105 protein-coding genes, 1 tRNA gene and 1 pseudogene (1 of these 107 running past the window's edge) are annotated in these 112,697 nt (G+C 65.2%); 60 read left to right on the top strand and 47 right to left on the bottom strand.

Annotated elements, in window-relative coordinates; translation table 11 throughout:
• The 4 genes from TSA1_RS00535 to TSA1_RS00520 all read left to right on the top strand — a co-directional run.
• On the top strand, positions 1–635 hold the 3' end of the coding sequence (locus tag TSA1_RS00535) for a hypothetical protein (RefSeq protein ID WP_100180898.1). 1,003 nt of this gene lie to the left of the window's left edge; 635 of the gene's 1,638 nt are visible here — the last part of the coding sequence; its start codon lies off the left edge, out of view; it ends in the stop codon at positions 633–635.
• 271 nt (positions 636–906) lie between these two features.
• Positions 907–1,644 carry a haloacid dehalogenase type II gene (locus TSA1_RS00530; protein WP_100174635.1) on the top strand — a complete coding sequence of 246 codons (738 nt, stop codon included), beginning with the start codon at positions 907–909 and terminating at the stop codon, positions 1,642–1,644.
• 53 nt (positions 1,645–1,697) lie between these two features.
• Positions 1,698–2,165 (top strand): YbaK/EbsC family protein, encoded by a 468-nt coding sequence (locus tag TSA1_RS00525; protein ID WP_100174634.1) that lies wholly within the window; start codon positions 1,698–1,700, stop codon positions 2,163–2,165.
• A gap of 59 nt (positions 2,166–2,224) precedes the next feature.
• Positions 2,225–3,055, top strand: coding sequence for an adenylate/guanylate cyclase domain-containing protein (locus tag TSA1_RS00520; RefSeq protein ID WP_100174633.1), 831 nt, complete (start codon positions 2,225–2,227; stop codon positions 3,053–3,055).
• A gap of 69 nt (positions 3,056–3,124) precedes the next feature.
• On the opposite strand, the gene TSA1_RS00515 is transcribed toward TSA1_RS00520, so the two are convergent.
• Positions 3,125–3,475 carry a hypothetical protein gene (locus TSA1_RS00515; RefSeq protein WP_100174632.1) on the bottom strand — a complete coding sequence of 117 codons (351 nt, stop codon included), beginning with the start codon at positions 3,473–3,475 and terminating at the stop codon, positions 3,125–3,127.
• Positions 3,476–3,729: 254 nt separating this feature from the next.
• Here TSA1_RS00515 and TSA1_RS00510 point away from each other — a divergent pair, with 254 nt between their 5' ends.
• Entirely contained in the window at positions 3,730–6,345 is a 2,616-nt protein-coding gene (locus TSA1_RS00510) for an autotransporter outer membrane beta-barrel domain-containing protein (protein ID WP_100174631.1), read from the top strand.
• Between the two features lie 8 nt (positions 6,346–6,353).
• Here TSA1_RS00510 and TSA1_RS00505 read toward each other — a convergent pair whose 3' ends face one another.
• Entirely contained in the window at positions 6,354–7,343 is a 990-nt protein-coding gene (locus TSA1_RS00505) for a Bug family tripartite tricarboxylate transporter substrate binding protein (protein ID WP_100174630.1), read from the bottom strand.
• A 138-nt stretch (positions 7,344–7,481) separates the two neighbouring features.
• Entirely contained in the window at positions 7,482–8,084 is a 603-nt protein-coding gene (locus tag TSA1_RS00500; RefSeq protein ID WP_145984253.1) for a hypothetical protein, read from the bottom strand.
• Between the two features lie 501 nt (positions 8,085–8,585).
• On the opposite strand from TSA1_RS00500, the gene TSA1_RS00495 reads away from it, so the two are divergent.
• Positions 8,586–8,843: a hypothetical protein gene (locus TSA1_RS00495; RefSeq protein ID WP_100174628.1), complete on the top strand. Its 258-nt coding sequence runs from the start codon at positions 8,586–8,588 to the stop codon at positions 8,841–8,843.
• Between the two features lie 200 nt (positions 8,844–9,043).
• On the opposite strand, the gene TSA1_RS00490 is transcribed toward TSA1_RS00495, so the two are convergent.
• Complete coding sequence (locus TSA1_RS00490; RefSeq protein ID WP_100174627.1) at positions 9,044–9,979, bottom strand: LysR family transcriptional regulator; 936 nt, start codon at positions 9,977–9,979, stop codon at positions 9,044–9,046.
• Between the two features lie 144 nt (positions 9,980–10,123).
• Between TSA1_RS00490 and TSA1_RS00485 the strand changes: the two genes are divergently transcribed.
• Together TSA1_RS00485 and wrbA are read left to right on the top strand one after the other, a co-directional pair.
• Positions 10,124–10,822, top strand: a complete 699-nt coding sequence (locus TSA1_RS00485) for a pirin family protein (protein ID WP_100174626.1) — start codon at positions 10,124–10,126, stop codon at positions 10,820–10,822.
• A 135-nt stretch (positions 10,823–10,957) separates the two neighbouring features.
• Positions 10,958–11,557: an NAD(P)H:quinone oxidoreductase gene (gene wrbA / locus TSA1_RS00480; RefSeq protein ID WP_100174625.1), complete on the top strand. Its 600-nt coding sequence runs from the start codon at positions 10,958–10,960 to the stop codon at positions 11,555–11,557.
• 47 nt (positions 11,558–11,604) lie between these two features.
• Here the strand turns inward: wrbA and TSA1_RS39510 are convergent, their stop codons facing one another.
• The 3 genes from TSA1_RS39510 to TSA1_RS00465 all read right to left on the bottom strand — a co-directional run bounded on the left by TSA1_RS39510 (position 11,605) and on the right by TSA1_RS00465 (position 15,314).
• Positions 11,605–12,750, bottom strand: coding sequence for a GNAT family N-acetyltransferase (locus TSA1_RS39510; protein ID WP_174718676.1), 1,146 nt, complete (start codon positions 12,748–12,750; stop codon positions 11,605–11,607).
• A 107-nt stretch (positions 12,751–12,857) separates the two neighbouring features.
• Complete coding sequence (locus TSA1_RS00470) at positions 12,858–14,210, bottom strand: O-antigen ligase family protein (RefSeq protein ID WP_100174624.1); 1,353 nt, start codon at positions 14,208–14,210, stop codon at positions 12,858–12,860.
• 3 nt (positions 14,211–14,213) lie between these two features.
• On the bottom strand, positions 14,214–15,314 hold the full coding sequence (locus TSA1_RS00465; RefSeq protein ID WP_100180896.1) for a glycosyltransferase: 1,101 nt from the start codon (positions 15,312–15,314) through the stop codon (positions 14,214–14,216).
• Positions 15,315–15,562: 248 nt separating this feature from the next.
• Between TSA1_RS00465 and TSA1_RS00460 the strand changes: the two genes are divergently transcribed.
• Entirely contained in the window at positions 15,563–16,549 is a 987-nt protein-coding gene (locus TSA1_RS00460; protein WP_174718675.1) for a glycosyltransferase, read from the top strand.
• A gap of 15 nt (positions 16,550–16,564) precedes the next feature.
• Here TSA1_RS00460 and TSA1_RS00455 read toward each other — a convergent pair whose 3' ends face one another.
• Entirely contained in the window at positions 16,565–17,593 is a 1,029-nt protein-coding gene (locus tag TSA1_RS00455) for a glycosyltransferase family 2 protein (RefSeq protein WP_100180895.1), read from the bottom strand.
• A gap of 396 nt (positions 17,594–17,989) precedes the next feature.
• Here TSA1_RS00455 and TSA1_RS00450 point away from each other — a divergent pair, with 396 nt between their 5' ends.
• The 4 genes from TSA1_RS00450 (at position 17,990) to galE (ending at position 23,256) form a co-directional block, all read left to right on the top strand.
• Positions 17,990–18,784 (top strand): class I SAM-dependent methyltransferase, encoded by a 795-nt coding sequence (locus TSA1_RS00450; protein WP_100174622.1) that lies wholly within the window; start codon positions 17,990–17,992, stop codon positions 18,782–18,784.
• A 291-nt stretch (positions 18,785–19,075) separates the two neighbouring features.
• Complete coding sequence (locus TSA1_RS00445; protein ID WP_100174621.1) at positions 19,076–21,448, top strand: exopolysaccharide transport family protein; 2,373 nt, start codon at positions 19,076–19,078, stop codon at positions 21,446–21,448.
• Positions 21,441–22,244, top strand: a complete 804-nt coding sequence (locus TSA1_RS00440; protein ID WP_100174620.1) for a WecB/TagA/CpsF family glycosyltransferase — start codon at positions 21,441–21,443, stop codon at positions 22,242–22,244. Before TSA1_RS00445 ends, TSA1_RS00440 begins: the two co-directional genes overlap by 8 nt.
• Positions 22,245–22,263: 19 nt before the next feature.
• Complete coding sequence (gene galE / locus TSA1_RS00435) at positions 22,264–23,256, top strand: UDP-glucose 4-epimerase GalE (RefSeq protein WP_100174619.1); 993 nt, start codon at positions 22,264–22,266, stop codon at positions 23,254–23,256.
• A gap of 51 nt (positions 23,257–23,307) precedes the next feature.
• On the opposite strand, the gene TSA1_RS00430 is transcribed toward galE, so the two are convergent.
• Positions 23,308–27,423, bottom strand: a complete 4,116-nt coding sequence (locus TSA1_RS00430) for a bifunctional diguanylate cyclase/phosphodiesterase (protein ID WP_100174618.1) — start codon at positions 27,421–27,423, stop codon at positions 23,308–23,310.
• Between the two features lie 44 nt (positions 27,424–27,467).
• On the opposite strand from TSA1_RS00430, the gene TSA1_RS39225 reads away from it, so the two are divergent.
• The 4 genes from TSA1_RS39225 (at position 27,468) to TSA1_RS00415 (ending at position 30,959) form a co-directional block, all read left to right on the top strand.
• The gene (locus TSA1_RS39225) at positions 27,468–27,644 is read left to right on the top strand and encodes a hypothetical protein (RefSeq protein WP_161497174.1); all 177 of its coding nucleotides are present in this window, start codon (positions 27,468–27,470) and stop codon (positions 27,642–27,644) included.
• Positions 27,645–27,717: 73 nt separating this feature from the next.
• On the top strand, positions 27,718–28,770 hold the full coding sequence (locus TSA1_RS00425) for an Ldh family oxidoreductase (RefSeq protein ID WP_100174617.1): 1,053 nt from the start codon (positions 27,718–27,720) through the stop codon (positions 28,768–28,770).
• Between the two features lie 21 nt (positions 28,771–28,791).
• The gene (locus TSA1_RS00420; protein ID WP_100174616.1) at positions 28,792–30,159 is read left to right on the top strand and encodes an LLM class flavin-dependent oxidoreductase; all 1,368 of its coding nucleotides are present in this window, start codon (positions 28,792–28,794) and stop codon (positions 30,157–30,159) included.
• 14 nt (positions 30,160–30,173) lie between these two features.
• Entirely contained in the window at positions 30,174–30,959 is a 786-nt protein-coding gene (locus tag TSA1_RS00415) for a fumarylacetoacetate hydrolase family protein (protein WP_100174615.1), read from the top strand.
• A 116-nt stretch (positions 30,960–31,075) separates the two neighbouring features.
• Here the strand turns inward: TSA1_RS00415 and TSA1_RS00410 are convergent, their stop codons facing one another.
• Positions 31,076–31,531 carry an Lrp/AsnC family transcriptional regulator gene (locus TSA1_RS00410; protein WP_100174614.1) on the bottom strand — a complete coding sequence of 152 codons (456 nt, stop codon included), beginning with the start codon at positions 31,529–31,531 and terminating at the stop codon, positions 31,076–31,078.
• 153 nt (positions 31,532–31,684) lie between these two features.
• Between TSA1_RS00410 and TSA1_RS00405 the strand changes: the two genes are divergently transcribed.
• On the top strand, positions 31,685–35,134 hold the full coding sequence (locus TSA1_RS00405) for an indolepyruvate ferredoxin oxidoreductase family protein (protein WP_100174613.1): 3,450 nt from the start codon (positions 31,685–31,687) through the stop codon (positions 35,132–35,134).
• Between the two features lie 63 nt (positions 35,135–35,197).
• Here TSA1_RS00405 and TSA1_RS00400 read toward each other — a convergent pair whose 3' ends face one another.
• Positions 35,198–36,109 carry a LysR family transcriptional regulator gene (locus tag TSA1_RS00400; RefSeq protein ID WP_100174612.1) on the bottom strand — a complete coding sequence of 304 codons (912 nt, stop codon included), beginning with the start codon at positions 36,107–36,109 and terminating at the stop codon, positions 35,198–35,200.
• Between the two features lie 309 nt (positions 36,110–36,418).
• Between TSA1_RS00400 and TSA1_RS00395 the strand changes: the two genes are divergently transcribed.
• From TSA1_RS00395 to TSA1_RS00385, 3 genes are all read left to right on the top strand, one after another.
• Positions 36,419–37,600 (top strand): HlyD family secretion protein, encoded by a 1,182-nt coding sequence (locus tag TSA1_RS00395; RefSeq protein WP_100174611.1) that lies wholly within the window; start codon positions 36,419–36,421, stop codon positions 37,598–37,600.
• A 117-nt stretch (positions 37,601–37,717) separates the two neighbouring features.
• Complete coding sequence (locus TSA1_RS00390; RefSeq protein WP_100174610.1) at positions 37,718–39,334, top strand: MDR family MFS transporter; 1,617 nt, start codon at positions 37,718–37,720, stop codon at positions 39,332–39,334.
• Between the two features lie 29 nt (positions 39,335–39,363).
• Complete coding sequence (locus TSA1_RS00385; RefSeq protein ID WP_100174609.1) at positions 39,364–39,825, top strand: carboxymuconolactone decarboxylase family protein; 462 nt, start codon at positions 39,364–39,366, stop codon at positions 39,823–39,825.
• A 127-nt stretch (positions 39,826–39,952) separates the two neighbouring features.
• Here the strand turns inward: TSA1_RS00385 and TSA1_RS00380 are convergent, their stop codons facing one another.
• From TSA1_RS00380 to TSA1_RS00355, 6 genes are all read right to left on the bottom strand, one after another.
• On the bottom strand, positions 39,953–40,813 hold the full coding sequence (locus TSA1_RS00380; protein ID WP_100174608.1) for a D-amino-acid transaminase: 861 nt from the start codon (positions 40,811–40,813) through the stop codon (positions 39,953–39,955).
• A gap of 207 nt (positions 40,814–41,020) precedes the next feature.
• Positions 41,021–41,752 (bottom strand): amino acid ABC transporter ATP-binding protein, encoded by a 732-nt coding sequence (locus TSA1_RS00375; protein WP_100174607.1) that lies wholly within the window; start codon positions 41,750–41,752, stop codon positions 41,021–41,023.
• 12 nt (positions 41,753–41,764) lie between these two features.
• Entirely contained in the window at positions 41,765–42,457 is a 693-nt protein-coding gene (locus tag TSA1_RS00370; protein ID WP_094894725.1) for an amino acid ABC transporter permease, read from the bottom strand.
• Between the two features lie 2 nt (positions 42,458–42,459).
• Positions 42,460–43,191 carry an amino acid ABC transporter permease gene (locus TSA1_RS00365; protein ID WP_100174606.1) on the bottom strand — a complete coding sequence of 244 codons (732 nt, stop codon included), beginning with the start codon at positions 43,189–43,191 and terminating at the stop codon, positions 42,460–42,462.
• A 119-nt stretch (positions 43,192–43,310) separates the two neighbouring features.
• Entirely contained in the window at positions 43,311–44,222 is a 912-nt protein-coding gene (locus tag TSA1_RS00360; protein ID WP_100174605.1) for an amino acid ABC transporter substrate-binding protein, read from the bottom strand.
• A gap of 100 nt (positions 44,223–44,322) precedes the next feature.
• A complete protein-coding gene (locus tag TSA1_RS00355; RefSeq protein ID WP_100174604.1) occupies positions 44,323–45,720 on the bottom strand; it encodes a M20 family metallopeptidase in 1,398 nt (465 codons plus the stop codon).
• 287 nt (positions 45,721–46,007) lie between these two features.
• Here TSA1_RS00355 and TSA1_RS00350 point away from each other — a divergent pair, with 287 nt between their 5' ends.
• Positions 46,008–47,387, top strand: coding sequence for an LLM class flavin-dependent oxidoreductase (locus TSA1_RS00350; RefSeq protein ID WP_100174603.1), 1,380 nt, complete (start codon positions 46,008–46,010; stop codon positions 47,385–47,387).
• A 157-nt stretch (positions 47,388–47,544) separates the two neighbouring features.
• Here TSA1_RS00350 and TSA1_RS00345 read toward each other — a convergent pair whose 3' ends face one another.
• The 4 genes from TSA1_RS00345 to TSA1_RS00330 form a co-directional block, all read right to left on the bottom strand.
• Positions 47,545–49,206 carry a thiamine pyrophosphate-binding protein gene (locus TSA1_RS00345; RefSeq protein ID WP_100174602.1) on the bottom strand — a complete coding sequence of 554 codons (1,662 nt, stop codon included), beginning with the start codon at positions 49,204–49,206 and terminating at the stop codon, positions 47,545–47,547.
• Between the two features lie 284 nt (positions 49,207–49,490).
• Positions 49,491–49,994 (bottom strand): GFA family protein, encoded by a 504-nt coding sequence (locus tag TSA1_RS00340; protein ID WP_100174601.1) that lies wholly within the window; start codon positions 49,992–49,994, stop codon positions 49,491–49,493.
• An 85-nt stretch (positions 49,995–50,079) separates the two neighbouring features.
• Positions 50,080–51,207, bottom strand: coding sequence for an alkene reductase (locus tag TSA1_RS00335; RefSeq protein WP_100174600.1), 1,128 nt, complete (start codon positions 51,205–51,207; stop codon positions 50,080–50,082).
• A gap of 116 nt (positions 51,208–51,323) precedes the next feature.
• Entirely contained in the window at positions 51,324–52,820 is a 1,497-nt protein-coding gene (locus TSA1_RS00330; RefSeq protein WP_100174599.1) for an aldehyde dehydrogenase family protein, read from the bottom strand.
• A 190-nt stretch (positions 52,821–53,010) separates the two neighbouring features.
• Here TSA1_RS00330 and TSA1_RS00325 point away from each other — a divergent pair, with 190 nt between their 5' ends.
• Positions 53,011–53,856 carry an SDR family NAD(P)-dependent oxidoreductase gene (locus TSA1_RS00325; protein ID WP_100174598.1) on the top strand — a complete coding sequence of 282 codons (846 nt, stop codon included), beginning with the start codon at positions 53,011–53,013 and terminating at the stop codon, positions 53,854–53,856.
• Between the two features lie 53 nt (positions 53,857–53,909).
• Here the strand turns inward: TSA1_RS00325 and TSA1_RS00320 are convergent, their stop codons facing one another.
• From TSA1_RS00320 to TSA1_RS00310, 3 genes are all read right to left on the bottom strand, one after another.
• Entirely contained in the window at positions 53,910–54,116 is a 207-nt protein-coding gene (locus TSA1_RS00320) for a hypothetical protein (RefSeq protein WP_097657432.1), read from the bottom strand.
• 169 nt (positions 54,117–54,285) lie between these two features.
• Positions 54,286–54,561, bottom strand: a complete 276-nt coding sequence (locus tag TSA1_RS00315; protein WP_097657431.1) for a YiaA/YiaB family inner membrane protein — start codon at positions 54,559–54,561, stop codon at positions 54,286–54,288.
• A gap of 39 nt (positions 54,562–54,600) precedes the next feature.
• A complete protein-coding gene (locus TSA1_RS00310; RefSeq protein WP_100174597.1) occupies positions 54,601–55,296 on the bottom strand; it encodes a PspA/IM30 family protein in 696 nt (231 codons plus the stop codon).
• Between the two features lie 103 nt (positions 55,297–55,399).
• Here TSA1_RS00310 and TSA1_RS00305 point away from each other — a divergent pair, with 103 nt between their 5' ends.
• The 3 genes from TSA1_RS00305 to TSA1_RS00295 all read left to right on the top strand — a co-directional run bounded on the left by TSA1_RS00305 (position 55,400) and on the right by TSA1_RS00295 (position 59,210).
• A complete protein-coding gene (locus TSA1_RS00305; RefSeq protein ID WP_100174596.1) occupies positions 55,400–56,032 on the top strand; it encodes a TetR/AcrR family transcriptional regulator in 633 nt (210 codons plus the stop codon).
• Between the two features lie 139 nt (positions 56,033–56,171).
• Positions 56,172–57,443, top strand: a complete 1,272-nt coding sequence (locus tag TSA1_RS00300; protein ID WP_100174595.1) for a DUF892 family protein — start codon at positions 56,172–56,174, stop codon at positions 57,441–57,443.
• 147 nt (positions 57,444–57,590) lie between these two features.
• On the top strand, positions 57,591–59,210 hold the full coding sequence (locus tag TSA1_RS00295) for an ABC transporter substrate-binding protein (RefSeq protein ID WP_100174594.1): 1,620 nt from the start codon (positions 57,591–57,593) through the stop codon (positions 59,208–59,210).
• Here TSA1_RS00295 and TSA1_RS00290 read toward each other — a convergent pair.
• A complete protein-coding gene (locus tag TSA1_RS00290) occupies positions 59,149–60,546 on the bottom strand; it encodes a glycoside hydrolase family 3 N-terminal domain-containing protein (protein ID WP_100180894.1) in 1,398 nt (465 codons plus the stop codon). The genes TSA1_RS00295 and TSA1_RS00290 overlap by 62 nt on opposite strands.
• Before the next feature lie 189 nt (positions 60,547–60,735).
• Here TSA1_RS00290 and TSA1_RS00285 point away from each other — a divergent pair, with 189 nt between their 5' ends.
• The 3 genes from TSA1_RS00285 to TSA1_RS00275 are packed head-to-tail and all read left to right on the top strand — an operon-like array spanning position 60,736 to position 64,544.
• Positions 60,736–62,244 (top strand): DUF4153 domain-containing protein, encoded by a 1,509-nt coding sequence (locus TSA1_RS00285; RefSeq protein ID WP_100174593.1) that lies wholly within the window; start codon positions 60,736–60,738, stop codon positions 62,242–62,244.
• 12 nt (positions 62,245–62,256) lie between these two features.
• Positions 62,257–62,961, top strand: a complete 705-nt coding sequence (locus tag TSA1_RS00280; protein ID WP_100174592.1) for a response regulator — start codon at positions 62,257–62,259, stop codon at positions 62,959–62,961.
• Complete coding sequence (locus TSA1_RS00275; RefSeq protein ID WP_100174591.1) at positions 62,958–64,544, top strand: ATP-binding protein; 1,587 nt, start codon at positions 62,958–62,960, stop codon at positions 64,542–64,544. Before TSA1_RS00280 ends, TSA1_RS00275 begins: the two co-directional genes overlap by 4 nt.
• Here the strand turns inward: TSA1_RS00275 and TSA1_RS39505 are convergent.
• Positions 64,541–64,681: a hypothetical protein gene (locus tag TSA1_RS39505; protein ID WP_164718835.1), complete on the bottom strand. Its 141-nt coding sequence runs from the start codon at positions 64,679–64,681 to the stop codon at positions 64,541–64,543. The genes TSA1_RS00275 and TSA1_RS39505 overlap by 4 nt on opposite strands.
• 79 nt (positions 64,682–64,760) lie before the next feature.
• Here TSA1_RS39505 and TSA1_RS00270 point away from each other — a divergent pair, with 79 nt between their 5' ends.
• From TSA1_RS00270 to TSA1_RS00260, 3 genes are all read left to right on the top strand, one after another.
• A complete protein-coding gene (locus TSA1_RS00270) occupies positions 64,761–65,330 on the top strand; it encodes an alpha-ketoglutarate-dependent dioxygenase AlkB (RefSeq protein WP_100174590.1) in 570 nt (189 codons plus the stop codon).
• Positions 65,331–65,560: 230 nt separating this feature from the next.
• On the top strand, positions 65,561–66,490 hold the full coding sequence (locus TSA1_RS00265; protein ID WP_100174589.1) for an alpha/beta hydrolase: 930 nt from the start codon (positions 65,561–65,563) through the stop codon (positions 66,488–66,490).
• Between the two features lie 210 nt (positions 66,491–66,700).
• Complete coding sequence (locus TSA1_RS00260) at positions 66,701–67,924, top strand: ABC transporter substrate-binding protein (protein WP_174719264.1); 1,224 nt, start codon at positions 66,701–66,703, stop codon at positions 67,922–67,924.
• Between the two features lie 267 nt (positions 67,925–68,191).
• Here TSA1_RS00260 and TSA1_RS00255 read toward each other — a convergent pair whose 3' ends face one another.
• Positions 68,192–69,754 (bottom strand): adenylate/guanylate cyclase domain-containing protein, encoded by a 1,563-nt coding sequence (locus TSA1_RS00255; RefSeq protein WP_100174588.1) that lies wholly within the window; start codon positions 69,752–69,754, stop codon positions 68,192–68,194.
• A gap of 189 nt (positions 69,755–69,943) precedes the next feature.
• On the opposite strand from TSA1_RS00255, the gene TSA1_RS00250 reads away from it, so the two are divergent.
• Positions 69,944–71,035, top strand: a complete 1,092-nt coding sequence (locus TSA1_RS00250) for an enolase C-terminal domain-like protein (protein WP_100174587.1) — start codon at positions 69,944–69,946, stop codon at positions 71,033–71,035.
• 85 nt (positions 71,036–71,120) lie between these two features.
• On the opposite strand, the gene TSA1_RS00245 is transcribed toward TSA1_RS00250, so the two are convergent.
• Positions 71,121–72,053, bottom strand: coding sequence for a hypothetical protein (locus TSA1_RS00245; RefSeq protein WP_430649754.1), 933 nt, complete (start codon positions 72,051–72,053; stop codon positions 71,121–71,123).
• A gap of 22 nt (positions 72,054–72,075) precedes the next feature.
• On the opposite strand from TSA1_RS00245, the pseudogene TSA1_RS40540 reads away from it, so the two are divergent.
• A pseudogene (locus TSA1_RS40540) lies at positions 72,076–72,422 on the top strand (enolase C-terminal domain-like protein); the annotation flags it as partial.
• A gap of 9 nt (positions 72,423–72,431) precedes the next feature.
• Here TSA1_RS40540 and TSA1_RS00235 read toward each other — a convergent pair.
• Positions 72,432–72,854: a RidA family protein gene (locus tag TSA1_RS00235; protein WP_100180891.1), complete on the bottom strand. Its 423-nt coding sequence runs from the start codon at positions 72,852–72,854 to the stop codon at positions 72,432–72,434.
• 200 nt (positions 72,855–73,054) lie between these two features.
• Here TSA1_RS00235 and TSA1_RS00230 point away from each other — a divergent pair, with 200 nt between their 5' ends.
• Complete coding sequence (locus tag TSA1_RS00230) at positions 73,055–73,522, top strand: NUDIX hydrolase (RefSeq protein WP_100174586.1); 468 nt, start codon at positions 73,055–73,057, stop codon at positions 73,520–73,522.
• 82 nt (positions 73,523–73,604) lie between these two features.
• Here the strand turns inward: TSA1_RS00230 and TSA1_RS00225 are convergent, their stop codons facing one another.
• From TSA1_RS00225 to cpdR, 4 genes are all read right to left on the bottom strand, one after another.
• The gene (locus TSA1_RS00225; RefSeq protein WP_100174585.1) at positions 73,605–74,522 is read right to left on the bottom strand and encodes a hypothetical protein; all 918 of its coding nucleotides are present in this window, start codon (positions 74,520–74,522) and stop codon (positions 73,605–73,607) included.
• Between the two features lie 436 nt (positions 74,523–74,958).
• Positions 74,959–75,447 (bottom strand): L-2-amino-thiazoline-4-carboxylic acid hydrolase, encoded by a 489-nt coding sequence (locus TSA1_RS00215; protein ID WP_100174583.1) that lies wholly within the window; start codon positions 75,445–75,447, stop codon positions 74,959–74,961.
• A gap of 230 nt (positions 75,448–75,677) precedes the next feature.
• Positions 75,678–75,752, bottom strand: a tRNA-Val gene (locus TSA1_RS00210).
• A gap of 75 nt (positions 75,753–75,827) precedes the next feature.
• On the bottom strand, positions 75,828–76,187 hold the full coding sequence (gene cpdR / locus TSA1_RS00205) for a cell cycle two-component system response regulator CpdR (RefSeq protein WP_007597092.1): 360 nt from the start codon (positions 76,185–76,187) through the stop codon (positions 75,828–75,830).
• A gap of 331 nt (positions 76,188–76,518) precedes the next feature.
• Here cpdR and TSA1_RS00195 point away from each other — a divergent pair, with 331 nt between their 5' ends.
• Entirely contained in the window at positions 76,519–77,409 is an 891-nt protein-coding gene (locus TSA1_RS00195; RefSeq protein ID WP_100174582.1) for an N-formylglutamate amidohydrolase, read from the top strand.
• 291 nt (positions 77,410–77,700) lie between these two features.
• On the opposite strand, the gene TSA1_RS38715 is transcribed toward TSA1_RS00195, so the two are convergent.
• On the bottom strand, positions 77,701–77,913 hold the full coding sequence (locus TSA1_RS38715) for a hypothetical protein (protein WP_145984252.1): 213 nt from the start codon (positions 77,911–77,913) through the stop codon (positions 77,701–77,703).
• A gap of 25 nt (positions 77,914–77,938) precedes the next feature.
• Between TSA1_RS38715 and hisN the strand changes: the two genes are divergently transcribed.
• Entirely contained in the window at positions 77,939–78,721 is a 783-nt protein-coding gene (gene hisN / locus TSA1_RS00190; protein WP_100174581.1) for a histidinol-phosphatase, read from the top strand.
• Positions 78,722–78,743: 22 nt separating this feature from the next.
• The gene (locus TSA1_RS00185; protein WP_100174580.1) at positions 78,744–79,709 is read left to right on the top strand and encodes a Bug family tripartite tricarboxylate transporter substrate binding protein; all 966 of its coding nucleotides are present in this window, start codon (positions 78,744–78,746) and stop codon (positions 79,707–79,709) included.
• 175 nt (positions 79,710–79,884) lie between these two features.
• Here the strand turns inward: TSA1_RS00185 and TSA1_RS00180 are convergent, their stop codons facing one another.
• Complete coding sequence (locus TSA1_RS00180) at positions 79,885–80,775, bottom strand: LysR substrate-binding domain-containing protein (RefSeq protein WP_100174579.1); 891 nt, start codon at positions 80,773–80,775, stop codon at positions 79,885–79,887.
• A gap of 89 nt (positions 80,776–80,864) precedes the next feature.
• Here TSA1_RS00180 and TSA1_RS00175 point away from each other — a divergent pair, with 89 nt between their 5' ends.
• From TSA1_RS00175 to TSA1_RS39215, 7 genes are all read left to right on the top strand, one after another.
• Positions 80,865–81,617: a sulfite exporter TauE/SafE family protein gene (locus TSA1_RS00175; RefSeq protein ID WP_100174578.1), complete on the top strand. Its 753-nt coding sequence runs from the start codon at positions 80,865–80,867 to the stop codon at positions 81,615–81,617.
• A gap of 198 nt (positions 81,618–81,815) precedes the next feature.
• Positions 81,816–83,285 carry a DUF1800 domain-containing protein gene (locus TSA1_RS00170; protein ID WP_100174577.1) on the top strand — a complete coding sequence of 490 codons (1,470 nt, stop codon included), beginning with the start codon at positions 81,816–81,818 and terminating at the stop codon, positions 83,283–83,285.
• A 2-nt stretch (positions 83,286–83,287) separates the two neighbouring features.
• Entirely contained in the window at positions 83,288–84,538 is a 1,251-nt protein-coding gene (locus TSA1_RS00165; RefSeq protein WP_100174576.1) for a DUF1501 domain-containing protein, read from the top strand.
• A gap of 30 nt (positions 84,539–84,568) precedes the next feature.
• Entirely contained in the window at positions 84,569–84,736 is a 168-nt protein-coding gene (locus TSA1_RS39500; RefSeq protein ID WP_174718674.1) for a hypothetical protein, read from the top strand.
• A gap of 154 nt (positions 84,737–84,890) precedes the next feature.
• The gene (locus TSA1_RS00160) at positions 84,891–85,412 is read left to right on the top strand and encodes a septal ring lytic transglycosylase RlpA family protein (RefSeq protein ID WP_100174575.1); all 522 of its coding nucleotides are present in this window, start codon (positions 84,891–84,893) and stop codon (positions 85,410–85,412) included.
• 101 nt (positions 85,413–85,513) lie between these two features.
• Complete coding sequence (locus TSA1_RS39495; protein WP_174718673.1) at positions 85,514–85,669, top strand: hypothetical protein; 156 nt, start codon at positions 85,514–85,516, stop codon at positions 85,667–85,669.
• Positions 85,670–85,698: 29 nt separating this feature from the next.
• Complete coding sequence (locus tag TSA1_RS39215) at positions 85,699–85,857, top strand: hypothetical protein (protein WP_161497172.1); 159 nt, start codon at positions 85,699–85,701, stop codon at positions 85,855–85,857.
• A gap of 87 nt (positions 85,858–85,944) precedes the next feature.
• Here TSA1_RS39215 and TSA1_RS00155 read toward each other — a convergent pair whose 3' ends face one another.
• From TSA1_RS00155 to TSA1_RS00145, 3 genes are all read right to left on the bottom strand, one after another.
• A complete protein-coding gene (locus TSA1_RS00155; RefSeq protein ID WP_100174574.1) occupies positions 85,945–86,250 on the bottom strand; it encodes a hypothetical protein in 306 nt (101 codons plus the stop codon).
• Between the two features lie 86 nt (positions 86,251–86,336).
• Complete coding sequence (locus TSA1_RS00150) at positions 86,337–86,609, bottom strand: hypothetical protein (RefSeq protein WP_100174573.1); 273 nt, start codon at positions 86,607–86,609, stop codon at positions 86,337–86,339.
• A gap of 131 nt (positions 86,610–86,740) precedes the next feature.
• Complete coding sequence (locus tag TSA1_RS00145) at positions 86,741–89,413, bottom strand: flavin-containing monooxygenase (protein ID WP_100174572.1); 2,673 nt, start codon at positions 89,411–89,413, stop codon at positions 86,741–86,743.
• A gap of 228 nt (positions 89,414–89,641) precedes the next feature.
• On the opposite strand from TSA1_RS00145, the gene TSA1_RS00140 reads away from it, so the two are divergent.
• Together TSA1_RS00140 and TSA1_RS00135 are read left to right on the top strand one after the other, a co-directional pair.
• Positions 89,642–89,854 (top strand): hypothetical protein, encoded by a 213-nt coding sequence (locus TSA1_RS00140; RefSeq protein WP_245448054.1) that lies wholly within the window; start codon positions 89,642–89,644, stop codon positions 89,852–89,854.
• 76 nt (positions 89,855–89,930) lie between these two features.
• Positions 89,931–91,388 carry a carboxylesterase/lipase family protein gene (locus TSA1_RS00135; protein ID WP_100174570.1) on the top strand — a complete coding sequence of 486 codons (1,458 nt, stop codon included), beginning with the start codon at positions 89,931–89,933 and terminating at the stop codon, positions 91,386–91,388.
• A gap of 21 nt (positions 91,389–91,409) precedes the next feature.
• Here TSA1_RS00135 and TSA1_RS00130 read toward each other — a convergent pair whose 3' ends face one another.
• The gene (locus TSA1_RS00130; protein ID WP_097665084.1) at positions 91,410–91,589 is read right to left on the bottom strand and encodes a hypothetical protein; all 180 of its coding nucleotides are present in this window, start codon (positions 91,587–91,589) and stop codon (positions 91,410–91,412) included.
• A gap of 152 nt (positions 91,590–91,741) precedes the next feature.
• Here TSA1_RS00130 and TSA1_RS00125 point away from each other — a divergent pair, with 152 nt between their 5' ends.
• Complete coding sequence (locus TSA1_RS00125) at positions 91,742–92,545, top strand: DODA-type extradiol aromatic ring-opening family dioxygenase (protein WP_100180890.1); 804 nt, start codon at positions 91,742–91,744, stop codon at positions 92,543–92,545.
• Positions 92,546–92,571: 26 nt separating this feature from the next.
• Here TSA1_RS00125 and TSA1_RS00120 read toward each other — a convergent pair whose 3' ends face one another.
• On the bottom strand, positions 92,572–93,291 hold the full coding sequence (locus TSA1_RS00120) for a Crp/Fnr family transcriptional regulator (RefSeq protein ID WP_100174569.1): 720 nt from the start codon (positions 93,289–93,291) through the stop codon (positions 92,572–92,574).
• Positions 93,292–93,458: 167 nt separating this feature from the next.
• The gene (locus tag TSA1_RS00115) at positions 93,459–93,728 is read right to left on the bottom strand and encodes a hypothetical protein (protein ID WP_100174568.1); all 270 of its coding nucleotides are present in this window, start codon (positions 93,726–93,728) and stop codon (positions 93,459–93,461) included.
• Positions 93,729–93,990: 262 nt separating this feature from the next.
• Here TSA1_RS00115 and TSA1_RS00110 point away from each other — a divergent pair, with 262 nt between their 5' ends.
• Positions 93,991–94,743 (top strand): Crp/Fnr family transcriptional regulator, encoded by a 753-nt coding sequence (locus TSA1_RS00110; protein WP_245448052.1) that lies wholly within the window; start codon positions 93,991–93,993, stop codon positions 94,741–94,743.
• A 6-nt stretch (positions 94,744–94,749) separates the two neighbouring features.
• Here TSA1_RS00110 and TSA1_RS00105 read toward each other — a convergent pair whose 3' ends face one another.
• The 3 genes from TSA1_RS00105 to glgC are packed head-to-tail and all read right to left on the bottom strand — an operon-like array spanning position 94,750 to position 97,761.
• Entirely contained in the window at positions 94,750–95,010 is a 261-nt protein-coding gene (locus tag TSA1_RS00105) for a SemiSWEET transporter (RefSeq protein WP_100174567.1), read from the bottom strand.
• A 37-nt stretch (positions 95,011–95,047) separates the two neighbouring features.
• Positions 95,048–96,502 carry a glycogen synthase GlgA gene (gene glgA, locus TSA1_RS00100; RefSeq protein ID WP_100174566.1) on the bottom strand — a complete coding sequence of 485 codons (1,455 nt, stop codon included), beginning with the start codon at positions 96,500–96,502 and terminating at the stop codon, positions 95,048–95,050.
• A complete protein-coding gene (gene glgC / locus TSA1_RS00095) occupies positions 96,499–97,761 on the bottom strand; it encodes a glucose-1-phosphate adenylyltransferase (protein WP_100174565.1) in 1,263 nt (420 codons plus the stop codon). The genes glgA and glgC overlap by 4 nt, the downstream gene beginning before the upstream one ends.
• A 339-nt stretch (positions 97,762–98,100) precedes the next feature.
• Here glgC and TSA1_RS00090 point away from each other — a divergent pair, with 339 nt between their 5' ends.
• Positions 98,101–98,538: a hypothetical protein gene (locus tag TSA1_RS00090; protein WP_100174564.1), complete on the top strand. Its 438-nt coding sequence runs from the start codon at positions 98,101–98,103 to the stop codon at positions 98,536–98,538.
• A gap of 132 nt (positions 98,539–98,670) precedes the next feature.
• Here TSA1_RS00090 and TSA1_RS00085 read toward each other — a convergent pair whose 3' ends face one another.
• Entirely contained in the window at positions 98,671–99,651 is a 981-nt protein-coding gene (locus TSA1_RS00085; RefSeq protein ID WP_100174563.1) for an ABC transporter substrate-binding protein, read from the bottom strand.
• Positions 99,652–100,134: 483 nt separating this feature from the next.
• Here TSA1_RS00085 and TSA1_RS00080 point away from each other — a divergent pair, with 483 nt between their 5' ends.
• From TSA1_RS00080 to TSA1_RS00040, 9 genes are all read left to right on the top strand, one after another.
• Positions 100,135–101,235 (top strand): ABC transporter substrate-binding protein, encoded by a 1,101-nt coding sequence (locus TSA1_RS00080; RefSeq protein ID WP_100174562.1) that lies wholly within the window; start codon positions 100,135–100,137, stop codon positions 101,233–101,235.
• Positions 101,213–102,235, top strand: a complete 1,023-nt coding sequence (locus TSA1_RS00075) for an ABC transporter permease (RefSeq protein ID WP_100174561.1) — start codon at positions 101,213–101,215, stop codon at positions 102,233–102,235. Before TSA1_RS00080 ends, TSA1_RS00075 begins: the two co-directional genes overlap by 23 nt.
• Positions 102,229–103,026 (top strand): ABC transporter ATP-binding protein, encoded by a 798-nt coding sequence (locus TSA1_RS00070; protein ID WP_100174560.1) that lies wholly within the window; start codon positions 102,229–102,231, stop codon positions 103,024–103,026. The genes TSA1_RS00075 and TSA1_RS00070 overlap by 7 nt, the downstream gene beginning before the upstream one ends.
• Positions 103,020–104,192 carry an acyl-CoA dehydrogenase family protein gene (locus TSA1_RS00065; RefSeq protein WP_100174559.1) on the top strand — a complete coding sequence of 391 codons (1,173 nt, stop codon included), beginning with the start codon at positions 103,020–103,022 and terminating at the stop codon, positions 104,190–104,192. The genes TSA1_RS00070 and TSA1_RS00065 overlap by 7 nt, the downstream gene beginning before the upstream one ends.
• A gap of 21 nt (positions 104,193–104,213) precedes the next feature.
• The gene (locus tag TSA1_RS00060) at positions 104,214–105,314 is read left to right on the top strand and encodes an LLM class flavin-dependent oxidoreductase (RefSeq protein ID WP_100174558.1); all 1,101 of its coding nucleotides are present in this window, start codon (positions 104,214–104,216) and stop codon (positions 105,312–105,314) included.
• Positions 105,311–106,249, top strand: a complete 939-nt coding sequence (locus tag TSA1_RS00055) for an ABC transporter substrate-binding protein (RefSeq protein ID WP_100174557.1) — start codon at positions 105,311–105,313, stop codon at positions 106,247–106,249. The genes TSA1_RS00060 and TSA1_RS00055 overlap by 4 nt, the downstream gene beginning before the upstream one ends.
• A 373-nt stretch (positions 106,250–106,622) precedes the next feature.
• Positions 106,623–107,468, top strand: coding sequence for a CmcJ/NvfI family oxidoreductase (locus TSA1_RS00050; protein WP_100174556.1), 846 nt, complete (start codon positions 106,623–106,625; stop codon positions 107,466–107,468).
• A gap of 104 nt (positions 107,469–107,572) precedes the next feature.
• A complete protein-coding gene (locus tag TSA1_RS00045) occupies positions 107,573–107,884 on the top strand; it encodes a septal ring lytic transglycosylase RlpA family protein (protein ID WP_100174555.1) in 312 nt (103 codons plus the stop codon).
• 48 nt (positions 107,885–107,932) lie between these two features.
• The gene (locus TSA1_RS00040; RefSeq protein ID WP_100174554.1) at positions 107,933–109,102 is read left to right on the top strand and encodes a Gfo/Idh/MocA family protein; all 1,170 of its coding nucleotides are present in this window, start codon (positions 107,933–107,935) and stop codon (positions 109,100–109,102) included.
• 182 nt (positions 109,103–109,284) lie between these two features.
• Here the strand turns inward: TSA1_RS00040 and TSA1_RS00035 are convergent, their stop codons facing one another.
• The gene (locus TSA1_RS00035) at positions 109,285–110,595 is read right to left on the bottom strand and encodes an ABC transporter substrate-binding protein (RefSeq protein ID WP_100174553.1); all 1,311 of its coding nucleotides are present in this window, start codon (positions 110,593–110,595) and stop codon (positions 109,285–109,287) included.
• Between the two features lie 169 nt (positions 110,596–110,764).
• The gene (locus TSA1_RS00030) at positions 110,765–112,012 is read right to left on the bottom strand and encodes an SMP-30/gluconolactonase/LRE family protein (protein WP_174718672.1); all 1,248 of its coding nucleotides are present in this window, start codon (positions 112,010–112,012) and stop codon (positions 110,765–110,767) included.
• Between the two features lie 221 nt (positions 112,013–112,233).
• On the opposite strand from TSA1_RS00030, the gene TSA1_RS00025 reads away from it, so the two are divergent.
• A complete protein-coding gene (locus tag TSA1_RS00025; RefSeq protein WP_100180887.1) occupies positions 112,234–112,488 on the top strand; it encodes a hypothetical protein in 255 nt (84 codons plus the stop codon).
• The last annotated feature ends 209 nt before the right edge of the window (positions 112,489–112,697 follow it).

Below are 112,697 nucleotides of genomic sequence, written 5' to 3'. Positions count from 1 at the left end.
GTCTCTTCGCCGGCGCCTCGCTCGGCCTCCTCGCGCTCTCTCTGCAATACGATGCGCGGGACGCAGTGATTGTGCTCAACCCGATCGAACAGATGCTTCGCTATGCCCAGATCCCTCAAGCAGGTGGGCATCCCGAAAGTCCCTTCGTGCTCCTGCTGGCGGGCCTGCTCGGCGTCCTTCGACGCTATACGTTCGTGCTGTTTTCCTCTCCCCGCCCAACCGTGTTCCTCACCTGGCTGGTCATTCCCGGGATTGTCTATGCCTGGCGGCAGGGCACCCGTCAGGTTGCCGTGCAGGCCACCATCCTCATGCTTGCGGCGATTGCGATCGATGCAGCCGGGGTTCGCCGCGGCCTCAAGCTGGAGTATTTCGTCTTCACCGACCCGCTGATCATCATCGCGGGGATGCTGCTGCTGGATCAGGCCAAGGACCTCTGGGCGCACCCCTGGACTTTCCCGATCGGCGCCGCATTGATCACACTGCACTTCGCAGTCAGCCAGGCCGAGCCGGTGAAGATCGCGCTCAAGGGCGGAGGACGCGAGAGCGTCTGCGAATGGAGCCCCGACTATTTGCCGCGGCTCCCGCTTCCGTGGTGCGGGCCACATGCAAGTGCTTCCGGATCAGAAGTCAGATAGGAGGACTTCAGACCCATATCCTCGAACTCGGCGGACCCGGCACCCACGACGATCGCTGCGATCCGTCGCTTCCGGCGGCAAGATCATCCAGATCGGCGTCTTGACCGGGTTCGGCCCGAAGCCCGACCTCGCCCGCCTGCAATGGGAGACCGCCGACATCATCGGCGTCACCGTCGGATCGGTCGACCGTTTCGACGCGCGAACCGGTGTCCACTTCGCTCGAAAACGCTCTATAGTTCGCTTGACGATGACAGCCCCGGAAGGACAACCCATGAGCATCAAAGCCGTCGTCTTCGACGCCTACGGAACGCTCTACGACATCCAGTCGGTCGCCGAGGTCACCGAGGATGCGTTTCCGGGCTATGGCGAGATCATCACGCAGGTCTGGCGCATCAAGCAGCTCGAATACACCTGGTTGCGCTCGCTGATGCAACGCTACCAGGATTTTGCCGTCGTCACGCGTGACTCGCTCGCCTATACGCTGCGCGTGCTCGGGCTCGACTACGAGAAGGACGCATTCGAGCGCGTCATCGAGAAGTACCTTCATCTCGATCTCTATCCGGATGCGACCGCAGCGCTCATCGCCTTGAGGCCGCGAAAGCTCGCCATCCTCTCCAACGGCAGCCCGGACATGCTGAATGCGCTGGTGCGCAACACCAAGCTCGACCGCCTGCTCGATGCCACCATCAGCGTGGACGCGAAAAGGATCTTCAAGCCGAGCCCGGCGGCCTATCAGCTGATCGGCGAGGAGCTCGGCACCGCGCCCGACGAGGTGCTGTTCGTGTCCTCCAATCCCTGGGACGTGGCGGGGGGCAAGTCGTTCGGGCTGAACGTCGCCTGGATCGAGCGGGTGACGCCGGAGGCCATGGCGCTGGCTTGCGTCGAGACCGAACTCGTGGCACCGCTGACCATGTTCAAGGCGATCCGCACCCAGATGGACGAGCTTGGATTCGCACCGGATCATCGTGTCCGCGCGCTCTCCGAGCTGCCAGGGATCATCCAGGGATGACCCAGGGATTGCTGAGGCATCGCCGCCCGCAAGTCTGACACGAGCTGCATGGAATGAGCCTGGAATCCGTTCGCGCCTTCTTCGCCGAGAAAGCCCCCGACATATCAGTCATCGAATCCCCGATCAGTTCGGCGACCGTGCCGCTGGCCGCCGAAGCCTATGGCGTCGAGCCCGGAATGATCGCCAAGACGCTGAGCTTGCGCGTCGGCGAACGCGTGATCCTGATCGTGGCCGCCGGCACCTCGCGCATGGACAACAAGAAGGTCAAGGCGCAGTTCGGCGGCAAGCCGAAGATGCTGGGGCTGGAGGAGGTCGCCGACATCACCGGCCACGAGGTCGGCGGCGTCTGCCCGTTCGGGCTGAAGGCGCCGCTGCCGGTCTATTGCGACGTGTCGCTGAAGGCGTTCGACGTGGTGGTGCCGGCCGCGGGCTCGACCCACAGCGCGGTGCGCATCACCCCCGATCGCATGGCCGAGCTCACTTCGGCCGAATGGGTCGATGTCTGCGAGGTCAGGCCGTAGGACGGCGCCGGATACGATGCCTCGTGCATTTGCCGGTCAGGGAGGCTAGCATAACGACCATGACCGACGAGAAGGTGAAACGACGACTGACCACCGTGCTGTGCGCCGACGTGTACGGCTATTCGCGCCTCATGGAAGCGGACGAGGCCGGGACGCTGGAGACGCTCCGCCGCTACCGCACGGCCATCGCGCGCCTGGTCGAGCGCCATGACGGCCGCATCGTCAATACCTGGGGCGATGCCGTGATCGCCGAGTTCGCCAGCGTCGTCGAGGCCGTGCAATGCGCGGTCGAGATCCAGCAGGAAATCGCAAGTCACGCTGCTGACACACCCCAGGCGAACCCGATGCAGTTTCGCATCGGCATCAACCTCGGCGACGTGATGGTGGACGGCTCCGATATCTATGGCGACGGCGTCAATATCGCCTCGCGCCTGCAGGAGCTTGCCGAGCCCGGCGGCGTCGTGATCTCGAGCTCCGTCTACGATCAGGTGCACAACAAAATGTCGGTCGGCTTCGACTGTCTCGGCCAACGCCCGATGAAGAACATTGCCCCCCTGACCAGTTACCGGTTGACCCTGGGTGGCCAAGTTGCCGGGACAGGGAGCTCCGCGATCGGGGAAAGCGCAACTCCGTTCGAGCGAGCGCATGCTCCCCGGATGGACGACAGGCGTGCGCCGTCATCGCCGACGAATGTCGTCTCGGATTGGCTCACACGGCTGCCCCGCCCGGTTGCCGCGGCCCTCACGGTGTCGGCCTTCCTGATCCTGATCAATCTGTTCACCAGCAACAGGATCTGGTTTCATTGGCCGGTCGCAGCCATTCTGTTCGGTGTCGTCTTGCGGATGGTGCTTGGACAGCGGCCTGAATCGGACCGCAGGACAGAACGCTGAACGAGGCGGCCCGACCGCATCGTCACGCCTGCGGCCGCGCTTTTCTCCGGATCGCGCTCTGGTCAGGGCCTAATCGTCGTTATCGTCGTACGGACGCGGCTGCACCTGCGGAGGCGGCGCATTGTTATAGCGCGGCGGCGGTGCGGGGCGATTGCGTGGGGCCTGCTGCTGCGGCGGCATCTGGTTGTTGGACTGGAACACGGCACGACAGCCGCTCGAGAGCTGCGGCGTGTTCTGCTGCAGGCAAGCCGTGATCCGGCTCACGTCGGGGATCTGGTCGCTGCAGAGACGCCAGACGTCCGGCGTGCAGGCCATCTGCTGTTCCATGGTCCCACGATATTCCTCGGCGAATGCTGCGCCCGGCGCGACGATGCCGCCGATCGCGAGCACGACACCCAGCGCAATCCGCTCTGTTCGCATATCCCGATCCTTCTCGATTCCCACGAATTCTGATCAATCAATGAGGCGGGAGCCGGTTCTGGACCAACAACAAAATGTGAAAACGGGGGCCGGAACCCCGGCCACCCTTGCCGACGCTTTAGTCCGTGGCACCCCAGCAACAGGGCCAAAGCAACCCCCTCTCCTGCGCCTTTCGCCATAGGGCATTTCGCATAACGCCAAGAAGCACGGCGGCCTTCCCGCTAGCAATTGCGCTGGAATGAGGGGAATCGTCGATGCCGACCGCAATAGGGGTCTTTGCGCTGAACGCCACAACGGCCACCATCCTGCGGCAAAAACTGCTCGTCACCGCGGCGCTGGCGCCGCTCGTGCTCGCCGCCCTCCCGGTCCTGATACCCAAGCCGGCGCTCGCGGCCTGCAATGTGGCCGGCACCGGCACGATTGGCGCGCTCGATTCGGGCGATGTCGCGACCTGCACCGGCCTCGGCAACACCGACCACATCAACGCCACCGGCGGCAGCAATGTCACGCTCAACGTCGGCGACGGCACGCCGACCTCGCTCCTGCCGGGCGCCGGCATACCCGCGGTCGTTTTCGACAGCACCATCGGCTCGCATATCACCGTCAGCAATCAAGCGACGGCCTCGACCTACAGCGGCGCGGTTCTGCTCTCCAACGGCTCGAGCCACAACAATGTCACGATCGCGGCCGGCGGGATCGCGGAGGGTACGGGCAACGCCGAAGCGGCCATCGTCATCGACAATGCGAACGACAATCTCGTCAACATTCGCGGAACGGTCGTCGGGACCGGAGGGAACACGACGGGACTGCGGATCAGCGGGACGTCGAGCGGCAATGCCGTCCTCGTCTATGACACCGGATCGATCGGCGGCGGCCATACCGGCGTGCAATTCATCGCCGGCGGCAATACGCTCATCAATGGCGGCACGATTTCGGGCGGCTTCTTCATCGCCATCCAGGGCTCTTCCGGCAGCGACACCATCTTCAACTCCGGCACCATCTCGGGCGGCGGCAGCGGAGCGATCGAGCTGAATGGGGGCGATGATCTGCTCGGCCTCGCTCCAGGCGCGACGATCACCGGGAATGTTCGCGGCGGGAGCGGTACCGACACGCTGAACTTCGGCAGCGTCGGCAGCGCCTCGTTCGACCTCGGCAATCTCGGCCCCGGGCTGCAATATGACGAGTTCGAGCAGCTGAAGAAGAACGGTACCTCCGTCTGGACACTGACCGGCACCACGGCCTTTACCGGCGCGACGAGCGTGGATGCCGGTGGCCTGATCGTGAACGGCACGTTGCCGTCGGTCGTCACCGTCAATGGCGGCTATCTCGGTGGCATCGGCACGGTCGGCGGCATCGTCCTCAACAACGGCGGCATGGTCGCCCCCGGCAATTCGATCGGGACCCTCAATGTCAGCGGCAACGTGACGTTCAACGCGGGCTCGACCTTTCAGGTCGAGATCAACCCCGGCGGCCAGTCCGACAAGATCGCAGCGACGGGAACGGCGACGCTCAATGGCGGCACGGTGCAGATCGTGCCGCTCGGCGCCGGCTTCCTCGCCAACACCCAATACACCATCCTTACCGCGACCGGCGGCGTCAGCGGCACGTTCGCGACGCTGACGACCTCGGGCGGCCCGCTGGTTTCGGGACAGCTCAGCTACGATGCCAACAACGTCTACTTCATCCTGCAGCAGATCGGCGGCTTCGGCACGCTGTCCGGCCTGACGCCTAACCAGACGGCGGTGGCCGGCGCGCTGGATCAGGCGCAGTCCGGCGGCGTATCCGGATCGCTCGGCACCGCGATCAACACGCTTGCTGCACTGGGCACATCAGGCATCAAGGCTGGCCTCGACGATCTCGCCGGGCAAGTCCACGCCGACGGCCGCCGCTTCACGGCCGATCAGGCCGACATGTTCCAGAGCTTCATGTGGAATGCCGGCACGCAGGCGCGCGGCGAGAGCGTGCGCATGTCGGCCTCCGCTTACGCCGAGGCGCCGGCAGACCCGATCGGCAAGGCGCTGCGTGGTCGCCGCGCTGCGCCGGTGCAGAGCGTCTGGTTCGGCGGTTACGGCAATTGGGACAAGGTGGCGGCGAGCAGCATCGCTTTTGGAACGAGCACGACCGTCGGCGGCGCAGCGCTCGGCGTCGACCTCTGGCAGATGCCGGACTTCACGGCGGGTCTTGCGATCGGCGCATCGACCGGCCAATTGCGCGTGGCGGGCCGCGCCGACCGTATCGAGGCCAATGCCGGCCATGCCGGTTTCTACGCGCGCGGCGAGGCAGGCGGCTTCAATCTCGCCTCCGCCATCAGCTATTCCTTCGCGGCACTCGACTCCTCACGCACGATCGCATTCCTCGGCGAAACGGCGACCGCTTCCTCCCGGGCGAGCACCTTCGCCGCATCGCTCGGCATCGCGCGCCCGTTCGAGACCGGATGGGGTTTTACCGCCGAACCGTTCGCCAAGGCCGATTGGTACGCGACAAGCCAGGGCAGCCTGTCCGAAACCGGCGCCCCTGGCGTCAATCAGCTGGTGCGAGGTGGCAGACTGGACGTCGGCTATGGCACGGCAGGCCTGCGCACCAATCACCGCATGACGATGCCGAACGGCCACGCGGCCCGGTTCGGCGCCACCGTCGCCGTGCGTCATGAGTTCACCGGCGCCGCAACCACGACGGCGGCGCTCGAAGGTGCGCCCTTCATTCCGTTCGCGATCACCGGGGTCGAGCGCGCACGCACCGTGGCGCTCACCGGCGCGGAGATCCGGTGGGATCTCACAGCCTCGACATCGTTGAAGGCTTCCTATGAGGGCGCGTTCGCGCCGGGATACGACCGACATACTTTGCGGGGCGTTGTCCGCAGCGAATTCTAGAGCCGCCCCTACTCCACCTTGCCGATCTTCTTCACCGCCGCGATCAGCCGCGTGCTGTCGGTCGCGACGAATTGCGCGAAGGCCGGCGCATCCTGATAGGCTACGAGGCTGCCCGAGGTTTCGAAGGCCTTGAGCACGTCGGGGCTCTTCATCACCTGCCCCATCGCCTCGCGCAGCCGGGTCGCGATCGGCGCGGGAAGTGAGCTCTGTGCGAACAGCCCGGCCCAGATGTACATCTCGACGTCCTTGTAGCCGAGCTCCTGGAAGGTCGGCACGTCGGGGAAGCTCGCGATGCGCTGCGCGCCGCAATTGCCGAGCACGCGCAGCTTGCCGTCGTCGACCTGCGGCTTCAGCGTTCCGGGCGCGGCGGCGATCGCCTGTACGGTGCCGCCGAGCAGCGCGGTGAGCGCAGGTCCGGCACCGCGGAACGGCACGTGCAGCAATTTTATGCCGGCACTGTTCGCAAACATCTCCATCGCCACATGCAGCGTGCCGTAAGGGCCGGAGGAGCCGTAAGTGATCTGGCCCGGGCGCCTCGAAGCGTCCTCGATGAAATCCTGCGCCGTCTTCCACGGTGCGGAGGCCGGCACCGCCAGCAGCGTGGGATCGGCGAGCACGCGCGCGATCGGCATGAACTGCGAGACTTCGTAGGCAACCGGGCGATCGAACAGCCGGTCGGCCTCGGGCAGCACCGCAAGCGAGGACAGCGTCATCAGCAGCGTGTAACCGTCGGGCTCGGCGCGCGCCGCCGCGGCATTGCCGACCGAGCCGCCGCCACCACCGGCGCGGTTGTCGACGATCACGGGTTTGCCGAGAATCCGCTCCAGCGCCATCGCCACCGGGCGCGCCGCAAGATCGGCCTGGCCGCCAGCCGGGAACGGCACGATCATGGTGATGTTGCGCGAGGGGTAAGGAGCTTGGGCAAAGCTTGATTGAGAGCAAGCTGCCTGCGCCAGCGGCAGCACGGCAGCGGCCTTCAGGAGTTCGCGGCGGTTCATTGGTTGGTACCTCCCCGATTGTTTTCGTTGTTGGGAGGCAGCCTAACCGAAATGGATTGTGTTGCGATAGCCGTGCGCTTGCACCCTCCGCGAAGGGGGCCTGGAGAGGGGGTCGACCGGTTGGCCGGATCTCCTCAACTACTGCGACTGCAACAAGGTAGGCAGGCTCTTGTCGAGGACGTTGCCGAGCAGTTGCCGCGTCGACGCGCGCATCACCGGATTGTTGGCGGCTTCCGGCGGTTCTGGCCACTGCGCCCAATCGATACGCAGCGTCGGCGGCCCGGTCATAAAGTTGCTTCCGCTGATCGAGCCTTCGCCGCTCTTCAGAATATCGAAGCTTTGCCCGTCATGAACGTAGATCCGTATGACCGCGTAGATGTCGGCCATGTTGTACAACGGGCTGCCCTTCATGACGCCGATGCCGAAGAATCCACCCTGGCGTATTCCCTTGATCACGACGACATAGCGTTTGCACCCGGCCTGACCGGCAACTTGTCGGACGATGGCGCCGGCCTTGTCGCTGCGAGCGAACATGCCAAGCCCGGGATCGTACGAACTGAATGCGGATTTATCGGCGGCGATCCTGCGGACGACAAAGCCGGAGCCGACCGCGGCCCTCACACGCTCGACAACGAGGTCATCGAGCCCGAAACCGTCGACCGGAACCTCCTTGTTCTCGTTGCCGAACACGGTCACACCGATCTTCTTCACGATGAAGCGATCGCCCAGCAGCGATATCACGCCGACGCACGGTCCTGCAGCTTGCGGCGTGGACCGCGGAGCAGGTGCCGGCTTGGAAAGCGCGTTCTTTGCCGGCTTGGCAACCGTCGCCGGCTGGGCGGCTTGCGCCTGCGCGGGACCGGCCAGGCAGAGTGCGAACAGGACGAGGCAAACAAGACGAAGCATCATGTAGCGGTCGATCGGGTTGTTGAGAAACACGAAGCAGGAAACAAAACGCGGCGCGGATATAGACAACAAAGTCTATGACCGCAACGCGACAGCGCCTGGCGTTTCTTCGCCTTGACAAACTGCTTGGGCAAAGACTCCATCAGCGGCAATGAAGCAGCGGCGCGCAAGAGATCGCGTCGATCCATGATGGTGCCTCCCCCTGATTTTCTTATGTCGCCGCCAGCCTAACGCGCCAGGCGGCAAGAACAAGACGTTTACGAAGCGTTCACCATGTCCGGCCGCGCCAGGAACGCATGCATGGACCCGCTGTTGCCCTCCCGAGGAGAGTGAGCGATGCGGAATCTGGCGACCATCGACGTTGCGCTCGACGAGATGCTGGTGAATCTCGCGGCGATCGTGTTGCGGCTTTCGAAGCCCGAAATGACGCGGACCCCGGAAGCGCGGCGCGCTTTGGCGCAATCCGTCCATCAATACGGCGTCTGCGCCGCACGCTCGCGCGACCCGCGCGTCCACGAATTGAAGACGCAATTGGAGGGCACGCTGAAGCCGACCTTGCGCATCGTCGCCATCGACGGCGTGAAGGTGATGTAGGAACAAGATGCCGTAGATGGGCAAAGGCGCGATCTTCGCGCGCCGTGCCCACGATCACTCGCCGAATTGCCCTGTGCGCGCCGGTATCGAGACATTCTGCGATCCCTCGAGCAAAGACGTGGGCGCGCTGCGCTTTGCCACCCTACGGCAGCTGGATTGCTTCGCTGCGCTCGCAATGACGATTGAAGCCGCTCACTTCCCTACGACGCCTTGGCTTTCGCGCGTGGCCGCCGCTTGCATGTGCCCGGCAGCTTCGCCGCGAGGAAATCGCCGAGCGCTTCGACACGGGCGGGGCGGGGGCCGCCGGGGGGCGTCACCAGATGCACGGCGCCTTCGGCCTGCTTCCAGTCCTTCAGGATGATCTCGACGGCGCCGGAGGAGATGGCCTCGCCGACGATGAACTCGGGCAATTCGGCGATGCCGAGACCTGCGATCAGCGAGGGCATCACGGCCTCGCCGTTGTTGACGCGAAGCAGGCCGCCGGGGCGGACGCTGGCCTGCTCGCCGGCGGAATTGGTGTAGTGCCAGACATTCGGCGTCGAGAGATAGGCGTAACTGAAGCACTTGTGCTCGGCCAGATGCATCGGATGCGTCGGCCGGCCGTGCTTCTTCAGGTATGACGGCGCGGCCACCGTAAAGCGCGGCATGGTGAACAGGCGTCGCGCGATCAGCGAGGAATCCGGCAGCCGCGCGATGCGCACCGCCATGTCGAAACCCTCGCCGATCAGATCGACCGTCGCATCGCTCAAGTGCAGATCGACCGACACTTCCGGATAGGCTTCGAAAAATTCCGGCAGCAGCGGCGCCACGGCCTTGATGCCGAACGTCATGGGCACGGCGAGCCGCACCAGCCCGCGCGGCGCCACCGATTGCGCCAGCGCCTCGTTCTCGGCCGCCTCGCCATCGACCAGCAGGCGCGTGGCGCGCTCGGCGAGCTTGTGGCCGGCATCGGTCAGCGCCAGCCGGCGCGAGGTGCGATTGAACAGCCGGGCGCCGAGCCGCTCCTCCAGCCGCGTCACCGCCTTGGAGACCGTCGCCTTGGACATCGCGAGCTCGCTCGCGGCCCCCGCAAACGATCGTAATTCCACGACCTTTGCGAAAATCGCGAGCGCCTCGAAATCGGGGAGTTTTGCCATGGAAGCCAGCCGATCGGTTATTTTTGGAAACAATGTGTTTCAACAGTTTCTATTTATATACCACAGCTCGAGGCTTATCCAAGGGGGCAACGGCGGGTTCGGCGCCTGATCGCGCCACCCGCCCAGAAAAGAGGATTTTCGCAAATGATCGAACTCAGACCGTTCGACAAGCTCGGCGGCGCCGACCACGGCTGGCTCAAGGCCAAGCATCACTTCTCCTTCGCGAGTCACTATGACCCGAACAACATGGGCCACGGCGCCTTGCGGGTGTGGAACGACGACGAGATCGCGCCGAACACGGGCTTTCCCGCCCATCCCCACGCCAACATGGAAATCATCACCTATGTGCGCGAGGGCGCGATCACCCATCAGGACAGCCTCGGCAATCGGGGCCGCACCGAGGCAGGCGACGTGCAGGTGATGAGCGCCGGCAGCGGCATCCGTCACTCCGAGTACAATCTGGAACCCACGAAGACGCGGATCTTCCAGATCTGGATCGAGCCGACGGCGCGCGGCGGACAGCCGACCTGGGGCTCGAAGCCGTTTCCGAAGGCGGACCGCTCCGGCAGGCTCGTCACCATCGCGAGCGGGATCGAGGGCGATGCCGACGCGCTGCCGATCCGCGCCGATGCCCGGGTGCTCGCGACGACGCTGAAGGCCGGCGAGAGCGCCGAGTATGCGCCGCAGAAGTCGCGGCACCTCTACCTCGTGCCCGCGGCAGGCGCGGTCGAAATCAACGGCGTCCGCGTCAATGCCCGCGACGGCGCTGCGATCCGCGACGAGAGCACGCTCAAGATCACCGCGCTCGAGGACAGCGAGCTCGTACTCGTCGACGCGGCGTAACCACAACAACTCGTCATGCCCGGGCTTGCCCCGGGCATCCATCACCTTCGCAAGGAGCTTTTTCGAGCGGCGATGGGTTGCCGGGTCAAGCCCGGCAACGACGGCAACTCAACTCATCACCCAACGGAGACCACCATGACCAAAGTTCTCGTCCTCTATTATTCCGCCTACGGCCACATCGAAGCGATGGCCAATGCCGTCGCCGAAGGCGCGCGCGAGGCCGGCGCGACCGTCGATATCAAGCGCGTGCCCGAGCTGGTGCCGGCCGAGGTCGCGAAGGCCTCCTATTACAAGGTCGATCAGGCCGCTCCCATCGCCAAGATCGAGGATCTCGCGAACTACGACGCAATCATCGTCGGCACCGGCACCCGCTTCGGCCGCATGGCCTCGCAGATGGCGAACTTCCTCGACCAGGCCGGCGGGCTCTGGGCCAAGGGCGCGTTGCACGGCAAGGTCGGCGGCGCCTTCACGTCGACCGCGACCCAGCATGGCGGCCAGGAGACGACGCTGTTCTCCGTCATCACCAACCTGCTGCATTTCGGCATGGTGATCGTCGGCATGAACTACGGCTTTGCCGGCCAGATGAAGCTCGACGAGGTCACCGGCGGCGCGCCCTATGGTGCCACCACGATCACCGGCGGCGACGGCAGCCGCCAGCCCAGCGCCAACGAGCTCGCCGGCGCGCGCTACCAGGGCCGCCAGATCGCGGAGACCGCCAAGAAGCTGCATGGCTGAGCCGCACGGCTGATACGATCGCGGCATTCCCGTCCGGGAATGCCGCTTCAACGTATTCCCTTGCCCATCGCCCGCGCCGCGAGGGCGGCAGCCGCGGGATAGCGGCGCAGGCCCTGTGCGGCGTGGTCACGCCAGGCGTAGGGCAGACCGCGCCAGGTCAGGGCGACACTGACATCGGTCAGCGGCACCCGCTCGGCGCCGAAGCGCCGCTTGTAGTCCTGATTGCCGATGCTGAGGTCGAAACGGCGCACGCCCTCTTCATGCAGCGCCGCCATGGTGCGCTCGGCGACGAGCAGCCCCGGCGAGCAGCTCGACCATGAATCACCGCCGTGGCTGATGCGGAGCAGGTAATAGGTCGCGCCGTGCCTGACGCCGAGCGCGGTGGCGACGACGCCTTCGTCGCACACCAGCGCCGTGAGGACCGCATAACCTTCCGCGACGCCCTGGCGGGCGACCTCGCGATAGAATCGCGCATGAGTCTCGTCGTTGAGAACGAACGGCGAGCCCAGCTTTCGCATGCGCGCCTGCTGCTGGACATCCATCACGTCCATCAGTTCATGCGCACGCGCAACATTGGTGGCGATCTCGAACCGCGCGCCTTCGTGCCGGCTGAAGACGCGCCAGCAACGCGGCATCTGCATGCGCTTGATCGAGGCCTGATAGTCCGCATAGTCGTCGCCCATCAGCACGAGATTGCCGTTCAGCGAGCAGGACCCGATACGCCCGAGCGACACCAGCGGATTTGGCCTGCCGCCGAGCTGGGCCGGCATCTTCCGCAGGCGAAGCAGATCGAAGCGGTCCGGCAAGGCTCGCAGCGCCGCGACCAGCGCCCTGCTGATTGCCTGCGCCGCCGCCGCGTCCAATGCGGCATCGACCGCGAGGATCGGCGCGTTGTTGTCGGAGACGCCGAGATCGGCGAACTCGACGATGCGGATGCCGCGCCTGACATGGCTGATCATCGGCACCACCGCGATGTCCTTGCCGGTGGCGGCATCGGAGATCACGGCGATCAACGGCGCGACGTCGTCGAACGCCTGATACCAGGCATCGAGCCAGTACCCATGCTGAAAGGCGGTGCGATGCCCTGCATTCAGGCGCGAAGCGGCCTCGCGCCAGTCGCGCACGAAATCGATCGCGATGTCCGAGGTGGCGGACACAACACCATCCAGTTGCTCGACGCTGAGAAACGTCATCGGCGGGGCATACGATTACTGAATGTTTCGGGATAGGTCATGTTTTGTCGCAGACCGGCTTATCGTTAAGCCATTGCCACGACGGACAGCCCTGGATGCGAACGCTTTCACGGCACTGGTTCCGTTTGGGCGACGCATTGGAACCTGGCCAGGAAATGCAGACCGGCCACGGCCAGAGCAAACATGAACCAGATCGGATTCTGCCGTTCGAGCAGGAAGGTCTCGGTCGCTCCATAATAAAGGCCGAACAGCCACACGGTCAGGAATAGCTTGGCCAGCGCGCGGCTGTGGTTATGCGTCCGGGCTGACTGGAAATTGCGAAGCGGTGCGAGCACGAAGACGAGGATCACGAGCATCAGTCCCGGCAGGCCGATGGTCACCGCGAGGTCGAGATAGCTGTTGTGGCTGTGTGCCGCCGAGGTCGCCCATTCCGCACCTTGCGCCGTCTGCCGCGCGGTGACGTCGTCCCAGAAGGCCGCATAGCCGTGGCCGATGATCGGCTTCTCGGCGACCGCCGCGAGCGCGAACTCCCAGATGTCGGAACGGCCGGTGAAGGTGGGATCGAGCGGAAGTAGCCGCGTGATGGCGCCGAGCGCGGGGCTCAGGACACTGCCGACCGTCAGCAGGTTCATCACGATCAGCGGAACGAAGCAGATGATCCGCTTCAGCCACAGGCCAGGGGTGACATAGACCAGCGAGGCGAGCGCGTAGATCGCAAGGCACAGCACCGTCGAGGTCTTGCCGCCCGTGAAGATCAGGAAGATGCCGGCGAGCGCCGCGATCGCAGGACCCATCACGAAGGAGCCGACGGCGGACAGATAGATGCCGACATAAACCAGGATCGTCATCACGGGCGAGGCGATGTTCTTATGGCCGAAACTGCCGCGCCAATCGCCGGCGAGCTGCGGCTCGGTGATGTCGAGCGCCGTATGGATCGCATAATGCGGCGCGAGGAAGACGCCGAGATAGCAGAGCGCGAGCAGCACCAGCGCAGCGGCACCCAGGCACAGGTTGAAGCTGCGCTGCGACGGCGGCAGCAACGGCAGCAGGACGGCGAGCGATGTCACGCTGGCGGCGAGCACGAACCGCTGTATCGAAACGCCCGGGCTCTCGGAGAGGACGATGTTGATCAGCAGCCAGCCCGCGAGACAGAGATGCAGCGGCGTCACCAGGCTCTTCAGCGCAGGCGCATCGGTGCCAGCAGCGAACAGCACCGCGACCGCGGCCAGAAGGCCCCAGGAGATATAGGCCAGCGCCATTCGCCCACCGACGACGGTGGTCACATCGGGATTGCGCAGGTCGGGAAACGGATCGAGCGTCACCATTACCAGCAGCAGGGCGGCGACGGCGACGAGACAGCGCGCGGCCTGCATGGCGTTCAGCTCCGCCAGCCCATCGCGAAAGGCACAGCCCAATGATCGGGCCTCGAGGTCAGTGATGTCGGCGGCGCTGCGGTCCATGGTTCAGGTCATCTGGTGACGCCGGTGAAGCTCCACGTCCTGGCTGACCTCTGCCAGGCGTCCGTCAACGGGTCTGCCGGCCGTCCGCGTCGCCGGCTGCCGCATGATGCTCCGTGCGATCTCGTAATATTGCAGCGCCCGTTGCTCGAGCGTGAGGTTATCCAGGATATAGCCTCGCGGATCGAAAGCTCCCGCGGCACAGCCGGCCCAGAAGTCGTCCCACCCGGCCTCGAACCCGGCGATGTCGGTGAACCTGGCGCCGCAGCGATCGTCCCAATACGGCACCGACGACACCGGCGCGAACTGCACGCGGTGCGGATAGTAGTCGGGGTCCCGCCAGGGCCCGCCCGGATCCCAGGCGAAGACAGGCACGCCGCAAGACAGGGCCTGCTGATAGGCGATGCCCTGGCTCTCGTTCTGGCACAGAAAGATCATCGCGCGCGAAGCCGCCAGGGCGGCCTGGAAGTCTTCCTCCTTGTAGCTGCCATAACGCAGCTCCGTGAACGAACGTCCCTCCCTGACGAGCCGGGCCCGAACGGGCTCGATCAACTCCGGCGCATAGCGCTCGCGATCCCAGTGGACCTTGTCGTAGACCAGTACGTCGACTGTCTTCCGCGAAGGGTGCGACGGCGCCCAGAGATCGGTGTCGATGCCGATCGGCCAGGCTTCGGTGTCGGGCCAGTGCGGCCGGTACATGTCGACGTACCAGGGGCCGGGCACCACGACCTTCTTCACCGGCAGACGCTTGAACAGGTCAGGGTCGTCGAGCGGATGATTGTGGGCGGCGACGCCGAGCAGGATCGGGTTCTTCCACGCGAACTTGTCGAGCAGGAAGGTGCGGCCGATGATGCAGGCGAGCTCGTCGGGGTGCTGCGCGATGTAGCCGTAATCGTTGACGCGGTAGCGGATCCCGAGCCGGTCGAGCCCCGCACAGAGGTTGAGGAACACGCGAAGCTGTCCGCTCATGCGCGGCTCGCCGAGCAGCAGGCGGCGCGCCATGCGCCGCAGATGCCGGTCGCCGGGAAACCAGCGATCGTCCTTGTCCTCGTAGAAGAGGTTGAGGATCATCGCATCGGGGTCGTGTTCGAACGTCTTTGCGGGCACTGGATCCATCCGCGGCAACCTGATGCGCATTCTCGCATGAGACAGGCCGTCACTCTCCTCGAAATTTGCCACAGGCTTAATGCCAGCGGCTTAACGCTATTTGACGAAACCGGCGCCGCGATGGCCTTCCCGGCAACCATTCGCGTGCGATGCGGGTATCATCCGCGAGCAACCAAGGTTGCGATCGCCCGCGTTTCAAGTGCGGCGGATGCGCCCTGGTTAACAGATCATTAAGGGCGAGCAGTAGCGTGATCACCGCCGAAGACGTTCTCGAATTGCCGGCCGCCTCTCGCGTGGGGCCGGCAGCGCGTCAGCCGCTGCCGGCGACGTCGGTCCCGCTCGTATCCGTCGTCATTCCCGCCAAGAACGTCGCGGCCTATATCGGCGAAACCCTCGCCAGCGCGCTCGCGCAAGGCGAGGTCGGCGAAGTGATCGTGGTGGACGATGGTTCCACCGACAACACCACCGCAATCGTCCGTGCCATTCGCGATCCGCGCCTGCGGTTGATGGCAAACGACGCCGCCGGCGTGTCGGCGGCGCGCAATCTCGGCGCGCGATATGCCAGCGGCGACTGGCTGCTCTTCCTCGATGCCGACGACCGGCTCCGCCCCGGCGCGGTGGCTGCATTGCTGACGGTCGCCCGCAGCGCGCCGCGCGCGGTTCTGGTCTATGGCGACTACAACACGATCGACAGCGAAGGGCGCCAGATCGGCCGGCGTGGCCTCTTGAAAGGACGCCGGAAACCGTCCGGCGACGTGCTGACGCGGCTTGCCGCCGGCAATTTCATCGTCAATGGCGGCATCGCGCTCGCACGCGCGGAAGCCTTCCGTGCCATCGGCGGCTTCGATACGTCCCTGAGATATTGCGAGGACTGGCATTGCTGGTGCCGCCTCGCCGCGATCGGCGAATTCGAGTTCGCGCCAAAACTGCTGCTCGATTATCGTCTGCACACCGCCAACACCATGAACGCCGCGGTGCGGACGCCGAAAGACTTCTTCCCGGCCATTGCGCGGGTGTTCGACGACGGGTTGATCCTGGCGAGATTGCCGGAGAGCATGACGGCCGGGCTGCGCCTCGCCGCCGAGATTCATCTCGTCACCTATTCGGCGATGCAGGCGGTGCGCTTCGGCAGATATCGCGACGCTCTCTCATATCTCGCCATGATCGGCCAGCGCTCGCTGAAATCGCTGCCCCGCGCCACGCTCAGGGTCGCCCTCGCCCGTTTCGGGATCTGACCGACTGCCTCGGCGTCACGACACGATCTTCGAGGCCTCGTAAGGCTTCGGCTCGATCCCGAACGCTGCCAGCAGCGAGCCGAACGCAACCAGCACCGGGTGCATCGCGACGACGGCTTTCGACGACGTCAGCAGGCCGGCAGCGCGAACCAGCGACAGCGGCAACCGTCCCAGCATCTGCGCGAACACCCGCGCCCGCGCCGCCGAACTGCGCGCGGCCTTGACCTGCACACGGTAATTGATCGCGCCGATGCGCAGGCCGCGCTTTGCGATCCAGCCGAGGCTGGTGCGGCTTTGCGGCACGGTCTCGGTGATGACCGCCTCCGCCGTCCAGTGGAAGATCATGCCGGCGTCACGGCAGCGCACGAAGAAGTCGCAATCGCCGCCGCCGAGGAAGTTGAAGCGGAGGTCGAACGCCGGACGGTCGGACCGCTCGAAGGCCGCGCGCGTGATCAGGCAATTGCCGCAGCCGTAGATCAGCGGCACCGCGCCGGAATAATCATAGGCGGGACGGAAGGCGGGATGACGCGCCAGCCACGGCTTGCTGTTGTCCTCGAACACCGGCAGCACCGGGCCGCCGACCACGTCGGCCCCGGTCGCCTCCGCGGTGCGGACCATCAGCTCGAGCCAGTCGGGTGAGGCGATCTCGTCGTCGTCGATCATCAGGAAGCGGGTGGCGGCGGGAAACAGCGCCTGCGCCGTCTCGAACGCGGCGTTGATCGCCTGGCAATTGCCCTGCCGCCTCTCGACCAGGCAGACGCCCTGCAGCCTGCCCTCGGCCAGGAACTCCGCGGCGACCGGCGCGCTCTCGCGCTGCGCGGCATCGTTCTCGACCATGACGACCGCAAAGGAGCGCGGAGTGCGCTGGTTCGCCAGCGAGTCCAGCGTCAGCCGCAGGTGCTGCGGACGACGGAAGCAGGGAATGCAGACGACGATACCGACCGACAGGTCGATGATTCGGGAGCTCGCCGCGATCTCACGGTTGGGATCGCGCACGGCATCCGAGATGCGCGTGGTGGACAGCTCTGTCGGGATCAATGTCATGACGTTCTCAATGTCCGAGATATGTTGAAAAAGCCCTGCTTCGATCACGCGTCCTGCGATGGCACATCGCCGCGGGACAGATGCGTCCCAGAATGAACGGCCGGTCGAGGCGCGTCAGCCCATGGCCTCGCGCCGATCTCATGGCCGCCCAGAAACAAATTCATGCGTTTAACCGCTTTGCCCGGTTTCTCCCGCGAAATCATGCGCGCGTGGTACTGCAAGTCGCGGTCCATGCGGCGACAACGACCCAACATGAACAATACCGTAGTTAATGCACATGCGCATTAACCGGGCCGTAAGCACTGCCACCGGTGAGACCGCGCGGCATCGGATTTGCTCTTCGGGCAAGCGAGTTTTTTCCTGTAAATTTGATTAGAACAAGCGCGGTCAGAGAACATGAACAAGCCAGCCACGATCGATTTCGCAACAGCCACGGCGATCCGGATTCCCGCAGGCCCCGTCCAGGCGCTGCACGATCTCGTTCCCGGCGAAGCGCGCGACAGCCTGCTTGCCGTTCACGACGTCCTGCGCCGCGAGCTACCGAAGGACCCGCTTGCCATCTACGAAGCCGGCGGAGGCTCGTGCAGCGTGCTGCCGCCGGAATTGCTCGGTCGCAGCAAGGTCACCGTCGTCGACATCGACGAGGACCAGGTCCGCAACAACACCTACGCGGACGAGGCGATCCTCGGCGACGTACAGACCTACCGTTTCGGCCGCGAGACCTTCGATCTCGTGATCTGCTACAACGTGATCGAGCATCTGCCCCATGTCGACGCCGCGCTCCTGAACTTCCGCGATGCGCTCAAGCGCGGCGGCATGATCCTGATCGGCGCCCCCAATCCGCGCTCGCTGTCGGGCGTCGTCACCAAATATTCGCCGCACTGGTTTCACGTCTGGTTCTACCGGCACATCCGCGGCATCAAGGACGCGGGCCTGCCCGGCGAGCCGCCGTTCCCGACCTTCTTTCATCCGCTGGTGACGCTGCCCCGGCTCGAAGCCTTCGCGGCCGCCAACGGCCTCGAGATGGTCTACCGCCGCGAGGTCGAAAGCCCGCGCTATCCGGAGATGCGTCGGCGCAAGCCGCTGTTCGCGGCCCTCGTGGATGCCGGCGCCACCCTGCTCAATACCATGCTGTCGCGCGGCACCGACGTCCGCCGCGGCGACTATCACGTCATTCTGCGGAAGATCTGACCATCATGGCGTGCGCGCGGCCCATTGCAGGACAAAGGAAGCCTCGCGGCCGTGCCGTGCGCGGTAACGAACGGTTAATCTTCACGGAGCCCCTGCATGTCGGACGTCACGAGGACGCATCGCGGAGCGGCAAGCGTTTAAACGCTTTGTTTGCCATTTCGGTGAATAGTCCCTCGGTGAGTATGGTTAATTTTCCCTGTTGCGTTGATTGGGCCCCTATATCCCGGGGGCGTGGCGTAGAGCGAAGAGTAACCCCTCAGCCTGCGGCATTTGGAATGAAAGCTGGGGATCATGCTTGACTATAACCAGCCGATAGATCGGGCGAGAGCCGAGCCCCCGCAACAGAGATCTCAGGCCGGCTTCAACGTGCTGGAGCTCGCCAATCTGCTCTGGCGGCGCAAGGTCGCGATCGCCGCGGCTGCCCTGCTCGGCGCAACGCTTGCCGTCACCATCGGCAAGAGCATGACGCCCCGCTACACCGCCACCGCCCAGCTCTATGTCGACCCGCGCGAGCTGCAGCTCGTCGACCGCGAGCTCACGCCGCGCGCGCAGGACGTCTCCGGCATGTCCATGGTGGTGGAGAGCCAGGCGCGCCTGATCACCTCCAACAGCGTGCTGCTCCAGGTGATCCAGCAGGCGGGCCTCGACAAGGATCCGGAATTCGGCGGCGGCGGAAGTGCTAGCCCAATGTCGTCGCTGCTCGGCCTGATCGGTCTTCAACCTGCGGCGCCCTCCGCCGCGGAGAAGAAGGAAGTGCAGTTGGCGGCACTCGACGCGCTGAACCGGCACATCACCATCCGCAAGACCGAGAAGAGCTTCATCGTCGACGTCGAGGTCTGGTCGACCGATCCGGCGAAAGCGGCGATGCTCGCCAACACGCTGACCAGCGCCTATCTCGCCGAATCCCGCAACTCGCAGGCTTCGGCGGCACGGCGCGCCACCAACGATCTGTCCGGTCGCCTCAAGGAGCTGCGCGAGCGGCTGCGCAGCGCCGAGACGGCGCTCGCCACCTACAAGGCCCAGAACAATTTCGTCGGCACCCAGGACGCGCTGATCAGCGATCAGCAGCTCTCCGCCAGCAACCAACGGCTTTCCGCGGCACGCGCGGCCACGATGGATGCCCAGGCGCGGCTCGACCAGATCGAGGCGAGCCGGCGCACGGCCGCCGATGCCGGCGCGAATTCGGAGGCGCTGCAATCGCCGACCATCGCGAATCTGCGCGCGCAATATGCCGACGCCCGCAAGAAATATGCGGAGCAGGCCGGCGAGCTCGGCCCGCGCCATCCGGCGCTGCGCCAGACCGAGAAGCAGGTCGAGGATCTCAAGCGCGCCATCAGCGAGGAGATCGACCGCTTCGCCCAGTCGGCCAAGAACGATCTGACGCGCGCCCGCGACTTCGAGGCCTCGCTCAACCGGGCGCTGGAAGCGCAGAAGCGGCAAAGCGTCCAGCTCAGCCAGGCCGCCGTGCGCCTGCGCGAGCTCGAGCGCGAGGCCGATGCCAGCCGCGACGTCTACCAATCCTTCCTGAAGCGCTCGCGCGAGACCGAGGAGCAGGAGACGCTCAACACCTCGGCGGCCCGCGTGATCGGCGAGGCGACGGTGCCGCAGCGACGCTCGTTCCCGCCGGCGATGAGCCTGTTCGCTATGATCGGCTTCATCTTCGGCGCGCTCGCGGCCGCAAGCTGGTTTGTCGCGGCCGAGCTCCTGTTCGCCGGCGCGACGGCACCGGTCCCCGCACCAGCCCGCCGTGAGCGCAAGCCGGTGCCGGAGAAGGCGCGCGCGCCCGAGGTCTTGCCGGCTGCGGAAGCGCCGCGGCCTCAGCAGGCTTCGGAGCTTGCAGAAGCGGCGCAGGCGCTGCCCGAACTCGCCGCGCCGTCGCTGCAGCCAGCGATGGTCGAGAAGCCGTTGATCGAAAAGCCCTTGATCGCGCGCCTTCAGGAGGCCGACGTCATCCACACGCTCGGCGCCATTCTTGCCACCGGCGGCGGTGTCGACCTCACACGGTTGGGCTGGCCAACGTTGCGGCCGGGCTTTCCCCTGACGAAGCTGCTCAACGCCTGGCGCGACATGCGCGCTGCCGTGGCCCGGCGCGCCGAAGGCAAGGCGATGCCCGTCGTTGCGCTCGTCGGTGCCGGCGAGACCACGGGACGCAGCGTGGCTGCGCTGAATTTCGCGCTCGCAGCCGCGCGCGACGGCGCCCGCGTGCTGATGATCGATGCCGACCATCAGGCCCACGCGCTCTCGAACAAGATTAGCCGCCCCGGCAAGAGCGAGCCCAGCAGGTTCGGCTGGCTCTCGATCGGCAGCAAGGCCGCACGCGAGATCAAGACGGTCAACGGCATTTCGGTGCTGCCCGCCGGCGAAGGCGATGCCGGCAAGGCGACTGATGCGATCCGCAAGGCGATTGGTCAGGCGCGCGCGGCGGGGGGCTACGACCTCGTCGTCCTCGACGGCCCCGCGATGCCGCTTGTCGCCGGCAGCCGCAAGCTGCTCGACGAAGTCGACGCACTGGTGGCGGTGCTGCCGACCAGCCTCGACATCAATGACAGCCTGGAAGAGATCCTGGCCGGGCTCGGCCGCGCCGAGCGCAAGCTCGTCGGCGTCGTGCTCGACGAGCTCACACCGGCGGTCGAAACGCGCCAGCGAGGCAGACAATATGCTTGAGCGCCGCGTCAACATTGATGGACGGGCAGCGACGGCCGAGGTTCCGCGGATCACCGTGGGCGGGCTCCGCATGGCCGCGATCGACCTGGAAGCCACCGCCGATTTCATGATCGAGGCGACCGATCCCGACAATCGCATCGGCCGCCCGCTGTTCCTGACCTCGGCCAATGGCGAGGTTCTGGCGCGCTGCTCGACCGAGCCGCAGACCGAACGCCTGTTCCGCGCCGCCGACCTGATCAACGCCGACGGCCAGCCGCTGGTCGCCGCCTCGCGACTGCAATCCTGGTTTCCGCTGCCCGAGCGCGTTGCGACCACGGATCTGTTCCATGTGGTTGCGCGCAAGGCGGAAGCGGCCGGCCGCACTTTCTACATGTTCGGCGCCAGCGAGGACGAGAACATCGCCGCCGTCGAGAACGTCCAGAAGCTCTATCCCGACCTCAAGATCGTCGGCTACAGCCACGGCTATCTGCGCGGCGACGCGCTGCGCGCGAAGGTCGAGGAGATCAACGCGCTTGCGCCTGATTATCTATGGGTCGCGCTCGGCGTGCCCAACGAGCAGGCATTCGTGAAGGAGTTCACCCCGTACCTCACCAATGTCGGCGTTATCAAGACATCCGGCGGCCTGTTCAACTTTTTGTCGGGCAGCCGTTCCCGTGCGCCGCAATGGATGCAGAAGATCGGGCTTGAATGGGCCTGGCGCACGCTGCTCGAGCCGCGCCGCCTGTTCTGGCGCTATTTGACCACCAACCCCCGCGCGCTCTATCTTCTCTTCAGCCGCAACCGACCCGTCCGCTAAGAGAAGAGCAGAAGACGACATGACAGACCGACCGACCGTCCTCGTCACCGGGGGCGCGGGCTATATTGGCTCGCACGCCTGCCGCGCATTGACCGCCGCCGGCTATCAGCCCGTCGTTTATGACAATCTCTCGACAGGCCATCGCAGCTTCGTTGCAGGTCCCCTGGTGACGGGCGATCTGCTCGACGGCGCGGCGCTGGCGCGCGCCTTCGCCGAGCACAAGGTCACGGCGGTGATGCATTTCGCGGCCGCCAGCCTCGTCGGCGAGTCCATGACCGATCCGCAGAAATACTATGTCAACAATGTGCAGGGCACGCTGTCGCTGCTGCAGGCGATGCGCAACGCGAATTGCCACCGCATCGTGTTCTCCTCGACCGGCGCCGTCTACGGCAATGCCGATTCCAAGGAGCTGCCGGAAGACTTTCCCTGCGCACCGATCAATCCCTACGGCGCGTCGAAATGGATGATCGAGCGGATGCTGGCCGATTACCGCTCAGCCTACGGCTTCGGCGCGTTCTGCCTGCGCTATTTCAACGCCAGCGGCGCCGATCCCGCCGGCGGCATCGGCGAGCTGCGCGACAACGAGACCCATCTCATTCCCCGCGCCATGATGGCGCTGCAGGGCCATGTCGACTTCGCAGTGTTCGGCGACGACTACGACACGCCCGACGGAACCGCGATCCGCGATTACATCCACGTCACCGACCTTGCCGCAGCGCATGTCGCGGCATTGAAGCTGCTGGAAGGCGGGCATGCCGGCGGCAGCTTCAATCTGGGCACCGGCTCCGGCTTCTCGGTGCGCGAGATCCTCAATGCGATCAAGCAGGAGACCGGACGCGAGGTGCCGCACACCGTCAAGCCGCGTCGCGCCGGCGATCCGACTTATCTGGTCGCAGATCCTTCCGCTGCGAGAAAAGTGCTGAACTTCGTGCCGCGTCACTCCGACCTGCCTACGGTGATCCGCACCGCCTGGGCCTGGCACCAGAAGGCGCATCCGTTCAGACCGCGTTAGGCCATCGGCGCGCCCGCGCCTTGCTTCGCCGGGAACGGAGCGCCGCAGTCCTCAGACCACGGCGCGCTTCAGCCGTGACGCCGCGGCTTCCGTGGCGGCAATTTCGGGCTCCGGCTGGAGCGGCGGGGCGACAGGCGGCACCATCGGCCGCAGCAGCTCGGCCATCTGCCGCGCCGGCAAGGGCTTGGAGATGAGGAAGCCCTGCATCTCGTCGCAGCCATGGGTGCGCAGGAATGCCTCCTGCTCGGCGTTCTCGACGCCTTCGGCGACGACGGTCATGCCGAGCGCCTTGCCCATGCTGATGATGGCCTGCGCGATCGCCTGGTCTTCCGAATCCTGCGGCAGGTCGCGCACGAAGGAGCGGTCGATCTTGATGGTGTCGATCGGGAAGTGCTTCATCAGGGACATCGACGAATAGCCGGTGCCGAAATCGTCGATGGCGAGGCGGATGCCGCGGCTCTGGATGGCGTCGAGCACCTTGAGGGCGCGACCGACGTTGCGCATCATCATGCTCTCGGTGACTTCGAGCTGAAGCAGCACCGGCGACATGCCGCTGGCCGCCAGCGCCTCGTCGACGTCCTGCAACAGATGTTCGTCGGCGAACTGCCGCGGCGACAAATTGACCGCCATCGACACCGGCAGCAGGCCGCGGCGCTGCCAGGCCATCGCCTGCGCGCAGGCCTCGTTGAGGACCCAGCGGCCGATCGGCACGATCAGCCCGGTTTCCTCCGCGAGCGGAATGAACTGCGCCGGCGAGATGCTGCCGAGATCGGGATGGGTCCAGCGCAGCAGCGCCTCGACGCCGGTGATCTGGCCGGTCTCCATCTCCACCTTGGGCTGGTAGTTCAGCGAAAACTGCCCGCGCTCGAGCGCCCGGCGCAGCGCGCTCTCCAGCGACAGACGCTCGATCGACTGCGTCTTCACTTCCTTGGAGAAGAAGCGATAGCCGTTCTTGCCGTCTTCCTTGGCGAGATACATCGCCATGTCGGCGTTCTTGGTCAGCGTCTGCGCGTCCGAGCCATTCGCCGGATACATCGCGATGCCGATCGACGCCGTGGTGTGGCACTCGTGCCCGGCCAGCTCCATGGGCTGGGCAAGCGCGGTCAGGAGTTCGGTCGCGATGCGCTGAACGTCGTCGATCTCGCCGCACTGGTCGAGGATCACCACGAACTCGTCGCCGCCGAGCCGCGCCACCACGTCGCTGGTCCGCAGCGCGCCGCGCAGGCGGTTTGCGACTTCGAGCAGCAGCAGATCGCCGGCCTCGTGCCCGAGTGAATCGTTGATGACCTTGAAGCGGTCGAGGTCGATGAACAATACCGCAAAGCGGTGATCGTGACGCTCTGCCGTGTCGATCGCCTCGCGCAGAAGCGCATTGAAGGTCTCGCGGTTCGGAAGGTCGGTCAGGCTGTCGTGCGAGGCGAGGTATTCGATCCGCTCGTCCGCCTGGTTCTTGGCGTCGGCGCGATCGAAATTCTCCATCGCAAAGGAGACGTTGTCGGCCAGACGCTGCAACAGCTCGACGAACTCGGTCGTGAAGCTGGCGGGCTCGGTCGACATGTAGATCATGACGCCGACCGCCTGGTCGTGAACGACGAGCGGAAACGCCGCGCCCGAGCGCGCGCCGTCGCCGCGCACGATGGCGTGGAAGGCGCTCACACGCTGGTCGTTGAGATAGTCGTTGCTGATGCAGGGCTGGCGCGTACGGAACGCCGTGCCGCTCATTCCGCGCCCTTCCGGCCGCTCCGGATCGATGGAGAGACGGACGTTGCGCGTGGTGTCGGCGGACGGGCCGGCACTCGCCACGATCTCCAGCTGATCGCTGTCGGCCTTGGCCAGGGCAATCGTCGTCGAGGTGAACTTGGCACCGTTCGAGGCCGCAAGGCACACGAGATCGAACAGTTCGGCGCGCGACTTCGCCCGCATGATCGCCTCGTTGGTCGCGCTCAGGGACGCGAACATGCGCGTCAGGCGCTCCTTCTGCGCCTCGGTGCGGGCCTTTTCCTCGGCCCGATCGAAATTGTCGAGGGCGAAGGAGACGTTCTCGGCGAGGCGTCCCAGCAATTCGACCAGATCGGGCGTGAATGTATTCTCTTCAGATGCGAGGAAAAGCAGGATGCCGATGGGCTCCTGGCCTGTCTTCAGAAGCGGGAAGCTGGCGGCCGCGCGCGTTCCGTCCTCGACCGCCTTCGTCCGCCAGTACATGGACCGCGGCTCGTTCAGATAGTCATTCATGACACTGGGCCGGCGATTCCGGAGCGAGGCCCCGATGATGCCCTGGGCCTCGGGATGGCCGGGGGAGATATTGCAGGTCCGTCCGGCCATCTGCTCCTGCAGACGCCCCTTCACCGCGACGACACGAACGATTTCGTTGCCCTTGTCGATGATGCCGATCGTGGCCGAGGCAAACACGTCGCCGAGGACGGCAGCCTGGCAAGCGGCCTCGAACAATTCCTCGCGCGTCTTGGCGCGGATGATGGCTTCATTGGTTGCGCTGAGCGCCTCGAACATTCCGGTCAGGCGGTTACGCTGCTTGTCCGCCTGCGCCTTCTCCTCGGCGCGCTCGAAACTTTCCAGCGCGAAGGCGACATTGGCCTGAAGCTTGCGCAGCAATTCGACGAATTCATCCGTGAAGGTGCCGCGCTCCGGAGAGTTGAACAGGAATACGCCCTCGATCCGATCGCCGTTGAACAGCGGCAGCGCCGCAGAGGACGCGATGCCGGTGCGGCGGGCGCTGGCGTGCCACGGCGCGATACGCTCGTCGGCGAGCACGTCGTTGCTGACGGCGGGCTGGCGCGTGCGGAAGGCGGTGCCGGTCAGGCCGCGGCCTTCCGGCACGTCCTCGGAGGTTGAGAACTTGAAATTGCGAACATGGTCCGCGTTCGGCCCGTAGCTGGCGACGACGCGCAGCAGCTCGGCGTCATGGTCGACCAGCGCGATGTTGGCCGAGGTGAACTTGGCGCCCTTCGCGGTCGCCTCGCAGACGAGGTCGAACAGCTCGGCGCGCGACCGCGCCCGCAGGATCGCCTCGTTGGTGGCGCTGAGCGCCGCATACATGCGCGCCAGCCGTTCCTCTTCCGCGGCAATTCTGGCCTTCTCGGACACCCGGTCGAAATTCTCGATTGCGAACGAGACGTTCTCGGCCATGCGCAGCAGCAGCGCAACGACTTCCTCGTCCTTGGCCCATGACTTGCTGATGAAGAACAGGACGATGCCGACGCTCTCGCCAAACTTGATCAGCGGAGCGGCTACACAGGCCGCGACACCCGTATTCACATTGGCCTGCTCCCACAGCGTTCCCTTCGTGCGGCTGACGAGGTCGTCCTCGACAAGGGGCCTTTGGCTGCGGAAGACGTTGCCGGAGATGCCGCGGCCATAGGGGTTGGCGGCATCGACGGAATATTTGGTCTGGGCGACCAGCTCCAGATTCGGGCCGGTGCCGGCGACTGGCTTCAGCCAGTGGGTGTCCCGCTCCTTCAGCAGGACGATGGTCGCGAGCGACTTGCCGCCATGGACGGAGGCGTCGCACACGAGCTGGTACAGCTCCTGCTCGGTCTTGGCGCGCAGAATGGCCTCGTTGGTGGCGCTGAGGGCGCCGAACATGCGGTTGAGACGCCGCGTCGCCCGCTCGCTGGCTTGCTGCGCGGTGTCGCGCGCGAAATTGTCCAGCGCATAGGAAATGTTGGCCGACATGCGCTCGAACAGCGCGACCATCTGCTCGTTCAGCGAATTGGGCTCGCTGCGGGTCACCAGCAACACGCCGACACTCTTGCCGTTGCAGAGCAGCGGCAACGCCGCCGCCGCACCGATATGGGCCGCAGCCGCGCCTGCGCGCCACGCCAGCGAGCGCGGATCATTCAGATAGTCGTTGCTGATGCACAGCTTCTGATCGCGAAACGCCTCGCCCCCCACACCCGATCCTTCGGGCGTGCCGGCTTCCGTGGTGATGACGATCGAGCGCAATCGCTCGATGTCATCGCCGCAGCCCGCCGCAAACCGCAGGCGGCGGCCGTCCGGTTCGACCAGGAACACCGCCACGGCCAAGAAGTCCCCGCTCGAAAACCCGGCGTCGCAGACCTTCTGGTACAGCTCGTCCGGCGATTTCGCATAGAGGATCGCCTCGTTGATGGCGCTCAACGCCGCAAAGGTGCGCGCGAGTGTCGTCGGCACGATCTCAGCTCCCGGGCATTCTGCCTATTTCTCCCGGTGACTTTATGAACGGCCATCGCCTAAGTGGTCGTTATTGCGCGCTGCAAACCCTCAATCAAAGTGAACGAGCTGCGAACGACCTGCGCCAAACTGCAGGAAATACCGCCGCACGGGACGATTCGCCGACCAATGGCGGCTCTCTTTACGATTTTGCAGCCCTGTATTGGTTTACGGGAGATTGATATCGCAGCTGCGCTTTGAGACGATGGCTTCAACAACCCGCGCCGCCAAGGGCGGGGATCTCGAGGGAACGCCATGCCGATCGTCAAGGCCGATCGCCTCACGCGCGTCAGCGCCGCCCTGCTCCGCGCCGCCGGGGCCTCCGAGGAAGAAGCCGATGCGGTCGCAATCGGCTGCGTCAATGCCAATCTGGCGGGCCACGATTCGCACGGCGTGATCGCCGTTCCCACCTATATCGACCGCATCAAGGCCGGGCACATCGTTCCCGGCGCCGAATGGACCATCGTCCAGGAATCGCCGACCACGACCGTGATCGACGGCCATTGGGGCTTTGGCTTCCACGTCAACGCCAAGGCGATGGCGCTGACGATCGAGAAGGCGAAGACCGCGAACGTCGCCGCCTGCACCGTGTTCCGGCAGAGCCATGTCGGTCGCCTCGCCGCCTATCCCTTGATGGCGATGCGCGAGGGCATGATCGGGATCGCGACGGCGGATTCCGGCCGTTCACCGAAGCACGTGGCACCGTTCGGCGGCAAGGAGGCGCGGCTCGGCACCAACCCGATCTCGATCGCGGTGCCGTCCGATCTCGAGACGCCGTTCTATCTGGACATGGCGACATCGGCGGTCGCGGCCGGCAAGATCCAGCTTGCCGTCGCTCGCGGCGAAGAGATTCCAACGGGGTGGATCATCGACGCCGAGGGACGGCATACCACCGACCCAACCCAATACCGCAAGGGCGGCGCGCTGCTGCCGCTCGGCGGCACCGAGGGCTACAAAGGCAGCGGCCTCGCCGCCATGGTCGAGGTGCTCTGCGGCCTGCTCACCGGTCTCGGCTTCGGCGTCGAGCCGACGGGGCGGCACAATGACGGCTGCTTCATGGCTGTGTTCAACGTCGCCGCGTTCCGTCCGCTGAAGGAGTTCAAGCGCGAGGTCGCGGAGTTCGCGCGTTATCTGAAATCGACGCCGCCCTCCGAGGGCAGCAAGGGCGTCTACTATCCCGGCGAGATCGAGGGCCTGCGCGAGCAACAGCGCCTGCGCGACGGCATCGAAATCGAGGATGCGACCTGGGAAAAGCTGCGCGTGCTGGCGCGCGAATACCGGCTCGACACCGTCCTCGATCTGTCCTGACGCAATCCGGAGAACAGCAACATGAACCGGCAGATGGTCCTGGTCGGCTTCCTCCAGGCGCAGAATTGCACCAATTTGCCGAGCTCCTGGCGGCATCCGGACTCACGCGACGATTCGATGTCCGCCGATTACTATCAGGAGATCGCCAAAATCCTCGAAGCCGGCAAGTTCCACATGGCCTTCTTCGATGACCGCCTGGCGATGCCGGACCGTTACGGCAACGACCACGCCCACACCGTCGAATACGGCATCCGCTGCGTGAAGATGGATCCGCTGATCGTGCTGACCACGATGGGCATGGTCACCGACAAGCTCGGCCTGGGCGCAACCTGCTCGACCACCTATTACGAGCCGTTCGACGTCGCCCGCCGCTTCGCCACGCTCGATCTGATGTCCGGCGGACGCGCGGGCTGGAACGTCGTGACCTCGCTGAACGACGGCGAAGCCCTCAACATGGGACGCGACTCCCATCCCGAACATGACTCGCGCTACGACAAGGCCGACGAGTTCATGGAGGTCGTGCTCGGCCATTGGGACACCTGGGAAGACGGCGCGTTGATCATGGACAAGAAGAGCGGCCGCTTTGCCGATCCGACCAAGGTGAAGCGGCTCGATCACAAGGGACCGGCGTTCAAGTCGCGCGGGCCGTTCACCGTGCCGCGCTCGCAGCAGGGTCACCCCGTGATCATCCAGGCGGGGGCATCCGGTCGCGGCCAGCGCTTTGCCGGGCGATGGGGCGAGGTGATCTTCACCGCCGCGCGCAATCTCGCGGCCGCCAAGGAAGGCTACGCGGCGGTGCGCAACCAGGCCGCCAAGGCCGGCCGCGATCCCGAACAGATGTTTCTCTGCAACCTGACGACGCCGGTCTGCGCGGCGACCAAGGCCGAGGCCGAGGACAAGATGGCGCTGATCAACAAGCTGCCGCTGCAGATCGACGCGCTGTCGCTGCTCGCCGAAGCGCTCAACTACGACTTCGCGTCCAAGGATCTCGACGAGCCTCTGACGACGGACGAGTTGAAGAGCATGCAGGGCATCCTCGGCATCCGCGACGGCGTGCTGAAGAATTCAGGCAAGAGCAATCCGAGCGCGCGGGACTTCGTGACGTTCTCCGGCCGCGGCCAGGTGCAGGACGCTATGGTCGGCGGCCCCAAGGAGATCGCCGACAGGCTGGAAGAGATGTTCGTCGAGCGCGGCTGCGACGGCCTTGTCATCGCGGCGACCTATGTGCCCGGCTCCTACGCCGACTTCGTCCAGCACGTGGTGCCGGAATTGCAGCGCCGCGGCCTGTTCCAGAAGGAGTATCGCGGCAAGACGCTGCGGGAAAATCTCGGGCTGAAGCGGCCGGCGGCCGGCGCCTGGAAGGTGCAGCCGCGCGATGCCGCGGAATAACGGGAGGCTCCGACATGCGCTGGCTGAAATTCACCACCGCGGGCAAGACCTCCTGGGGAATCATCGAGGGTGACAAGGTGATCGCCGTCGACGGCGATCCCTTCGGCGAGTGGCAGCGCACCGCGCGCACGCATGCGCTCGGCGCCGTCAAGATCGAGCTGCCGCTGATCCCGCGCACCTTCTATTGCGTCGGCTTGAACTACCTCAAGCACCTGAAGGAGGCCGCCGACAAGGCCGGCACCGTGCCGGCCGTGCCGGACCGTCCCGAGATCGGCTACCGCGCTCAGAACGCGCTGATCGCGCATGACGAGGACGTGGTGATCCCCTCCTTTGCGACGGAGAAGATCCACTATGAGGGCGAGCTCGTCGTCGTCATCGGCAAGAAAGTGAAGCACCTTACCAAAGAGAACGCGATGGATTGCGTGTTCGGCTACACCATCGGCAACGACGTCAGCGAGCGCAGCTGGCAGAAGGCCGATCGCAGCCTGTGGCGCTCCAAGAATGCCGACACGTTCAAGCCGATGGGGCCGTGGATCGAGACCGCGGCCGAGCTCGAACAGATGGAAACGGTCGTCCGCGTCAACGGCAAGGAAACCAACCGCTTCGCGACCGCCGACATGATCTTCGGCGTGGTGCCGTTCCTGGTCGAGCTGACGAAGTATTTTACGCTGTGGCCAGGCGACGTGATCTGGATGGGCACGGACGGTGCATCGCCTGATATCAGGCACGGCGATGTCGTGGAGATCGACATCAGCGGCGTCGGCACGTTGCGCAACAGGTTCGTGCGGGAGCAACGGTAGCCGCATTTGCGGTGCCTTAAGGTGGACAAAGGCGCTCTTGCGCCGTGCCCACGATCTCGTTCGATCGCGGAAAATACGTGGGCACGCTTCGCTTTGCCTACCCTACAAGACCTCCCTCAAAACGGCAGCGCCACGCTCGTCTTGATCTCCTTCAGCACCACGTTGCTGCGGACATAGCGGATGCCGGGGATGCGGAACATGAACTCGTCGAGGAAGCGGTTGTAGGCCGCCATGTCCTGCACGACGACACGCAGATGATAATCGGCATCGCCCGTGGTCGCGAAACATTCCAGCACCTCGCGGCGCGTCGTGACCCTGGCCACGAATTCATCGACGAATTTCGCGTCATGCCGTTCCAGCGAGACGTGGAGGATGGCGGACATCGCAAAGCCCGCCTGCTCTCGCGCGACCAGCGCTGCATAGCCCCGGATGACGCCGGCCTCCTCCAGCGCCCGCACGCGGCGCCAGCAGGCCGAGGTGGACATGCCGACCTCGTCGGCGAGTTGCTGGTTGGTGGCTCGCCCATCCCTCTGCAGATGGCCGAGTATTCGCGCGTCCTGTTCTTCGATCATGATGGCCTCCCCAGCCGGAAACCTCTACCAAATTTGACGCTATTTTGCAAAATTCTACCGAATCCGCGATTGAAGTGGGATAAATAGGTAAGACCTACCAGCCTCCGAGGCATAACCTTCCACGATCAGGCAGGATGCCGCGCGAGGTCCGCCATGGACGCCATTCCGTCACTCGACACTTACGATCTCTCCGACCGCTACGATCGCGAGGAGGGCCGCGTCTTCCTCACGGGCACGCAGGCCATCGTCCGCATCGCGCTCGACCAGGCGAGGCGTGACCGCGCGAGCGGCCTCAACACCGCGGGCTTCATCTCCGGCTATCGCGGCTCGCCGCTCGGCGGCGTCGATCTCGAGCTGTGGCGCATCCAGGAGCGGCTGAAGCGGGACCGCATCGAATTTCTTCCCGCCGTGAACGAAGACCTCGCAGCCACCGCGGTGCTCGGCTCGCAGCAGGTCGAAACGCAAGGCGATCGCGAGGTCGATGGCGTGTTCGGTCTCTGGTACGGCAAGGGCCCCGGCGTCGATCGCTCCGGCGACGCGCTCAAGCACGGCAATGCCTACGGCTCCTCCCCGCATGGCGGCGTGCTGGTCGTTGCCGGCGACGACCACGGCTGCGTCTCCTCCTCGATGCCGCACCAATCCGACGTCGCCTTCATGAGCTGGTTCATGCCGACGCTGCATCCCGCCAGCGTCAGCGAGTATCTGGAATTCGGCGAGTATGGCTACGCGCTGAGCCGCTTCTCCGGCATGTGGGTCGGCTTCAAGGCGATCTCCGAGATCGTGGAATCAGGCGCCTCCGTCGCGCTACGCCGTCCGCGTGCCTTCCGCACACCCGACTTCGCGCCGCCGCCCGATGGACTGCACTATCGCTGGCCCGATTTGCCGGGCCCGCAGATCGAGGAACGGCTGGAGGCCAAGAAGCATGCGGTCTACGCCTTCGCCAAGGCCAATCCGATCGACCGCCACATTTACGATATTCCAGGCGCGACCTACGGCATCGTCACCACGGGCAAGGCGCATCTCGATCTGATGGAAGCGCTGCGGCTGATGGGCCTCGATGAAGCCGCCTGCCGCAGCATCGGCATCGACATCTACAAGGTCGGCATGGTCTGGCCGCTGGCGCTGCATGACGCCATGGCCTTCGTGAAGGGCAAGCGCGAGATCCTCGTGGTCGAGGAGAAGCGCGGCATCATCGAAAGCCAGTTCAAGGAATATTTCTACGACTATCCCGGCAGCAAGCCCGAGCGCATGGTGGGCAAGCACGATGAAACCGGCGCACGGCTGATCTCCTGGATTGGTGAATTGTCGCCGCGCGCGCTTGCGTCCGTGCTGGCTCGGCGGCTCGACCCGATGTTTCCAGGCCTCAATCTGGCCGCGCGTGCAGCCGCGCTGTTGCCGGAGGCGGCCCGCACCATCAACGTATCAGGCGCAACGCGCACGCCCTATTTCTGCTCGGGTTGCCCGCACAACACCTCGACCAAGGTGCCCGAGGGGTCGAAGGCGCTGGCCGGCATCGGCTGCCATTTCATGGCGAGCTGGATGGACCGCGAGACGTCGTCGCTGATCCAGATGGGCGGCGAAGGCGTGAACTGGGCGGCTTCGTCGCGCTTCACCGGCCACAAGCACGTTTTCCAGAATCTCGGCGAAGGCACCTACTACCATTCTGGCTCGATGGCGATCCGGCAGGCGATCGCCGCCGGGGCGAACATCACCTACAAGATCCTGTTCAACGACGCCGTCGCGATGACAGGCGGCCAGCCGGTCGACGGCCCCGTCAGCGTGCATGCCATCGCGCACAGCGTCCGCGCCGAAGGCGTGGCGCGCATCGCGCTGGTCTCCGACGATCCCGCGCATTTCAGCCCGGCGGACCTGCCCGGCGGCGTCACCATTCATCCCCGCGAGGAAATGGATGCCGTGCAGCGCGAGCTGCGCGATATCCCCGGCGTCTCGGTCCTGATCTACCAGCAGACCTGCGCCACCGAGAAGCGGCGCCGGCGCAAGCGCGGGCTGATGGCCGATCCCAGGCGCTTTGCCTATATCAACGATCTCGTCTGCGAAGGCTGCGGCGACTGTTCGGTCGAATCCAACTGTCTCAGCGTCGAGCCGAAGGAGACGCCGTTCGGCCGCAAGCGCCAGATCAACCTGTCGTCCTGCAACAAGGATTTCTCCTGTCTCAACGGCTTCTGCCCGAGCTTCGTCACCGTCGAGGGCGCCACGCGGCGGAAGAAGGGTGCAAGCCAGATCGACGCGGCCAGCCATGCGGCCACGCTTCCCCTGCCCTCCTCCATGTCGCTCGATCGCCCCTATGACCTGCTCGTGACCGGCGTCGGCGGTACCGGCGTGATCACCGTCGGCGCCCTGATCGGCATGGCCGCGCATCTGGAGCGCCGTGGCGTTTCGGTGCTGGACTTCACCGGCTTTGCGCAGAAGTTCGGACCCGTGCTGAGCTATATTCGCCTCGCACCGTCTCCCGAGGGCCTGAACCAGGTTCGCATCGACCAGGGCGCTGCCGATGCGCTGATCGGCTGCGATCTGGTCGTCAGCTCTTCGCCGAAGGCATCCGGCACCTATCGCCGGGGCACGCGCGCCGCGGTCAACACCGCGGAGATGCCGACCGGCGACGTCGTCCGCTTCCGCGATGCCGATCTCGCCTCCTCCGCCCGCCTGCGCGCCATTGGCCAGGTCGTCGGCGAGCACAATCTCGGCACGCTCGATGCCAATGCGCTTGCCGATCGGCTGCTCGGCGACACCGTCTATGCCAATATCATCATGCTCGGCTTTGCCTGGCAGTGCGGGCTGATCCCGATTTCGCTCGCCGCGCTGCTGCGCGCGATCGAGCTCAACGGCGTCGCAGTCGAGCGCAACAAGCAGGCCTTTGCCTGGGGCCGGATCGCGGCTTCCGATCCGGACTTCCTGCCGAAGCCGAACGAGGCGCCCACAACCGAGACGCTCGACCAGATCATCGACCGTCGCGCCGACTTTCTCATCGCCTATCAGGACAGCAGCTATGCGGCGCGCTACCGAGCGACCGTCGCAAGGGTCCGCCATGCCGAAGCGGCTCTGAACAGCGAGGCTTTGACCGAGGCCGTCGCACGCGCCCTGTTCAAGCTGATGGCCTACAAGGACGAATACGAGGTGGCGCGCCTGCACATGAAGAGCGGATTCCTCGATGTGCTGAGACGCGAATTCGAGGACGGCTTCAAAGTCCAGTACCATCTCGCACCGCCATTCCTGCCGTCGCAGCGCGACGCACGCGGGCGTCCGCGCAAGCGCGCCTTCGGCCAGTGGATCCAGATGCCGCTCGCCGCGCTCGCGCGATTGAAGGGGCTGCGCGGAACGCCGTTCGATCCGTTCGGCTACACCTCCGAGCGGCGCACCGAACGCGAACTGATCGCCTGGTATGAAGGTCTGATCGAACGGATGCTCGGCGAGCTCGGTACGGCGCGTCTGCCGGATCTCGTCGCGATTGCAAAGGCGCCGATGGAGATCCGCGGCTACGGCGCGGTCAAGGACATCGCGATCGGGAAGGCGAAGACGGAGGTCGGGCGGCTGCTCGACGAACTCCGTGGACCAGCGCCGGCAAGGATGCGCGCCACCGGCTGACGCAAAGCCGTGTCCACGAGGCAAGGGCGCCTTTGCCCACCCCCTGGCCTGCCGCCGCGCCGCTCATGAATACGGGTTGATCAGCTTCTGCTGCTCGGCGCTGTGATGCACGAGCAGGTCGATGAAGGTCCTGACCTTTGCCGACAGATGATGCCGATGCGGATAGACCGCGTTCATGGACAGCTCGACGGTCCGATATTCCGGCAACAGACGCACGAGGCGGCCGGCCTCGAGGTCGTCCTGAATCAGAAACCCTGCCATCAGGCACACGGCGGCCCCCTCCAGCGCGACCTTCCGCAACGCTTCCCCGCTGTTGGTGACGAAGCTGCCCGAGATTCGCACCGAAGCCGGTGCGCCCTTGCGATCGAGGAAGTGCCATTCATCGCCAAACGGATAGTTCAGGTGACGACCGCAATTATGCGTGGTGAGCTCGTCGAGTTTCTGCACCCGGCCGTGCCTCTCGATGTAATCGTGGGAGCAGCACAGCACGTGGCGCCAGGTGGCGAGGCTCCGCACGATCAGGCTCGAATCCGGCGGCGGGGTCATGCGCAGGGCAACATCGTAGCCTTCCTCGATGAGATCGACGTCGGCCTCGCCCATGCGCAGATCGATCTTGAGCTCCGGATAGGTGGACAGCAGCTTCGCCACCACCGGCGTCACGAACGGCACCATATGGGTGGCGACGTGGATGCGCAGCGTGCCGCGGGGCACTGACTGCAATTCGCCGGCAATGTCATCGGCCTGTTCGATGTCCGCGAGGATCTGGACGCAGCGATCGTAATAGGCCTTGCCGATCTCCGTAAGGTTGACCTTGCGCGTGGTGCGATGAAGCAGCCTCACCCCAAGCCGGTCTTCCAATGCCTGGACGTGATTGCTCACCATGGTGGTCGACATGTTGAGCTTGCGGGCTGCTGCGGAGAAGCCGCCGGTCTCGACCACGCGGCTGAACACTTCGAGGCTGGTCAATCGGTCCATGGCTGCGTGATTGTCCGCTCTTGATCGATAATCGCTGGGGATTCTCCTCGATTATCTATCAGATCCTGCATACCGGTCCCACCCCGCCCAGAGCTTTGCGTGCGGCAGGACCCAGGCCCGTTAGCAGCAATCGTACGACAGGGACGGCAATCGCTCTGGCGCAGTCGCCGGGCTGGTTCGGTACATCATCCGGGTCAAGACGCAGCCTCGGACTATCCGCTGCTGGTGGATAATCCTTCCTGCAATTCGCCAATTATCGCTTGAACTGGAAAGGCCGATATTCACGGCGAGCCGAAAGGGAAGACCGCCATGTCCGAGATGCCCCGCACCGAAAACTTTCAGCAAGCAACTGAAATCACTGCCGATTATTCCAAGGCGCGGCCGAGTGCCCCGCCCCGGAATATGGTTCGGCGCGCAGCGCTGGTGCTTGCGCTGCTCGCGGGCACGGCGACCGTGGCTTATTACGGGCACGACTACTGGACCAACGGCCGCTACCTCGAGACGACCGATGACGCCTATGTGAAGGCGGACTCCACGATCGTCGCACCAAAGGTCTCCGGCTATATCGCCAAGGTGCTGGTCGGTGACAACGAGAAGGTCAGAGCCGGCCAGCTTCTCGCCAAGATCGACGATCGCGACTTCAGGGCGGCCCTGGAGCAGGCACGCGCCGACGTCGCCGCCGGCGAAGCCTCGGTGCGCAACATCGATGCCCAGCTCGAACTCCAGCAACCGATCATCGAGCAAAGCACCGCCGATGTTGCGGCAGCGGACGCCAATCTCAAATTCGCGCAGGAGGAGCGCGCCCGCTACGACGATTTGATGAAGTCGGGCTCCGGCACCATCCAGCGCGCACAGCAGACAGACGCGGCACTGCGCGCCAGCAGCGCGCAGCTGCAGCATGCCAAATCCGGCCTCGTGGCCGCGCAACGCAAGGTCGACGTGCTCACCACCCAGCGCGCCCAGGCCGCGGCCCAGCTGGAACGGGCCCGCGCGGTCGCACAGCAGGCGGCGCTGAACCTGTCCTATACCGAGATCACTGCGCCGGTCGACGGCACGGTCGGTGCCCGCGCATTGCGGGTCGGCCAATACGTCCAGGCCGGCACGCAATTGATGGCCGTGGTGCCGCTCGATGCGGTCTATGTCGTCGCGAACTTCAAGGAGACGCAGCTGACACATGTGCGCCCCGGCCAGCCGGTCGAGCTGCACGTCGACAGTTTCCGTAGCAAGACCCTGCGCGGCCATGTCGACAGCCTGTCGCCGGCCAGCGGGCTCGAATTCGCGCTGCTGCCGCCGGACAACGCCACCGGCAACTTCACCAAGATCGTGCAGCGTGTTCCCGTGAAGATCGTGCTCGACGACCACAGCCTGATCGGCCTGCTGCGCCCCGGCATGTCGGCGGTGCCGACCGTCGACACCAAGCAGACGGTGCTGGCAGAGCGCGACACCGCAAAGCGTCTGGCTGACAACGCCCCTCGCCGCAACGGCGGTTGAAGCCGGAAGGCTCCGGCGGGATTGTCAAATCCTGCCGGATGATCCTTCCGGGACTTCCTCGATGATCGAAACCACCTGCCTGACGCATCCTGTCTCCGTACCCGAGACGAGGCTTCCATGAGCACGCTTCAACCGACAGTCAACGCCGCATCCATCGGCAACATCCCCGCGCCCGCCGCTCCCGCGACGCCGGCGGTGTCGGCAAGAACCTGGATCGCGGTGATCGGCGCGACGCTCGGCGCCTTCATGGCGGTGCTGAACATCCAGATCGTCAACGCCTCGCTCGCGGACATTCAGGGCGCAATCGGCGCCGGTATCGACGACGGCGGCTGGATCTCCACCTCTTATCTGATCGCGGAGATCGTCGTGATCCCGCTCTCGGGCTGGCTCGCGCAGGTCTTCTCGATCCGGATCTATCTTCTCAGCAACGCGGTCCTGTTCCTGCTGCTGTCGGCGGCTTGCGCGCTGGCGCAGGACCTGCCGCAGATGATCGTGCTGCGCGCCGTGCAGGGGTTCACCGGCGGCGTTCTGATCCCGATGGCGTTCACGCTGATCATCACGCTGCTGCCGCGCGGAAAACAGCCGGTCGGTCTTGCGTTGTTCGCGCTGTCCGCGACGTTCGCTCCAGCGATCGGCCCGACCATCGGCGGCTATCTCACCGAGAATTTCGGCTGGGAGTACATCTTCTACGTCAACCTCGTGCCCGGCGCGGTCATGGTCGGCATGCTCTGGTACGCGCTCGAGGCGAAGCCGATGAAGCTGGCGCTGCTGCGCGAGGGCGACTGGGCCGGCATCATCACCATGGCAATCGGGCTCTCCGCGCTCCAGACCGTGCTCGAGGAAGGCAACAAGGACGACTGGTTCGGCTCGCCCTTCATCGTCAAGCTCAGCGTGATCGCGGTCGCGGCGCTGACGGCCTTCTTCATCATCGAACTCACGGTGAAGAAACCGTTGCTCAATCTGCGCCTGCTCGCCCGCCGCAATTTCGGCTTCGGCATGCTGGCGAACTTCCTGCTCGGCGTCGCGCTGTACGGCTCGGTGTTCATCCTGCCGCAATATCTGGCGCGCATCCAGGGCTACAACGCGGAGCAGATCGGCATGGTGCTGGCCTGGACCGGGCTGCCGCAGCTCGTGCTGATCCCGCTGGTGCCGCGCCTGATGCAGAAATTCGACGCGCGCATCGTGATCGGCGTCGGCTTCGTGCTGTTCTCGGCCTCGAATTTCATGAACATCTATATGACCAGCGACTACGCCGCCGACCAGCTGCTGTGGCCCAACGTCGTCCGCGCCATCGGTCAGGCGCTGGTGATGGCACCGTTGTCGGCGGTCGCGACCGCCGGCATCGAAGCCGAAAATGCGGGGTCCGCCTCCGGTCTGTTCAACATGATGCGCAATCTCGGCGGCGCCGTCGGCATCGCTCTGCTGCAAACCGTGCTGACCAAGCGCGAGCAATATCACTCCAACGTGCTGATGCAGTCGGTCTCGGTGTTCGAGCAGGCCACCCGCACGCGACTGGAACAGCTCACGCAATATTTCGTCAACCACGGCGTTCTCGACCGTGCAGACGCCGCGCATCGTGCCTATGTCGCGGTCGGCCGTATCGTGCAGAAGCAGGCTTACATCTTCGCCTTCAGCGACACCTTCTACCTGCTCGGCATGGCGCTGATCGTCGCTCTGGTCGCCGTGTTCTTCCTGAAGAAGCCCGGCCAGACTTCAGCCGGCGGAGCCCATTGATCCCACCCTAGGAAGCAAGGAGAACGACCATGAAGCCTCGCATGAACTACTACCAGGCCGCGCCCGACACCATCAAAGCGCTGATGGCGCTGGAAGAGCAGATCCAGTCGACGGGGCTCGAGAAATCGCTGATCGAGCTGGTCAAGATCCGCGCATCCCAGATCAACGGCTGCGCCTTCTGCATCAACATGCACACCGAGGACGCCCGCAAGCGCGGCGAGACGGAGCAGCGCATCTATCTGCTCAACGCCTGGCGCGAATCTCCGCTGTACTCCGACCGCGAGCGCGCGGCGCTGGCCTGGACGGAAGCCGTGACGCTGATCTCAGAGACGCACGCGCCCGATGACGTCTATGAACAGGTTCGCGCGCAATTCTCCGACGCGGAGACGGTGAACCTGACCATGCTGATCGGCGCCATCAACGCCTGGAACAGGATTGCGATCGCGTTCCGCGTGGTCCATCCGGTGAAGGTAAAGGCGTCGGTGGCGTGAGCCAACCACAACGACAGTCTTGTCAGGTAGGCAAAGGCGCACTTGCGCCGTGCCCACCATCTTCCATGAATTCGAAGGACGTGGGCACGCTTCGCGTTGCCCACCCTACGGCAGCTGAGCGTGTGGCCTAGACCGCCGTCGCCTTGGCGAACTCCACGTAGATTTCGCGCAGGCGCGTCGCCATCGGGCCGGGCTTGCCGTCACCGACCTTCTTGCCGTCGATCGCGATCACCGGCTGGACGAACAGCGAGGCCGAGGTGGCAAAGGCTTCCTTTGCAGCCAGCGCTTCCTCGACCGTAAAGGAGCGTTCCTCGACGCGGAGCTGACGCTCTTCGGCGAGTGCCACCACCGCCTTGCGGGTGCAGCCCGGCAGGATCGCGTTGGAGTTCTTGCGGGTGACGATGACGTCGTCCTTGGTGAGGATGAACGCCGAGGACGAACCGCCCTCGGTGACGTAGCCGTCTTCCAGCATCCAGGCCTCGCCCGCGCCGGCTTCGGCCGCCGCCTGCTTCGCCAACACCTGCGCCAGCAACGCCACGCTCTTGATGTCGCGGCGCTCCCAGCGGATGTCGGGCACCGTGATCACGTTGATGCCGGTCTTGGCCGAGGCCGCGTTGATGATGTCCTTTTCCGACGTGAACATCACGAGGCTCGACTTGACGTCCCCCTTGGGGAAGGCGAAGTCGCGGCCCTTGTCGGCGCCGCGCGTGACCTGGAGGTAAACGAGGCCGTTCGCGAGCTTGTTGCGCGCGATCAGCTCCTTCTGCAGCTCGGTGATGCGCTCGAGCGTCTCCGGCAGCTTCAGCTTGATCTCGCCGACCGACCGCTCCAGCCGCGCCAGATGCGAGGCGTTGTCGACCAGCTTGCCGTCGAGCACCGCCGAGACCTCGTAGATGCCGTCGGCGAACAGGAAGCCGCGATCGAGGACCGAGATTTTGGCGTCCGAGAGCGGGACGAATGAGCCGTTGACGTAGGCGATCGGGTCCAAGGCAGGTCTCCTGGCCGGCAAAGGGGGATTCGGCGCGCTTATACGCCAGTTAAGGGGAGCAAGCACCCTCGTTTTGTCATTCCGGGGCGGCGCGAAGCGACGAGCCCGGAATCCATCTCACCTCATGTACTGCCGCCCGATGGATTCTCAGGTGCGCAATTGCGCACCATAGCTCGCGACTGCGTCGCGCCCCGGAATGACAAAGAGCTAATGCGACAGAATCTTGGACAAGAACTTCTGCGCGCGGTCGCTGCGCGGCTTGCCGAAGAAGTCTTCCTTCGCCGCGTCCTCGACGATCTCGCCGCGGTCCATGAAGATCACGCGATTGGCCACTTTGCGGGCAAAGCCCATCTCGTGGGTGACAACCATCATGGTCATGCCTTCATGAGCGAGGTCCACCATGACGTCGAGCACCTCGCTGACCATTTCCGGGTCGAGCGCCGAGGTCGGCTCATCGAACAGCATGACGATCGGATCCATCGCGAGCGCGCGGGCGATCGCAACGCGCTGCTGCTGGCCGCCAGACAGGTTCGCGGGATACTTTTGCGCCTGTTCCTTGAGGCCGACGCGCTCCAGCAGCTGCATGCCTTTCGCCATCGCCTTGTCGCGCGACCGGTCGAGCACCTTCTGCTGCGCGAGGCAGAGATTGTCGATGATCTTCAGGTGCGGGAACAGCTCGAAGTGCTGGAACACCATGCCGACGCGCGAGCGCAGCTTGGGCAGATTGGTCTTGGGGTCGTTGACCTTGGTGCCATCGACGCTGATGTCGCCGCTCTGGAACGGCTCCAGCGCATTGACGCATTTGATCAGGGTCGACTTGCCCGAGCCCGAGGGGCCGCAGACCACCACGACCTCACCCTTGGTGACGCTGGTTGTGCAATCGGTCAGCACCTGGAAGCTCGGGCTGTACCATTTGTTGACGTGGCTGATTTCGATCATGACGGACACGCTCTATCGAATGATGGCGATGCGCGCCTGCAGGCGACGGACGCCGAAGGACGCGATACAGGAAATGGTGAAGTAGACGACCGCTGCGAACAGGTACATTTCGACGAGGCGTCCGTCGCGCTGCGCGACCTTGCTCGCCGCGCCCAGGAAGTCCGTGATCGACAGGACGTAGACCAGCGAAGTGTCCTGGAACAGCACGATGGTCTGCGTGATCAGCACCGGCAGCATGTTGCGGAAGGCTTGCGGCAACACGACGTAGCGCATGGTCTGGGCGTAGGTCAGCCCCAGCGCGCTGGCCGCGGCCGGCTGGCCGCGCGAGATCGACTGGATGCCGGCGCGCATGATCTCGGAGAAGTAGGCCGCCTCGAACATGATGAAGGTGATGAGCGAGGATGCGAAGGCGCCGACGCTGATCGGACGCGAGGCGCCGGTCACCCATTGCCCGATATAGGGCACCAGGAAGTAGAACCAGAAGATCACCAGCACCAGCGGCAGCGAGCGCATGAAATCGACATAGACCCCGGCGATGCGGCCGAGGATCTTGTAGCCGGACAGCCGCATCAGCGCGAGCGCGGTGCCGAAGACGAGGCCGCCCAGGGCCGCAAGCGCCGTCAGCGTCAGGGTGAACGTCATGCCCTCGTAGAACAGATAGGGCAGCGCACGGCGGATGACGTCGAAATCGAGATTGGCGAACATCGCTATTTCCCCGTGATGTAGCCGGGGATCGCGACCCAGCGTTCGAGGAAGCGCATCGCCGTCACGACCACGGCATTGACGAGGAGGTAGAGGATCGTCGCGGCAGTGAAGGCCTCGAACACCTGGAACGAGAATTCCTGCATCGAGCGCGCCTGTCCGGTCAGCTCGAGCAGGCCGATGGTGATCGCCACCGCGGTGTTCTTGATGGTGTTGAGGAATTCGGAGGTCAGCGGCGGCAGGATGATGCGGAACGCCATCGGCAGCAGCACGTAGCGATAGGCCTGCACGGTGGTGAGGCCGAGCGCAGTGGCCGCCATCTTCTGCCCTCGCGGCAGCGAGCCGATACCGGCCTGCAGCTGAACGGCCACGCGTGCCGACATGAAGAAGCCGATGCCGATCGCGGCCGTCCAGAACGGCGCGTTCGGGAGTTGCTTCAGCCAGGTCCCCGCGGTCTTGGGCAGCAGCTCCGGCAGCACGAAGAACCACAGGAAGAGCTGCACGAGCAGCGGCATGTTGCGGAAGAATTCGACATAGGCAAAACCGAACCAGTTCGCCCCTTTCGAAGGCAGCGTACGCATGACGCCGACGAGCGAGCCGGTGATCAGCGCGATGACCCAGGCCAACGCCGCGGTCTTCAGGGTCAGCACCAGGCCCGACAGCAGCATGTCGAGATAGGTGCCCGTCCCCATCGGGTTCGGCTGGAAAAAGATTCCCCAGTTCCAGTTATAGTTCACGTGTCCCCCGCGCGAACGCGCCACTGATCAAGATTGTCCCGGCGCCTATGCAAATGTCCGGCCACCCCTGTGTCAAGAGTGGCCGGACATGATCCCGATCGAAAGATCGAGGTTCTATCTTACTTATAGTCGTCCGGGTTCGGCGAGTCCGTGGGCTTCGCGAACTCGTTCTTCAGCTCGGCCGAGATCGGGCTGTTGAGGTTCAGGCCCTTCGGCGGGATCTTCTGGGTGAACCACTTGTCGTAGATCTTCTGGCCTTCGCCGGAGGTGTAGAGCGCAGCGGTCGCCGCATCGACCACCTTCTTGAACGGCGCGTCGTCCTTGCGCAGCATGATGCCGTAGGGCTCGGGCTTGGAGAAGGCGTCCTTGGAGATGACGTAGTCATCCGGCGACTTCGAGCCGGCGACGAGGCTCGCGAGCAGGATGTCGTCCATGACGAAGGCGACCGCGCGGTCGGTCTCGACCATCAGGAAGGCTTCGGCGTGGTCCTTGGCCGGAATGATGTTGGCGCCGAGCTTCTTCTCGACGTTGGCCTCGGTCAGCTGCTTGATGTTGGTGGTGCCGGCGGTCGAGACCACCGTCTTGCCCTTGAGGTCGTCGATCGACTTCAGGCCGCTCGACTTCTTGAAGACGTAGCGGCTGGCGGTCAGGAAGTGGGTGTTGGTGAAGGCAACCTGCTTCTGACGCTCGGCATTGTTGGTGGTCGAGCCGCATTCGAGGTCGATGGTGCCGTTGGCCATCAGCGGGATGCGGGTCGCCGAGGTCACCGGGTTGAGCTTGACCTCGAGCTTGTCGAGCTTGAGTTCCTTCTTCACGGCGTCGACGATCTTGTAGCAGATGTCCATCGCGAACCCGACGGGCTTCTGGTTGTCGTCGAGATAGGAGAACGGGATCGAGGAGTCGCGGAAGCCCAGCGTGATGGCACCGGTGTCCTTGATGTTCTTCAGCGTGCCGGTCAGCTCCTGGGCCCCGGCCTGGCTGACGACGAAGGTCGCGGCGAGTGCGAGCCCGATGCTACGGAAATGTTTCACGTCTTTCTTCCCCTTTCAGGATGATGCGGCCGAATGCAAGCACAAATCGGCCTGGATTAGAATGTGACTTTCGGCTGGATTGAAGGCTCAGGTTAATGGCTCAGCTCAGAGGTCTCGTCAGAGGTCTTGGCAATTGGCCGAGATCCCAGAACAGCCCGGCCATCACCGTCAAGGCTTCTTCGGTGAGAGGCAGCAGAATGTGCTCATTCGGCGCATGCTGGGAGCAGCCGGGATAGGAGTGCGGGACCCAGATCGTGGGCAGGCCCAGGATCTCGGAAAAGACGTCGTTGGGCAGCGAGCCGCCGAAATTCGGCAGTACGGCCGGCGCCTTGCCGGTGGTCTCTTGCACCGAATCCGCCGCCCATTTGATCCATGGGCTGTCGAAATCGGTGCGCGATGCAGCAAAACTCTGGGCAGCGCGCACCTCGACCATCGGAAAGCCCTTTTCGATCAGATGGGCGCGGATCGCCTCGATCAGCCCATCAATCTTGGTACCGACCACGAAGCGCAGTTGCAGTACGGCATTGGCATGGCCGGGAATGGCATTGGCCGGCTTGTCGATATTGCCCGACGACATCGCCAGCACTTCCAGCGTGTTCCAGGCGTAGAGCCGTTCGGCCGCCGACAACCCCTCCTCGCCCCAGTTCTCGGCCAGCGCGGGCTCGTCCGCACCCGGCACCACCTGCACGTCGGCGAGATAGGAGCGGATCTGGTTGGTGAGCCGCGGCGGCTTCAGGGCATCGAGCTGGAGGCGGCCGTGGCCATCGACCAGCGTGGAGATCGCATTGACCAGGATGGTCGCGGGATTGGCGAGAACGCCGCCCCAATTGCCGGAATGGTGGCCGCCGTCGCGCAGGTTCACATCCAGATGGATGCGGATGCCGCCGCGGCAGCCGAGGAACAGCGTCGGACGGTCGGCGGACAGGCGCGGCCCGTCGGAGGCCATGAACAGGTCTGCCTTGAGCGCGTCGCGATGGAGATCGCAGACCTTGCCGAGATCGGGCGAGCCGATCTCCTCGCCCATCTCGACGATGAACTTGGCGTTGAAGCCGAGCTTGCCGCCGCGGGCCTCGCGCACCGCGCGCAGCGCCGCCATGTTGATGCTGTGCTGGCCCTTGTTGTCGGCGGTGCCGCGGCCATAGACCCGCGTGCCCGCGACCGTGGTGCGCCAGGGATCGCGGCCATCGCGCCACTCGCCTTCCATGCCGTCGACGACGTCGCCATGACCGTAGACCAGCACGGTCGGCGCGGACGCGCTTTCGTGATGCTCGGCGAACAGGAACGGCGCCTTGCCGCTGGGGGATTCGACGATACGGCTGGTGAAGTCGAGCGCAGCGAAAGCCGGCTGCATCTCCTGTTCCAGATAGGCGCGCAGCTCGGGGCCGCGCGACGGATTCTGGCTCTCGGTCTTGAAGGCGACGCGGCGGTCGAGCTCGGCGAGGAATGCGCCGGATTTGAAATCCTCACGGGCGCGGGCGATGGCGTCGGCTCTGGTCATGACTGGTTTTTCGAGGCTTTGAGAGGAAGGACCTTACCCGACACGGATTGGCCTTCGAAAGTGGCAGGGAGTTGGATAGTTCTTGTAGTTCTCTTGTACTTCTCTTGTAGTTCTCTTGGGATTTCGTTCTTGCTTCCTTGAGATTGGCTTGCCAAGCGCAGCAGCGACGCTGATTTTGGCCTTGCCAAGCCCAAACGATATGCAAGAACTTCGCCAAGTTTGGCGCCAAGTTCGGGCGCACGTCTATCATTCGAAGAGCGCTCAGTACAGGGCGCCGGGGGACCAGCATGGCCAAAGAGATCCGGCTCAACGCCTTTGCGATGAATTGCGTCGCCCACCAGTCACCGGGCCTGTGGACCCATCCGCGCGACCGCACCGCCGAGTATAACCGCCTGCCCTACTGGATCGATCTCGCCAGGACGCTGGAGCGTGGCCGTTTCGACGGCTTGTTCCTGGCCGACGTGCTCGGGGTCTACGACGTCTATGGCAACAGCCCTGACGCGGCCTTGCGCAACGCAGCACAGACCCCGTCAAACGAGCCGCTGCTGCTGCTGTCGGCGATGGCCGCGGTGACGAAAGATCTCGGCTTCGGCGTCACCAGCAACCTCTCCTTCGAGCCGCCCTACCCGTTCGCACGGCGGATGTCGACGCTCGACCATCTCACCGAGGGGCGGATCGGCTGGAACGTCGTCACCGGCTATCTCGACAGCGCCGCGCGCGGCGCCGGCAAGGACAAGCAGACCGGGCATGACGACCGCTACGACATTGCCGACGAATATATGGAAGTCGTCTACAAGCTCTGGGAAGGCAGCTGGGAGGACGACGCCGTGCTGCGCGACCGGGCGCGAGGCATCTTCACCGATCCCAGCAAGGTTCACCGCATCAATCACGAGAGCGCGAATTACCGCATCAACAACACCATTCATCTCAGCGAGCCCTCGCCGCAGCGCACGCCCGTGCTGTACCAGGCCGGCACCTCGCCGCGCGGCCGGCAGTTCGCGGCCAAGCATGCCGAATGCGTGTTCATGTCGGGACCGTCGGCCAAGATCATCGCGCCGCGCGTCGCGGCGATCCGCCAGGAGGCCGCCGCGCTCGGCCGCGATCCCGCTGAGATCCTGATGTTCAACATGATGACGATCATCCTCGGCAACACCGAAGCGGAAGCTGCGGCGAAATACGCCGACTACCGCTCGCACATCAATCCGGAAGGCGCGCTTGCCCTGATGTCGGGATGGACCGGTATCGACTTCTCCGGCTACGAGCTCGACCAGCAGGTGCGTCACGTCCAGAACGATGCCGGCCGCAGCGCGCTCGACAACGTCACCCGCGGCGACCCGGATCGCGTCTGGACCGTGCGCGACGTCATCGAGCATGTCGGCATCGGCGGCGCCGGCCCGGTCGTGGTCGGCACGCCCGAAAGCGTCGCGGACAAGATCGAGGACTGGTTCGAGAAAACCGACGTCGACGGCCTCAACGTCGCTTTCGCGATCTCGCCCGGCGATTTCGAGGATATCGCGGACATGCTGGTGCCGGAGCTGACCAAGCGCGGGCGCTACAAGAAAGAATATGCCAAGGGCACGCTGCGCGAAAAACTGTTCGGCGATGGTCGCGCCAGGCTGGATGCGCCGCATCCGGCGGCAGGGTATCGGGCGGGGAAGACGGGATAGACGTCGCACACCCGGTGTCATGCCCCGGCTTGACCGGGGCATCCCGTACGCCGCGGCTTATCACGGAATCACAACCGTCTCTGGAATACTGGATCGCCCGCCTTCGCGGGCGGTGACGGCGGAGACCTGGGCGGCAGCGCCGTGTCGGCTGCCCGCCCTACACCTTCCCGTCCACCATCACCTCGATCAGCTTCGTCCCCGGCCGGTTGAACGCCGAAGCCAGCGTCGCCTTGAGCTCGCGAGGGTCGCTGATCCTGATCGCCTCGCATCCCAGCGCCTTCGCAACGCCCGCGAAATCGACGGGCGGATCGACGAAGTCCATGCCGACGTAATTGTCATCGCCGTGGAAGGCGAGCAGGCGCTGCTTGATGATGCGGTAGCCGCCATTATTGGCGATGACGACGTTGAGCGGCAGCTTGTGATGCGCCGCGGTCCACAGCGACTGGATCGAATACATCGCACTACCGTCTCCGGAGAAGCACACGACGGGGCGATCCGGATTGGCGATGCTGGCGCCGACCGAGGCCGGCAGGCCCCAGCCAATGCCGCCGGAGGCAAGGCCGTGATAGCCGTAGCGGTCGCGATGGGGGCGCAGCGCCGTGACCTGACGGCTGGAGGTGAGGCCTTCGTCGACGAGAATGGCGTTGTCGGGCATGGCCTCGACCATCTGCAGCACCAGAAAATCCGGATCGATGGGGCTGCGGCCCGCGCTCTTGCCGATCTGCTCGACCAGCGCCGCGCGGCGCGCGGTCCAGTTCTGCGGCGCGAGATCGGCGAGGCGCTGCCTGGCGCGGCCCGCAAGTGTGGCGCCGCCCAGCTCCTTCAACACCGGGATCAGCGCGCGCAATGTCTCCTTCAGGTCTGCCTTCAGCGCGATCTCGGCGCCGTAATTCTTGGCGATCTCCCAATCGACGAGGCCGATCTGCACGATGCCCAAGCCATCCGGCAGCGCGTCCACCTCGCTGTAGACCGACATGCGCAAGGGATCGCCGCCGAGCGCGATCAGCAGGTCGTAAGGCGCCAGCGTATCGCGCGCGACTTTCTGCACGCGCGCGAGCGTGCCGACGAAGCTCGGGCTCTCCGAGAGGAAGTGCGAGCCGTAAGGCGTCGAGGACTGGTAGGCGGCGGCACCTAACAGCTCGGCGAGCTCGGCGGCTTCCTTCAGGGCGTCGCTCTTGACCACCTCGTCCATGGTGACGATGACGGGACGCTCCGCCTTGAGCAGCCGAGCGGCAAAAGCTCTCAGCGCTTCGTCCGATGGTTTTGTCCGCGCATCGATGCGGGTGGAGCGGCCGAGATCGATGCCGGCCTCGCTGTTCAGGATATCGCCCGGCAGCGAGATGAACACCGGTCCGGTCGGCGGCGTCATCGCCACCTTGGCGGCGCGGCGCACGATGCGCGGCAGGTCTTCCAGACGCGTCACCTCCACCGCCCATTTCACCAGCGGCTCGGCCATCCGCACCAGCGGACCATAGAGCACCGGCTCCATCAGCCCGTGCCCCTGCTCCTGCTGGCCCGCGGTCAAGATCATCGGCGTGCCCGTGAACTGGGCGTTGTAGAGCGAGCCCATGGCGTTGCCGAGGCCGGGGGCGACGTGGACGTTGCAGGCGACGAGCTTGCCGGACGCGCGGCTGTAGCCATCGGCGATCGCGACCACCAGGCTCTCCTGCATCGCCATCACGTAGGTGAGGTCGGGATGGTCCTTCAGCGCATGCATGATCGGCAGCTCGGTGGTGCCGGGGTTGCCGAACAGATGGGTGATGCCCTCGTCCTTGAGCAGCGCGAGAAAGGCGGAACGGCCGGTGATCTTGTTCTTCATGTTTCCTCCAGGAGCGGACGTTGCCGCAAGGACGAAAGGCATGATGGCCGAAGTCACGGGATGCACGCAAGGAAGCCCGGTCATGGCTGCGTTGCGCGTGACGGCCTCGTGTCCCGGGCGCGGCGCAACGTGCAACGTTGCGACGCAGAGCCGGGACCCAGATTCGCTCCGAGTTCGCGGACGCATGGGCCCCGGCTCTGCGGAGCGTCACACCGGACGCTGCTCCGCATCGCCGGGCGTGCCGCACCGCGTCCGGGGCACGAGAGTGGTGTGTGCGGCTAGCGCTACATCTCCTCGCGCCCCAGCTCGAACGGATCCTCGCCGCTTCCGCGCTTCTTCTTTTTCGAGCGCTGCCAGACCACTCCCGGGAAACCTTTCAGCGGCACCAGGGGCTCGCCGGTATAGGCCCATTCCTGCAGCTCCTCGATGGCGATGTGATAGAGCGGCTGGCGGCCGGTGCGCTCGTTGAACAGCGCGCGCGGGATGTTGACCATGTGCGGTCCACGCGGGCGCTCGTAGGCGATCGGCGTACCGCAATGCGAGCAAAAGCTGCGCGCGGTCTTGGTCGCCTTGTCCTCGTAGCGGCTCAGCGCCGTCTTGCCGGACGTGACGCGAAACCGCTTCTTCCAGCTTCCGACATAGGTCGCGTAGGCTGCACCATGGGCCCGGCGACTTGCAGCCGAATGATCATGCCAGGCCCAGCGCGCGGGCACGTCGATCTCGAAGGTGACCTTGCCGCAAAGGCATTGGCCGGTGGCGATCCCTGCGGCGGCTGCGGCTTTGGCCATGGTATCTCCCCGTCGCGCAGCAAACCAGGACGCAAAATGGATTCCGGGCTCGACGCTTCGCGTCGCCCCGGAATGACTGAGGGACCTACGCCGGCGTCAGCTCGTCATAAACAGGATAATCCGTATATCCCTTCTCCTCGCCGCCGTAGAACGTCGCGCGGTTGTATGGCGTGATCGGGTAGCCATGCTGCAAGCGGCGCGGCAGATCGGGGTTGGAGATGAAGATGCGGCCGAAGGCGATGATATCGGCATGGCCGTCGGCGATGGCGGCATTCGCAGTCTCGCCCGTAAAACCGCCGGCGGTCATCAGCACGCCGCTGTAGAGCGGGCGGAACAGCACCATCGCCGAGGGTACGTTCTGCCAGTTGACCTCGGCGCGGCCCGAGCCGCTGGAGCGCGGCTCGATGAAATGCAGATACGCCAGGCCGAGCTTGTCCAGCGCCTTCACGACATGGGTGTAGAGCGGCATCGGATCCGGCTCGCCGGAATCATTGGCGATGCCATACGGTGACAACCGCACGCCGACGCGGTTCGCACCCCAGACGTCGATCGCGGCCTGCGTGACCTCCAGCAGCAGCCGCGCACGGTTCTCGATCGAACCGCCATATTGATCGGTGCGCTGGTTGCTGCGCGACTGCAGGAATTGCTCGAGCAGATAGCCGTTGGCGCCGTGGATCTCGACACCGTCGAATCCGGCCGCGAGCGCGTTCTTCGCGCCTTGCCGGAAGGCCTCGACGATGCCCTTGACCTCCTCGGTCTCCAGCGCGCGCGGCGTCTCGTAATCGGCGATCTTGCCGTCGGCCGTCATCGCCTTCATGCCCTCGGCCTTGATCGCAATCGCCGAGGCCGAGACCGGCAGCTCACCGCCGTGGAAGGAGGAATGCGAGACGCGGCCGACATGCCAGAGCTGGAGGAAGATGATGCCGCCCTTGGCGTGCACGGCGTCCGTCACTTTGCGCCAGCCGGCGATCTGCGCGTCCGAATAGATGCCTGGTGTCGCTGGATTGCCGCGGCCATGCGAGACCACCGGCGAGGCTTCGGCGATGAGCAGACCGCCCTTGGTCGCGCGCTGGCCGTAATATTCGGCGTTGAGCGGCCGCGGCGCAAAGCTCTCGCGCTCGGCGCGCATGCGCGTCAGCGGCGCCAGCGCGACGCGATGCGCGAGCTTGTACGGTCCGACCTGCAACGGTCTAAACAACGCCTCGAATTTCATGGGGGCCCCGGATGTCACTGAAAGGATGCAAATCATATAACGAGGGGCGGCCACCGGAAAAGGCGCCGCCCCTGCAAAAATAGATATTCCCCCTCGCGGAACGCGAGAGAGAGGCCCTACGCCGTCTTGATCCAGACGGCCTTCACGTTGAGATATTCCTCGACATGCTGCTTGCCGGACTCGCGACCATAGCCGCTCATCTTGTAGCCGCCGAACGGCACGGCCGGGTCCATCGCCTGGTAGCAGTTCACCCACACCGAGCCGGCGCGCAGGCGCTTCGCAACCGCATGCGCCTTGGTGACGTCGCGCGTCCACAGGCCGGAGCCGAGGCCGAACGTGGTGTTGTTGGCGCGCTTGACCAGCTCGTCCATGTCCTTGAACGCGATCGCGGAGATGACGGGTCCGAAGATCTCTTCCTGCGCGATGCGCATGTTGTCCTGGACGCCGGCAAACACCGTCGGTGAGACGAAGAAGCCCTTCGACAGCGCACCTTCGGTGACGCGGCCGCCGCCGGCGAGCGCGCGTGCGCCTTCTTTCTGGCCGATGTCGAGATAGCCGGTTACGCGCTCGAGCTGCTGCGCGGACACCAGCGGGCCGATCTGCACGTTGGGATCGAGGCCGTTGCCGACCTGCAGCTTCTTGCCGAACTCGGCGACGCGGCCGACGAACTCCTCGTAGATCGCCTGCTCGACGAACAGGCGCGTGCCGGCGCTGCAGATCTGGCCCGAATTGGCGAACACCGCCATCGCCGCGCCGGGCACGGCGGCATCGAGATCGGCATCCGCGAACACGATGTCCGGCGACTTGCCGCCGAGCTCGAGCGAGACGCGCTTGAGGTTGCCGGCGGAGGCGCGGATGATCGACTGGCCCGTGACATGCGAGCCGGTAAAGGCGACCTTGTCGACGTCATGATGCGAGGCGAGCGCAGCGCCCGCAGTCTCGCCATAGCCGGGCACGACGTTGATCACGCCGGGCGGAACGCCCGCTTCCATCGCGAGCTCCGCGATGCGCAGCGATGTCAGCGGCGCTTCTTCGGCGGGCTTGAGCACCACGGTGCAGCCAGTCGCGATCGCCGGACCAATCTTCCAGATCGTCGCGGTCAGCGGGCCGTTCCAGGGAATGATGGCGCCGACGACGCCGATCGGCTCCTTCAGCGTGTAGGAGAAGATCTCGCCGGGCAGCGAGTTCTCGATGGTCTCGCCGTGGATCGCCGTGGTCTGGCCGGCATAGTAGCGCAGCATGCCGACCGCGCGCAGCCGATAGGCGCGGGTGCGGCTGAGCGGCGCGCCCATGTCGAGGGTGTCGAGCTGCGACAATTCATCGAAGTTCTTCTCGACGAGATCGGCAAGCTTCAGCAGCAGGTTCTGCCGCTCGAAAGGCTTGACCTTGCTCCAGGGGCCTTCGAAGGCGCGGCGGGCGGCGGCGACCGCACGATCGATGTCTTCCTTGTCGCCTTCGGCGACGGTAGCCAGCAATTCGCCCGTGGCAGGGTTGTGGGTCTCGAAGCGTTTGCCGGAAGCAGCATCAACCCACTTCCCGTCGATCAGCATCTGCTTGTAGGACCCGTTCGCGAACGGATGGCGCGTGATCGGAATAGCCTGCGACACAGCCATGGCTGCACTCCCTGGTCAGGTGATTGATTGGTTCGATCTGGGCGGGATCGTCATGTCGAAGGATACAGCGGTGCCGGAAAGGCGTAAAGGCAGCGCGGAACGAAGACCTCCCATGCCCTCTTGTGCAGGGTCGAACGAGGCGCGTGCTATAACGCGACGGAGCGCAACGCAACTTCGCCGGAGACCAGCCATGTCACATCCAGCCATCGTCAAAGACAACGTTGCCGTCGTCACGGGTGGCGCATCCGGCATCGGATTTGCCGCCGCCGCGGCGTTTGCGCGCACCGGAATGAGAGTGTGCATCGTGGATGTCGATCAGGAACGCCTGGTCGAGGCCGCAACAAAACTGTCATCCATCGCCGGTGCCGCGAACGTGATGACGGCCGCCGTCGACGTCAGCAAGGTCGAGAATGTGACGGAACTGGAGCGCGCCGTGCGCGAGCGGTTCGGCGGCACCGACCTCCTCATGAACAATGCCGGCATCCAGCCGGGCAGCACGCTGTTCGGCGAGCCCGATCACTGGCAGCGCATCATCGGCGTCAACATGTGGGGCATCATCAACGGCTCGCGCATCTTCGCACCCAGCATGATCGCGCGCGGCAGGCGCGGCCTCATCATCAACACCGGCTCCAAGCAGGGCATCACCACGCCGCCGGGCGACCCCGCCTACAATGTCTCCAAGGCCGGGGTGAAGGCATTCACCGAGGCGCTCCAGCACGAGCTGCGCAATACGAAAGACTGTCGCATCACGGCACACCTCTTGATCCCCGGCTTCGTCTTCACCGGCCTGACCGCAAAGGGACGCACCGAAAAGCCGGCGGGCGCCTGGACGCCGGAGCAGACGGTGGATTTCATGCTGGCGCGACTGGAGGCCGGCGATTTCTACATCCTGTGCCCGGACAACGACGTGCCGCGCACGCTCGACGAGAAACGCATGCTGTGGGCAGCCGGCGACATCGTCGAGAACCGCCCGCCGCTGTCGCGCTGGCATCCGGATTACGCGGATGCGTTCAAGCGGTTCGTGGAGGGGAAGTAGGTCTCGCCGCTGCGCGGCGAACCACTCTCCCAAAAGGGGAGAAGGTCAGGAACCTACAGCGTCTCCTGCTTGTGCCCGCAGTTCTTGCAGGCGAACTTGACGCGGGTCTGGCCTTTCTCCGCCTGGACCCGGTTCGGCGCGCCGCATTTGCCGCAGACGGCCTCGATGCGGGTCGAGCCCTGCTTGACGACGATGGACTTCTTTTCCATCGATTCGCGGATGAGGCGTTCGGCCTCCTCACGCAGCGATTGTTTCGACAAAGCTCGTCTCCGCCTCTGGAAAGCGCGCGAGCCATATCGCACCTGGGGTCGAAGCACAATGCGGGATGCGGATCGCTGGAGCCGATCAAGACCTCATTTGCCGACGCGAAAGCCGCGGGACGCTGCTCCGCGGCTCTCTCTTGCTCGTCGTCCGGATCGGACGCTCCTTTCAAGCGGCCTTGGAGACTTCCATCAGCAGACGCTCGGCCTTGGCGTCCTCGATGCGGTTCACCAGCCGGCTGCTCTCGTGATTGTCGCGTACGGTCTTGGTCAGGGTGATGCAGGTCTGGACCAGCATGACGATACCCATGGTGAGATAGCCCTTCATCCAGACGTCGATCGGCAGGAAGAAAACACCGATGGCGACGAGGAAGGCGGAGGCTGCGAAGGACGCGTAAGTGAACGTCACCCAGGCGCTGCTGTGGGGCTGGCCGTTCTGGTTCATGATGGTCTCCTGTTGGTGCGAATGATGATGGGGGTGGGATCAGGCCGTCGGCACGCGCTTGGACTTCAACCGTGCGAGCACGTCGTCTGCGGTCGTCTTCAGCCGCGGGCCAAAGCCCTGCTCGGCTAATCTCTCGGCGGTCGCGAGAGGCCCGGTGGCCGCATCGAGCTCGACCAGCGCGTCGTCGGCGGCCTGGGCTTCCATCTGCCGATCGCGCAAACGTCGTAAAGTGCTCTCCGCTTCCGGCAGGGTGGATTCGTAAGGACGCGCGGCCTCGATGCCGCTGCGGCGAAGCGAGCGAACCGCCTCCGAGGCACGGGCGACGCGCCGGCCCCGATCGAGCTCGGTGATGCGAGCCTGTGCATTGGCGACGTGCCGCTTCAGCCGGGCAATCTCGGTCGCGAACAGCGCGCGGGCCGTCATCGCGGCATCGCGGTCCGCCTCGAGGCCGGCGATGGCTTCGGCGGCGTCCCTGGCGAGGTCCTCGCGGCCGCCCTCGAGCGCTGCGACCGCGCGGGTCTCGAGGTCGGCGATGCGGGCGATGGTCGCCTCGAGCTTGCGGCCCTCCTGCTGGTCCTGTGCGATCGCCAGCGCCAGCGTTCGCTTGCTGCGCTCGACGGCGGCGGCCGCATCGCGCATCTGCTGGTCGAGAATGAGGAGGGCCGTCCGGTCCTCCAGCTCCTCGCCGGCGGCGGCCACGCTGCCGCGGAAAAGTGTCACGACTGTCTTGAACATCTGAAGCTCCCTGTTATGAGCGTTGCTCACGGATTCTTTGTAGCAACAGACTTGAACATTGTTCAAGAGAATTTTGAGCAACGCTCAAAAATTTGGCCTCGATATGTCTAAGGCATTGGAACGGCGGGAGAAACTTCGATCTGACCTGATCCTCGCGGCGGAGCGGATGATCGCTGGCCGTGGATTGTCGGGGCTGAAAACCCGCGATCTTGCCCGCGAGATCGGCTGCGCCAATGGCGCGGTCTATAACCTCGTGGAGGATATGGACGAGCTGATCCTGCGCGTAGGCTCGCGCACGCTGCTCCGGCTCGACCAGGCGCTCAGCACCGCGGAAGGCGCGGGCGAGCCCTCCCCGCAGGAGACGCTGGTTCGCATCGCCATCACCTATTGCGATTTCGCCGCCGAAAATCTCCAGCTCTGGCGCGCGCTGTTCGAGCACCGCATGGAGGCCGGCAAGCTCGTCCCCGACTGGTCCGCTGCGGATCAGATGCAGCTGTTCCGGCACATCTATGTACCGCTGGCCACGCTGTTTCCGAAGCGAGGTGCGGACGAGCTCGGCATCACCGCGCGCAGCCTGTTCTCCGCGGTGCATGGCATGGTGGCGCTGGGGTTGGAGCAGAAGCTGGTCGCGGTGCCGCTACCGGCATTGCGCGAGGAAATCGCAGGCCTCGTGCGCGCGATGATCGACGGGCTTATCGCGCGGGCCGAGCGGAGCCACGCAGCGGCGGCACCGTAGAGGCCTCGCCGGCATTCACGAACGTGCAGATGCGCTCCGCTTTTTCTTCGCAGCACCGGATCTGAATCTCGACGAACTAGGAACGAACGTTCCGAGCGCCGGTTGACGCGCATAGTTCCCCCACAGCGCGAGCCCTCCCATGTATCACCACGTCAAGAAGCTGATGTTCACCGTGCGTGTCGACGAACCCGATCCCCGCTTTGGCAATATGCTTCTCGAGCAGTTCGGCGGCGCCAATGGGGAACTCGCGGCCGCCATGCAATATTCGATTCAAGGTTTGAATTGCGAGGATCCCGACCGCAAGGATCTCCTGATGGATATCGGCACCGAAGAGCTCAGCCATCTCGAAGTCGTCGGTTGCCTTGCGCGCATGCATCTTGCGCCTTCGAAGAACGACCGCCAGGCGGCAGAGGCCGATCCGCTGATTGCGATCGCCGGTGGCGGCGGCGTCAATCTGTTCAATTCACAAGGCAATCCCTGGACCGCCGACTATCTGAAGATCACCGGCGAGCTCGACGTCGACCTCCGCAGCAACATCGCCGCCGAGGCGCGCGCGAAGATCGTCTATGAACGGCTGATCAATTTCTGCGACGATTCGGGCAGCAAGGACGCGCTCCAGTTCCTGATGACGCGGGAGATCACTCATATGAAGGCTTTTGCGCGGGCGCTCGAAAGCCTGGAGAAGCCGGCCTTCAGCATCGGCAGGCTCGCGCCGACGCCCGGCCTCGTGAACCAGTACTTCAACGACTCCACCGGCAGCGGCGACCACGGCGAAATCGACACCCGCGGTCCCTGGAACGAGGGTGAGGACTGGGTGTTCACGGAATCGCCTGCCCTCCAGTCTTCGGATCCAGGCTCAGCCCCGTCGATCGTCGCGGAGAGTTCGTCGCCCGTCGACGAGTCCGGCCTGACCGAGCTTCTGCTTCACGAGCTGCGCGACATTCTCCATGCCGAGAAGCAGTTGACCAAGGCGCTTCCCAAGATGGCGCAGGCTGCCCGCTTTGACCAGCTGCGCGAATTGTTCGAGCAGCATCTGGCCGAGACCGAGAGCCAGGTCGAACGCATCAACGAATGCTTTGAGCTGCTCGGCGAGAACGCACGCGCCAAGCCCTGCAAGGGCATGATGGGCCTCATCGAGGAAGGCCAGGAGGTCATGAAGGAAGCCGAGGACAAGGAAGACGCGGCCGCCGACCTCTCGCTGATTTCTGCGGCTCAACGCGTCGAACATTACGAGATGTCCGGCTACACCACCGCGCGCAACCTGGCGCAGCAGCTCCGGCATAGCGCGGTGGTCGCCCTGCTCTCCAAATCCCTCGCCGAGGAAGAGAACGCCGATCTGTTGCTTAATCAGGTCGCGCGATCGCTGATGTCGGTCGCAAAGATGCCTGCCGCAGTGGAGCAGGCCGAATAAAAACAGCCGGCCCACGCACAGACGAACCGAACGAAGCCGCCTCGCGCCATCGCGCGGGGCGGCCGGCCATGGATATCGCACGATCGGTCGTGCCAATGGCACACACCTTGCCTCTCGATACCGGATGATTGGCGGACAGGAGGCCCCATGAGCAGTTCACCATTCCATATGAACCGCCGCAGCGTGGTCGGCGGTGTGGGTGCCGCCGGCATCAGTGCCGTTACTCCGCCGCTTGCTTGGGCGCAGGGACGTAGCGAGACTCTGCTGGTGGTGCAGGAGCTGGGTCCGAACTCGCTGGACATGCAAGGCGTCGGCTCCAACCAGACCGTGAACGGGCTCTCGTGGAATTGCTATGACCGCCTGCTTTCCTACGCCTCCAGGACGCTGCCGGACGGGACGCTGTCGTATGATCGCGAGAAGCTTGCGCCCGAACTGGCCGAGAGTTGGGAGGTCGCCGCCGACGGAATGTCCTGCACCTTCAAGCTTCGCAAGGACGCGAAATTTCACGACGGCACGCCTGTCACCGCCAAGGACGTCAAATGGTCGTTCGACCGCGCGGTGGAGGTCGGTGGCTTTCCGACCTTCCAGATGTCGGCGGGATCGCTGGAGAAGCCCGAACAGTTCGTCGTCGTCGACGACCACACTTTCCGCATCGACTACGTCCGCAAGGACAAGATGCTGCTGTTCAACGTCGCGGTCGTCGTGCCTTTCATCATCAACTCCGAGCTTGCGAAGAAGAACGCGACGGCTGAAGACCCCTGGGCGCTGGCCTGGCTGAGGACCAACGAGGCCGGCGGCGGCGCCTACAGGATCGAGAGCTGGAAGCCCGGCAGCGAAACCGTGCTGACGCGGTTCGACGACTGGAAGAGCGGCCCGCTGCCGAAGGTCAAGCGCGTGATCGCGCGCGACGTTCCCTCTGCCGGTACCCGCCGCGCCATGCTGGAGCGGGGCGATGCGGACATCTCCAGCGGCTTTGCGCCGCGCGATTTCGAGCAGATCATCAGGGAAGGCAAGGTCAAGGTCTCGGGCGTGCCGATCCCGAACGCGCTCTGGTACGTCGCCCTCAACACCGCGAAGCCGCCGTTCGACAATGCCAAGCTGCGCCAGGCCATCGCCTGGGCCATGCCTTACGAGCAGATTCAGAGCAGTGCGTTCTTCGGGCGCGCCGTTCCGATGTATGGCGGAGCGGCAGAGGTCTCAAAGCCGGTCTGGCCGCAGCCGTCTCCCTATGCCACCGATCTCGACAAGGCCAAGGCGCTGATGAAGGACGCCGGCTTCGAGCAGGGCCTGGAGACGACCCTGTCGCTCGACACGGGTACCGCAACCGTCGGCGAACCCACGGCGATCCTGATCCAGGAGAGCCTCGCCAAGATCGGCATCAAGGCGGCGATCGAGAAGATTCCCGGCGCCAACTGGCGCACGACGCTGAACAAGAAGGAGCTGCCGCTCGCGCTCAACCGCTTCAGCGGCTGGCTGGATTATCCCGAATATTACTTCTACTGGAATTTCCACGGCAACAACTCGATCTTCAACATCTCCTCCTATCAGAACAAGGAGATGGACGCGCTGATCGACAAGGCGCGCTTCACCGCGGATGCGGCTGAGTACGACCGGTGCGTGAAGGATTTCATCGCGCTCTGCATGCGCGACGTTCCTGTCATTCCGCTCAACCAGCCGATCCACGACGTCGCGATGCAGAAGGCCGTCACCGGCTACGAGTTCTGGTTTCACCGCGAACCGGACTACCGCCAGTTCGCGAAGGGCTAGTTTCGACGAGCTGAATTGGGCTTGGCGCCGCGCGTGCCTGCTCGATCGGAAAGCTCCGCGCCAGCCGGGTCTCGCTCGCGCGCAGCATTGCGGCGTCGAGCTTGCCCTGCCGCGATCCTTCCAGGGCGCAGGCAAAGACGCGGTACAACTGCGCGCCGTCGTAGGCGACCAACAACACGTCGACACCGGCATTGAGCGCCTCGACCACCGCCTTGCAGACGTCGTTCTGGTAGATCGCGCCCATCACAAGGTCGTCGGTCATCACCATGCCCTGATAGCCCCACTTGTCGCGGATGATGCCGTCAACGACGCGTTTCGAATGCGAGGCGGCGCGATCGGGATCGACGGCGGTGAGCGTGACATGGCCCACCATGAGCGCGCTGCGCGAATGCGACAGCACCTCGCGGAACGGCAGCCAGTCGGTCACCTCCAGCTCCTTCACCGGCGTGTCGAGATTGGCGCTGAAATGATGCGTGTCGGTGCGCACGCGGCCGATGCCGGGAAAATGCTTGAGCGTGGCGCCGACGCCGGATTCCTCCAGTCCGCGCACATAGGCGCTCGCAATCGTGCTGACGACGATGGGATCGGTGGCGATCGCGCGCTGGCCGATCAGCGTGTGGAAATCGAGCCGGTTGCGCCTCTGCGGCGGCTTGAGGTCGAGCACCGGGGCGAGGTTGAGATTGACGCCGAGGGCGGCGAGCTCGCTTCCGTGAATGCGGCCGAACTCCTCCGCCTTGGCCTGCTGCTCGTCGGGAGCAAGCCCGGCAAGCGTCGCCAATGCCGGCACTTTGGTCAGCGGTGGTGCGAGATGGCCGACGATGCCGCCTTCCTGATCGGCAGCGACCACCAGCGGCGACAAGCCGGCTGCGCGCCTGACGTCCTGGAGTGCCGCAAGCTCCGCGCGCAACGCCTCGATGCCTCGGCCCCGAATGTTGTGCCGGGTCACATAGACGCCGCCGATCAAGCCCTGCCCGGCGAGGCGCGCGACCTCGGAAAAGGAGGAATAGCCAACCATGAAGTGAGGTCCGAGCTGGCGCGCCTCGGCCGCACCGGCGGCCAGGACCCCGTGCTTGCGCAGCTCGAACTTCAGATGTGCCGCCGACATCAGGACCGGCGGTGAGCACCAGAGCACGACGAGCAGCTTGCCGGCGATGCTGCGCCAGTGCCCGCGCCATAGCAGGACGGCGACGATCAAGAGGCTTGCGACGACAAGCGCGATGTTTCCGGCGCCGCGCAGCACGAGCAGATAGGGGTCGTTCTTGTTCAAGGCCGCGAATGCGACGAGCGGCGCGGCCAACCAGAGCAGGACGAGACCGATACGACGGAGGAGTTGCATGATGTGCCACATGCGATGAGGACGAATGCTTCGCACCTATCAAAGCGATTTGCGTTCCGCGAGAGCCAAACGCGCGCCTGCACGAAATCTGCAAAAGACTCCTGAAGCCCTGCAGACGACGATCCCGCCTTCTGCACAAGCGACGTTCAGACTTCGCGATGCCAACCATCACGAAAGGTCTTTTCGGACATGACAAGCCTGGCATCGACGATCATCGAGGAAATCAAGCCGATCGGTCACTCCTCGATCCCTGCCAAGGTCGGCCTCGCGCTGGCGCTGGCCGCACTTGCCGACTGGCTGTTCTACGGGCATCGAATCGGGCTGTCGCTGACGCTGTTTGCGATCGCGCTCGCCGCCGTGTCGGCGCTCTTCAATCGCGCGGCTCTCGATTGGCGCCGCGCCATGATCGGTTCGGCCATTTTCGCCGCCGGTCTGGTGCCGGCCATGGAGGAGCTCAACACGCTCTCGTTCCTGCTCCTCGCCGCGTCGCTGGCGATTGCCTTGCTGCTCGTGACCAATGCGGAAACGACCGGCTTCGCCGAGCGCGTCCGCGCGCTGCGCAACCTGGTCCTGCTCGGACCCTTCAGGTTCTTCCTCGATGCGCCCCAGGCGTTCAGCGCCTCGGCGCTGACCCGCTGCATCGCACAGTGGCTGCTCCCTGCAGCACTCAGCACGGTCTTCGTCGCGCTCTTCGCCGCGGCCAATCCGGTGATCGAGCAGTGGGTGTCCCTGCTCAATCCGAAGCTCATCCTCCAATATATCAGCGTCCCGCGCGTGCTGTTCTGGGCCTTGATGCTGGCGCTGGTCTGGCCCTTTATCCATGTGCGCTGGCGGCGCAAGACGATCGTCACGACCGCCATCGCGGAGGGACCCTTGCCGCCGCCGCTCCCGCCGCTGGTCTCGGCGGAGTTTCTCGGCTCCTCGACCATCCTGCGCTCGCTGATCCTGTTCAACCTGCTGTTCGCGGCCCAGTCCGTTCTCGACGGCATCTATCTCTGGGGCCATGTGGCGCTGCCCGACGATCTGACCTATGCGGGCTACGCGCATCGCGGCGCCTATCCGCTGATCGTGACCGCCCTGCTCGCCGCAGCCTTCGTGCTGGTGGCGATGCGTCCGGGCGGCCCGGCCGAGAAATCGAAGGTGATCCGGCCGCTGGTCTATCTCTGGGTCGCGCAGAATGTGCTTCTCGTCGCCTCCTCGATCCTTCGCCTCGACCTCTACGTGGACATCTACATGCTGACCTACTGGCGGATCGCAGCCTTCATCTGGATGGGGCTGGTCGCGCTGGGGCTGATCCTGATCGTCGCCCGCATCGTCCTCAACCAGTCCAACCAATGGCTCGTCGGGGTCAATCTGATCGCGCTCACGATCGTGCTCTATGGCTGCTCGCTCGTGAACTTCGACGCCTTCATCGCCGACTACAACGTCACCCACAGCCGGGAGGCATCGGGCAACGGCGTGAAAATCGACATCAACTATCTCCTGACACTCGGACCGCAAGCATTGCCCGCTATCGACCGAGCCATGGCACTTCGGCCCGGCGCCAGCGAGAGCTGCCTTGTGTCGCGACGCGACCGCCTTGTAGAACAGCAGCGCCAGGATCTGGCCTGGCGGAGCTGGGGCTTTCGGAGCTGGCGACTCCAGCGCAGGCTGGACGCGCAGGCAAGAGATCAGTCCGGCAGCCGGCCGCCAGGGTGAGCGGAGATATCCTTGGCGCATCGCATTCTCATCGTCGACGACGAGGGCCACATCCGCGAGGTCATCCGCGTCGCCCTGAAGAAGGCCGGCATGGACGTGATCGAGGCACGCGACGGCAAGGAGGCGCTTCTCCGCATTGCCGCCGACAAGCCCGATCTGATCGTGCTCGACATCGGCATGCCCGAGTTCGACGGCCTCGACGTCTGCCGCGAGGTCCGCAAAGTCTCCGACGTGCCGATCCTGTTCCTGTCGGCGCGCGACGAGGAGATCGACCGCATCCTCGGCCTCGAGATCGGCGGCGACGACTACGTGACGAAGCCGTTCAGCCCGCGCGAGCTGGTCGCGCGGGTCAACGTCATCCTGCGTCGGCTCAGTCCGCGCAATGGCGAGGTCAGGGCTGGTCCTACCGCGCTTGCGCAAGGCGGCCTGCTGCTCGATCCCGAGCAGCATGTCGCGACCTTCGCCGGCACGCCGCTGAAGCTGACCGCGATCGAGTTCGGCATTTTGCGCGCGTTCCTGACCCGGCCGACCTCGGTGTTCAACCGCGAGCAGCTGATGCGGGCCGCCTATCAGCTCAACATCCAGGTCTCCGACCGCACCATCGACAGCCACATCCGCAACATCCGCGCCAAGCTCGCGGCACAAGATTGCGAGAACGTGATCGAGACCATCCACGGCGTCGGCTTCAAGCTCGGCCGCTGCGAGAAAGAGGCATGAGCGCGGCACCCGACAAATGGCGGCCCTCGCTCGCTCTCGTGATCTTCACGGTGCTCGCGACGGTGGCGATCCTGCCGCTGGTCGGCCTGTTCTTCTTCCGCCTCTACGACAACCAGCTGATCCGCCAGACCCAGGCCGAGCTGATCGCGCAGAGCCGCGTGCTGGCGACAATCTATGCGCAGGAGGTCACCGCGCGGCTCGACAGCGGGCTGACGCTCGGGGCCGAGGTGCCGCCGAACGTGCTGCCGGACCCCGGCGACCCCGTCACGCCGATCCGCCCCGCGCTCGACCTCACCGCCAACGACCTGCTCAGGCGGCGGCCGGACGCGCAGGCCGCGCCGCAAGCAGCACAGCCCGCTTATGTCGAGATCGGCGCAAGGCTGACGCCGATCATCCGCGAGACCCAGAAGGTGACGCTGGCGGGCTTCCGCATCCTCGATCCGCAGGGCGTCGTCATTGCCGGGCGGCAGGAGGTTGGGCAGTCGCTCGCCCATATCGAGGAGGTCGCGGACGCGCTGCACGGGCAATATCGCGCCACCTTGCGCAACCGCGTGCCGGACAAGCCACCGCCGCCGATTTATTCCTTCAGCCGCGGCCTCGGCGTGCACGTGTTCTCGGCGATGCCCGTCATCGTCAACAACCGCGTCGCGGGGGTGATCTACACCACGCGGACGCCGAGCAACATTTTCGATCATCTCTACCAGGAGCGGGCCAAGTTCGTGCTGGCCGGGCTCGCCGTCATTCTCGGCACGGTCGCGATCGGCCTCGTGTTCTCGCGCACCATCACCCTGCCGATGCGCGAGCTGATCGACCGTGCAGCGAGAATCGGCCGCGGCGACCGCGAGGCGTTCCAACCGCTCCGGCATTACGGCACCCGCGAGTTCGCCCAACTCTCGCACAGCTTTCTCGGCATGGCCGAGCAGCTGGCGCGGCGCTCGGACTACATCGCAACGTTCTCGGCCCACCTCACCCATGAGCTGAAATCGCCGCTGACCTCGATCAAAGGTGCCGCCGAGCTGCTGCAGGATTCCTATCAGGGCAAGGCCGAGGGCCTGACGCCGGCCGAGCAGAAGACGTTCATCGCCAACATCCTGTCCGACACAAAGCGGCTGGAGGCGATGGCGCAGCGGCTGCGCGAGCTTGCCCGCGCCGAGAGCCTGCCCCAGAACGAGCGCACCGAGCTGGCACCCGTGATCGCCGAGCTCAGGAGCCGGTTTCCCGCAAGCGACATCTCGGCCAGCGGCAGCCTCGACCGCCCCATCGGCATGTCCGGCGAGAAAGCGCTGATCGTGCTGTCGCATCTCGCCGACAACGCGGTCCGGCACAAGGCTGCGACAATCAGGCTCGAGGCGACCTTCGAGCGCACGACCTTGCGCCTCACGGTGAGCAATGACGGCGAACCGATCTCGGCGCCGAACCGCGACAGGATCTTCGATGCGTTCTTCACCACCCGCCGCGACCAGGGCGGCACCGGAATGGGACTTGCGATCGCACGCGCGGTGATGGCGAGCCATGGCGGCTCGATCAAGCTCAAGCCGACCGACGAGGGTGCGGCCTTCGAGCTGCAGTTTCCCGCAGCCTAGATGGCAAATACCCAGGCGGCGACGATGGTGCCGATGGTGACCAGGCCGGCGATGGTCCAGCCGGCGGCGTATTCCAGCTCAGGATGACCGGTCGCCCGCATGATCTCTGCCGGATCGGCGGTATGCTTCTGTGCCATGACAGCCTCGCACGTTACTCCCCGCGTCATATGTAAGTCGCATCAGCCGCCAATAGGTTCCATCACGGAAATGCGAGGAATGACGCAGCTTGGTCTGTTCACCGAACAGGAAGCCGGTCCGGCCGGCCTTCGCCATACGGATCATTTTATCGAGCCCGCCACCGAGCAGGCGCTGATCGGCCGCATCGCAGCATTGCCGCTGCAGCGTTTCCAGTTCGGGGCCTTCGAGGGCAACCGTCGGGTCGCCTCCTTCGGCTACCGCTACGACTATGCGCTGCAGCGGCTGACCGAGGCCGACCCGATCCCGGACTGGCTCTCGCCGATCGCGCATCGGGTCGAGGCATGGGCGGGGCTGCCGGAGGGCAGCGTCCGGCAGGTGCTCTGCACCGAATATGAGGTCGGCGTCGGCATCGGCTGGCACCGCGACAAGCCGCATTTCGACAAGGTGCTCGGCCTGTCGCTCGGCGCTCCTTGCAAGTTCCGTTTCCGCCGCCGCAGCGGCGACAAATGGCAGCGCCACACGATCGAGGCGCAGCCGCGCTCGCTGTACCTGATGGACGGCGAGGCGCGCTCGCAATGGGAGCACAGCATCCCGCCGGTGGAGGCGCGCCGCTACTCGGTCACGTTCCGGACCATGAAGCGGGCCTGACAGGCCGTCCAAAACAAAAATTGCGAAAACAACCCCATGCACAGTAGAGCGCAACCCCGCATGTGCGCTCCAAACGCGGCTGGATGTCGCACCGGCTGCCCGTTCCGCGCCGGCCGCGGGTCTGCCAAAGGTGCCGCGAATTAGCCTCAAGGCCGGCTGACTAATGAGGCGAATTGAGAAGACAGGCCAGATCAGCGAGCCAGTATTGGCCTCCCAAGGCCGGCATCATCATGAAAAATTACCTGACATTCTTCCTGCTTCTGACCATGACCACGGCCTCCGCCCACGGTCCCTTGCCCACCCGGCTGTCGCCGCCCTCCGATCTCATCCGCGCAGGCCTCACTGATTCCGACACCACGGCCGGCGGCACCGCTCGGCTGTGCGAGCATGTCACCTTCTCGCGCGGCCTGCGCTACGGCGAGAGCGAGGCCAATGTGCTCGATGTCGCCACCAGTGCGACCAAGGCGGATACGCCGCGGCCGGTGCTGCTGTTCGTGACCGGCGACACCTTCACTGGCGACCGCGGCGCGCCTGAGCTGTCGCGCCAGATCCAGGACCAGGCGATGTGCTTTGCCGCGCGCAACGACATGATCGGGGTACGCGTCAGCTATCGCCTGGCCCCCGCAGCGACCTGGCCGATGGGGGCGACCGACGTGGCGGCGGCGCTGTCCTGGGTGCACGGCAATATCGACCTGTTCAACGGCGATGCCCGCGAGATCGTTGCGGTCGGCTACGGCGCCGGCGCCTTCCATGTCGCGACCCTGCTGGCGCATCCCGAGCTTCAGACCGACCGCGCCGATGTCGCCGCCGTCGTGCTGGTGTCCGGCATCTACCGCGCCGGCAAGGATGCGAATGACAGCGAGAAGGCCTATCTCGGCAGCGACGCCGGCCAGTACAACACGCGCTCGGTTTTCCCGGGCATCCTCAACGTCGATGTGCCGATCGTGCTGGCCTGGGCCGCGGACGATTCCGCCAGCACCGTCGCACAAGGCGAAACCTTGAAGAAGACGCTCTGCGGCGCCGGTCATTGCCCGCGCAGCGCGCTGCTGCGCAGCCGCGACGGCATCGCCAGCGCCTTCGGTCTCGACGGTTCCGGCGACAGCCTCGCCGAACCGACCCTGCTGCTGGTGCATCAGCTGGAGGCACGGGGGCTGCCGTAGCGGACGCGCTGCTCCGATCATCGACCTCTCACACCATTTGCTGGGCCACCCCGCGGCGCGTCAGCACACCTGCCGCTTCGTCGGCGCCCGGGAGCCCCGCTTCGAAGACGCCCCGTCAGGCCACACGATTGCCAAACGCTTGACCTAGATTAGCTCGCCTTGGTGCGGACCGAGCCGACCTCGTTGGGGGCCAACGACAAGATGTCGAGCATGCGCGTCACCGGCAGACTGCTATTCGCTTTGATCGCCGCTCTCGCCTCGCTTGGGGCGATGTCACAGCAACACGCCGATCAGCCGACAAGCGACAAGGAAATCCGCATCGGCAATGTCATGCCCTATTCGGGACCGCTCTCGGAATTCGGCGCGATCGGTCAGGCGGAAGCGGCCTATTTCGACATGATCAACGCGCGCGGCGGCATCAACGGTCGCAAGATCCGCTTCATCACGCGCGACGACAATTCCGATCCGGCGACGGCGCTGGAGCTGACGCGCAATCTGGTCGAGAAGGACGACGTGCACCTGATGTTCGGGGCGTTCGGCACGCCCGGCAATCTCGCCACGCGCTGGTACCTGAACGAGAAGAAGATCCCGCAACTGTTCGTCGCCTCCGGCGACGAGGAACTGAGCCGAGCCGAGAAGTTTCCCTGGACGATGGGATGGCAGCCGTCGTTCCGATCGGAGGGGCGCATCTACGCCAACTACATCCAGGCCTACTATCCCAGGAAGAAGATCGTCGTGCTCTGGCAGAACGACCAGTTCGGGCGCGTGCTCTACAAGGGCGTCCAGGAAGGGCTGGGCGATCTGAACCGTCATGTCCTCGTCGACATCGCCTTCGACATCAACGACGCGCATCTCGACGGACACGTCTCGATCCTCAAGCGCACCGGTGCCGACATCTTCGTCTTTCTCGGGGTGCCGTCGACGGCGTCCCAGGTGATCAAGCTGGCAGCGTCACTGAATTGGCATCCGGTGTTCATCGTCAACGATGCCTCTGCCTCGATTGCCAATGCGATGGCGCCCGCGGGCCTGGAGAACTCGGCCGGCGTGATCTCGGCGGCCTTTCTGAAGGATCCGAGCGATCCGGCATGGAAGGACGATTCCGCCATGAAGGACTGGTTCACCTTCATGGACAAGTACCATCAGGTCGAAAGCACCAACAACAGCGCAGCGGTCTACGGCTACGCCGCGGCCGAGGCGCTGACGCAAGTGCTGAAGCAATGTGGCGACGATGTCTCGCGCGAGAACATCATGCGACAGGCGGCTTCGCTGAAGGGCTTTCATCCTTCCGTCGCGTTGCCCGACATCAGGATGAGCACCTCGCCCGGCAACTATCTGCCGATCAGGCAGATGCGGCTGGTGCAGTTCGACGGCCGCTCCTGGCAGCCCTTTGGCGACGTGATCGAAACGGCGTTCACGGAAGGGATGGCGCGGTGAGGTTTACCTAAACGCGGCCTTGAGACAGCGCGGCGTTCGAGCACGCACCGTTTGCTGGGCCACCCCTCTCCCCCGCCCTCCCCCACAAGGGGGGAGGGAGCGCAGCGGAGTGCGCGGCGGCGCTGTGCCTCACTGTCGCGACTGATAGGAGCGAGCGCGTGCCACCCGAAAAGTACGTTCCCTCCCCCCTTGTGGGGGAGGGTTAGGGAGAGGGGTGCCACACGGGGACTCTCTCGATCAGAAAGCGCTACGCACGTTCGCGCCCCCTCACGCCGGCTTCAGCGAAGCCAGCGCGCTCTCCAGCAGTGCGCGTACGTGGGCGGCGTCGCCGGATTTCACCACCGCCGGATCGAGATAAAGCTCCAGTCCCGGCGCGCGCTCGGTGATGACGCCGCTTCGCTCCGCCGCCGCATCGTTCAAAGCATCCACCGAATACGGAATCACCTCGCGGCTGATGCCTTTCATCGTGATCGCCGGCAGCGCGTGGGCGCGGACGATGTCGCTGACCAGGGCAAAAGTCTCGTAGCTCAGCACGATGCCGCCGGGCTCGGCGATCGACTGCAGGCGCGCGGCGAGGTTCGCTTCGGCACCGATGATGGTGTAGTCCATGCGGTCGCTGCTGCCGAAATTGCCGACATTGCAATAGCCGGAATTGATGCCCATGCGCGAGCGGAACGGCTGCTCGATGCCGGCGGCGCGCCATTTCGCGTTGAGCTCGGCGAGGCGCTGCTGCATGCGCCAGGCCATCTGCAGGCAGGCCTGCGCATCGGCGCGATCGCCCCTGGTCTCGGGATCGCCGAAGAAGATCAGCATGGCGTCGCCGATGAACTTGTCGATGGTGCCGCCATAATCGTGGGCGATCGCCGACATCTCCGTGAAATATTCGTTGAGGAGCTGGGTCAGCTGCTCCGGCTGCAGCCGTTCGGCGGTCGCCGTGAAGTTCTGGATGTCGGAGAAGAAGATGGTGAGCTTCTTGCGCTCGGTGTGGATGGTGACGTCCTTCTGGCCGCTGAAAATGCTCTTGTAGACCTGCGGCGGGATGTAGCGCGAGATCTTCATCGACAGCGACGCGAGGAAGTCGTTGGCGGATTCGAGCTCCCGGTTCATGGACTTGATGCGGCCGGCCTGCCGGCGCTGCAACGACAGAAATGCCAGCCCGCTGCCGGCAGCGACCAGGAAATAGGCCAGCAGGAACTTGAACGAGAAGATGTTGGCGGCGATCGGTTGCGCGATGATCACCTCCTGGATGCCGCGGACATCCCCCACTTTCCAGTCCTTCTTCGGGCTCTCGGGGTGGCTGTTGTGGCAGCTCACGCAGGCCGGGCCCATCGTGACGGGGGCCACCAGCCGGACCTTGTCGTTGAACAGCGACGTCTCGGTCTCCACGATCTTCTGCTCGGGATCCCTGCGCAGCGCATCGAGCGCGTCCTTCTCGAACTTGTCGAGCTGGTGCGGGGCACGATTCTGGAACGGGAAGTCCGAGACGAAGCGGTAGGTGATGTTCTCCTGCTGGGCGCCGATCACCCGACCGAGCTCCAGCGACAGCGTCGCCGGAATCGGGATCGCGCCGGGAACCGATTCGTAATTGTGCACGACCTTCGTGGTCCCGTCAGGGTTGGCGAGCACGCGCCCGACCACGTTGGAGGCGTAGTAGCTGCGCACGCTCGAGATCACCGAATTGAGATCGATCGCCTGCCGGCGCAACGCCGTCTTGCTGAGATCGGTCAGGTCCAGCCAGACCGCGACCGGCAAGGCGAGCAGGAGGAAAGCGATCGCGGCCCCGATGAGGATGCCGTTCTTGCGCTGCTCTTCGGAGATCTCTGGTTTCACGCTGTGGCTCCGTCGTGTGCGATTTTGTCGCAAACGCCCGTCATTTGTGAGGGAATGCGGCAGCACAGAACCCAGAAAACGCCGGTTCGCGCAACCCCATTTTATGGTGGTCGGACCAGGCGCCTTTCCGTTTCATCACGAATGTCTAAGATCGGCATCAACCACCGTTGATCATCCGGAGCCTGCGCCATGACCGAGACCATCCGCATCAAACGCTTCAACGCGCGCCCCGTGATCGTGCCGATGAACCTGCCGCTCAAGACCTCGACCGGGGCCGTGGCGAAGGCGCCGCTGGTGCTGATCGACTGCGAAACCGACCAGGGCGCGGTCGGGCACGCCTATCTGTTCTCGATCACGCCGTCGGCCCTGAAGCCGCTGACGGCGATGGTCACGGAAATGTCAGAGCTCGTCGCCGGCGACGAGCTGTTGCCGTTCGAGATCGAGCGCAAGCTGACCCAGCGCTTCACGCTGCTCGGCCTCGCCGGCCTGCAGCGGCTGGCGCAATCCGGCATCGACATGGCCGCATGGGACGCGCTCGCCCGAGCACGCGGCCTGCCGCTGGCGCGGCTGCTCGGCGGCGCGCCGAAGCCGGTCAAGGCCTACAATTCGAAGGGGCTCGGCATCATGCCGGCGGGTGCCGCGGTCGACGAGGCGCACAAGCTGCTGGCCGAAGGATTCGGGGCCGCCAAGATCCGCGTCGGCCGTCCCGATGCGCGGGAGGATCTCGCCGTCGTCCGCGCCGTGCGCAAGGCCGTCGGCGACGAGGTCACGCTGATGTGCGACTACAACCAGGCGCTGACGGTGACCGACGCCATCCGCCGCGGCGAGATGCTGGACGACGAGGGCCTCACCTGGATCGAGGAGCCGATCCGCCACGACGACTATGCCGGCTGCGCCCGCATTGCGGACGAGCTGCGCACGCCGGTCCAGATCGGCGAGAATTTCGACAGCGCGTTCTCGATGCAGGCGGCACTCGCCGCGGAGGCCTGCGACTATGTGATGCCCGACGTGCAACGCATCGGCGGCGTCACCGGCTGGCTGCGCGCGGCCGCGCTCGCCCATGCCGCCGGCATCGAGATGTCCACGCATCTGTTCTCGGAGGTCAGCGCGCATCTGCTGTGCGTGACGCCGACGGCTCACTGGCTGGAATATGTCGACTGGGCGGATGCCGTGCTGGCAACGCGGCTCGAGATCAAGGACGGTTTTGCCGTGCCGAGCGAGGAGCCCGGCAACGGGATCGCGTGGGACGAGGCGGCGGTGAAGAAGTATCTGGTCGGGTAGATTGTAGTCCGTGGATGCTCCTTCGCGTGTTCGTCATTGCCTGTCGAACACGCGCTTCAGGAGGGGGCCTTTCGTCGATCTGCCGTCATTGGATATTGAATCGCGCGCCCGGGCATTCGTTGGTCACGGTCGTCGCGATGAGCTGGGCGGCGAGCGAGGTCGGCTTCGGGACCGCGACGATCTTCCAACGTCCCTGCTTGTTGAGCCAGAACCGCCCCGTCGTGGTCGCGATGCGGCGCTCGGTGTATTTCTTCGTCGAGATCAACGGCATCTTCGACTTCGGCGCGGGGACTTCCTTCCAGCCCTCGAACGAATAGAACTCCTGGAAGAAATAGTGCCACTCGATCTTTTGATATTCATGGTGCGAAACGACGACACGGACGACCGAGCTTCCCGTAAGCCATTCCGAACCCATCGGGTCAGGCTCGACCTGCAGGCACTTCGTGTGGAGCGGCTCCTGGACCTGAAGCAAATTCACGCGCTGGCTCTGCGTCAGCATCGCCGAGGTCACCGGCTGCCCCACATTCGGGTCATTGGCAGGTCCGGAGCAGACCGGCACCGCAGGCGGGCCTTGTCCGGTCCATGGGTTGTTGGTGCAATAGATGTAGCGCGTCCAGGACGACCAACCGTTGGACGCCGTTTCCTCCGCCTTGCCCGTCTCGCGGTTCCAAACGCTGGTAAACTTGACCGTCTTGGTCGGTGGACAGGCCGTTATGGGAGGGCCGTCCCACCAATGGGTGGTTTCGAACTCATAGATGGACTGGTCCGGATGCGGGTACATCACTGCCTTGTAGCTGGTCAGCGCGTGGTGCTCCGAGCACCCTTCGCCCTTCGTGTCGAGCCAGCAGACGATCGGAAAATTCTCGCTCGGCCAGCACCCCGCATGCGCCGAAGACGACCCCAGAATGGCTAACACGAGAGCCAATGCGAAGAGATAAGCCCGCATGGTCAATCCTCCCATCTGCATCTTCTGATTGAGGTTGCGCCGTTTCGTCGCCGCCATCTTGATCAAGATCAACGCATTGCCAGCGCCTTGGTGAGCGCTGCATATGCCGGTCCAGATCGGTGAGCAGTTCGACAGGACCTTCTCGATGCAGACCGCGCCTGCGGCGGAAGCCAACGCATCGGCGGCGTCACCGGCTGGCTGCGGGCCCCCGCGCTCGCCCATGCCGCCGGCATCGAGATGTCGACGCACCTGTTCTCGGAAGTGAGCGCACAGCTGCTCTGCGTGACGCCGACCGCGCATTGGCTGGGATATGTCGATTGGGCCGACGCCGTGCTTTCAACCCGGCTTAAGATCAAGGACGGCTTTGCGCTGCCGAGCGAGGAGCCCGGCAACGGTATCGCGTGGGACGAACCGGCGGTTGCCAGATATCTCGTTGGATAAGGCGGCCTGTTAGGTCCGGACAGCAGCGATCATGTTCAGCTCGACCGGCGCCCCGCGCGGCAACTCGGCGACGCCGACGGACGTGCGGGTATGACGACCGCGCTCACCGAGACGTTCGATCAGCCGGTCCGAGGCCCCGTTCATGACTTGCGACTGCTGGGTGAATCCAGGCACTGAAGCGACATATCCCACGACCTGCAGGACCTGGACGATCCTGTCCTCGCCGCCCGTCGCGTGATTGATGGCGGCAATGCAGAGATCAGCGCAAAGGGCAGCGGCTTCCTGTGCGGCAGCGATATCGACACCTGCTCCGACCTTGCCCGCATACAGCAACTCTTCGCCGCGGCGCGGCAGCTGGCCGCTGACATAGGCGAGTCCACCATGGATGATCACCGGCAGGTAGTTGCCGCCGGGCTTGTTCACGCTGCTCATCTCGATAGCCTTCTCTTCACATCCGGCGAAGCGACGCATTTCGGCGAACTCTGTACCTCGATCGGACCAAGCTCGCCGTGGTGGATGGCCGGACAATGGCAGGCGGCGAGTCGTCGATCAAGGCTGCGAAGCCTGATCCGGTCTGACAGAACGCGCCTCCGCGCATTGCACGGCGGCGGCGCGCGCGATAACGGTTCCCCATGACCACATGGCGCCCTCATCCGCACATCCGCGTCGTCGCAATCGGCCTGCAGTGGCGGGACGGGCGGCTGCTGGCGGCCGAGGTTCGTGACGATACCGGGCGCATCAAGGGCGTACGCCCGCTCGGCGGTGAGATCGAGTTCGGCGAGAGCTGGCGGGCCGCTCTGGTGCGAGAGTTCAACGAAGAGCTCGGCATCGACGTGACCATCACGAGCGAGCCTGTCGTGCTGGAGAACATTTTCGTGCACGAGGGATCGACCGGCCACGAGGTGGTGTTCGTCGCGGAGGTCGCGTTTCCAGAAGGCGCCTTCGCCGGCCGGGACCGCATCGACTTCTGCGAGGACAATGGAGAGCAGATCGTCGCGCGCTGGTTCGACCTTGCCGATCTCGACGTTGATGGCGGACCGAGCCTCTATCCGACCGGACTGAAGGCGCTGCTGCTGAGGACGGCGGCAGGGACCGCGTAAGAAGCGCTTCCTTCACCGGCAACCGCCTCGAGGGGAATGTTCCAGGCTGGCCGCCGCGGCGACGTCGGCAGACTTGCAAGCCTCATTGGTTGCAGCGCTTTTCGAGTTCTGCCTTCTGCTGCTTCAGCACCTCACGCTCAGCGTCGCTGCCTTTGACCGGATCCCGCAAGAGCGCAACCTGTGTTCTGTTGATCTGGCTGATCATAGTGGTGCATTGCTGCCTGGACAGCTGGCCGCCGGCGGCTTTCGGCTTTCGCTCGGGCGGTGGAGCATGATCTGCCGTCTTTGCATCGACGGCTCGGATCTTCTCGATGTTCTCCTTCGCTTTCGCCTCGTTCTGTAAATCGCCGGTCTTGCGAAACTCTTCGGCAGACCTCTTGAAGTAGTGCTCGGCCGTCCGAAGGTAACTCTTTCGACTTTCGTACGATGCTCGCATCGCATTGTTGAAGGCTTCTTTACCCGCTCCGAATAGAGCGGCTCCTTCGCCGGAATCGGCCTTTGTCCGGTCCATGGACGGCTTGAGGGACGGCTTGGCCGCGGCGGGTGGCCCAGCCTCGGGAGCTGCGGAGGGCGTTCTGTCGATCCCGAGAATATCGGCAGTGACGTTCTTCGCCGCCGAGCCGAGATCCCTGGATCGGGCGCTCGCGGGGACTGCGCCAATGCGCACGGCAACCGCGGCGCCGCCGTTCGTCGACATCGATCGCCCATCGGGCTCGAGCGTGTAATTCCAGCTCCCCAAGCTGTTGGTGTAGGTCAATACGTTTCCCGAACAGGTCCATGTCCCCTGGGCGCAAGCCGGATGCTCGCTGCACAACGCCGCACCATCCGGCTTCAACGTGCCTCTGTTGCCGCTGCCCGAATGGCGCCAGTCTCCGATGAATTTTCCGGCGCAGCTGGATGGCGGCGCGGCTTCCGCAGACGCGGCACAGACCAACAACAGGAAAACGGCAGTCAAACGCCTCATCTCTGGCCCCCAAACGCGTCCATCCACCTCGATCATGCGTGGCCCCGCCGAGGTTCGTCAATCGAGGAACGACCAGGCCTTCGCCCCGGCAAACTGCCATGGACCTGATCATTCCACGGACCGCGTCCCTGGCTTCGTCGAGCAAGTCCAGGCGGCCCAGAACCAAAGGCGCGGCTGGCGGGCGACCGTCATGACCCAAATGGGATGGGCGCGGGAAAAATTCCTGGCCCACGATAAAATTGCCGGAATCGAAGAGCCGGATCGTTCACCCGATCGGCTCGGGCATCTTCTGGAAGGCCCCGCCTGCTCGTCGTTTGTCCAGGACGTCGTGCATGCTCTTGCTGGATCCTGGAATGGTGGCGCTCGCAATCGCGATGGTTGTTGTCGACCGCGTCCAGGAGGCCTCGTCCGGACTAGTGAAGCGTCAGACCATCGCCCCTTTCAAGGGAGCGAGAATGGGCGACAAGTGAAGTCAAAGACCACCGCTTTCAGTGCCGCGCCGATAGCGGAAGTCGCAATGCGGCGCGCCTTGCATGATGGTCTGCGTGCGTGTGAGCTTGATGTCGGGACCAAAACCTTCCGCGGTCGCAAAGTCCGCGGTGCAGACCAGGAGGAAGCCGAGCTCCGGTTCGCCGAGCGCCTGGTAGAATTCGGCGTAGGCACAGCGCTTGACGTCGAAGGCGAAGGCGTCATGGGACTGCTCGATGACGTCGTAGGCGAGCGCGTCGTCGCGGGCGTAGGCCTTGAAGGCGGATGATACGGACTTGCCGAGGTCGGCTTCGCTCTCGCCGGGGTTCCTGGCCTTCCAGAACTCCTCGCCGAAGCCGCGATAGAGATCGCCGAGCGCCTTGCGCACCAGCGCATTGGCGCGCGCCGTGCCGAGCTCGGCCTGCAGCGCCTTGACCAGCGGCACCAGCACCTGGGCCTGGATCTTGGCTTGCGCGATGACGGATATGCTCATGGGCGGCCCCGCGAGAGAGGTGTACGACCGTAACACATCGGGACTGCAGGGTAAGATTTTGGCTTGCCGAGCCGAAGCTCGCGGCGGCGGCCCGCCTGCGCCCTTTGGGCTTCGGCGCGGTATCGGCACCGAGCAAGCCGCACCAGTCCGTCTACGCTCTGCGAGCTACGCCGGACACGCTTCGCCATTTCTGGGAGTGGCTGCGCCACGCGAAGCCTTTTGGCGAAGCGTGGTGGGCACGACAGGGATCGAACCTGTGACCCCTACCATGTCAAGGTAGTGCTCTCCCGCTGAGCTACGTGCCCTAAAAGTCCACTTCCGTCGGGTGGGGTCCCTATAACGGCTCAAGGGAGCCGGCGCAAGGACGGAACAAGGCCGATTTAGGCGGCCAGCATCTTGTTCACTTCGCTGACCAATTCGCGCAGATGCACAGGCTTGGACAGCACTTTGGCGTTCTTGGGGGCGTCCGAATCCGAGTTCAGGGCGACCGCGGCGAAGCCGGTGATGAACATGATCTTGATGTCGGGATCGAGTTCCGAGGCCCGGCGGGCGAGCTCGATGCCGTCCATCTCCGGCATCACGATGTCGGTGAGCAGCATCTCGAACGGCTCTTCCCGCAGCCGCTGATAGGCGGCCATGCCGTTGTCATGGGACGAGACCTGAAAACCGGCATTTTCCAGCGCCTTGACCAGGAAACGGCGCATGTCGTTGTCGTCTTCGGCGAGCAGGATCTTTGGCATGGCAGGAATCGTCGCATCCCCAGAGGATATCAGCAGAGGTTACTAAGCCCGACGGAGGGTAAATTTGGGGTGAAAATCTTTACCCTGAGCCGGCTCTCGCTGCCGCCCTCTTGTGAACCGGAAAACGGCTCGAATCAATCGAGCCGCGCGGGCGTATCCCCGCCTCCCTGCCCACACGGTTAAGACATGTTCCAACGGCCATCACATCTTTTCGCTTGGCAGAATGGTTGCGATTCCGGACAATGACGACACATAAGAGCCGCTCGATCGGCCGAATCGATGCGGTCCGGCCACTGCCGTATCCCGGCGCGAAGGGACGAAGCCTGAGAAGATGACCCGGTTTGACGGCGAGACGTCGCCAGCCTTCGAGATCGTGGAGCCCGCGCAATGGCGCGCGCCGGTCATCTTCAACTCGCCCCATTCCGGCTCGATCTATCCGGACGAATTCCTCAGCGCCTCCAGGATCGATCTGCTGACGCTGCGGCGGTCCGAAGATTCCTTCATGGACGAGTTGATCGGCCATCTGAGCGAGCGCGGCTTTCCGACCGTCAGGGTCAACTTTCCCCGCTCCTATGTCGACGTCAATCGCGAGCCCTATGAGCTGGATCCCCGCATGTTCAGCGGACGGCTGCCGAGCTTTGCCAATACCCGCTCGATGCGGGTCGCCGGCGGCCTCGGCACCATTCCGCGCGTGGTCGGCGACGGTCAGGAGATCTATCGCGAGCGCATCCTGGTCGACGACGCGCTGGGGCGGATCGAGACGCTGTACAAGCCCTACCACCGCGCGCTGCGCCGGCTGATCAACAAGGTGCACCAGATGTTCGGCACCGTGGTGCTGGTGGATTGCCACTCGATGCCCTCGGTCGGCGTCTCCAGGGACGAGCCGCGCCGGCCCGACGTCGTGATCGGCGACCGCTACGGCACGAGCTGCACGCCGCTTCTGCCTGATAGGGTCGAGGAGACCATGACGGGCCTCGGCTATTCGATCGGCCGCAACAAGCCTTATGCCGGCGGCTTCATCACCGAGCATTACGGCAATCCCGCGAGCGGCCTGCACGCGGTGCAGCTCGAGCTCAACCGCGCGATCTACATGGACGAGCGGCGGCGCGAGCGCGGCCCGCGCTTTGCGCAAGTGGCGGCCGACTTCGGCGTCCTCGCCGAGGTGCTGGCGACCACGATTCCCTTCGGCGATCTCGGCCCGTTCCAGGCCGCGGCGGAATAAGCGCCGACTTCTCTCTGGAAGAATGATCATCCCGCGATGAGCGCGACCGCGCCTTCGCCTGGCTTCGCCGCGCGCTTCAAAACGAAAGCGGCGGCCCCAAGAAAAAAGGGCCGCTCGCGAATGACGCAAGCGGCCCAAGTCTAGGGAGGAAACGCCCAAGGAGGGCAGCGGTAACGCCAAGCGCTACCGCACCGCAACAATATGCGACCGCGCCGCACAAAGCGCAAGGGCTTTTGAGCCGTTTCCCATGCAATAAGCACATGGCTCAGTTGCTTCCATGGAAACCCAGATTCAGTTTCTTTGATAAGGAAATTCAATGGGTTGATTATCATTTGCATACGAACAAGGCATCCCCGGAACTAAGTTTTCAACGCCGTGATCGATATTTGGCCAGCGGATGACTTGGATGAGGCAGCGGGCGGCGGCATCCAAAATACCAGGGTGCAAATCAAGACAGCGCTGCACGCGGGAGGCGAATTGAGCTAGGCAGGAGTCGAGCTTCATCCAACTTTCGCTTTGAGGATACGCCGTGACGGTGATCGACTTCTCCGCCTTCATCGGACGGCTCGCCACCGCCTCCGGCGAAACCATCCTGCCGTTCTTCCGCACCTCGTTGTCGATCGACGACAAGAGCAAGACCAAGGATTTCGATCCCGTCACCGAGGCCGACCGCGCCGCGGAGGCGGTGATGCGGCGGCTGATCAAGGCCAACTTCCCCCAGCACGGCATCGTCGGCGAGGAATTCGGCAATGAGGGCGAGGACGCCGACTATGTCTGGGTGCTCGACCCCATCGACGGCACCAAATCCTTCATCGGCGGCTTTCCGATCTGGGGAACGCTGATCGCGCTGCTGCACAAGGGCGCGCCGGTGTTCGGCATGATGCACCAGCCCTTCATCGGCGAGCGCTTCTCCGGCGACAACGGCTCGGCCAACTATAAAGGCCCCTCCGGCGAGCGCCGGCTCCAGGTCCGCCGCTGCGCGTCGCTGTCGGAGGCGACGACCTACACCACCAGCCCCCTGCTGATGAACGAGCGCGACCGCGCCATTTTCGGCCGCATCGAGCAAGGCGCGCGGCTGTCGCGCTATGGCGGCGACTGCTACTCCTATTGCATGCTGGCGGCCGGCCACGTCGATCTCGTGGTCGAGACCGAGCTGAAGCCTTACGATATCGCTGCGCTGATCCCGATCGTGACCGGGGCCGGCGGTGTCGTCACCACCTGGGAAGGCAAGCCGGCCCAGGGCGGCGGCCGCATCATCGCGGCCGGCGACGCCAGGGTCCACGAAGAAGCGCTGAAACTGCTGAACCAATAACAAGCGCGAGCGGGAGGCTTGCATGACCATCTCACGCAGGCTTCTCCTTGGATTGTTCCTGATGCTGCCGTCAGCGGTGGCGGCGCAGAATTTTCCTGCAAAGCCGATCAAGCTGATCGTGCCCTTCCCGGCCGGCGGCCCCAACGACATCATCGCCCGCGTGATCGGCCAGCGCATGTCGGAGCTGTCGGGCCAGCCCGTGCTGATCGACAATCGCGGCGGCCAGGGCGGCGTGCTCGGCACCGACGCGGTCTCCAAGGCCCCGCCCGACGGCTACACCATCGCGATCTCCTCGGCCGGCGCCCTCGCCATCAGCCCGAGCATGGAGAAGGTCGCCTACGACACGCTGGCCGATCTGACGCCGGTGACGCTGGTTGCGACCGTGCCGGAAATGCTCGTGGTGGCGACCAACGTGCCGGCGAAGGACATCGGCGAATTGATCGCGCTCGCCAAGGCGCAGCCCGGGAAGCTCAACTTCGCCTCCTCGGGACCCGGCAGCCTGCCACATCTGGCCGGTGAGCTGTTCAAGCTGACGGCCAGGATCGACATCGTGCACGTGCCCTATCGCGGCGCGGCGCCGGCCGTGAACGATCTGCTGGGCCAGCAGGTGCAGATGACCTTCCTCGATCTCCCCGTGCTGCTGCCGCAGGTCAAGGCGGGCGCCCTGCGGCCGATCGCGATCGGCTCGGCGATGCGCGCCCCGACCGCGCCCGACGTGCCGACCACGGCGGAAGCGGGCTTTCCCGATCTGCGCATCGAGAACTGGTACGGCATGGTCGCGCCCAAGGGCACGCCGAAGGAGATCGTCACCGCGCTGCATGCTCTCGCGACCAAGGCGATGGCGGATCCGGCGGTGAAGGAGAAGCTCGCGGCGCAAGGCGCGACGCTGATCGGCGACGAGCCGGAGCACTTCCGCGCCTTCATCGCCGATGAGACGAAGAAGTGGGCGAAGGTGATCAAGGACGCCGGCGTGGAGACAGCGAAGTAGGTCTTTCTTACCCTCCCCTGGAGGGGGAGGGTCGGCTCACATGAGCGCAGCGAAATGTGAGACGGGGTGGGGTGACGGTATCTCCACATCCGACACTGCTCGAGTCGAGAGATCACCCCACCCCGCTCGCGCTTCGCGCGATCGACCCTCCCCCTCCAGGGGAGGGTAAGAAGCCTCACACCGCCTCCGCCCTCAGATGCTCCACCAGCATCTTCGCCGGCCGCGGCAGCGCCTTGAAGCTGCGCGCGCAGATCACAAGGCGGCGGTTGGCGAAGGCATCGCGCAGGCGGACGATGGCGAGCGGCATCAACTTCGCGCAGCGGCGGGCGGCGGCTTCGGGCACGAGGGCAACGCCGACATCGGCGGCGACCATCTGGCAGATCGCGTCGAAATCGCGCAGGCGCGCGCGGAAATGCGGGCGCATGCCGAGCCTCGCCGCATGCTTCGAAATATGCATCTGGAGCGCGGTGGCGCTGGTCAGCCCGACGAAGTCGCACGCCCCCGCTTCCTGGAAATCGATCTGGCGGCGGCCGGCGAACGGGCCGCGTTTCGACGTCACCAGCGCCAGGCGGTCCTCGCTGAACAGGAAGCGCTCGATGTGGTCGGGCAGTGCGTGCTCGGCGGCAAAGCCGAGATCGGCCGCGCCCGCGGTGACCGCGGCTGCGATGTCGGTGCTCTCGCGCTCCTCGATGTCGACGGCAATGTCGCGATGCTCGTGAAGGAAGCCGGCCAGCGCCTTGGGCAGATGCTCCGACAGGCCCGAGGTGTTGGCGAGGAAGTGCACGCTGGCGCGCACGCCTGAGGCAAAGCCGGCGAGATCGCCGCGCATGGCGTCGATCTGGTGGATGACCAGCCGCGCATGGTCGAGCAGGCTCTCGCCGGCTGCGGTCAATTCGACGCCGCGCCGTCCGCGCTTGAGCAGCGCGACGCCGAGCGCGTCCTCGAGCCCCTTGATGCGCGCGCTGGCTGAGGCCAGCGCCAGATGCGAGCGCTCCGCCCCGCGGGTGATGCTGCGCTGGTCGGCGACCGCGATGAAGAGCTGGAGATCGACGAGGTCAAAGCGCATGGCAGGTCTCCTCAGACTTCGTTTCAAACGAAGGCTAACTCCGTAACCTCCAGATTGTGCGCCGGCGCGGCTTCGGTCAATGTGCGGACATGATCGACCCGCTTCTCATTGTTATCGCCGCCGTCTTCCTGATCGCCGGATTCGTCAAGGGCGTGGTCGGCCTCGGCCTGCCGACGGTCTCCATGGGCCTGCTCGCGGTGAGCATGGCGCCGAGCCGGGCGATCGCCATCGTCATCGTGCCGGCCATCGTCACGAACATCTGGCAGACCTTCGCCGGCCCCTATTTGCGCGACATCCTGCGGCGGCTATGGCCGCTGATGATCGGCACCGTGATCGGCTGCTGGCTCAATGCCGGCGCGCTGACCGGCCCGCATGCGCGCTACGGCACGATCGTGCTCGGCGTCCTGCTCGTGATCTACGCGGTGATCGGCCTGAAAAAGTTCAAGTTCCACGTCGCGCCCGCGAACGAGGGATGGGTCGGCGCCGTGGTCGGCGTCATCACCGGCGTGATCTCGGCCTCGACCGGGGTGCAGGTGATCCCCTCGATGCCGTTCATGCAGGCGATCGGCATGGAGAAGGACGAGCTGGTGCAGGCGCTTGGCGTGTTCTTCACGACGGCGACGCTGGCGCTCGCCTTCAACCTCACCGTCGGCGGATTATTGACGCCGGCCAATGCGGTGCCGGGCGCCGTGGGCATGGCGATGGCCTTCGCCGGCATGTTCATCGGCCAGTCGGTGCGGGCCCGGATGCCGGCGGAAGCGTTCCGTCGCTGGTTCCTGATCGCGATGATCCTGCTCGGGCTTTATCTGGCCGGCAGTGCGCTGCTGAAGGAATTCGCCTAAAGCATGATCCGGAAAAGTGCGAAGCGGTTTTCCGGAAAGATCATGCGCAAACAACAACCTAAAGCGCGATGACGATTCATCCAAATCTCATCGCGCTTTAGGACGCGGGAGGTGCAGCAATCCCCCCCTTGTCGGCCTTGATCTTGAATGTTACAATAAGTAGCATTACAACTCGTAGCCTATAGCCGGGCAATCGCCATGAGCAATTCCGCAAAGGCCGAAGCCGTGTTGGCGCTGCATCGCTTCGGGATGGGGCCGCGGCCGGGATCGATTGCCGCCATCGGGAGCGACCCGCGCGGCGCGCTGATCGCCGAGCTCGACCGGCCGCTCGGCTTGAGCGCTGCAGCCAGTCTTCCCGCCAGCGCGAAGGCCTATCGCACCGTGGCCGATGCCAATGCGCGGCGAGCGGCGCGCGCCAAGCAGGCGCAGCAGCAGGCCAAGAAGCAGCAGATGGCGTCGGCCGCTGCGGGTGATCAGGCCGAAGCGCGGCGTGAGGGTCAGGCGCAGGGCTATGCGCAGGAGAAGGATGCAGCCGAGATGGCGGCGAAGCAGGCCGCCGACGCCATTCCCGATCCGGGCCGTCCAATCTATCTGCAGGAAGCCAAGCTGCGCACGGAAGCCGCGCTCGCGGCCGATATCGGCTTTGCCGAGCGGCTGGTGTGGTTCTGGTCCAATCATTTCTGCGTCTCGGCCAACAAGATCCAGAGCATGTCCGGCGCCTATGAGCGCGAGGCGATCCGCGCTCATACGCTCGGCCGCTTCGTCGACCTGCTGCTGGCGGCCGAAGGCCATCCGGCCATGCTGTTCTATCTCGACAATCTGGCATCGATGGGCGCCAATTCGACCGCCGGCATCAACCGCAACAGCGGCCTCAACGAGAACATCGCGCGCGAGATCATGGAGCTGCATACGCTGGGCGTGCGCACCGGCTACACCCAGGACGATGTGATCAGCTTCGCCAACGTCATGACGGGATGGACGCTTGTTCCGCCCGGTGACAATCCGGAGCATGGCGGCGAGTTCACCTTCAATCCCCGGCTGCACGAGCCCGGCGGACAGACCGTGCTCGGCAAGCGATACGAGCAGGAGGACGTCGAGCAGGGCCGCGCCGTGCTGCGCGATCTCGCCGCGCATCCGGCAACCGCGACCCATGTCGCGACCAAGCTCGCGCGCCATTTCGTCGCCGACGAGCCGCCGCCGGCCCTGGTCGAGCAGATGGCCAAGACGTTTCGCGATACCGAAGGCGATCTCAAGCAGGTCGCGATCGCGATGGTGTCGTCGGACGAGGCCTGGCGCGTACCGCCGGCGAAGCTCAAGCGTCCGAGCGAATGGGGCGTCGGCATGGTGCGCGCGACCGGCATCACGCAGGTCGATCCCGTCCTCTACACCGGCGGCCAGCAGCTGCTCGGCGAGCCGCTGTGGCGTCCGTCTGCGCCCAAGGGATATCCGGATGACGAAGCGAGCTGGATCGACGGCGTCGGCCGCAGGCTCGACGTCGCCAACAATTTTGCCGAGCGCGTCTCCGGCTTGGCCGATCCGCAAGCCATCATCGAGGACGTCTTTGCGTCCGAGATCGCCGCCGAGGTGAAGCAGGCGGTCGGCCGTGCGGAGAGCCGGCAGCAGGCGCTGGCACTGTTGTTCATGTCGGCAGATTTCCAGAGGAGGTGAGCATGGGCGTCGTCAATCATTTGCCCACGCGGCGCGAGCTTCTGGCCGGCTCCGGCGCACTGTTCGCGTGGAGCCAGATGCCGCGGATCGCGCGTGCCGAAGGTCGAGATCCGCGCCTGCTCGTCATCGTTCTTCGCGGCGCGCTGGACGGCCTCGGCGCCGTCGCGCCGGTCGGCGATCCCGACTGGATCGCCTTGCGCGGCGATCGCGCGCTGGTGCTGGACGGCAAGCCGCCGGCGCTGCCGCTCGACGCCTTCTTCGCGCTCAACCCGGCGATGCCGAACCTGCACCGGCTCTACAAAAGCGGCAAGGCCGCGATCGTCCATGCCACTGCCACGCCCTATCGCGAGCGCTCGCATTTCGATGGCCAGGACGTGCTGGAGAGCGGCTTCACCAAGCCGGGCGCGGCCGCTTCAGGCTGGCTCAATCGCGCGCTGCTCGCGATGGAAGGCGGCGGCCGCGTCGATCCGCGCGGCAGCCGCGCGCTCGGCATCGGCTCGGTGACGCCGCTGGTGGTGCGCGGCTCCGCGCCCGTCATGACTTGGGTGCCGCAAAGGCTCCTGCCGGCGAGCCAGGACACGCAGAGCCGCCTGCTCGATCTCTATCAGCACACCGACCCGAAGCTTGCGACCGTGCTGCAGGCGCGGATGAAGCTGGCCTCGCTCAACGGCGCACCGGGCACCGGCGAAGCGATGCCGGATGATCCGACGCTGGCGCCGCCGGGCATCGCGCGCGTGCGCGCCTATTTCGCGGAAGCCGCCGGCACCGCCGCGCGCTATCTTGCCAAGCAGGACGGTCCGCGCGTCGGCGCCATGGGCTTCGTCGGCTGGGACACGCATATCGCCGAAGGCGCAGCGTCGGGCCAGCTCTATGATCTGCTCGGCGCGCTCGACGGTGCTTTCGCCGCGATCGAAAGCAACATGGGCGAAGCCTGGAAGGAGACGGTCGTTGCCGTCGTCACCGAGTTCGGCCGTACCGCGCGCATCAACGGCACGCAGGGGACCGACCACGGCACCGGCACGGTCGCGTTCCTGATCGGCGGCGGTCTCGCCGGCGGCCGCGTCATTGCGGACTGGCCGGGGCTGAAGCCGGCGCAACTGCTCGAGGATCGCGATCTCAAGCCGACCATCGATTTGCGCGCCGTGCTGAAGGGCCTGCTGAGAGATCATTTGCGCGTCGAGGAGACCGTGCTGGCTGACGCGGTCTTCCCGGGCAGCGCGGACATCAAGCCGATGGCCGGTCTCGTCGGCTGACGGCGCCGCCCTCGCAACCGGATCGGGTTCATGATGTGCACACTGACACAAGTGGAGCTCGACTTTCTCGCCGGCCTGAAAACCGGCTGGCGGCGGCTCTATCGGCGCGAGCTTGCGCGGCTCCTCAAGGGCGAGGCTGAGGCCAACGGGCCCCAGCCTGATCCGCGCCCGATCGCGTGGCGGGTCGTCTCGGGCTGATTTTTCGCGCCGCTGTCCCGATTCAGGACGCGTCACTGTGGTGGAATCGTCACAGCTGGTGCGAAACGGCGGCGGCCCCACGCCTGCTTTTGTTCCGACAAGGTTCTGCCCTCATTGCCCACCGAAAATCCGCCCCAGTTCGGAGGGGCGTACCATGTCTTGCATTGCACGTGCCGAAACTGCCCGGATTTTCCCCGCAGCCGCATCCCGGCTGCTGCTCGCCATCATCGCTGCCGCTTCGCTCGCCGCCTGCGCGCAATCGCCGGTCGGCCGCCAGAAGGCCGATCTGGCAGGGACCAGCCGACAGGCCGCGGTCGAGCGGCCGCACCGGGTGGCGGCGCTGCATCCAAGGCCGATCAACCGGGCGCGCGTTCCCGAGGCGCCGGGCGAGGCAAAGCAAGCCTCGCACGGCCTTGCCAGCTTCTATTCGGACACGGAGACGGCGAGCGGCGAGAAGTTCGACCGTAACGAATTGACCGCGGCGCATCCGAGCCTGCCGTTCGGCACACGGTTGCGCGTCACCGACGTATCCTCCGGCCGCTTCGTCACCGTCAGGGTCAACGATCGCGGGCCATTCGTCCGCGGCCGCGTGGTCGACATCTCGCCCTCCGCAGCCGAGGCGCTCGGCATGGTCGACAAGGGCATCACCAATGTCAGGCTCGACGTGGTGCAGTGAGTTGGAGGCATCGCGTTCGGCCCGCCTGCTTAACCGGCTGTTAGCGGCTTCTCAAGCACCATGCCTGTCCGGAAATTTGGGGCTGTTGGGGAGGCGGGCGCTTGAACACGATCCAGTATCTCGAAGATCAGGCCGCGCGCGCCGAGCGGCTCGCCAAACGGATCACGGATACGCTGACGATCGAAAGGCTCCTGGCCTTCGCCGACGAACGCCGCCGCGAGATCGAGGTCATCGCCGGCAAATATCGGCGCGCATAACGCCTGCAAACCATGCTCTGAACGCATTCGTGCTTCCTGTGAAGCGCGGAACTTCTTCCTCTTTCCTGCGTCATATGGGCAGTGAGAGAGAGGAGGACATCATGGGTTTTGGACGAGGTGCTTTGCTCTGGTTGCTTGGCGTGCCGCTGCCGATCGTGCTGCTGCTGGCGTTGTTCTGGCACCACTGAGGTTGACTCCACCAGACGAAAAGCGCCGCGGAAGCGGCGCTTTTATTGCCTGCGCGAAATGGCGTAGCGCTCTCCATGCAGCGCCATTTATGAATGGCTCTCGACGAAGTCGCTGAGATAGTCGGGCAGTGTCACGCCGTCGATATCGCATCGTGTGCGGATCTCGCCGGCGACATCCGTCGAGATGTCCTTCGTCCAATGCTCGAGCGTGTTGAACGAAATCACCTTGATGGGATCGTTGAAGCAGCCGGCGACGAGCTCGCCGATCGTGGTGTCGAGATCGCTCCGCTCGACGCGGATCTCCGTCGCGTTGTCGCGGCGGTCGATCACCACGAACAGGGTCTGGTCCGCGCCATAGGGCACGACGGGAGATGACAGGCCAGCTTCAAGCATCTTTTGGGCACTCGCGACTTGGCTTCCGATCTCCGTTAACGGGAAGAACCGGAAGAAGGTTCCTTGCGCGTTGCCGTGAAGTGCTCTCAGAGAAATTCCCTCAAGCGCGAGAGCTCGAGGACGTGCTCGGGCGCGAGGATTTCGGTGACGAGCGGCGGTTGCGCGATGGTGCGAATCTCATAGAGGTGCCGGGTTGCCGCCGGCTTGTCCATGAACGCCGAGATGCACGCGTCGAGCGTACCTTCGAGGACCTGGTAGGGCTCACGGTCCGGTTGACGCCGATTGGCCAGCGACGGCCATTTGTTCAGCACCGCAAGCGCACTGAAATCGACCTTTGACTCCGCAACCGCGTCCCCCATCGTCCCGCCTCACGCAAAAAACGCCCCAGCAGGCGGATTTGCGTGCCGGGGCCACACCTGTCGCTGTATCTCAATGCCACAACTTCACAACGCAGCAGCCGGGAAAAGGTTTCCCGGCCGCCTTGTCGCGATCAGCTCGCTGCCGCCGCGATCTTGAAGCCCGGGCTGTCTTCGTCGCCGACGCTGACCTTCGGCGGAAGCCCGGCGAAGCGCCGCAGGGCTTCGGCCATCTGCATCCGGCCCGACACGCTCGTGATCACCACGTCGACCATGGTGAAGGAGGAGTGGAAATGGCCGTGTGCCTTCAACTGCTCGACCGGGACGCCCGCGGCCGACATCGCCTCGGCATAGGCGACGCCTTCGTCGCGCAGCGGATCGAACTCGCAGGTCGCCACGAAGGCGGGCGGCAGCCTTTCGACCTTGCCGCGCAGCGGTGAGACGCGCGGATCGGTGCGGTCGGCCGGCGAGCAATAGAGGTCCCAGAACCAGAACATCAGCGAGCGCGTCAGGAAGTAGCCCGTCGCATTGTCGTTGTAGGAGGGACGGTCGAAGCTGCAGTCGGTGACCGGACAGATCAGGAGCTGGCCGGCGATCTCGGGCCCGCCACGATCGCGCGCGAGCTGGCAGGTGACGGCAGCGACGTTGCCGCCGGCGCTCCAGCCGGCGACCAGCACCGGGCCCGGCCTGCCGCCGAGCTCGCTGGCGTGCTCGGCGACCCAGCGCGTGGCCGCATAGCCGTCTTCGGCCGCGGTCGGGAAGCGATGCTCCGGCGCGTGACGATAGCCGACGCTGACGAACATCATGCCGGTCCGCCGCACCATGTCGCGGCAGAACGGCTCGTCCGACTGCTCGTCGCCGAGCACCCAGCCGCCGCCGTGGAAATAGACCACGACCGGATGCGGTCCCGGCGTTGCCGGCTTGTAGACGCGGTAGGGCAGCGCGGCGCCTGCAACGGGCAGTGTGCCGTCGGCGATGTCGCCGATCGGCCGCCCCGCAGGCCGGCTCTTGTTGAACTCGTTCACGAACGCGCGCGCGCCCTCCGCCCCCATCGACTCGATCGGCGGCAGGTTGAGCGTTGCGAGCAGGTTGAGCACCAGCCGCACATCCGGCTGTAGCCGCACCACCTCGCCGTCATTGCATTGCGTGGCGCCATCAGGGCCGGTGAGCTTGAAGCCGAGCATGCCGCGGCTGACCACCTCGTCGCAGATGCTGCGATAGGGGCCGACGCCGCCGGTATAGGGCATCAGGCCCTGCACCTTGCCGGGCACGTTGGCGCCCGTGTACCAGGTGTTGGCGAGCCGGTGCAGCGTCAGCATCGAGCAGTCGGCCATGTGCCTGCTCCAGCCGGCCTGCGCCGTCTCGGTCGGCTCGATCGTGGTAAAGCCGGCATCGCGCAGAGCGGCCAGGCGGTCGACCACCCAGTCGACATGCTGCTCGATCGACACCGCCATGTTGGACAGCACCGAAGGGCTGCCGGGCCCCGTGATCATGAAGAAGTTCGGGAAGCCTTCCACCGTGAGCCCGAGATAGGTCTGCGGCCCCTGCGCCCAGACGTCGGTGAGCGATCTGCCGTCGCGCCCGGTGATCGGATGCACGGCGCGGATCGCGCCGGTCATGGCGTCGAAGCCGGTCGCGAACACGATGACGTCGAGGTCGAAGCTGCGGCTGCTCGTGGAGATGCCGCTTGCGGTGATCGCCTTGATCGGTTCCTGGCGCAGATTGACCAGCGTGACGTTCGGCCGGTTGTAGGTGGCGTAGTAATTGGTGTCGAGGCAGGGGCGTTTTGCGCCGAAGGGATGGTCGTCCGGCATGAGCGCCGCCGCCGTCTCCGGGTCCCTGACCGCAGCGCGGATCTTCTCGCGGATCAGGTCCTGGACGATCTTGTTGCCGTCGACATCGACGGCCTGATCGGCCCAGAGCTGCGTCAGGATGTGGACGAGGTCGCCGGCGGCCCAGGCGCGTTCGAATCGCTCGCGACGCTCGGCATCGCTCAACTGCCAGCTCACGACGGTCTGCTGCGGGTAGGGCACGCCGGCCATCGACTGGCGCGCCTGCTCGCGATAGGCGGCGCGGTCGCTCTTCAGCAGGCTCATGCGGTCCGACGGCGCCGGGCCGTTATGCGCGGGCAGCGCGAAGTTCGGCGTGCGCTGGAACACGGTCAGATGCGCGGCCTGCTCGGCGATCAGCGGGATCGACTGGATCGCCGACGAGCCCGTGCCGATCACGGCGACGCGCTTGCCCTTAAGATCGACGCCGCCATGCGGCCAGCGTCCGGTGAAATAGACCTCGCCCTTGAATTCCTTGACTCCCTCGATCTCCGGCGGCTTCGGCGCCGAGAGGCAGCCGGTGGCCATGATGTAGTGGCGGCAGGAGACGGGCGGTCCGTTGTCGGTGGTGATGAGCCAGCGCTCGGCCTTCTCGTCCCATCGGGCTTCCGTGACCTTGGTCTTGAAGCGGATGTCGCGCCTGAGGTCGTAGCGATCGGCGACGAAGCCGAGATAGCGCAGGATTTCGGGCTGGGTGGCGTATTTCTCCGACCAGGTCCAGGCCGTCTCCAGCTCGGGATCGAACGTGTAGCTGTAGTCGATGGTCTGGATGTCGCAGCGTGCGCCAGGGTAACGGTTCCAGTACCAGGTGCCGCCGACGTCGCCGGCCTCCTCGAGTGCGACGGCCGAGAAGCCGGCCTTGCGCAGGCGATGCAGAAGATAGAGGCCGGAAAATCCGGCGCCGACCACGGCGACGTCGACCTGTTGAGCGGTTCCGCGTTCCTCGGAGGCACGTGTAGCAACCATTGCGTCAGACATCGCATTTCCTCCCGTAAGTTTGTTTTGCCGGCAGGCTATCGCTGCAGGTTCAGCTTGTCATCAGAGCAAGTGCAATCTTCGGTGGTCGTTTGCGGCGGCATCGTGGCCACGTGAATGTCGCGGCGTTGCACGCATCGCGATGCACAATGGCCGTGATCACCCGGGCTAATCATGCCTGATCCGCCTGTGTATGCTTGCGGTTACAAGCCACGCGTAGCGACGAGCGTCATGCCAGAGTTGAGTGAGCGGACCAAAGCGAACATGGACGTCGTCCTGGAGGAGACCTGCCGCCAGCTGCCGCATGGTGGCGATCACGACAGCCGCAAGTTCATCGCCGAGCGCCTGATCGAGGCCGCGCAGGCGGGGCACTCCACGCTCGGCGAGCTCGGCATCATCGCGCGGCGCGCGCTGGCGGAGATTCTCGCAAAGCGCGGTGAGTGAGCCGTCAGGCTTGCCTCGTGGCGCGCCGCGGACATAACCTCAGAGGAAATTCTCCGCGCATCGAAATGCCCAGAAGATGCGATCCCTGCTTGCGCTCATTGCGGCTTCCGCATTCCCTTTGCTCGCCGGCTCGGCCACGGCTCAGCCGGTCGGACAGTTTCCATTCGCGCTGACGCGTGAAGGACAGATGCTCGGCGCCGTCGAGGGCGAGGTGGCGTCGTTCAAGGGCCTCGCTTACGCGGCGCCGCCGGTCGGCGCGTTGCGCTGGCGTCCGCCGCAGCCGGCGCCGGAAAGCTCGGAGATGCACACCGCCTACGAGTACGGCGTGCCCTGTCTTCAGCCGGGCCGGCCAGAGGCGAGCGAGGATTGTCTCACGCTGAACGTGTTCCGCCCCTTCGGGGTCGACGGGCCGCTGCCGGTGATGATGTTCATTCACGGCGGCGGCTTCATCGCCGGCACCGCGAACGAGCCGCTGTTCGACGGTGCCAGGCTGGCGCAGGCCGGCCTCATCGTGGTGACCGCCAATTACCGCCTCGGCGCGCTCGGCTGGCTGGCGGATCCGGCGCTGTCGGAAAGCGGCTCCGGCAATTTCGGCCTGATGGATCAGATCGCCGCGCTGCATTGGGTTCACGACAACATCGCGGCCTTCGGCGGCGATCCCGGGAACGTCACGTTGTTTGGCCGTGACGCCGGCGCGAGGTCGATCGCGCTTCTGATGCTGTGTGCGCAAGCGCGTGGTCTGTTCCAGAAGGCCATTCTGCAATCGATCCCCGCGCGCGCCCGGTTGCGATCGGCGCAGGAGGCGGAGATCGGCCGGCAGTTCGTGGCGGTGCTGGGATCGCTGGCGGATGTGCGCGCCGTCGAGCCGCGACGCCTGCTTGCCGCCGAAATCCGACTTCTGGAGACATCGCGGCGCAGCTTCGCGCCGATGCTGGATGGAAGTCTGGTGACCGAGGACGTTGCCGCGGGTTTTGCGGCCGGACATCAAAGCCGCATTCCCCTGATCATCGGCTCGAACGACGACGAGACCGGTTTCGACACCGAGCTCGACGTCAAGGAGGAAGTTGCGTCGTCGGGCATCGCGAGCGATGAGCTGCGCAAGCTTTATCCCGACCTCGCCAGGCCTTCCGACCTTGCGGCGCGGCTCTATACCGACAAGGTCTTTTCCGAGCCCGCACGATTGCTGGCCCGTCTGCACGCCGCAACCGGCGCGGCAACCTTCCGCTATCGCTTCGCCTATGTGCCCGAGGCCCGGCGCGCAAACCCCGAGGGCGGGCGCGGGCAGGAGCTGCAGTTCATCTTCGGCGTGGAGGGGGTGCTGGGTGCGAGTATCTTCTCGCGCGGCGATCGCGAGGTCGCAGGCCGCATCCGCTCCTATTGGACCAACTTCGCCCGGAGCGGCGATCCCAACGGCCCTGATCTGCCGCGCTGGGATGGAGCCGCAAGCGGCGATCGCCTGCTGCTGATCACGAACGATCGCATCGCGAGCGGCGACGATCCCCTCGCGGAGCGTCTTGACCGGCTCGCGCGCTAGCGCGAGGAGAGTGAAGCGGAGTTACGCCGCGAGCTCGACCCGGGGAGCCGGCGTCAGCCGGTCTTCCTCCAGATAGTCCACCGCGCCGTCCTTCTCGACGGCGTAGAACTGCTGGCCTTCGCGCGACTTGAAGGCGGCGCGGACGATGCCGCGGCGGCCCTTGTCACTGTTGACGACGTCCCCCAGCGCAAACTTCCTCATCTCACGTCTCACTTGTCTTCAGGCCGACTGCTTCGGCCACGGCCCGATTTTGGGCGGCAAATCGTTAACGACTTGCTAACCATGCCGGTTTGCCTATGCTCGCCGCCGGTCGCGCGGGAACTGGCGCGCCTGTTGCCGACGAGACGAGCCCCATGACGCGATTTCCGACCCTGTTTCTGTCGCATGGCGGCGGCCCCTGGCCGTTCATGGAGGACAGGCGGGTGCAGTATGCCCGGACCGCCGAGGAGTTCGGCCGGTTGCCGCAACTGCTCCCCGAAAGGCCGAGGGCGGTGCTCGTCATCACCGGTCATTGGGAGGCCGATGCCTTCACCGTGTCGACCTCTGCGCATCCGCCGATGGTGTACGACTATTACGGTTTCCCCGAGCATACCTACCACCTCAAATACCCGGCGCCGGGAAAGCCCGAGCTCGCCGCGCAAGTGAAGGCGCTGCTGACGCGTGCCGGTGTCGATTGCCGGGAAGATCCCAATCAGGGATTTGATCACGGCACCTTCGTGCCGCTCGGCCTGATGTATCCGAAAGCCGACATGCCCATCGTGCTGCTCTCGCTGAAGTCTGCCTACGATGCGGCCGAGCACATCAAGGTCGGGCAGGCGATCGCCCCGCTCCGCGACGAGGGCATCCTGATCGTCGGCAGCGGGCTGACCTATCACAACATGCGCGGCTTCAACCGGCCGGAGTCGAGGCCGGTCTCCTACGATTTCGAGGCCTATCTGAACGAGGCGATCAGCAACCCGGATCCGGCCCGCCGCAATGCGATGCTGGTGGATTGGGAGACCGCACCGAGCGCGCGCCTCGCGCATCCCCGCGAGGACCATCTGCTGCCGCTGATGGTGGCCGCCGGCGCCGCCGGCAGCGACACGGGCAAGCGCGTCTTCGTCGACGAGGTCGCAAATGTTGCGATGGCGTCGTATGTGTTTGGCGGTCAGGCGTAAATCGCGCGATCGCCGGCGATTGCGGCCTACGACGAGATCGCGTCGATCCGTTTCGTCGTATCCGTTCCCAGCAATTGCTCATAGCGGGCCCGGACGGCGGCGTAACATTCGCATGTGCCTTCCTCCAGTCCCTCGGCATCCAGGATCCTGATCTTGCCGCGCGCGTATCGGATGAGGCCGGCCGCCTGCAGCGTGCGCGCCACCACGGTCACGCTCGAGCGCCGAACGCCCAGCATCTGCCCGAGATATTCCTGCGTGAACTGGAGCTGGTCGCTGCCGGATAGATCGCGCGCGCGCAGCAGCCAGCGACAGAGCCGGGCCTGGACGCTGTGCGAGGCGAAGCACGCTGCGGACTGCTGGGCCTGGGCGTAGACGGCCTGTTCGTGCCGCATCAAGAGAGCCAGCAGCCTGGAGCTCTGCAGCGCGGCTGTCTTCAGGGCGTCGATATTGCAGACGACGATGTTTCCGCCGAGTTGAACGATGCCGCGGCAGAGCGACATCCGCCCGTCCAGCGCGGCGGCGGCGCCGACGACGCCGTCGATGCCGACCATCGCGGTCTCGATCATCTCGCCGGTCGAGAGCGTGACGACGAGCGAGATGACTGCGCCGGCGGGAAAGTAGACGGAGCGGATTTCCTGATCGGCTTCGAACAGCAGGGAGTGCTGCTCGAAGGCGACTGTCTTCAAATGTGGCTCGAGAATCTTGAGATCGGCTTCGGAAAGCTGCCTCAATAAGAGGTTCTTCATTTGTCGCTCCCGGGGACAGGCGGGAGCGCAAAGAACTCTCAGCTATCGGTGCCTCATGCGGATATCCGATAATGCGACGACAGTAAGAGCTGTACCGCACATAGCGAGTCTTTATTTCACTGTGTCAAATTTTGACATAAGAGACGCGGGCGTGCCGTCGCAAAACGTCAGCAGGGCTCGCCCTTGTCTGCGGTCAGACAAGCAGAGGCGACGGCCTCACATGTCTCGGCGAGCAGCCGGATGCGATACAGCGGCTCCCGTCTCGAGCCCAGAAGCTCGATGCGCCATTCGGCATTTTCCTTGAGCCCGCAGCCGCGGGCGAGATCCCCGAACACTTTGGTCGTTTCTGTCCACGCCGATTTCACGTCCGCGATCTCGGCCAGATGCTCGATCGTGCCGCCGTCGCAGTTGGTAATCCGGAAATAGTGGTTGGGCATGATGCGCTCCGAGCGGCAGCGAGGGATATCGCTTAGTCCAACCGGGCCCGCCGAATTATGTCCGGTAACGCACATAGCGACCTTGGGCGCGTGCGCCGGCAAAAGCAAGTGAATTCGGACAGACGATTCGAGATCGTTGCCCGCAGTAGTTGAGTCGTGACATAGAGGTGTTGGCGCGCGTCGATCATCCGCACGCAATCGTGCATATCAAGGCATTTCCGGCAATTTCTCCTGGTTCGTCGTCGCGCTATGGTTGTGATCGTTGCGGCATGAATTTCCGAAGAATTGGATAGTGTCACCAGATCCGTTTCAGAACGCCTTTCTCAAGTCGCTTGACCCGGCCGACTTCGCGGCCATTCGCGGGCATCTGAAGGCTGTCGAGCTTCGGGAAGGGGCCTCACTGATCGAGCTTGGCCGGACCGTCGTGTGGGCCCATCTTCCGCTCACAGCGGTCGTGTCTCTCGTTGTCGAGCTCGAAGCAGGAGAACGGATCGAAGTGGCGCTGGTCGGCCCCGACAGCATCCTTGGCACCTTCGGCGTATTGGGCGAACCCGTGGCACTGGTTCACGCCGTCGTGCTGGTGCCCGGTGCGGCCTTGTTGATCGAGGCTGCCCGCCTGCGTGCTCTCGCCCAGCAGAGTGCGGCGTTTCGAGACAACCTGATGCGTCACAGCCAGGCGCTGTTCGTTCAGGCCCAGCAATCCGTGGGCTGCAATGCATCACATACCGTCGAAGCGCGACTGGCGCGATGGCTCCTGCGGGTTCGGGATCTGTCGGGCCGCGATCGCTTCAAGCTCACGCAGGAATTGATGGCCGAGATGATCGGCGTCCGCCGAAACAGCGTCTCGTTCGTCGCCCACGCTCTTCAGCAGGCTAACATCATTCGGTTCAGCCGCGGTCACATCGAGATCATCAACGTTGCCGAGCTCAACAGGGCGACCTGCGAATGCTATCGCGCGGTGAAGCTGCAATACAAGCGACTTGGTCTTTCGACCGGCGAAGAGCCGGGGGCATGATCAAGCTCAGCCGTATCTGAGCTTCATCACCAGGATGCCGCCGGCGAGCAGCATGGTGACGGCGTTCGAGGCGATCAGCGGGGCATCGCCTGATAGCAGGCCATAGATCAGCCAGAGCGCCAGACCCAGCACCATGACCAGGAACATGCCGAGCGAGATGTCGCCGGTGGAGCGGGTCTTCCACACCTTGATGGCCTGCGGAGCGTAGGCCACGGTGGTACAGGTGGCGGCGGCAAAGCCGATCAGCTTGATCAATAACGGATCCATGCCGGCTCTATACCATGGATTCGACGTAGGTCATGCCTCAGGCGCGGGCCGCCACCAGGTTGCGGTACAGCGCCGCATACTCGCCGGCGCGGCCGCGCCAGGAGACGTCGGTCGCAAGGCCGTTTCGTTGCAGGCGCCGCCAGGCCGGCTTGTCGTGGAAGGCGGTGTTGGCCTTGCGCAAGCTGCCGGCGAGGGCATCCGCGGTCACGGGGGCGAACTTGAAACCGGTGGCATCGCGGCCGGAGGAATCGGCCTCGTCGATATCGACGATGGTGTCCTCGAGCCCGCCGACGCGCGAGACGATCGGGATGGCGGCGTAGCGTAGCGCGCAGAGCTGGGTCAGGCCGCAGGGCTCGAAGCGCGACGGCACGATCAACGCGTCCGATCCGGCCTGGAGCAGATGCGCCAGAATCTCGTCATAGCCGATCACGACGCCGATCCGGCCGGGATTGGCGCGGGCGGCGGCCTGATAGCGCTCCTGGAGATCGCGGTCGCCGCTGCCGAGCAGTGCCAGCTGCATGCCTTCGCCCAAGATGGTCGGAATGGCCTCGAGCAGCAGATCGAGCCCCTTCTGCCACGACAGCCGGCTGATGACGCCGAGCAGCGGCGCCTCGTCCGAGGAATCGAGGTTGAATTGCTGCTGCAGCACCGCCTTGTTCGCGGCCCGGAACGCGAGGTCCTCGGCGCCGTAGCGGTAGGCGATGTGGGCGTCGGTTTGCGGATTCCACACGCCGGTGTCGATGCCGTTGAGGATGCCGCTCAGCACGCTTGCGCGTTGGCGCAACAGGCCGCCGAAGCCCATGCCGCCTTCGTCGCTCTGGATCTCCCGGGCGTAGGTCGGCGATACCGTGGTGATGCGATCGGCGAATTGCAGGCCGGCCTTCAGGAAGCTGATGCCGCCGAAATACTCCAGGCCGTGGACGTCGAACGAGCTCCAGGGCAGGCCGATCGATCCGATCAGCTCGCGCGCGAACTTGCCCTGATAGGCCATGTTGTGGATGGTCATCACGGTGGCAGGCCGCGGGCGATTGTCATAGTGCAGATAGGCCGGCGCGAGCCCGGCCTGCCAATCATGGGCGTGCACGATTTCGGGCACGAAGGCCGGGACGAGGCCGTGGCCGATGTCGGCCGCGACGCGCGACAGCGCCGCAAAGCGCAGGCCATTGTCCGGCCAGTCGACGCCCTCTGTGGTGACGTAGGGATTGCCCGGCCGCGCATAGAGATGCGGCACGTCGAGCACGAACAGGTCGAGCCCGTCATGGGAGCCGGCGAGCAGCCGTCCGGGACCGCCGAAATAATCCGGCCAGGTCCGGATCTCCGCCGTGCCGGAGACCAGCCGCATCACGTCGGGATAGCCCGGCATCAAGGTGCGCATCTCGACGCCATGCGCCTTCAGCGCGATCGGCAGCGCGCCGGCGACATCGGCGAGGCCGCCGGTCTTGACGATGGGATAGACTTCGGAAGCGACCGCGAGGACGCGAACAGGCGTCATCTATTGAGCCCGTCGATCATCGGCTGGGTGATCAGCGAAATGCCCTGCTCGGTGGTGCGGAAGCGCTTTGCATCGAGTTCGGGATCTTCGCCGATGACGAGACCCTCGGGGATCTCCACGCCGCGGTCGATCACGACGTTCTTCAGCCGCGCGCCACGGCCGACATTCACGTAAGGCATGATCACGGCGTTCTCGACATTGGCATAGGAGTTGATGCGCACCCCGGTGAACAGCAGCGAGCGGCGCAGCGAGGCGCCGGAGATGATGCAGCCGCCCGAGACCAGCGAGCTGACGGCCTGGCCGCGCCGGCTTTCCTCGTCGTGGACGAACTTGGCGGGCGGGGTGATCTCCGAATAGGACCAGATCGGCCAGGCGCGGTCGAACAGATCGAGCTCCGGCACCACGTCGGTGAGGTCGATGTTGGCCGCCCAATAGGCATCGACGGTGCCGACGTCGCGCCAATAGGAGCGGGGGTCGCTGCCGGAGCGGACGCAGGAGGTCGAGAATTGATGCGCGATGGCGCGGCCGTTCTTGACGAGGTACGGAATGATGTCCCTGCCGAAATCGTGGTTCGAGTTCGGATCCTCGGCGTCGCGCTTCAGCTGGTCGAACAGGAGCTTGGCGTCGAAGACATAGATGCCCATGCTGGCGAGCGAGACGTCCGGCTTGCCCGGCATCGGCGGCGGATCTTTCGGCTTCTCCAGGAACTCCTGAATCCAGCCGTTCTCGTCGATATGCATGATGCCGAAGCCGGAAGATTCTTGGCGCGGCATCTCCAGGCAGCCGACGGTGACGTCGGCGCCGCTCTCGACGTGCTGGCGCAGCATCACCTCGTAGTCCATTTTATAGATGTGATCGCCGGCCAGCACCACGATGAAGCGGCAGGCGTGGGATTCGATGATGTCGATGTTCTGGTAGATCGCATCCGCCGTGCCGACGTACCACATGTTCTCGGAGACGCGCTGGCTCGCCGGGAGAATGTCGAAACTCTCGTTGCGCTCGGGGCGGAAGAAGTTCCAGCCCATCTGAAGATGGCGGATCAGGCTGTGCGCCTTGTACTGGGTGGCGACCGCGATGCGGCGGATGCCGGAGTTGACCGCGTTGGACAGCGCGAAATCGATGATGCGGGATTTTCCGCCGAAATAGACGGCCGGCTTGGCGCGCCGGTCCGTCAGCTCCAGAAGCCGGCTGCCGCGCCCGCCTGCCAGGACGAACGCCAGCGCCTGACGGGCGAGCGGCTCATTACCGACGGCACTCATGTCATCCTCCCACTCACGCCCGGCGCAAGCCGAGGCCATTCGTCGCGAGAAGCCCCGCGCCCTTGGAACCGATAGTAACGGTACGCATAGTAAATCGTGAAGTCCGTTGTTGGTTGCGAAGATGGGAAGCTTAATGGCTTTGCCTTGGCCGCCGCGCGCCGGAATGCGCCGAGGCCGCGCGGGGCGGAGCCGGCGGGCCGACCAGCCCGCACGCCGGCGGCCGTCTCGCGGCAAGCGGCACTTGTGCGCTGCACGCAAATGCAGACTTTGACTTGGCGCAAGGATGCCCGATCATGATGCTGCGATCCTACAAACAAGACGTCAGACAGGAGTAAGGCGATGAGGATCTGGAAAACGGCAATTGCCTGTTCGTTCGCCGGCGTGGTCTTCGCCGGCCAAATTCAGCAGGCGGCAGCGGCCCCGCTGCCGACCAACGTCGCGACCATGAAGGCCGCGGTCGGTGACGACGTCAAGCAAGTGCACTGGCGCGGTGGCGGCTGGGGCTTGGGCATCGGCGGTCTTGCGGCCGGCATGATCATCGGCGGCGCCATCGCCAGCGGCGCGCCGTATGGCTATTATGGCGGACCGTATTACGGCGGCTACGGCTACGGATATCCGGGCTACGGCTATGGTTATGCCCCCGCTTATTACGGCGGCTATTACGCACCGGTCTATGCCTATCCCCGCTACTACCGGCCGTATCGTCCGTACTACCGCTATGGCTACTACCGGCCGTACCGCGTCTATCACCGGCACTATCATCGCCGATATTGGTGAGCGCCTCGCGGGGCTAGAGCGAGAGCCAGACGATCAGGCTCATGCAGGCGAAATGCATGAGCAGGATCGCGGCGAGATGCAGCGGGCCGGCCTTGGGGCGAGGCCTGCACATCGCGCCGCCCCCCCCCCGCGCTAATTCGATCCCGCGGCCGCAGCCGTGAAGCTGCGGTCGACGGCTTTGCTGACGTCGAGCTTTTTCGGCAGGATACCGTAGCGGGTCGAGCGGTCCGAGGCTTCCTGCACCTCTTTGACCACGTTCTCGTCGATCACGATCGGACTGGTGTGCTGTGCGGTGTAGGCCGACCGCAATACGTCTTCCGGCAGCTTGGTCAGTTCGGCCGTGTTCCTGGCGTACTCGGCAACATGATCCAGCGACCATAGCCGGGCCTTGTTGAGCCGCTGCACCAGATCCTGCACCGCCGCGCGCTTGGTGGCGATGGCGTTGTCGGAGGCGACGATGAAGGTGATGGTCGGCGTCAGGCCCTCGCCGTCGGCGATTACGCGGGCCTTGTCCTTCAGCGTGGCGAACGACACGTAGGGCTCCCACACCGCCCAGGCGTCGATCGAGCCCGCGACCAGCGCGATCTTGGCGTCCACCGGGCCGAGCGGAGCGAAGGTCGCATCCTCCAGCTTGATCTGCGCCTTCTCCAGCGTCGCATCGATCAGGAACTGGCCCCAGCCGCCGCGCGTGCCGGCGAGGCGTTTGCCTTTGAGGTCGGCCGCCGATTTGATCGGCGAATCCTGCCGCACCAGGATGGCCTGTGTCTTCGCATCCGAGCGCGTGCCGCCGATCGCCTTGATCGGCGCGCCTGCCGCATAGACCGAGAGAAAGGAGAGGTCGCCGGTGTAGCCGACGTCGAGCGCGCCGGCGTTGAGCGCTTCCAGGATCGGCGCCGCCGCGGGGAATTCCGACCATTCGATCCTGTAGGGCAGGTCCTTCGCATAGCCCGAGATTTCGAGCAGCGAACGGTTGCCGCCCTTTTGGTCGCCGACGCGCAGCACGATCGTGTCGGCCGCGAGCGATGCGGCCGCGGTCGAGAGCGTGATGGCGGCGGCGAGCAACGATGCGGCGAGCCGGCGCGTGATGGAATGATCGTGGGAGTTGATGCTCATGTCTTGCTTGATCTGTCTTCTTGTCCAGCTCACGACGCGTGAGCGAGCGATGCAGCGAGACGACCAAGTCTATGACCGCGCGATGCGCAGTCAATGAAATGGCCGTCCGTATTGCGCGCGCGTTCGGCAAGGACGTTTCAACGAAGCGCCGCTTTCAAGGATGTGCCGTGCGCGCCACCCGTTCTGCACGGACGTGAAGCAGGATGCGGGCTGCAAGCGCACGTCTGCCGCGCGATGCATCGGCGAAAATCGTTTCGTCGTTCCCGCGCATGTCGATGGAGAGAATGACTTCGCTTCGCGTCACATTCGAAATTCCATTTCATTGACGATACGACGGGCGCGCCGCATGATTTGCGCATCGCATCAACGCGGCGCGACGCCGCCGCCGGAACAATTTTCTCTCAACGCAGCTCCGCACGGAACATGCGCAACGTGAACCGTTGTGCAACCAGCGGAGCCGTGCCAGCGCAGGAGCGGGGACGAATGACCAGTGACGACAAGCGCGGAAGATCGAGGCTCGATCGGCGCCATCTGCTCCAGGGCGGCCTTGCGGCGGCCTTCGCCGCGCCGCTCGGCGCGCTGGGCGCACAGGCCTTCGTGCCGCGCGGGATTGCGACTGGCGTCGACTTCTCGGAATTTCCGCTGTGCAGGACCGCGTCCGACGCGCCCGCGTTCAGCGGCGCGCCGCGCAAGCTGAAGCTGTCGTGGAATGCCGGCGCCGTGTGCCTGGCGCCGGTGCCGGTCGCCATCGAGCACGGCTTCTTCCAGAAGCACAATCTCGACGTCGAGCTCGTCAATTATTCCGGCTCCACCGACCAGTTGCTCGAGGCCATCGCAACGGGCAAGAGCGACGCCGGCCTCGGCATGGCGCTGCGCTGGCTGAAGCCGCTGGAGCAGGGCTTTGACGTCAAGATCGCCGCCGGCACCCATGGCGGCTGCATGCGCGTGCTGTCGCGCACCGACTCCGGCGTTGCCAGGCTCGCCGATCTCAAGGGCAAGATCGTCGCGGTCGGCGATCTCGCCGGCCCCGACAAGAACTTCTTCTCGATCCAGCTCGCCAAGCTCGGCATCGACCCGGTCAAGGACGTCGACTGGCGCGCCTATCCCGGCAATCTCCTCAACGTCGCCGTGGAGAAGGGCGAAGTGCAGGCGTTCCTGTCCTCCGATCCGCTCGCCTATCTCTGGCTCAAGGATACCCAGTACAAGGAAGTCGCCTCCAATCTCGATGGCGAATACCGCGAGAAGAGCTGCTGCATCCTCGGCCTGCGCGGCAGCCTGGTGCGCGAGGAGCCGCAGGTCGCGCGCGCCATCACCCAGGCGCTGCTCGATGCCGCGATGTTCACCGCGCAGAATGCAACGATTGCGGCAAAGTCTTTCCAGCCCTACGCGCCGAAGGCGGCCACGCTCGCCGACATCGAGGGCATGGTGCGCTACCACACCCACCATCATCATCCCGTCGGCGACGTGCTGAAGCGCGAGCTGAAGGCCTATGCCGACGATCTCAAGAGCGTGCAGGTCTTCAAGCCGAGCACCGACACGGCCAAATTCGCGGAGCGCATCTATGTCGACGTATTCGCTGTCTGACGGCCTCGCCTCCGGTGCGCCGCGCGTCTCACGCGTGCCGCTGCTCACCGCCTGGGTGAAGGACTCCGGCGCCGGCGTGCTCGCCAGCGTCGCCTGGATCGCCTTCGGCCTGTCCTGCCTGTGGTGGGCGGATGTCGGCGACTGGTCGCGCACGCGTTCGCTCGGCATTGCTGCCTTCGTCATCGCGGCCGTCGCGCTGTTCGGCACCGTCGGTGCCGACTATCTGGGTTCGGCCGGCAAGGCGCTGCAGAAGCGGGCACCGTGGCTGGTCGCGCTCGGTGCGTTCCTGACGGTTTGGGAGCTTGCGACCGCGAAATTCGCCTGGCTGCCGCTGCCGTTCTTTCCGCCGCCGCAGGCGATCATCGAGGTCTATACCGACGATCTGCCAAAACTGCTCGACAGCGTGTTCGCGTCCGTGAAGCTGCAGCTCGGCGGCTATCTGATCGGCGCGGCGGTCGGCTTCCTGACCGGCGTCTCGATCGGCTGGTCGCGCGCGGTCGGCTATTGGGTGCATCCGGTGCTGCGCTTCATCGGCCCGCTGCCGGCGACGGCCTGGCTGCCGATCGCCTTCTTCACCTTCCCGTCGAGCTGGAGCGCCTCGACCTTCCTGATTGCGCTTGCGACCGGCTTTCCCGTCACGGTGCTGACCTGGTCCGGTGTCGCGAGCGTCAGCAAGGCCTATTACGACGTCGCGCGCACGCTCGGTGCCAAGCCGTCCTTCCTGGTGCTGAAGGTCGCGATCCCCGCCGCGCTGCCGCACGTCTTCGTCGGCCTGTTCATGGGGCTCGGCTCGTCCTTTGCCGTGCTCGTCGTCGCCGAGATGATCGGCGTCAAGGCCGGTCTCGGCTGGTACCTGCAATGGGCGCAGGGCTGGGCCGCCTATTCCAACATGTATGCGGCGCTGATCGTGATGTCGCTGCTCTGCTCCGGCGCGATCACGCTGCTGTTTGCGATCCGCGACCGCCTGCTGGTCTGGCAGAAGGGAACCGTGAAATGGTAGCCACCGCTCTCGCTGAAGCCGTGACGCATCCCGCGGCCGGCGCCGCGCTCGACATCGAGCAGGTCAGCCACGCCTTCGACATCGACGGCGCGGAGCTGCCCGTCCTCAGCGATGTCAGCATTTCCGTCGAACCCGGCGAGTTCGTCGCGCTGCTCGGTCCCTCCGGCTGCGGCAAGTCGACCTTGCTGCGTCTGGTCGCCGGCCTCGACAAGCCGAAGGCGGGGCGCCTGCGGGAGGACGACAGCCGCATCACGCGGCCGCATCCGTCGCGCGTCGTCGTGTTTCAGGATCCGACCTTGTTTCCCTGGCGGTCGGTCTGGGACAACGTCGCCCTGGGCCTCGAGGCCCAGGGCATTCTGAAGAGCCAGCGTCAGCGCGTCGACGACGCGCTCGACCTCGTCGGACTGTCGTCGTTCCGCCACGCCTATCCGCACCAGCTCTCGGGCGGCATGGCGCAGCGCGTCGCGCTGGCGCGGGCGCTGGTCAACGATCCCAGGATCCTGATCCTCGACGAACCCCTGGGAAAACTGGACTCGCTGACCCGCATCACCATGCAGGCCGAGATCGTCGCGCTCTGGCAGCGCAAGGGCTTTACCACGCTGCTGGTGACGCACGACGCCGAGGAAGCCCTGGTGCTCGCCAACCGCGTCATCGTGTTCAGCGACCGGCCGGCCCGCGTGAAGGCCGACATCCGCGTCGACCGGCCCTATCCGCGCCATCGCGGCGATCCTTATCTTGCCGATCTGCGCCGCCAGATCCTCGGCCTGCTCGGACTGGACGCCACATGGTGACCTCGATCGCCAAAGGACGCCCGGCGCATCACGAACCGGACTATGTCGCCCGCGCCGAGGCGCTGGCCGAAATGTTTGCCGCGCGCGCGGCCGAGCACGACCGCAACGGCAGCTTTCCTTTCGCGAATTTTCGCGATCTCTCCGAAGCCGGCCTGTTGTCGTTGACCGTACCGGCGGCCCATGGCGGCGCCGGCGCTGGCGCGCAATACGCCGCGCGAATCATCGGCATCCTCGGCAAGGCCGATCCCTCGACCGCGCTGGTGCTCTCGATGCACTATATCAATCATCTCGTGATGGCGCGCAGCCCGACCTGGCCGGCGCGGCTGTCGCGCAAGCTGGCGCGCGAGAGCGTGGAGGGCCTTGCGCTCATCAATGCGCTGCGTGTCGAACCGGAATTAGGTTCGCCCGCGCGGGGCGGTCTGCCGGCGACGATCGCGCGCCGTACCGAGACCGGCTGGCGCCTCTCCGGCCACAAGATCTATTCGACGGGCTCGCCGATCCTGAAATGGTACCTCGTCTGGGCACGGACCGACGAGGCCGAGCCGCGCGTCGGCCAGTTCCTGGTGCCGGCGGGCCTGCCGGGCACGCGTGTCGTCGAGACCTGGGACCATCACGGCCTGCGCGCCAGCGGCAGTCACGACGTGATCTTCGAGGACGTCGTGATCCCGCTGGAGTCCGAAGTCGATCTGCGCAGGCCCGCGGACTGGCGCGGCCCCGATGCGACGCAGGCAACCGTCCACACGGTCTTCGTCGCCGCGATCTATGACGGCGTCGCCCGCGCCGCGCGCGATTGGCTGATCGCGTTCCTGAAGCAGCGCGTCCCCGCCAGCCTCGGCGCACCGCTCGCGACCCTGGCCCGTGCGCAGGAGATCCTGGGTGCGATCGAGGCGCGGCTTGCGGTCAACGCTCGGTTGATCGCCTCCTTTGCCCGCGATTTCGACGATGGTGTCGAGCTTTCCGCAGGCGAGTCCAATGTCATCAAGCTGACGGTGACCAACAACGCCGTCGCCGTGGTCGAGGACGCGCTGTCGCTGACCGGCAATCACGGCCTCAGCCGGACCAATCCACTGGAGCGGCATTATCGCGACGTGCTGTGCGGGCGCGTGCACACGCCGCAGGACGATTCCACGCGCATCGGCCTCGGCCGCGCCGCGCTCGGGCTTTAACGGTTCAACAGGGAGACGATCATGTCGATCGAGTTCATCGGCTTCATCAGCAACAACAATTCGTCGGAGACCATCGTTCGCGAAGGTCCGGTCCTCAATCCCACCCATATCGAGACGGTGGCGAAGGCGCATGAGAATGCCGGCTTCGACCGGGCGCTGCTGGCATTCCATTCGACGACGCCAGACTCGCTCCAGGTCGCGCAGCACGTGCTGAGCCACACCGAGAAGCTCAACGTGCTGATCGCGCAGCGGCCGGGCTTCACCGCGCCGACGCTGTTGGCGCGCCAGTTCGCCGTGCTCGACCAGCTTTCCCGCGGCCGCGTCGCGCTCCACGTCATCACCGGCGGCAATGCCACCGAGCTCCGGCAGGACGGCAACACGCTCGACGACAAGGACGAGCGCTACGCCCGCACTTCCGAATTCCTCGACGTGCTCAAGCTGGAATGGAGCAGCGACAAGCCGTTTTCCTACAAGGGCAGGTACTATCAGGTCGAGAACGCCTTCTCGCAGGTGAAGCCGTATCGGCCCGAAGGCATCCGCGTCTATTTCGGCGGCGCTTCGGACGCGGCGATCGACGTCGCCGGCAAGCACGCCGACACCTTTGCGCTGTGGGGCGAGTCCTATGCCCAGGTGCGCGATGTCACTTCGCGCGTTCATAACGCGGCAGTGAGGCAGGGGCGGCCGACGCCGCGCTTCAGCCTGTCGGTGCGGCCGATCATTGCCCCGACCGAGAAGCAGGCCTGGGAGAAGGCGGAGGAGATCCTGGCGCGCGCCACTGCGCTGCAGGACAAGACCGGCTACCGCAAGCCCGCTGATGGCCATGCCACGGCCGGCGCACGGCGCCTGCTCGCGCTCGCCGATCAGGGCAGCCGCATCGACAAGCGGCTGTGGACCGAGATCGCAAAGCTCACCGGCGCCAACAGCAACACCACGGCGCTGGTCGGCACGCCCGAGCAGGTCGCCGAGGTCTTCGGCGACTATTACGACCTCGGTATCAGCCATTTCCTGATCCGCGGCTTCGATCCGCTGATCGACGCCATCGAATATGGCCGCGAACTGATCCCGCTGACGCGCGAGCTGATCGCGAGGCGTCAGGCCGTGCGCGGCGAGGCGGCAGAATGATCCGCCTCATGCTGGCCGGCGCGCTGCTGTTCGGCTCGCTTGAACCGGCGGCAGCGCAGACCACCCTGCGCGTCGGCGACCAGAAGGGCAATGCGCAGGCCGTGATGGAAGCGGCCGGCGTGCTCAAGGACGTGCCGTACAAGATCGAATGGAAGGAGTTTCCGGCGGCCGCCCCGTTGCTGGAGGCGCTGAGCGCGGGCGCGATCGAGACCGGGCTCGTCGGCGATGCGCCCTTCACCTTCGCCGCCGCCTCCGGCGCGCCGGTGAAGGCGATCGCCGCGATCCGGCAGACCCGCGAAGGACTCGCCATCCTCGTGCCCGAGACTTCGCCGATCAGGAGTTTTGCCGACCTCCGCGGCAAGAAGATCGCAACCGGCCGCGGTTCGATCGGTCACCAGCTGATCCTCGCCGCGCTGGAGAAGAACGGCTGGGCTGCGTCCGACGTGCAAATCGCGTTCTTGGCCCCCTCGGACGCCAAGATCGCCTACACGCAAGGCTCGGTCGATGCGTGGTCGACCTGGGAGCCGTATGTGAGCCAGGAGGAGGTGCTGTTCAAATCGCGCCGCATCATCACCTCGGAAGGCCTGACCCCTGGCCTCAGCTTCCAGGTCGCGCGGCCGGATGCGATCAGGGACAAACGCGCGGAGCTGACCGACTTCATCCGTCGTCTCACCGCGGCGCGGGCGTGGTCGCTGAACAATATCGACAGCTATGCCGCGACCTGGGGCAGGCTGATGAACATCCCGGTCGCAGTGCCGCAGAACTGGCTTTCGCGCGCGAAGATCCGCATCGCGCCGATCGACGACGGCGTCGTCGCGGACGAGCAAGCCACGATCGACCTCTATTTCCGCTGGGGCCTGATCAAGCAGAAGCTGGATGCGGCCGAAATCGTCGACCGCTCCTTTGCGGACGCGATCGCGAAGGCGGGGCTGTAGCAACAAGCTCGTGTCCTGGACGCGGGTCTTCCCCTCTCCCTTGTGGGAGAGGGTGGCTCGCCGCGATAGCGGCGAGACGGGTGAGGGGTTCTCTCCGCGTGCGAACCTCTCACAATTGAATTTGCGGATGGATACCCCTCATCCGGCGCTTCGCCCCACCTTCTCCCACAAGGGGAGAAGGAAGAAACGCTCTCACGGACGCTTCAAGGACTCGTGAGAGAAGAGGAGGTTTCCAGCGCAATCGCCTTCCTCAAAACGTTCTTTCTGTATCTGGCCCTACCGACAACATCCCTGTTGCTATTTGCTCGATCTCCCTTGCACCGCGCCCCCTGCCGTCAAAAATCAATCCGACGACCACATCGGGAGACCGGCCATGGGCCTGCAAGAAACAAGAATCGAGTCGCTTCCCTTCGTCATCGCCGAACTCAATTATCTCGCGCCGACAACGGCCAAGCCGCGCACTTACGCCTTCGATGCTCCGCCTGGCGAGCCCAAGAGCACGTCGCTGCCGGAGCCGCACCAGGTGCCGATCTTCGACGCGCGACTGATCGCGCACAATTTCTCGCTCGATCGCGAGGGCTTTGCGCTGGTGCGTCATCCGACCCGGGTGAAGGATTTCTACGACGAGGAAGAGGTGAGGGCGGTCTACTATCCCGCCGTCGAGGCGTTCCTGCGCGCCACGCTGAAGGCCGATCGCGTCGTCATCTTCGACCACACCGTGCGCAAGCGTGTCGAGGGCGCGCCGGATATCCGCGGCGGCGGCCCGCGCCAGCCGGCGACGCGCGTCCATGTCGACCAGACCGTCGTCTCCGGCGCCAATCGCGTCCGCGAGCATCTGCCGGACGAAGCGGAGGAGCTGCTGAAGGGCCGCGTGCAGGTGATCAACCTGTGGCGGCCGATCCGCGGTCCCCTGCGCGACTCGCCGCTGGCGATGACCGACGGCACGACAGTGGCGCCCGAGGATCTCGTCGCCTCCGACCTGATCTATCCCAACCGCCGCGGCGAGACCTATTCGGTGAAATACAATCCGAACCATCGCTGGTTCTATGTCCCGGAAATGACGCCGGACGAGGCACTGCTGCTCAAATGCTATGATTCCGCAACCGATGGCCGCACCCGCTTCGGGCCGCATACCGCGTTCGTCGACCCGACCACGCCGGCCGACGCGGCGCCGCGCGAGAGCATCGAAGTGCGCACGCTGGTGTTCCACAAACAGTAACAATGTGTGATGGCACTGCCGGGCATCACCCGGCAGTGTTCCCGGAACTTCCGGGAACAACGCGACGTTTGCAGCGCGGGGCAGGGCGAACCGGGAGCGGTGCCGTGCGAGCGCATTCGACGTTGTTGCTTTGTCTTACCGCCTCATCTGTTGCTCTCATTTCAGTTGCAAATGCCGAAAGCGGGCTGGCGTCGTATTACGGGTACGGGAAAGGCAAAGGCGCAGAGCTGACCTGTGCTCACCGCACGCGCCCGTTTGGCAGCGTGCTCACGGTGTCCTATGGCGGGCGCTCGATTCAATGCCGCGTCAACGATCGCGGTCCCTTCATCCGCGGCCGGATCGTCGATCTTTCCGTTCCCGCAGCCCGGGCGCTGGGCATGATGAGCGCGGGCGTGGTGCGGGTCTCGGTGGAATAGGCCTCCAAGCGCGCTATAGTGCCGCCCAAAGCTTGGGTGAGGGGCGCTATGGCCAGGATCAGGGTCGGACTCGTCGGCTGCGGCTTCGTGTCGGAGCTGCACATGTATGCGTTCCGACGCGTCTATGGCGTCGACGTCGAGGTTGCGGCGGTCGCCGCGCGCGGCGATCGCGTCGTCGAATTCGCGCGGCATCACGGCATTCCGCGCGTCTATCGCAGCTTCACCGATCTGATCGCGGACCGCGAGCTCGACGTCGTCGACATCTGCACCCCGCCCAATCTCCATGCGGAGATGATCGTCGCCAGTATGCAGGCCGGCAAGCATGTGATCTGCGAAAAGCCGTTCGCCGGCTATTTCGGCCGCGAGGGCGACGCGCAGCCGATCGGCAGGCACGTGCCGAAGGCGCTGATGTATGAGCGCGTGATCGAGGAGATGGACCGGACGCGGGCCGCGATCGAGCGCACCGGAAAACTCTTCATGTACGCCGAGGACTGGATCTACGCGCCGGCGGTCACCAAGACCGCGGAGATCATCAAGGCGACGAAAGACAAGATCCTGTTCATGAAGGGCGAGGAGAGTCATTCCGGCTCGCATGCTGCGCATGCGGCGCAATGGGCGATGACCGGCGGCGGCTCGCTGATCCGCATGGGCTGCCATCCGCTGTCGGCCGTGCTGTATCTGAAGCGGGTCGAGGCGAAGGCGCGCGGCGAGACCATCCGGGTCGCCAGCGTCACCGGCGATGTCGGCAACGTCACCGCCGCGCTCAAGCCCGAGGAGCGCAGCTACATCAAGGCCAATCCGCTCGACGTCGAGGATTGGGGCACGCTCACCGCCACCTTCTCGGACGGCACCAAGGCGACCGTGTTCTCCGGCGACATGATCATGGGCGGCGTGCGCAATCTGATCGAGACGTATACGAGCGGCGGCTCGCTGTTCGCCAACATCACGCCGAACAATCATCTGATGAGCTACCAGACCTCCGAAGAGAAGCTCGCGTCCGTCTACATCACGGAGAAGGTCGACCGCAAAACCGGCTGGCAATATGTCTGCCTCGAGGAGGAGTGGACGCGCGGCTATCTGCAGGAGATCCAGGACTTCATGGAATGCGTGGCCACCGGCCGCCAGCCGCTGTCGGATCTCGCGCTGGCCTACGAGACGATCAAGGTGAACTACGCGGGATACTGGGCGGCGGAGGAGGGGCGGAGGGTGGTGTTGTAGGGGGGCTCGCCTACCCTCCCCTGGAGGGGGAGGGTCGATCGCGCGCAGCGCGAGCGGGGTGGGGTGATCCCTCCAATCGGGTAGGGCCCGTGAGGAGAGATCACCCCACCCCGCTTCATCTCTCGCTTCGCTCGACATGAAGCGACCCTCCCCCTCCAGGGGAGGGTGGGAGCAAGCATCCCCTACGTCCCGTAGGTCGAGCCCTTCGGCAATGGAAACACCGGGTCCTGCGTCCTGATATTCGTCGGCCACACCACCGAGATGTGCTCGCCGGCGTTCTGCATCACCACAGGGGTCGAGCGCTCGTTCTGGCCGGAGAGCGGCGTGCCAGGCGGGAAGAATTTCACCCCATAGCCCTGGATGGTGCCGCCGGCGGGGATGTCGACGTCGAGCGCCGCTTTCCGGATCGCCTCCGGCTCGAAGCTGCCGTACTTCTCCTTGGCGACCGGCAGCACGTTGTTGAGCAGCACCCAGGTCTGGTTGAAGCCCATCGAGCAGTGCGGCGGCACGTCGGTGGCGCCGGTCTTGGCCTGATAGCGCGAGACCATGGTCTTGATCAGATCGCCCATGCCCGGCGCGAGTTTTGCCGGATCGAGCAGCTGCGCCGGCACCGGATCGATGTTGCAGAAATTGTCGATGTCGGCGCCGAACGTGGCGCGCAGCTTGTCGAGCTGGCTGTAGCCCGCGCCGGCGCCGAACAGCATCTTGAAGCGCAACCCGCTCTCGCGGGCCTGGCGCAGGAACAGGGTGATGTCGGGGTTGTAGCCGGCATGCGAGATCACGTCGGCCTTGGCGCGCTTGATCTTCGTGACCAGCACCGACAGGTCGGGCGCGGAAGCCGAATAACCCTCGCGCAGCACCACCTGGATGCCGGCCTCCTTGGCGTAAGCCTCGTCGGCGGCGGCGACGCCGACCCCGTAGGGGCCGTCCTCATGGATCAGCGCGACCTTGACCTCCTTGGGATCCATTCCGAGTTTCGCTTTCGCATGCTCGGTGAGGAAGGCGGCGAAGGCCTGCCCGTATTGATCCGAATGGATCTGCGCGCGAAACACGTATTGCAGGTTCTTGTCTTTGAACACGGCGGTCGAGACCGCGGTCGTGATCCAGAGGATCTTCTTCTGCTGCTCGACCTTGGCCGCGAGCGGCACCGCATGCGAGCTCGCATAGACGCCGTTGAGGATGTCGATCTTCTCCTGGCTGATCAGGCGTTCGGCCTCGTTGATCGCGACGTCGGGCTTGCTCTGGGAATCCGCGGCGACCGGCACGATCTTGGACTTGCCGCCGACACCGCCTTTCTCGTTCACGAGATCGATCGCGATCTGCGCGCCGATCGAGGAGGCGACCGAGCCGCCGGCGGCGAAGGGGCCTGTGAGGTCGTAGATCAGGCCGATGCGCAAATTCTCGGCCTGCGCCTGGGCCCTGGTCCAATCGAGGCTGAGTGTGGCGGCGGCAGCCGCCGTACCCTTCAGCAGCTGCCTGCGTGAAGTCGGCATCCTATCCTCCCTCAAAACCGTCTTATGATTGGTTGTTATTTTTTTGCGAAGTATGCGGAGGGGGATCGCGGAAAGTCAACTCCGGCGCGCATCAGTGCGCGCGTTCGATCCACGTCCCGGTCGCGGCGCCGGCGGTTCACGCCGGCGCCCTGTCTGTACTTGCTTCGGCTCAGCCCGGCCCTGCACCTTGCGTTGCCGTGAACACCGCATAGAGCGACTGGCTCGCGGCCATGAACAGGCGGTTGCGCTTGGGGCCACCGAAGGTGATGTTGCCGCACACCTCCGGCAGGCGGATGCGTCCGAGCAGCTTGCCTTCCGGCGACCACACCGTCACGCCATTGTAGCCGACGGCGCGACCGGCATTGCTGGACGCCCAGACGTTGCCGTTGACGTCGCAGCGCAGGCCATCGGGCCCGCACTTCACGCCGTCGACCACGCAATCGCTGAACTTCTTGAGGTTCGACAGCTTGTTGTCGCCGCCGACGTCGAACACGAAGATCTCGCCCTTGCCGCCGGGGCCGGTATCGCCCGGGCCCTTGCCGGTGGAGGCGACGTACAGCTTCTTGTAGTCGGGCGAGAAGCAGAGGCCGTTCGGGTCAGGCACCTGCTCCTCGGTGACGACGAGGTCGATGCGGCCGGAAGGGTCGATGCGATAGCAATTGGTCGGCAGCTCGCGCTTGCCCGGCGTGAAACCGGCGGGCTGTCCGATCCGCGGATTGAGCTTGCCGCCCGCATTGCTCGGGCCACCGGCAGCGTCCGGCTCGCCTTCGTAGAGCTGGCCGCCATAGGGCGGATCGGTGAACCAGTAGCTGCCGTCGGGATGCGCGACGACGTCGTTCGGCGAGTTCAGCTTCTTGCCGTTGTAATTGTCGCAGAGCACGGTGGCGGTGCCGTCATGCTCGTAGCGCGTCACGCGGCGGGTCAGGTGCTCGCAGGAGAGCTGCCGGCCCTGGAAGTCGAAGGAGTTGCCGTTGGAATTGTTGGACGGCGTGCGAAACACGCTGACGCGGCCGTCGTCCTCGCTCCAGCGCATCTGCCGGTTGTTGGGAATGTCGCTCCACAGCAGATATCTTCCCTGCGCGCTCCATGCCGGGCCTTCGGCCCAGAGCACGCCGGTGTAAAGGCGCTTGATCGCGGTGTTGGGCTGCGCGAGATCGTTGAAGGAGGGATCGACCGCGAGGATGTCGGGGTCCCAGAAATAGGTGGTGGGCGCGCCGTGCGGGCCGAAATCGCGCGGCGGGGTGGTGATGGTGGTCGGCGGTGCGGCGGGGCCGGTCTGGGCCAGCGCGGGGCCGGCGACGGTGGCGGCGGCGCCGAGCGCGAGCCCCCGGACGAGCGTTCGTCGTGAAAGCGCAGCATCCTGTTCACGCTGCGCGTGGTCACGAGCCGCTGGCTCACCCCTCTCTTGGCGTGTCATCGCGTCCTCCCAATGATGTTCGCTGACCGGTTGATCCGGCCGAGCGGAAGCGGAGGTTAATCCGGTCCGCCGCCGGTTGCGAGAGGAATAGAATTCTTCCGTGCGGTTGTGAGCCGCAATGTCGTCATATTCGAATGCGCCGGAGAAAAAGCCGTGTCGAAGCCATGATTTCGCGCGGATTGCCACGCAAGAACCGGTCGGGCAGATGCACGGAGTTGAATGTGGCTGGCGTCATCGTATTGATCGTGTTGCTTGGGATCGCGTTTGCGGCCGGCTATTTCACCCGGGATCACATCTCCAGCAAACGACGCGCGGAAGCCCGACGCTGGCGCGAATATAGCGAGCCGGATTGGCTCTCCGCCAACGTGCCTGCGAACACCAACGAGATCGCGAGCGCGACGCCCGTCGTCACCGGCGAACTCGGCCAGATGCTGACCCGCTGGGAGAGCCGGGCCCGCGCCCGCCGCGCGGGGTAAGGCGAAGCTTCGAGGTTCTCGTAGCCCGGATGGAGCGCAAGCGTAATCCGGGACGGCGCGCCCGGCATCTTGCACCGTCCCGGATTGCGCTCCGCTCCATCCGGGCTACGGGACCGTGCCTGTGTCGCCGCGTGTCAATCCACCTGCGCAAAAATATTCCACTTTACCGAAATTCGGTTTTGTCGTATGTCTCGCTCATCCCGGCTCAT

Source organism: Bradyrhizobium nitroreducens (assembly GCF_002776695.1).
Lineage (GTDB): Bacteria > Pseudomonadota > Alphaproteobacteria > Rhizobiales > Xanthobacteraceae > Bradyrhizobium > Bradyrhizobium nitroreducens.
This window is presented reverse-complemented; position numbering and strand designations above follow the sequence as displayed.

Coding starts and splice junctions, on each gene's coding strand:
- TSA1_RS00420 (WP_100174616.1), top strand. CDS start 28,792: ATGAACCGGCAGATGGTCCTGGTCGGCTTCCTCCAGGCGCAGAATTGC.
- TSA1_RS00135 (WP_100174570.1), top strand. CDS start 89,931: ATGCGATCCCTGCTTGCGCTCATTGCGGCTTCCGCATTCCCTTTGCTC.
- TSA1_RS00530 (WP_100174635.1), top strand. CDS start 907: ATGAGCATCAAAGCCGTCGTCTTCGACGCCTACGGAACGCTCTACGAC.
- TSA1_RS00410 (WP_100174614.1), bottom strand. CDS start 31,531: ATGATCGAAGAACAGGACGCGCGAATACTCGGCCATCTGCAGAGGGAT.
- TSA1_RS00315 (WP_097657431.1), bottom strand. CDS start 54,561: ATGAACCAGAACGGCCAGCCCCACAGCAGCGCCTGGGTGACGTTCACT.
- cpdR (WP_007597092.1), bottom strand. CDS start 76,187: ATGCCAAAGATCCTGCTCGCCGAAGACGACAACGACATGCGCCGTTTC.
- TSA1_RS00450 (WP_100174622.1), top strand. CDS start 17,990: ATGAACAAGCCAGCCACGATCGATTTCGCAACAGCCACGGCGATCCGG.
- TSA1_RS00080 (WP_100174562.1), top strand. CDS start 100,135: ATGACCAGTGACGACAAGCGCGGAAGATCGAGGCTCGATCGGCGCCAT.
- TSA1_RS00305 (WP_100174596.1), top strand. CDS start 55,400: ATGTCTAAGGCATTGGAACGGCGGGAGAAACTTCGATCTGACCTGATC.
- TSA1_RS00370 (WP_094894725.1), bottom strand. CDS start 42,457: ATGTTCGCCAATCTCGATTTCGACGTCATCCGCCGTGCGCTGCCCTAT.
- TSA1_RS38715 (WP_145984252.1), bottom strand. CDS start 77,913: ATGAAGCTCGACTCCTGCCTAGCTCAATTCGCCTCCCGCGTGCAGCGC.
- TSA1_RS00175 (WP_100174578.1), top strand. CDS start 80,865: ATGATCGACCCGCTTCTCATTGTTATCGCCGCCGTCTTCCTGATCGCC.
- TSA1_RS00395 (WP_100174611.1), top strand. CDS start 36,419: ATGTCCGAGATGCCCCGCACCGAAAACTTTCAGCAAGCAACTGAAATC.
- galE (WP_100174619.1), top strand. CDS start 22,264: ATGACAGACCGACCGACCGTCCTCGTCACCGGGGGCGCGGGCTATATT.
- TSA1_RS00285 (WP_100174593.1), top strand. CDS start 60,736: ATGACAAGCCTGGCATCGACGATCATCGAGGAAATCAAGCCGATCGGT.
- TSA1_RS00150 (WP_100174573.1), bottom strand. CDS start 86,609: ATGGGGGACGCGGTTGCGGAGTCAAAGGTCGATTTCAGTGCGCTTGCG.
- TSA1_RS00090 (WP_100174564.1), top strand. CDS start 98,101: ATGAGGATCTGGAAAACGGCAATTGCCTGTTCGTTCGCCGGCGTGGTC.
- TSA1_RS00215 (WP_100174583.1), bottom strand. CDS start 75,447: ATGAGCATATCCGTCATCGCGCAAGCCAAGATCCAGGCCCAGGTGCTG.
- TSA1_RS00155 (WP_100174574.1), bottom strand. CDS start 86,250: ATGCTTGAAGCTGGCCTGTCATCTCCCGTCGTGCCCTATGGCGCGGAC.
- TSA1_RS39505 (WP_164718835.1), bottom strand. CDS start 64,681: ATGGCACAGAAGCATACCGCCGATCCGGCAGAGATCATGCGGGCGACC.
- TSA1_RS39500 (WP_174718674.1), top strand. CDS start 84,569: ATGATGTGCACACTGACACAAGTGGAGCTCGACTTTCTCGCCGGCCTG.
- TSA1_RS00335 (WP_100174600.1), bottom strand. CDS start 51,207: ATGAAATTCGAGGCGTTGTTTAGACCGTTGCAGGTCGGACCGTACAAG.
- TSA1_RS00195 (WP_100174582.1), top strand. CDS start 76,519: ATGACCCGGTTTGACGGCGAGACGTCGCCAGCCTTCGAGATCGTGGAG.
- TSA1_RS00040 (WP_100174554.1), top strand. CDS start 107,933: ATGGCCAGGATCAGGGTCGGACTCGTCGGCTGCGGCTTCGTGTCGGAG.
- TSA1_RS00125 (WP_100180890.1), top strand. CDS start 91,742: ATGACGCGATTTCCGACCCTGTTTCTGTCGCATGGCGGCGGCCCCTGG.
- TSA1_RS00520 (WP_100174633.1), top strand. CDS start 2,225: ATGACCGACGAGAAGGTGAAACGACGACTGACCACCGTGCTGTGCGCC.
- TSA1_RS00390 (WP_100174610.1), top strand. CDS start 37,718: ATGAGCACGCTTCAACCGACAGTCAACGCCGCATCCATCGGCAACATC.
- TSA1_RS00485 (WP_100174626.1), top strand. CDS start 10,124: ATGATCGAACTCAGACCGTTCGACAAGCTCGGCGGCGCCGACCACGGC.
- TSA1_RS00075 (WP_100174561.1), top strand. CDS start 101,213: ATGTCGACGTATTCGCTGTCTGACGGCCTCGCCTCCGGTGCGCCGCGC.
- TSA1_RS00035 (WP_100174553.1), bottom strand. CDS start 110,595: ATGCCGACTTCACGCAGGCAGCTGCTGAAGGGTACGGCGGCTGCCGCC.
- TSA1_RS39225 (WP_161497174.1), top strand. CDS start 27,468: ATGAACGGCCATCGCCTAAGTGGTCGTTATTGCGCGCTGCAAACCCTC.
- TSA1_RS00225 (WP_100174585.1), bottom strand. CDS start 74,522: ATGATCGAGGTGGATGGACGCGTTTGGGGGCCAGAGATGAGGCGTTTG.
- TSA1_RS00505 (WP_100174630.1), bottom strand. CDS start 7,343: ATGAACCGCCGCGAACTCCTGAAGGCCGCTGCCGTGCTGCCGCTGGCG.
- TSA1_RS00050 (WP_100174556.1), top strand. CDS start 106,623: ATGGGCCTGCAAGAAACAAGAATCGAGTCGCTTCCCTTCGTCATCGCC.
- TSA1_RS00295 (WP_100174594.1), top strand. CDS start 57,591: ATGAGCAGTTCACCATTCCATATGAACCGCCGCAGCGTGGTCGGCGGT.
- TSA1_RS00065 (WP_100174559.1), top strand. CDS start 103,020: ATGGTGACCTCGATCGCCAAAGGACGCCCGGCGCATCACGAACCGGAC.
- TSA1_RS00270 (WP_100174590.1), top strand. CDS start 64,761: ATGACGCAGCTTGGTCTGTTCACCGAACAGGAAGCCGGTCCGGCCGGC.
- TSA1_RS00105 (WP_100174567.1), bottom strand. CDS start 95,010: ATGGATCCGTTATTGATCAAGCTGATCGGCTTTGCCGCCGCCACCTGT.
- glgC (WP_100174565.1), bottom strand. CDS start 97,761: ATGAGTGCCGTCGGTAATGAGCCGCTCGCCCGTCAGGCGCTGGCGTTC.
- TSA1_RS00495 (WP_100174628.1), top strand. CDS start 8,586: ATGCGGAATCTGGCGACCATCGACGTTGCGCTCGACGAGATGCTGGTG.
- glgA (WP_100174566.1), bottom strand. CDS start 96,502: ATGACGCCTGTTCGCGTCCTCGCGGTCGCTTCCGAAGTCTATCCCATC.
- TSA1_RS00235 (WP_100180891.1), bottom strand. CDS start 72,854: ATGAGCAGCGTGAACAAGCCCGGCGGCAACTACCTGCCGGTGATCATC.
- wrbA (WP_100174625.1), top strand. CDS start 10,958: ATGACCAAAGTTCTCGTCCTCTATTATTCCGCCTACGGCCACATCGAA.
- TSA1_RS00130 (WP_097665084.1), bottom strand. CDS start 91,589: ATGAGGAAGTTTGCGCTGGGGGACGTCGTCAACAGTGACAAGGGCCGC.
- TSA1_RS39510 (WP_174718676.1), bottom strand. CDS start 12,750: ATGACGTTTCTCAGCGTCGAGCAACTGGATGGTGTTGTGTCCGCCACC.
- TSA1_RS00415 (WP_100174615.1), top strand. CDS start 30,174: ATGCGCTGGCTGAAATTCACCACCGCGGGCAAGACCTCCTGGGGAATC.
- TSA1_RS00030 (WP_174718672.1), bottom strand. CDS start 112,012: ATGACACGCCAAGAGAGGGGTGAGCCAGCGGCTCGTGACCACGCGCAG.
- TSA1_RS00400 (WP_100174612.1), bottom strand. CDS start 36,109: ATGGACCGATTGACCAGCCTCGAAGTGTTCAGCCGCGTGGTCGAGACC.
- TSA1_RS00375 (WP_100174607.1), bottom strand. CDS start 41,752: ATGATCGAAATCAGCCACGTCAACAAATGGTACAGCCCGAGCTTCCAG.
- TSA1_RS00425 (WP_100174617.1), top strand. CDS start 27,718: ATGCCGATCGTCAAGGCCGATCGCCTCACGCGCGTCAGCGCCGCCCTG.
- TSA1_RS00265 (WP_100174589.1), top strand. CDS start 65,561: ATGAAAAATTACCTGACATTCTTCCTGCTTCTGACCATGACCACGGCC.
- TSA1_RS00160 (WP_100174575.1), top strand. CDS start 84,891: ATGTCTTGCATTGCACGTGCCGAAACTGCCCGGATTTTCCCCGCAGCC.
- TSA1_RS00340 (WP_100174601.1), bottom strand. CDS start 49,994: ATGGCCAAAGCCGCAGCCGCCGCAGGGATCGCCACCGGCCAATGCCTT.
- TSA1_RS00275 (WP_100174591.1), top strand. CDS start 62,958: ATGAGCGCGGCACCCGACAAATGGCGGCCCTCGCTCGCTCTCGTGATC.
- TSA1_RS00345 (WP_100174602.1), bottom strand. CDS start 49,206: ATGAAGAACAAGATCACCGGCCGTTCCGCCTTTCTCGCGCTGCTCAAG.
- TSA1_RS00325 (WP_100174598.1), top strand. CDS start 53,011: ATGTCACATCCAGCCATCGTCAAAGACAACGTTGCCGTCGTCACGGGT.
- TSA1_RS00445 (WP_100174621.1), top strand. CDS start 19,076: ATGCTTGACTATAACCAGCCGATAGATCGGGCGAGAGCCGAGCCCCCG.
- TSA1_RS00070 (WP_100174560.1), top strand. CDS start 102,229: ATGGTAGCCACCGCTCTCGCTGAAGCCGTGACGCATCCCGCGGCCGGC.
- TSA1_RS00470 (WP_100174624.1), bottom strand. CDS start 14,210: ATGGACCGCAGCGCCGCCGACATCACTGACCTCGAGGCCCGATCATTG.
- TSA1_RS00055 (WP_100174557.1), top strand. CDS start 105,311: ATGATCCGCCTCATGCTGGCCGGCGCGCTGCTGTTCGGCTCGCTTGAA.
- TSA1_RS00355 (WP_100174604.1), bottom strand. CDS start 45,720: ATGACCAGAGCCGACGCCATCGCCCGCGCCCGTGAGGATTTCAAATCC.
- TSA1_RS00440 (WP_100174620.1), top strand. CDS start 21,441: ATGCTTGAGCGCCGCGTCAACATTGATGGACGGGCAGCGACGGCCGAG.
- TSA1_RS00185 (WP_100174580.1), top strand. CDS start 78,744: ATGACCATCTCACGCAGGCTTCTCCTTGGATTGTTCCTGATGCTGCCG.
- TSA1_RS00330 (WP_100174599.1), bottom strand. CDS start 52,820: ATGGCTGTGTCGCAGGCTATTCCGATCACGCGCCATCCGTTCGCGAAC.
- TSA1_RS00515 (WP_100174632.1), bottom strand. CDS start 3,475: ATGCGAACAGAGCGGATTGCGCTGGGTGTCGTGCTCGCGATCGGCGGC.
- TSA1_RS00510 (WP_100174631.1), top strand. CDS start 3,730: ATGCCGACCGCAATAGGGGTCTTTGCGCTGAACGCCACAACGGCCACC.
- TSA1_RS00230 (WP_100174586.1), top strand. CDS start 73,055: ATGACCACATGGCGCCCTCATCCGCACATCCGCGTCGTCGCAATCGGC.
- TSA1_RS00350 (WP_100174603.1), top strand. CDS start 46,008: ATGGCCAAAGAGATCCGGCTCAACGCCTTTGCGATGAATTGCGTCGCC.
- TSA1_RS00300 (WP_100174595.1), top strand. CDS start 56,172: ATGTATCACCACGTCAAGAAGCTGATGTTCACCGTGCGTGTCGACGAA.
- TSA1_RS00085 (WP_100174563.1), bottom strand. CDS start 99,651: ATGAGCATCAACTCCCACGATCATTCCATCACGCGCCGGCTCGCCGCA.
- TSA1_RS00490 (WP_100174627.1), bottom strand. CDS start 9,979: ATGGCAAAACTCCCCGATTTCGAGGCGCTCGCGATTTTCGCAAAGGTC.
- TSA1_RS00455 (WP_100180895.1), bottom strand. CDS start 17,593: ATGACATTGATCCCGACAGAGCTGTCCACCACGCGCATCTCGGATGCC.
- TSA1_RS00310 (WP_100174597.1), bottom strand. CDS start 55,296: ATGTTCAAGACAGTCGTGACACTTTTCCGCGGCAGCGTGGCCGCCGCC.
- TSA1_RS00145 (WP_100174572.1), bottom strand. CDS start 89,413: ATGTCTGACGCAATGGTTGCTACACGTGCCTCCGAGGAACGCGGAACC.
- TSA1_RS00385 (WP_100174609.1), top strand. CDS start 39,364: ATGAAGCCTCGCATGAACTACTACCAGGCCGCGCCCGACACCATCAAA.
- TSA1_RS00525 (WP_100174634.1), top strand. CDS start 1,698: ATGAGCCTGGAATCCGTTCGCGCCTTCTTCGCCGAGAAAGCCCCCGAC.
- TSA1_RS00115 (WP_100174568.1), bottom strand. CDS start 93,728: ATGCCCAACCACTATTTCCGGATTACCAACTGCGACGGCGGCACGATC.
- TSA1_RS00060 (WP_100174558.1), top strand. CDS start 104,214: ATGTCGATCGAGTTCATCGGCTTCATCAGCAACAACAATTCGTCGGAG.
- TSA1_RS00140 (WP_245448054.1), top strand. CDS start 89,642: ATGCCAGAGTTGAGTGAGCGGACCAAAGCGAACATGGACGTCGTCCTG.
- TSA1_RS00260 (WP_174719264.1), top strand. CDS start 66,701: ATGCGCGTCACCGGCAGACTGCTATTCGCTTTGATCGCCGCTCTCGCC.
- TSA1_RS00250 (WP_100174587.1), top strand. CDS start 69,944: ATGACCGAGACCATCCGCATCAAACGCTTCAACGCGCGCCCCGTGATC.
- TSA1_RS00180 (WP_100174579.1), bottom strand. CDS start 80,775: ATGCGCTTTGACCTCGTCGATCTCCAGCTCTTCATCGCGGTCGCCGAC.
- TSA1_RS00120 (WP_100174569.1), bottom strand. CDS start 93,291: ATGAAGAACCTCTTATTGAGGCAGCTTTCCGAAGCCGATCTCAAGATT.
- TSA1_RS00405 (WP_100174613.1), top strand. CDS start 31,685: ATGGACGCCATTCCGTCACTCGACACTTACGATCTCTCCGACCGCTAC.
- TSA1_RS00170 (WP_100174577.1), top strand. CDS start 81,816: ATGAGCAATTCCGCAAAGGCCGAAGCCGTGTTGGCGCTGCATCGCTTC.
- TSA1_RS00290 (WP_100180894.1), bottom strand. CDS start 60,546: ATGCAACTCCTCCGTCGTATCGGTCTCGTCCTGCTCTGGTTGGCCGCG.
- TSA1_RS00165 (WP_100174576.1), top strand. CDS start 83,288: ATGGGCGTCGTCAATCATTTGCCCACGCGGCGCGAGCTTCTGGCCGGC.